This window comes from Asaia platycodi JCM 25414 (genome assembly GCF_000614545.1).
GTDB lineage: Bacteria > Pseudomonadota > Alphaproteobacteria > Acetobacterales > Acetobacteraceae > Asaia > Asaia platycodi.
The window spans coordinates 1-114,906 of sequence record NZ_BAKW01000006.1; the positions used below are offsets into that span (position 1 = coordinate 1).

Genomic DNA, 114,906 nt, shown 5'->3' on the forward strand with positions numbered 1-114,906 from the left:
AAAAAACTGAGTTCCGCGCCTCACTGCAAAGATGCGTCATAAAATGTGTGTTGTATGGTGGCGCATCGAGCCTCCTATACAAAGACATGTCAGCGCGATGCGTCTCCATCACCACGACACTCTTCAGCTTCCCATCAAGGCCACTCACAACCATGCCTCCGGGTTGCCATCGATTGCGAAAAATTAAGCTTTTCCCATATCACGTTTATAATACCCTATCTTGTAACTCGCTGGGGAAAGCACAAAAAACAGGCCCAGGATCACACCCGATCCGTGTTTCTTCGAGTGAAGGCGGCACTAAGCGATTGTCAGAAATTGAGGCGCAGGACGTGAGGATACTTTCGATTACCATTCACGCGACCGTGCAGCACATCTGTAACTGACCCTCAGCCATGATGAAAATCGCCTTTCCTTATATCGCGCAGCCTCACCAGACACTGCACTCCCTGCCCATCGCCATGGAGATCGCTTCTCGACATGCCGACACAGAGGTGCATGTCGCCTGTACGACAGAGGCGCATCTGGATTATGCCAAGACACTCAGTGCGCTTTACCCTCAGGCACGGGCACGCTTCGATCTTCTGAAAATGCCCGAGATGCTCCGACGGCGTATCGAGCATTCCGGTCCGGGCGTTCTGGGCAAAATGGCCAGCCTTTTTTTCAACCGTGATTATTTCTCACGCTTCGAAGCGATTGTCGTGCCAGAGCGTACCTCGCTCTATCTGCGTCGAATGGGCATTCGCAAGCCGAGGTTGATCTGGACCCGCCACGGTGCGGGAGATCGAGCGATCGGTTTCGCGCGAGACGTCAAAGAGTTCGATTTCGTGCTGCTTTCGGGCAAGAAGATTGAAGAACGGCTTTTGTCACAAGGCGCGATCAGCCCCGGGCGCTATTATCGCGGCTCCTATGCAAAATTCGATATCGTCAGAAAAATGGCGCGGGCACGCCCTGCCCTGTTCGACAACGACAAGCCGATCGTTCTCTACAACCCGCATTTTTCATCGAAGCTGTCGTCATGGCCGCTTATGGGCGAGCAAATTCTTCAGTATTTTGCTAATCAGGACAAATACAATCTCATCTTTGCCCCCCATTATCGCTTGTTCGACAAGCACAGACAGGAAGGGGAGCAACTCGTCGCCCGCTTTGCTCATCACGATCATCTTCTGATCGATCCCGGCAGCCCGCGTAGCATCGACATGACCTATACCATGGCGGCCGATCTCTATCTGGGCGACGTAAGTTCTCAGGTCGCAGAGTTTCTTGTCCGCCCCCGGCCTTGCGTCTTCCTCAACGCACACCACGTTTCATGGCAATCTGACAGAAACTACCATTTCTGGAATCTCGGTCAGGTGCTCGATAACGCTGACACATTGCCATTGGCACTGAATGCTGCTGTGACAAAACATGACGATTTCCTTGAGGCGCAACGGCAATATATACTAGAGACCTTCGAATTCACCGATGATGGCCCGACTGCCCCTGGGGCCGCCGATGCCATTGTCGATTATCTTCGCAACGCAGCCTAACCCATTACGCGTGGACCAGACCGGGATCTTCCCGCCCCCGGATCCATGACAGATTGAAAAGCAGAGCAGACTCATCCCTATGACGCCTAACCAAACGCCCGTTCCTACTGCATCGAACCAGAAGCGCCGTCATGGTGACTTTCCGACGTTCAGCGCTGCTCTGGACTACGCGGCCCAGGGAACGGCGGGGTTCAACATCTATAATGGGCGTGGCCAGCTGCTCGAAGCGCTCTCCTATCGGCTTCTGCGTGAGCAGGCCCTCGAGACGGCGCGTCGGTTGCTCGGGACAGGCCTCTGTGTTGGCGATCGTGTCGCCATTGTTGCGGAAAGTGACGGCGATTTCGCCCGCATTTTCTTCGGATGTCAGTATGCAGGGCTCGTCCCCGCGCCACTGCCGCTTCCCATCGCCTTTGGTGGCCGCGAAGCCTATATTTCCACGCTGCGAGGCATGGTCTCGTCCTCTGCGCCCGCGCCGTCGTCGTTCCCGAACTGATCGGATCCTGGACAGCCGATATCGTCGAGGGGCTGAATCTGGCCTTTGGCGGCTCCCCTGCTGAATTGCTGGCGCTTGCCCCGTCCGAACAGACGCTGCCGACGATTGGCGCCGAAGACCTGTCCTATCTGCAGTTCTCATCAGGCAGCACCCGCTTCCCGATGGGCGTTGCCGTAACGCAATCTGCGGGCATGGCCAATGCACGCGCCATCGCACGCAACGGGCTGAAGGTCAGGGAAACCGGCGACCGCTGCGTCTCGTGGCTGCCGCTCTACCACGACATGGGTCTTGTCGGGTTCTTCCTGACCCCCATGACCTGTCAGTTGACGGTGGATCTGCTACCAACACGTGAATTTGCCCGCCGCCCGCATGTCTGGCTCGATCTGATCAGTCGCAATCGCGGTACGATCGCCTATAGTCCTTCATTCGGCTACGAGCTTTGCGCCCGTCGCCCGGTTTCGGGTGACCTCGACCTTTCCTGCTGGCGGATCGCTGGCATCGGTGGCGATATGATCCGCCACCACATTCTTGAAACCTTCTCGGAACGCTTCGCCGCGTACGGTTTCGATGGCCGCGCTTTCGTCGCCAGCTATGGAATGGCAGAAGCCACGCTCGCGATCAGCTTCGCTCCACTCGATACCGGCATCGTGACCGACACAATCGACCTCCGCAAGCTCGAGACAGAGGGCGTCGCCCATCCGTCCAATGATCCGTCTCATGCCCTGCGTACTTTCGTTCTGTGTGGCGTCGCCCTGCCTGAGCACGACGCGCAGGTGCGCAATGCAGACGGCGCATTGATGCCGGAACGCCATGTAGGCATGGTCTACGTGCATGGACCGAGCCTTATGCGTGGCTATTTCGGTCGCGAGGCCGAAACCGCAGAAGTGCTGGACGACAAGGGTTGGCTGAACACCGGCGATCTCGGCTACATGCTGGACGGTCAGGTGGTCATCACAGGTCGCGCCAAGGATCTGATCATCATCAATGGTCGCAACATCTGGCCGCAGGATCTCGAATGGTCTGCGGAACATGAAATCGCGACGCTACGCTCGCGCGATGTGGCCGTGTTTGCAGTTGAAGAAGCCGAAGGTGAACGCGTCGTCGCACTGGTGCAGTGCCGCGCCACCACTGACGAAGATCGCACCAGATTGCGTGAGGAGACCACGGGTCTGTTCCGCCGCCAGCATGGCATAGAGGTCGACGTCATACTCGTGCCGCCCCATACCCTGCCTCAGACCTCTTCGGGCAAACTGACCCGCGCCCGCGCCAAGGCGATGCTTCTGGCAGGTCAGTTCGAAACCAGCCGTACCGCAGCCTGATGTCCAAGGAAGGAAAGGCGATGACGATGCGTTTCCTCCCCTTTCTTTCCGACGACGCCCTCACGTGGCGTGATCGAGAGATCGCCCTCTGGCCACGGGGCCCGCGCTGTCGCATAAGACCCATCATCACAGGGTGCCTCGCGCCCTAACGCCTCTACTCGGAGACCTTGAAATGGCCGATACGGTCGCCTCCATCGCCTCGATGATCATCGACAAATTGCTCGCCAATCCCAAAGTCCCCCGCGACATCACCGGTGAAAGCAAGATTGTGGAAGATCTCGCCTTCGACTCTCTCGCCGTCATGAACTTCGTGATGGAGATTGAAGACGAACTCGATGTCTCCGTGCCGCTCGACAAGCTGGCTGATATTCGCACGATCGACGATCTTGCCGTCTGCCTCGCTTCCCTCAAGGCCGGCAGCGCCTCGTGACCGATATTTTCGCCAAGTATGCGGGGCTCAAGGCTGCAGCGGCCGGACTGACGGCACATTCCCCGCGCAACCCGTTCGGGGTCGTGATCGATCACCCTGTTTCGGCCACGGTCGGTCTGATCGAGGGGCGTGAGACCCTTCTTTTCGGGACGAACAACTATCTTGGTCTCAGCCAGTCTACGGCCGCTGCCGAGGCGGCCATCGAGACTGTGCGTCGGGAAGGCGTCGGCACGACGGGGTCACGCATCGCCAATGGCACCTACGCGCTTCACCGCAAGCTTGAAACGCGTCTGGCAGAAGTCTTTCGTCGCCGTCACTGCATGATCTTCTCAACGGGCTACCAGGCCAATCTCGGGGCGATTTCGGCGCTAGCGGCAAGGACGACGTGCTGCTTCTCGATGCTGACAGCCATGCCAGCATTTATGACGCGAGCCGCCTTGGCTATGCACAGGTCATCCGCTTCCGCCATAACGATCCGGCCGATCTTGATCGCCGCCTGTCGCGGTTGAAAGATCACCAGGGCGCCAAGCTGGTCGTGGTCGAAGGCATCTATTCCATGACCGGCAATGTCGCGCCGATGCGAGAGTTTGCCGAGGTCAAGAAAAAGCATGGGGCTTATCTCCTTGCCGACGAGGCTCATTCTTTCGGCGTTCTGGGCGAAAACGGTCGCGGCGTCGCCGAGCGCGATGGATGTGAAGACGATGTCGATTTCGTCGTTGGCACGTTTTCGAAGAGCCTCGGCACAGTTGGCGGCTATTGCGTATCCAATCTCGATGGGCTCGAGCTGATCCGTCTTTGCTCTCGCCCGTATATGTTCACTGCGTCACTGCCCCCGGAAATCATCGCCGCGACTTTGGCCGCGCTTGACGAGATGCTCGCGCGCCCCGAACTGCGTACGCAGCTCTACGCCAATGCCAAGCAGCTCAATCATGGTTTGCACGCACTGGGTCTGAAGACCAGCGCTCATGTCAGCCCGGTTGTGGCCGTGACCCTCGAAACCGTCGAGCAGGCGCTCGCTTTCTGGAATCGTCTGCTGGAACTCGGCGTTTATGTCAATCTGTCGCTCCCCCCGGCAACCCCTGACGAACATCCGCTTCTGCGCTGCTCGGTCATGGCCGTGCACACGCCCGAGGAAATCGCTCGTGCACTGAGCATCTTCGCTCAGGCGAAGAACGACGTTCTGGGCTAGATCCCGAACTGAACACCATAAAAAAGGCGAGAGGTTCCCTAAACCCTCGCCTTTTTTCATGCTCGTCTTTCAGCCCCGCATGCCGCTGAGGAAGATTTTTCGTGCTCGCCAGAGGAGCCTCGGCAGGCAGATCAGTGGATGACGCGCCTCAAAAGAAGAAAGCCTCAGCACGAAGCCACTATGACGCTCGATTTTCCATGCGAGATAAGCAGCCCCGTTTCGGAACGTAAAAGCCGCCTTGATAAGCCGGGCGACGTTACGCCAACGCCCACGGTGCGCCATACGATCCCACCGTCGCAAAGCACGCAGGCGCTGAGCTTTGGATAGGCCTGGGGTGAGGCAGCCGTCTTTCTCGTCAAATACGACACCCGCACTTTGCCATGCCGGCCGGGTAAGCGCAGCGTAGCGCGCCGACTGCCCCTGCATGATCACGGAGCCCCGCCCGGATTTTTCAACACGCAATTCGGCTCGATAGCTTCGTCGGAAAAGCGCCTCCCACCACTGCTCGGGACGATGCGCCCCCTCTTCGAGCCGGGCTGCCCAGCCTGCAGCAGTGGTCACGCAGGTGCGGATAATCGAAAGAAGAGAGTCGGCGGCATCGGGGCTTCTCACCCAGACGAGGCGCGCTGGCTGGCAGAACCTCGCCCAGAGTGTGGTGTCAATCGAGCGGGGCGACGCCCCTGCACGGAATTGCTGCAAGGTCAGGAGAGCCACTTTCGCCCGCAGCAACTGTCCGTCAATCTCATGCTCTGCATAAAAAAACGTTCGGAGGCAGAAGGCGGTTGCCCAGAAGGGCCAGCGGCGACGCCGGCCAGTCTGAAAAGCGTTCAAGCACAATATAGAAATCAAACAGTCCTTCCGGATCGAACTGTCGCAGACCTGAGCCGTAGAAAAGCACGCCGAGCGGCCGGGTGATGCCCAGAATTTGCGTGACCAAGGCGTGAAGCCGGGGATCGACCGGTGTCGTCAACTCGCTGATCAGGATGTGATCGAGCGCGAAATCGGCTTCAGTCATGCACGAACCCGAATTCAGGCCCCTCGGAGAGGACGATGCGATTATCGGCACCTGGCGAGAAACATTCGCCATCAAGCACGAAATCGCCCTGACAGGTCAGGATAAGTTCCTTGGCCTTGCCGCTCGTATAATCGGGACTTTCTCTCAACCAGGCTGGCGCCCGACCGCGAAGCAGCGCCCAGGTCGCCTGCATCAGCTTTCCGGGGTGATCGGCGACGCGTAGATAATACAGCCCGCCCGCTTTCACCTTGCCGGCATTCCAGAATGGCCAGATGCCAAGATTGAGCTTTTGCAATGCTGTGGAGAGAAAAAGGAAGCTCTGACCATCGACCAGCGTGGCGCCCTCGCTTTCAAGCGTGAGCCGATCCCCTGCCAGCCAGGTCTCGCGCTGACGACGCCACAACAGGCTGCCGAAAGCTCCGATCAGAGTCGCCGCGACAGCGAGATTATGCGGCGCATAGCGCAACACATGAGGCGAGTGTGCGATAGCAATAGCGCGCGCATAGCCCGAACTGCCCTGAAACATGCCCAGGCGAGATTCATACTCACCCTCAGGCCAGGAAATCTTGAGCGGGCGCCGCTTCGTGCGTGGCAGAACCCCGCTGTTACGATAGAGAAGCTGAAGCGTCTCGATGCCACGCTTGGAAAAACCGATATCCTGCGCAATCAGATTGGTATTGCCCGAAGGGAAAATCGCGATGTCGGGCAAGCTGTCAGCTGGATAGATACGCGCAATAGCGGTCATGACATCGCTGACCGTGCCGTCTCCACCATTGATGGCGATGAGCGGCACATTGCGCCGCGCCAGTTCAGTCACCATTTCCTGCATCTCGTCATGAGACGAGGGCACCAGAAACCCGTCGCCCAGAAGGTCACTCGCTTGGCGTGCGAATTTTCTGCCATCCCGTCGGTTCTTGCGACTGCGTGGGTTATGGATCAGGGCTAGGCGCACGGCAGTATCATTTATGTTACGGTAATCCCTTCAGCCCGGCGGATCATCTGGGGTCCGCCTTGCGCGGCGCCATAGCATGACTTAGGCAGCGGGACCAGAAACCGATTGGTCATTTTTAACTTTTGCCGTTACCGGCCTGTGACCTGTCGTAAGGAAGAGAAAGGTCGATGACTCCAACAGAAACCCCCTCCTTGGTTCTGGCGCATCTCTCCGACGTGCATCTTCCTCCCCCTGCTCCCCTGCCTTCATGGCCTCATTTCACGAACAAGCGCGCCCTCAGCGTGGCCTCGTGGAAGCGCCATCGCGTGCATCATCATCTGCCCGCCCTCTCGGATGCTGTGCGCGACGATATGCAGGCCGCCCGACCTGATCTGATCCTCAACACGGGCGATCTGACGAATTTCGGCCTGCGCGAGGAGTTTTCAAACGCGGCCTCGTGGCTCGGAACCATGAAGGCTCCCTGCCTCGTCGTCCCAGGCAATCACGACGCCATGGTGCGCGAACCGTGGCAGGAAACCACCGCCCAATGGTCTGACTGGATGGAAAACAGTGCCGAAGGGGCATTTCCCTATCTGCGCGAAGAAGGCGATCTCGCCATTATCGGCGTCAACAGTGCCGTACCGACCCCACCCTTCATGGCCTGCGGACATGTCGGTGCAGCGCAGCGGGTGCGCTTGGCCACGCTTCTGGACGCGACACGCGACCGATGCCGCGTCATCATGATCCATCATCCCCCACGCACTGGCCTCGTGCCCTGGCGCAAATCGCTGCTCGATCTCAAGGCTGTCGCCGACATCATTGCGCAACACGGTGCTGCCATGGTGCTGCATGGCCATTCACATGACGCTACGCTTTCCACGATACCGGGCACGTCCATTCCTCTCATCGGCGTGCCCTCGGCCTCTTTGCAATCTGCGAAACCCTGGCGCCATAGTGGCTGGAACCGGATCGCGATTGCGCGCCATGATGCCGGTTGGGAGATCGACCTGACGACACGTCAATTCACGCAAGAAACAGGATGGCGATGCAGTCGACATCGTAACTGGCTCATACGCGACGGGCAGGGCTGATGCGTCTCCCCCATTTTCCGACTCTGGACCGCTATCTTCTGGCCCAGCTACTCCCGCCCTTCATCGTCTCTCTGGCCGCCGTGCTGGCAGCCCTTCTGCTGGAGCGCCTGCTCGTCCTGTTCGACGATCTAGCCGCAGAGGGTAGCTCTCTTGCCACGTTCGTCTCACTGCTGACGGACCTGCTCCCGCATTATCTCGGCCTGGCGCTGCCTGCTGCCCTTTGTGTCAGTGTTTTTCTGATCATCCGGCGGATGAGCGACAATAACGAGATCGATGCTCTCATGGCGAGCGGCGTCTCGCTGCTGCGTATCGCCCGACCCTATATGTGGTCGGGCGTTGTCCTGGGGCTCGGCAGTATCCTGCTCTATGGCTATATCCAGCCCGTCGCACGCTATGATTTCCGGTCCGGCTTCTATTATGCTGCCCATTCTGGCTGGGCGCCCCATCTTCAGGCAGGCATGTTCGCCACGACGTCTGGAGATTCGATGCTCACTGCCGATCGCGTTTCACGCAACGGCACTGTGCTGCATGAGGTCTTTATCCGACAGCGTGAACCCGACGGCGCGGTTCGGATCATCACCGCGCATCGCGGGCTGATCACGGCCGTGCCCTCTCTCAAGCAGACACGCCTCGATCTATGGGATGGCGTGATCGTCTACGATCCGCGCGACGAAAGCAACAAGGCCAACCAGACCCGTTTCGAGCATAGCATGCGCACTTTCGATCAGAGCCATGATACGGCGGTCTTCCGCTCACGCGGGATCGACGAGCGCGAACTGACCCTGGTCGAGCTGGCGACCCGGCTCGAAGCCTCTCATCAATCAGATGCCTCAACCGGTGAGGGGGTCATCACACGATCGAGCCTGCGTGCCGAACTTGATTTCCGCCTGGCGCGCGCGCTCGCCATTCCCTTTATCCCGCCCCTGGCGGTTGCGCTGGCCATAGGCGCCAAACGACGTCGCCCGATCATGGGGCTCATCGCACTGGCTATCGTTCTCGTCGGCTTCGATCATACGCTGCAATTCGGCCACGGTCTGATCGCGACAGGCCGGATGAAGGGTTTCTACGCGATCTGGCTGCCTGAAATCCTGTTCTGTACGATCTGTATGGCGTCCATTTTCAGGCGCTCGCGCGGGTCGTGGCGCCGACGCCAGGCAATCCCTCTCAAGAAAGCAGCGCGCGCATCATGAGCGAACCCCAGGCATCCCGCTCGGTGCTGCGCACCCATCTGACGCGATCCTTTCTAAGCCGCACACTGATTTGCGGGGCTATCCTGGTTTCCATGATGGAAATTCTGGGCCTGCTCGAAATGACCACCCCTATTCTGGAGCGTCATCTCGGAGCAATGGGCTTGGTGCGCTATGCCCTGCTCAGACTACCGAGCCTCGCTTTTCAGACACTCCCTCTCAGCACGCTGATCGGCGCGCTCTTTCTGCTCATGCAGATGACGCTCAACAGCGAGACGGCGAGCCTGCGCGCCGCCGGGCTGTCGACACGGCGCCTGCTTGTCCTGCTCCTGCCCTCGATCGGGATTATCAGCCTGGTCGGAATCGCAATGCAGGAGATCGTCGCTCCCCAGGCCGAGCTGGCTCTTGCCAAATGGTGGAACAAGACCGATCCCCATGCCGCAGGCAGCGGCCATGGGTTCTGGTTTCATGCAGCGGGTGACGTCGTGCATATCGACAGCTTCAGCGAGGGCGGGCGGCGTATCTCGAAAGTGGCAGTCTATCATCGCGTCAAGGGCGGCGATCTGATCGCCGCCGATACGGCACCGGAACTGGTCTATGACCTGCGAACCGGCTGGCAGGCCACTCATGTGCGTAGCCTTACGCTCAGAAGCAACCGTGTCGATATCGATCAGCACAAGGATGTCACGCTTCTGCCGGCAAGCCTGACGCCCGATACGCTGATCCAGCTTTCGCAGAATTATCCGGTACTTTCCTTCTGGTCACTCTGGAACATCCTGCATCGCGGCGGGGCATCGAGCCTGCCAAGGCGACCTATCGCATGGCGCTTTTCGCGCCCTTCACCCTGCCTGTTTCACTCTGCGCGATGCTTTTCCTCGCCCTGCCGGTGATCTATATTCCTCCCCGCACGGTACGCGCAGCCTTCTGCCGATTGCGGCGCTGGCTGCCGGTTTTGGTTTCATCGTGCTGCAAGGCCTGATACAGGCACTGGGCAATGCAGGAACCCTGCCCGCGTTAATTGCCGTCACGGCGCCTCCCGCCCTGGCATTCCTCCTCGGAGGGGCATGGATTGTGAAGATGGAAGAAAAATGAGCACTTCTAATCCTGAACAGGCCGAAGGCTTCTGGAAGGCCTTCTGGAATGCCCGGAAGAACCAGGGCTCCCTTCGTACCGGCAGAAGTTTCGATCTCGGCAAGATGAGCCTGCCTCATCTCTGGATGGCCTATCTCACCTACCCGACCATCCTGTTCTATTTTGCCCTGATCCTGATTTCCGTCGGGGCCTCGATTGCGCTCTCTCCCCGTCTCATGCCCACGCTGGTTACCGCGGTTCTTGTTGTGGCGATCTATCCTTTCGCCTGGTACGCTATCCACCGCTTCATTCTTCATGGCCGTTGGCTCTATCGCAATCCGATCACGGCCTCGCTCTGGAAGCGCGTGCATTTCGACCATCATCAGGATCCTCATCTGCTTGATGTGCTGTTTGGCTCGCCACTGAACACCGTTCCGACGATCGCGATCATCGTCATGCCTATCGGGTGGGGCATCGGCGGAACCAGTACGGCTTTTGCCGCGCTGGCGACGGGTCTCGTGATGACCTGCATCTACGAGTTTTTCCATTGCATCCAGCATCTGGCCTACAAGCCGCGCTGGGCTTGGGTGGCCAAGATCAAGCAATTGCACGTGTTGCATCATTTTCATGACGAAGACGGCAATTACGGCATCACGAATTACGCTGCCGACCGACTGTTCGGCAGCTTCTACAAGGATGCCCGCGCCCGCGCCCGCAGCGCCCATGTATTCGATCTCGGCTACGATATAAACGAGGCGCAGCGTTATCCCTGGGTGATGAAGCGCACAGGTGCACCGCCCAAGCAACGGCCTGACGGTGCGAGAAGCGGCAGCAGCACACGGTGAGTCTTCCCGTTCTGGTTCTTGCCGGGTCGCGCGATGGCGCCCAGGACCCGTTGGCTCGCATCGGAGGGGTCGCCCATAAAGCGCTTCTCCCGGTTGCTGGCCGTCCCATGATCGACCGTGTGCTTGAGACGCTCTCGACCACGCCGGGTCTTGGCCCTGCCTATATCAGCATTGAAACACCCGAAGCCCTCGACGCGCTCGACAGGGCATTTACCTGCGTGCCAACGGCCAAAGGCCCGAGCGGCAGTGTCGCCCTTGCACTCGACCGGATCGGCACGCCACTCCTGATAACAACAGCCGATCACCCGCTTCTACAGCCTCTCTGGATCACTGAATTCCTCCGGGACGCTGAAGCGTCGGACTGTGATCTTGCCGTCGGTGTTGCCCTGCGACCCGTCATAGAGCGTGATGTGGAGGGGACAAAGCGCACCTATATTCCATTAAGCGACATGAGTTTTTCGGGCTGCAACCTGTTCCTGCTGCGCACACCTCGCGCCCGCGATGTGATCGAGCTATGGCAAAAGCTCGAACGCGATCGCAAACACCCTCTGAAAATGGCACGTACGCTCGGCTTCGGTACCCTGCTGCGCGCCCTGTTCAGACGCCTCGACAGCACCTCGCTCACGTCACGCATTCGCGCCCTGACCGGCGCGCGGGTCAGTCTCGTCCCCATCGCTCACGGACGTGCGGCAGTCGATGTCGACAAGCCTCAGGATCTGACCCTGGTGGAAAAGCTGCTGGCTGAAACCCCATGAAAATCGCTTATGTGATCAACTCGGTCGAAGGCGGCGGCGCCGCCCTTCCCGTGCCCGCCATCACGCAGGTCATGCGTGAAAACGGCCATGAGGTGATCGTGCTCGCCCTGACGCGTCGTGACGGGCGCGCCATCAAGCCCATGCTCCAGGCTGGCCTGACGGTGCATGTGCGTGAAGGAAGCAGGACGGATCATTTGGCGGCTCTGCTCTGGCTCAATCGGGAAATCGGTGAGCAGAAGCCCGATCTCATCTGGACCTCGCTCACGCGGGCCACCCTTCTCGGTCAGCTGGTCGGATTGCGTCGCCGTCTGCCGGTGGTGAGCTGGCAGCACTCGGCCCGCCTCAAACCGGCAAATGCCAAATTGCTGCGCCTGATGCGCAGCCTTTCCCGCCTCTGGATCGCGGACTCGACCTGCGTCGAACAGGAAACCGAACGCAAGCTGGGGCTGAGCGTCGACAAGCTGACCTGCTGGCCGATCTTTCGCGCCAGTGAGAGCTTCCCAGTCGCGGTTCCCTGGTCAGAAGCCGCGCCGATCCGTATAGGCAGTCTTGGACGACTGCATCCGGTCAAGGGATATGACACGCTCTGCGAAGCCGTGCGCCTGCTGGGCAAGATCGGCAACCTGCCGGAATACGAAATCCATATCGCCGGTGAGGGTGAGGAGCGCGATCGTCTCGCGGCCCTGATCGCTCGCGACAAACTGCCGATCGTTCTCGACGGTTATAACGCCGAACCAAGACAATTTCTGTCGACGCTCCAGATATACGTGCAACCCTCCCATTGGGAGGGGCTATGCCTCGCAGCGCATGAGGCCCTGCTCTGCGGTGTGCCGGTGATCGCCTCTGAAGCAGGAGAGTTGCCGCATACGATCACCGCGGCCTGCGGACGCATCGTACCGCCCAAAGACCCTGAAGCCCTGGCGCTCGCTCTCGCAGACCTGCTGCGCCAGCCGCAACGTCTTGCCGCCATGGGCCAGATCGGTCGCCAGCGCGTTCTTTCGCGCTTCGATGCCGCGTCATTCGACCGGCGGGGCAAGGAAATTCTAGCGCGCCTCGAACGAACTCTCTGAGCGCGTCTGGGTCAGGTGGTTTGACAGACGAAAATCCATCTGCGCGAAGACGACCGATGCCACCAGCAGCAGAATCCAGACCATGCGCGGGGCTGCCTGATGCTCGAGATAAGAGGCGACACCAAAAGCAATGACGGCCAGCATGTCGAGCCCGAAATGCACTCGTTCATCGAGATGGCCGCATAAAAACCCGAGCAGGAACAAAACAACGCCGAAAATGGCGCAGCTCAGCGCCTTCTCCCGGCGCATCCAGTCAAAAACAGGCATAACCCGATCGGTCTTGTCGCGTTTGTCAGGCAAGAGTTTCTCCAGACAGGTGAAAGCAGGGTGCGTCCGATGAGTAACCACAAGTGAGCGACAGGCAAAGTTACGAAGAAGACAATGAGCCTCTTACCGGCGCGACGGGCTCATTACTGAGTCTACCGGAAAACCAGTTTGCCATCAGGCGTGCCATGCTCGGCCTGGCGCGCAATCTCAACTGGGCCTGCCTCAACGAATTCTCCCTTCCCGCAGCCGGTCGCCGGGCCGATATCATGGCCCTCACCGCGGGCGGGCAGCTGCATTGCATAGAGATCAAATCGGGGCCGCGCGACTTTCTGACAGACCGCAAGTGGCCGGAATATCGGGACTGGTGCGACCGGCTCTATTTCGCGGTCGATCAGCATTTCCCTCAAACCCTCATCCCGGACGATGTCGGGCTCTTCGTCGCGCATGTGATGGAAAGCCCCTCAACCATCCTGCCGGAATGTGCCATGATCCGGGAAAGCCCGCTTGCCAAGCTGGCGACGGCCCGCAGAAAGACCCTGATGCAGCTTTTCGGCCATAATGCCGCGCTGCGCCTGATGGCTCTGGAAGACCCTGCCATGACAGCGTCTCTCCGTGCGGCTCGACGTGTCGAATAAGGAGTGCCTGCATGACCGATCAACGCCTCATCGCGCAACGCCTGGAGGTTGCCCGCGCCGTCGTCGCCGACGCCGCTGCTATGGCCATGGCAATGAGGCCGCCACCGGGTGGTCCGATCGGCAGCATGAAGGGCATGCAGGACTATGTGACCGAGGCCGATATGGCGGTTGAGGCGCTTGTTTCGAAAAAGATCGAGGCGCTTTTTCCTGAAGATGGCTTCATGGGTGAAGAAGGCGGCCGCCAACGCGAGGGCGGCCTGACCTGGGTAATCGACCCGATCGACGGCACCTCGAACTATGCCCGCGCGCGAGCGGTGGTGCGTCTCGCTCGGCCTGATGGACGGAGCGGTGCCCGTTGCCGGCGTCATTAATGCCCCGGCTCTGGGCGAGATCTACACAGCCCAGCGTGGCGTTGGCGCCTGGCTCAACGGCAGAAAACTCACAGCTTCTCCCGTCACAGACCCCAACAGCGCCATGGTGGAAATGGGCTGGAGTGCCAAGGTTTCACCAGAGACTTATGCCAGCCATGCGAAAGCGTTTCTCGAACTCGGCATCGCGCCGCGCACAGGCGCCTGTGGCGCGCTGGCCCTCGCCGACGTCGCCTCGGGCCGCTGTGACGGCTATCTCGAAATTGCGATCAATCTCTGGGATGTCGCCGCAGCTCTGGTCATGCTCGAAGAAAGCGGAGCACGCGTCTCGCCCTTCCTGCAGGATGGCGGGCTCACCGGATGCATTTCGATTCTGGCCGCAGCACCAGGCGTGGCCCAGCCAATTGCCCGGGCAGCAGGCCTACGCCTGGGCTGATTCACGACGGCTCCGCAACACGGCAACCATTCTCGCGCCATAATTTCCCGTCAGGTCTGGCCTTTCCCATTCCTTGACGGCTCACGATACGAGGCCCTTATCCCATGGTTTCTTTTCCCCGCCGACTCGTTGCCTCAACGGTGCTTCTGGCTACAGGTCTGACGGCCCTTCCTGCCATGGCCACCTCGACGCAACAGGCTCTGGTCGACCGCGCGACGCTCGCCGTTCAGGATATCTTTCAGGGCACAACGCCCAATTCACGCGCCCAGCGCTATCTAGCCAAGGCGCGCGCCGTCATGGTGTGCCCTTCGGTCTTTCGCATGTCGATCGTCTTCGGGGGCGCTGGCGGTGGCTGCCTTCTGCTCTCGCGTGATGCGCGTGGCTCGTGGTCCGACCCGGCTTTCTACACGCTCAGCTCTGCCTCGATGGGACTCCAGCTTGGCGTCGAAAGCTCGGAGCTGATGTTCTTCGTCATGTCCGATCGCGGCCTCCAGGCCCTGCTCGACAGCCAGTTCAAGTTCAGCGCAGGGGCTTCGGCGTCATTCGCCAATATGGGCAGCGGCATCGAAAGCGGGTCTGCCGGTGCATCGAATACCGATATTCTCGCCCTTCAGAAATCCTCCGGCCTGTTCGCCGGGGCGTCCCTCGGCGGCTCCAAGCTGACCATCGATAGTGGCGCCAATCGCGCCTTCTACAACCAGCCCGTCGGGCCCGAAGATATCGTCATTTCGATGCGTGTGAACAATACGGGCGCCGATCCGCTGCGCCGCGTGCTGATGCAGGTCGTGCAGCAGCAAAGCGCCACGCCCGCCCAGCCTGCCGTAACCGGCACGGCACTCACCCTTCGGGCGGCACGGTGGGCAACAGCCCCTATCCGTCGAATTATGACAGCAGCAAATCATTCACCAGCCAATCGCATGGCGCGGTGAAAAGCGAGTCGCTCTCCGCTCCGAAATAAGGGGCCAGAGGCAGGGCGGATTCTGCGCCGCCCTGCGTAGCTTCAGGGATGGTGGGGGCTTGGGATTTCCCTGACCGGGGCATTGCGCCCAGCCTTAAGCACCTTCAAGGCATCAACGCGTTGATTATGCTCATGCAGATCCCGGGAAAATCCGTGCTTTCCGGTGCCGTCTGCAACGAAATACAGCATGTCGCCGGTGGCAGGATGCGCGACGGCGTTCAGTGCGGCGAGACCGGGAGAACAGATCGGCCCTGGCGGGAGCGCTGCAATGTCATAGGTATTATGTGGGCCCGCCATGTGCAGCTCGTCATGGGTAACCGGATGATCGAGCACACCCAGGCCGGCGCTCAGATCATAGATGGCGGTCGGGTCGGATTGCAGCTTCATGCCAAGCGACAGACGATTCAGAAATACGCGTGCACTTGCGGCCGTTCGGCATCATCACCTGTCTCACGCTCGACGATAGAAGCCAGAATCAGCAAATCCTGCGGCGTCTTCAATACGGGGTCAGGATCGCGTCCGGCCCAGACATGCGCGAGTGTCTGGGTCATCAGGGTTTCGAGGCGATGCACGATCTGCGTGCGCGATGCCCCACGCTCATACGCGATTGTCTGCGGAAGCAAGGTTCCTTCTGCGATTACGGGCATGGAGCCGGAAAGCAGTGGATCCTGAGCGATCAGCGTCGCTATCTGCCGGGCTGTGCGCCCCTCTGGAATGGTCAGGTGGTGGCTGACCGGACTGCCATGACGCAGGACACCGAGAACGTCCAGCGCCGAGGCGCCTGAGGCGAAATGCAGTTCGGCAGCATGGAGCGCACCGTCAGATTTCGTCAGCCTGGCAAGAATTCGAAACCCGAGACCAGCCAGCTCGCCGTCCGGTATGATACCGGCATCGGCCAGATCATTGGTGATCGTGACAGTGCTGCCGTGAGGCACGACATGATCGACAGAATTCTGGAGAGGGCCGGGGCGCTGGGCAAAATGCCAGAGCGCCGCCGTACTACCTGCCCCAGCGAGGACAAGGAACAAAAAAAAAGCAAGAAAGACGCGCTTCATGCCCGCCCTTTCATGGCTTCATGGCGTGGATCAGACGCCCTTGACGATCAGGCTGGCATTGGTACCGCCAAAGCCGAAGCTGTTGGAGAGCGCAATGTTGATCTTGCGCTGCTGGGCTTCATGCGCCACGCGGTCGATCACGCTCTCGCGGGCCGGATTATCGAGGTTGAGTGTCGGTGGCGCGACATTGTCGCGAATTGCCAGCATGGAGAACATGGCTTCGACCGATCCCGCAGCGCCAAGAAGGTGGCCCGTGGCGGATTTGGTGGAAGACATCGCCACATGCTTCGCATCGTCGCCGAAAAGACGCTCGACAGCGTCGAGTTCGAGATCGTCGGCCATGGTCGACGTGCCATGCGCGTTGACATAATCGATATCGGCCGGGGTGATGCCAGCCGAGCGCAGCGCTGCCGTCATGGCGCGGAATGCGCTTCATGGCCCTCTGCCGGTGCCGTGATATGGTGCGCGTCGCCCGACAGACCATAACCGATGATCTCGCCATAGATCTTCGCGCCACGCGCTTTCGCGTGCTCGTATTCTTCAAGCACGACAATCCCCGAGCCTTCGCCCATGACAAAGCCGTCACGATCGCGATCCCAGGGGCGCGATGCCTTCTCAGGTGTGTCGTTGAAGCCGGTGGAAAGGGCGCGGGCCGAGGAGAACCCGGCGATACCCAGCGGGCAGACAGCCGCCTCGGCACCGCCTGCGATCATGACATCAGCGTCGCCGAGCATGATGAGACGCGTTGCGTCGCCGATGGCATGCACGCCTGTTGCACAGGCAGTCACGGCCGAATGATTAGGGCCTTTGAAACCATAGCGAATCGAAACATGCCCTGAGATCAGGTTGATCAGAGCCGAGGGGATGAAAAATGGCGAGAGGCGACGGGCCTTGCCGCTCGCAACCGTCAGCGACGCATCATAGATCGTCTGCAGACCACCGATGCCCGAGCCGATCATCACGCCTGTGGCGCAGCGGTCTTCTTCAGTCTCCGGCTTCCAGCCTGAATCCTCGACGGCCTGGATGGCAGCCGCCATGCCGAGATGGATGAAACGATCCATCTTCTTCTGGTCCTTCGCCGGAACCCAATCCGAGAGCGTCAGACCGCCTTCTGCCGTCGGGCCTTCGGGCACCTCACCCGCCACATGGGCCGGGAGATCGCTCGGGTCGAAGCAGGAGATGCGGCCGATGCCCGTCTGACCGGCGATCAGGCGCTGCCAGGTCTGGTCGACGCCCACCGCCAGTGGCGTGACAAGCCCCATACCGGTGACGACAACGCGTCTTTCTTTCATTGCCGATAGGTTTGCCATCATGGGCGGACGAAGCTCCAGTCATAAAGGCCAGCTCCCCGGCGGGCTGCCATGAGGGAGCGGCTGTAAATCTCGTCGTATGTCCCGGCTCCGCTGATTGGGGGAGCCGGAGAAAGATCATTGCATCGAGCCGGATGGCCCGATGCAGCCGGATCAGGCGGCCTTCTGCTTTTCGATGTAGTCGATGGCGTCCTTGACGGTCGCGATCTTCTCGGCTGCATCTTCAGGAATTTCGACGCTGAAGGCTTCTTCGAAGGCCATGACCAGCTCGACCGTGTCGAGGCTGTCGGCGCCGAGATCGTCGATGAAGGAAGCGTCAGGGGTCACCTTGCTCTCTTCAACGCCGAGATGCTCAACAACGATTTTCTTAACCTTATCGGCGATTTCGCTCATCTGTTCTGGCTTCCTGTGTGCCTTATTCGGGCGGTTCGAATCTGTTTTACCATCCGTCTGGTCGCCCAGTCGGTCCCCGTCTTTACTCCAGAGGCGGCGTTTACTGCCAGTGCTCTGAATCGCGGACCGAAGTTCGGACCCCGGCGGGCTCAAGCGCCCACGCTTCGGACGAAGCAGCGGGCGCTTAGCATGGTTTTACCTCACACGCCAAGCTTTGCGTGCGTAGTAAGCTTTTGCCCTCAGGGCATGGCCATCCCGCCATTGACGTTCATGGTCATGCCGGTCACCCAGCCAGCCTCTTCCGAGGCGAGATAGACGACGGCTGCAGCAATATCTTCGGGCTTGCCCATGCGGCCCAGAGGGATGGAGCCCAGCAGCTTGTCGCGCTGTGCATCGGGCAGCACGGCGGTCATGGCCGTTTCGACGAAGCCCGGCGCGATCACGTTGACCGTCACACCGCGAGAACCAACTTCCTGTGCCAATGACTTGGTCATGCCGATCATGCCTGCCTTGGCCGCAGAATAATTGGCCTGACCGCCATTGCCGGTCACACCAACGATCGAGGCGATGTTGATGATGCGCCCGCCGCGACGACGCAACATGCCCTTGAGGGCGGCACGACACAGTCGGAATGGCGATTCCAGATCGACGGTCATGACCTGCGACCAGTCTTCATCCTTCATGCGGATGATCAGGCCATCGCGCGTCAGTCCGGCATTATTGACGAGAATATCGAGCGGCTTGCCCAGCAGCGTCTCGGCCTTGCCAACCAGCGCGTCAGCTTCCTCACCGCTGGAGAGATTGGCAGCGCAGACATACACGCGCTCGCGAAGGCTTGCTGCCACCTCGGCTAGAGCCGATTCACGCGTGCCGGAAAGCACCAGCTCGGCGCCCTGGGCGTGAAGGGCGCGCGCAATAGCGGCACCCAAACCGCCCGAAGCGCCCGTTACGAGCGCCGTCTTGCCTTGCAGATGGAACATCGTTGTTTTCTCCAGGTTTCAGAGGTCGCTAAGCAGCGCCTCGATTTCTTCCGGGGTGCCCGCATTGCGCGCCGTCATTTCAGGCACGATGCGGCGCACCAGCCCTGTCAGCACCTTGCCTGCACCCAACTCGATTTGAGAGGTTACGCCCATGGCTGCCATCGCCAGAACGCTTTCACGCCAGCGCACCGAACCCGTCACCTGCTGCACGAGCAGCTCAGCAATGCGTGTAGCGTCGGTGTTTTTGCCTGCCGTGACATTGGTGATGACCGGGATGACAGGTACCCTTATTTCGGCGCGATCCAGAGCCTCGGCCATCCTCTCGGCGGCGGACTTCATCAGTGACGAATGGAAAGGGGCAGAAACCGGCAGCAGCACGGCGCGCTTCACGCCTTTGGCCTTCGCCAGAACGATGGCCCGCTCGATGGCCGACAGACGCCCCGAAATCACGATTTGACCGCCACCATTATCATTGGCGAGTTCGATCGTCTCATGAACGGTCTCCTCACCCTCTATTTCGAGGCATGCAGCTTCGCGGCAGATTTCCTGAGCCAGTTCAGCCTCGACACCGAGCAGGGCCGCCATACCGCCCTCTCCTGCCGGAACGGCTTCCTGCATGGCAAGACCGCGCAGACGCAGCAGGCGTGCGGTCTGGGCAATACCCAGTGCACCCGAAGCCGCCAGGGCGGAATATTCGCCGAGGGAATGGCCGGCCACGACCGTCGCCTTGTCAGCCAAGGCAAAACCGCCTTCTGTTTCAAGCACACGCACAGTCGCAAGCGAGACAGCCATCAACGCGGGTTGCGCGTTTTCGGTGCGTGTCAACACGGCCGCGTCACCTGTGAAAATCAGCTTCGACAGATGTTCGCCGAGCGCGTCATCGACTTCCTGAAATACTTCACGCGCGGCAGGAAACGCTTCGTAAAGCCCCTGCCCCATTCCGACAGACTGGCTGCCCTGGCCCGGAAACACGAATGCATGCACTGACATCAGTTCTTTCTCACCCTAAGCTTTGAGCAATTCCGGGTGGGGTGATGGCGGAGGCAATGCATCGCTGTCAAATCGTTACTTCCGTTCGAGCGCGCCATGAAGCGGAAAAGGCAGGTTCATGACGATGCGAACAAACGGTTTGCTGGCCTTGAAAACTGCATCATGCGGATAATCCTGCGGTCGAAAAGCGAAGGGATACGGTGCCTCCCCCCTGTTATCGACCAGTTGATGCGTCGTATCGCCCTCAACCACCTCGAACCGGCTGCCTGGGGCGACCTCGACCGTGAGCTTATGGGTATCAGGCAAAAGCAGGGCGATCAGAAAACCGCCTTCATCCTCGACACAGCGATCAAGCAGGGTCAGCCAGTGTTTTGCTTCGCTTTGGGTGAAGCGCATCGGATCTGCAGGCGCGACGGTAAAGAAAAATCCGACACTCAGTGTCTCTCCTGTGCGCAGCCGAGCATAGAGCGGGGGGTTCGCTTCCCATAACCTTGCGTTTCGCGGAAAGATGATCTCGTTACCGGGCTCTGGAATGAGCCGGATGGTCTTGTCCCCATCGCGGAGCATGAGCCAGCATTATAGCCGGGACGCTCACCAGGCTGAAGCGTCGCCTGCAGATGCAAGGTGAGTCCGCTACGGTCAGCGGCAGGAAAGGAATCAAAGCGTCTGAACACGCGCTCCAGTCGTTGATAGCGCTTCGAAAGAATCACCGCTCCCTGCTCGGTAACCTCGATCGTCTCCCCCGGCGCCTCGCGGTGCGACTGGGCCAAGGCTCTTTCCTGAGCCGCACAGAGGATCATGCCGGACACAGCACCAACGAGTAGTGTACGTTTCATCATTCCATCTTCTGCAAGACCACAAGCACCTGAGGCACACGGGTCGGATCATCCAGAAATTCGATAACTCTGAACAGATGCCCCCATTTCTGGACGATATATCGCGCGGAATAATCGCCTCGCCATAATGCGCGCCCGGATGTGGGCGCCTGACAGGCGTTGCATGCAAGAACCGCCCGGCATCATACCGGGCATTGGCACGCGCCTCGTCCGTAAAACTGTCAGCACACGCTTCGTACCACCCATGCTCCAACCTTATGCCCGATGCACGGCGCAGACGCTGCTCGGCACAGAACGCTATGAACCGTCTGCTCTGGGTCGTGATGACCGCAAGGCCACCGGGACGCAGAAGTCTGTGAAACTCATTGATCCATAATCCCGCGATGAATTCATCCAGATGGGAAAATACTGAAAACGAAACGATCAGGTCGAACGAACCGGCCGTGATCATGGTCGGGGGCGCAAGCCCCGTCTGAAGAAACCCGAGCGCCGGGTTGCAACGGCGTGCCTCCATCAGAAAGCGCGATGTCGAATCGATCCCGAAAAGATGTTCGGGCCGGATATCTTTCATGAAGATACGAAGAATACGCCCCCACCCACAGCCGAAATCGAGCAGCCTTGTCTCTGCGCTGAGCGGCCTGCCCGCATAGCGGCAATAGGCCTTGATCTCACGAAAAAACATGAAGGCTTCGTGAAGCGACACTTCGCCCGAATGACCGTGAACCTCACTCTGAAAAGACGGGTCAGGAAAAGCCGGCATCCTGACGCCCTCGATCTCGGGCAACTTAAGAGAGGCGACAAGTATCTGCAACCACGCTTCGTCGCTGCAATGCCTGAATTTCTCGTATAGATCTGACGCTTCTGGATAAGAAGACATGCACTACCCGCAAAAATACCGAATGCGCTGCCTATACTATATTCTGTAGATTTATGAAAACTTCATCGATCATAAAGTGTATTTATTGGAAGTACCGGCGCCAATCACGCGTTTTCGGCCGTCTCCATCAGCCTCAGCAGAGGCGTAGGGCAGAAATATCTGTTTCATTGCCCCTGCGGGACAGACAAGACCTCACCGACCGCCCTATTAGCGGCTCCTGCCCGGAACATGCGCTGAACCGGGCAGAGCCAGCTTATCGTGCCACCAGACGCCCGCGCTGCCAGGCCTCGGCGGCCTCTTCAGGGTCCATGTTATCGACCTGGATCGCGTATTCGAGGGCGCTCATCACCTTGTTGCCCAGCGTCATCTCGGACAGCTCGTCCAGCATGTCCTGATCAGCGCAGGCGGCGACGGCCTCACGAACGAGAAGCGCGGCCTCCATCTCCTCCGAAAAGCGCGGATCGCTCACCGGCTGAAACGCCTCGTCATAAAAAAGCGCGTGGGGCTGGGCCAGAAACACCATGAACCTCCTGCCCGCATCGCGTGCGCCCTGCACGGTCTCGAAAAGGCTTCGTCTTCACACAGCGTCGGGGCCAGACCGGAGAGGGCTGGCGTCTGAGCAAGCGCCTCCTGCACTCTCGCCGCATCGGAGCGGGCAACGAACACCGTTTCCAGAACATCGCCCGACAGCTCATCCAGTGAAGAGACTGCGCCATAGCTGCCCCAACAGTAATAGGGGCGATAGATCGTGCCTAGAACGCGCATGCCATGCTGAACCAGATCGGCATCGCGCGGCAGCCAGGCCGAAACCAGAAGATCGATGGCCCCCTCTTCGAGCAGGGCAGGCAACTCACCCCGATCGGCGTCGACGAACTCGACCTCTACCTCATGGGCATCGAGGACGCGTGCGACCGCGCTCGCACAGCCAGCATGCAGGGCGTTACGCAGATAGCCCAGAGAGATCGTGGTCATGGCGCATCCTTCAGCAAACGAAAATCAGGCAATTTGCCTGTGTTCGATCACTTCAGGGCAGGAATGGCAAGAGGATAGTCCGGCTTTGACGCTTTTGTCGGCCCTCCCTGCCATCAACCCTTTCTACAGACGCGTCTGGATCCCGCTCAATTGCTCTGTGCCTGACGCAGCGGCAGGGTGAAGACCGCATCGCACCCCGTTTCGGGGTAGCTCACGATCGCCGAGCCCTGATGCCCGAACCCGGCCTGAAGCAATCGCGAGCCAAAGCCGGTCGAACGAGGGGCAGTAACGGGCGGCCCCCCTTCCTCCTGCCAGTGCAGCGTCAGATTTCTACGCGCCTCTTCAGCCTCGATCGTCCAGACGAGACTTACACGACCCGTCTCGGCGCTGAGTGCCCCATACTTGGCCGCATTGGTTCCGAGTTCATGCAACATCAGACCGAGCGTGGTCGCCGTATTGGGTCCAAGCGAGACAGAGACGCCCTCCAGATGAAAGCGTTCGATTGGCGCGATACGCGCCAGAACCTCACGGGCAAGCGTTTCGAGATCGCCACTTTTCCAAGCCTGACGCATCAACAGGTCATGCGCAGAGCCCAGCGCCACGAGGCGTTTTTCGAAGGCCTTCACCGCATCACGATTATCGACCCCGCGCAGGCTCTGATTGGCCAGAGCCTGAACCAGGGCAAGTGTGTTCTTGAGGCGATGAGCCAGTTCCTGATGCATTGTCTGCTGGTGGGCGCGCGCCTCAAGAGACGCCGCCGCAGCCTGGGCACGGTCGGATACAGCGCGCAGAAACGCCAGTTCCTGATCGGTCCAGTCCCGCGGCGAGCAGCACTGAACGTAGAGACAATGCGTCAGGCGTCCCTGACTCATGATCGGCATCAAGAGCTGCGACCTGACCTGATCCTCGGAACCGTGATCTCGCGCATAGCAAGGCAACCAGACATTCTCATGCGCTTCGCGCACCGAAAGCAGCAACCCTTGTTCCAGCACATGCAAAGCCACACCGTAGGCGGAGCGATCATAAATCCCCGCAGCCCCGGTCAGGTGATTACCGTGCCAGTCCTGCACGACGCGAAAATGCGCCTCGTCACCAGCCTCGAACAGGGCCCAGCCTGCCCGATCGGCGCCAAGAGCATCGGCCAACGCAGATGCAGCAGCATGATACGCCTCTGTTGGGGTGTCGACCTTGCGCAGGGCATCACCAAGAATGACCATGGCAGAGAGACGATTGGTCGCCACTCTGTCGCGCGTTATATCTTCAAGCGTGCCGATCAGGCGCCAGGGCCTCCCTCTTTCGTCGGCCTCGATCTCAGCCCTTCGCCTCACCCAGATTCTGGTATGGTCGGTCAGGCTCTGGATCGCAAAATCCGTCTCGGCGAACTGGATCTCATCGCTAGAGCCTTCGGCAAAATGCACCAAGTCAGTATCCGGCACCGGCATGCAGCTCTGAAAGAGCTCAATCGGACATTGCGTGCCGGTCGAGACCCCTGTCAGGCGCATCAACTCGGCGGAGAGCGATATGAGGTTGCTCCCAAACCTGATCTCAAACGTGCCGATCCCGGGCAGATCCTCGATAGAGGGGAGTACCGATGGCACTTCCTCCCGTCGTGCATGCACGACAGCCGGGACAGACGCTGAGCCGTCCTCATCCGGCCTCGCCAGGACGAGGGTGATCTGTCGAATCACCGCTTCGAGACCGTCCCTGAAAGCCACCGTATCAGGGTCGAGAACACCATAAGTCAGAAAGCAAAGCGTGCCTGCTGCCGACTGCCCAACGAGCGACACAGGCACCCGTGTCTGAAAAGCATAACGCCAGGGCACTTGAGCCAGCTCGCCCAGCGGGGGCAATACTTCCTGCACAAAACGTTGCTTGGGCGCACTGATCGGCACCGAAAGAGGCTCGGGGAGCGGACCATAACTGGCTACCACATTTTGCTGATTACCATCGGGCAAAGCAATATAGGCAGCAGGTGCCCGCGCCATCGCAGCCGCAACCGTCAGAAGGTCGTGGAGATCGTGCTGGCGCCTCATAAGACGCCAGACTTGCAGAGAGTGAACGGATCGGTCGTCTCTTCTGTCGGAGACTGTTCCCTTGCCGTTCCTTGAACGTACATGAAGTTTATCAAACCTTTCCAGTCGCTACCTCCTGCGCCTTGGCGACGCAGCACTGGGTAGTCGACATAAGGATTATTTAACGTTCATCAGAAGCATAATCACCATATTTTAACGCGATCCTGCGGCGAGAGATAGAGCTTGTCGCCAGGCTTCACGCCAAAAGCTGCGTACCATGCGTCGATATTGTGCATGGGCAGGTTCACGCGCGCTTCAGGCGCAGAATGCGGGTCGGTCACGGCACGATTGCGGATGGAATCCTCACGCAGCTTCTGACGCCAGACCTGTGCCCAGCCGAGGAAGACGCGCTGATCGCCTGTCAGGCCATGAACCACCGGGGCAGGCTTGCCACGCAGCGATGCATGATAGGCATCCAGCGCCAAGGTCAGACCACCGAGGTCAGCAATGTTTTCACCCATGGTCAGCTTGCCGTTAAGATGCACGCCGGGCAGTACCTCGAATGCATCATATTGCTTGCCGTAGCGGTCGGCCAGCGCCTGGAAACGCTTGACGTCATCCGGGGTCCACCACTGATGCAAACGGCCATGCTCGTCATACTGACGCCCTTCATCGTCGAAGGAATGGGTCATCTCGTGACCAATTACTCCACCGATGGCACCGTAATTGACAGCCGAATCTCCCTTGGGGTCGAAGAAAGGCGGCTGCAGAATAGCGGCCGGGAAGACGATCTCGACCTGATTGGGGTCATTATAGGCGTTGACCGTTTGCGGCGTCATGAACCACTCGTTGCGGTCGACCTTCTTGTCGAGATGGCCCAGATTATACTGCCACTCGAAAGCGATCGCGCGTGCGCCATTGCCGTAGAGATCGCCCGGCTTGACGGAGAGTCCCGCATAATCGCGCCATTTATTGGGATAACCGACCTGAATTTCGAAATTCTGCAGCTTGCGTCCTGCGGCTTCTCGTGTGGCAGGGGCCATCCAGGCATTATGCGCCAGACGATTGGCAAACGCCGCCTTGACGTCCTGCGTCAGCTCAGTGATGCGCGCCTTCGCAGCCGGGGGAAAATAACGCTCGACATAGATCTTGCCGATCGCCCAGCCCATGGCGTCTTCCGTATGACTGACAGCCTGCTTCCAGCGCACAGGAAGCTGCGGCGAACCTTCGAGCTCATGATCGTAAAAATCAAAGGAGCTCTGGACGAAAGCCTGACTGAGATAAGACGAAGCATCACTGGCAAGATGAAAGGCCAACCACGAGCGGATCGTAGCGTAATCTGCCGTTGACAGCACTTTGGCCATACCGGCGAGCGCCGTCGGCTCACCCACGACAATACGGCGGCTCTCCAGACCCGCTTCGGGAATTCCGCCGAAATCAGGAACCTGGCCCAATCGACACCTGGCGCCTTTTTGGCCAGTTCGGCCACGGTCATCGGATTATAGACCTTCACAGGGTCACGCATTTCGATGCGCGACCACTCGGCTTTGGCCAGCTCGGTTTCGAGCGCCACGATCTTCGCGGCCTCCTGATCGGCCCCGGGCCAGTCGATCATGCTCAATGTCTTGGAAATATAAGCCTGATAGGCCTTTTTCTTCGCTGCGAAATCCGGCTTGAGGTAGTAGTCACGATCCGGCAGGCCGAGCTTGCCTGGTGCAGCAGCAGCGCATACTCGCCCGGATTGTTGTCATCGGCGTTGATATTCAGGGAGAACGGCGCGTACTGAAAGCCGAAAGCCGCCTGACCAAAAAGATGCGCCAGAGAAGCCGCATCCTTTACGCCACGAACCGTGTCCAGATCGGTCTTGAGCGGGGTCGCACCCAGCTTGTCTGCCTGAGCCGTATCGAGGAACGTTGCGTAGAACGCGCCGAGCTTCTCTTCAGTCGTCCTGGGATCTGCCGAGGGATGCTTTCCCGCGTCGCTCAGGATCGCCTGCACGCGCTCACGCGCCGTCTCGGCGAGAATGATGAACGGGCCGAATGATGCCCGATCAGACGGAATCACGATATTTTTCAGATAGGTGCCATTGGCATACTGAAAGAAATTGTCGCCGGGCCTTACGGCCTTGTCCATTCCGGACATGTTGAAGCCCCAGCTCGGATCATAGGGCTTGACGCTCGCATCATCAGCCTTGGCTTTCGGGGTCTGGGCCGAAGCAGACTGTACGGTTAAAGCAAGAACGCTGACAGCGCCAAGCCATAGCGAGGAAACGCGTTTCATTTTCCGGTCACAAGGCAGCCTTTTCCATAAATAGTCTTCACGTCCCGCACTCTCATGAGGCGGGACACATTACGCAACGTTATGACAGTTTTCGTTCAGCGGCGAGTCCGGCCGTTTGCGTTGAGCGTAGAGCCCTTGCGCCCAGACGATCCCTGACTGGCCGAGACCAGAACATCGAAATCGAATACGACAACCTTTTCGAGCGCAGGGGCTGCAAACGTCTTGAACGCTTCATGGGCCGGATCGAACCAAGCCGGGTCCATGATCACGGGCTTGCCCACATAGAAATTGCGATCGCCTTCCGATGCGAAGGTCACCACAAAAGCCTGCTGCAAACCGGCATCGGCGCCCTCTCCGCTATTCTGCACCCCCATCTCGATCGACTTCACCGGATGCGTGCCATCGGGGCGGCGGGAATCCTGCACGAGCCTCAGAAAGCGCGACGTGACTTCGGCGCGCATTGCAGCAGTCGCGCTCGCCTTATAGCGGAACATCACGATGTGGCGCACCAGTCCGGGGCGCCAGCTTGGCGAGGTGAATTGCGGCAACCCTACCTGAGCCGCGAGCCCGCGGGCCGCTATCGTGCCGTCATCGGCCACAGGCGGCAGGACGACCGGCCCGGAAGAGGCAATCGGCAGAGAATACGGATCGGCCTGGGCGGGTGTCGCTGCAAGCGCCAGCACGCCACCGGAAATGATCGCCCCCATCAGGGTGAGGCGTGAAAGATGAGACAGCACGGCCATAACGCTCCACGGTGTTAGATCTGAGCCATCTTAGATCAGGATCGTACCGTGAGACGGCTTAATTCGCTGTAGGGCAGAAAACGCTTTCGTTATGAAGTGGCCAGAGCCCGCCTGAAGCGCTTCGCCTTGAACTGGATCAGCTGATACATCGCCTTGGCGACCCAAACCTGAACTCTGGAATGCGGTGTAAAGCCGATCGTCTTGAAGATCATGCTGGTTACACGATTGATATGCTTGAGCTGATAACAGCCCATCGCCCGCGCCATATAGGCGGCAATGCATTTCTTGTGATCATAAGGCGTACTGGTCGACATGTTCGTTGTGTAATAGGCCGTCGCCAGCTCGTCATCCTCACTCTCGGTCACGCGTCCAAGAGCGATCTTCGTACGCTGCCAGACACTCAGCTTCTCGCGCTTCAGATAGCGATGCATGTGATCGTAGAAAAGCTTGAAATGGCGGTATTCATCTGCGGCGATCTGTTTACAGATGGCCTTGAGAACCGGCTCGTCCGTCGCATCGGCGAGGGCCGTATAGAAAGAAGACGTACCCGTCTCGACCATACAGCGTGCGATCAGTTCGCCAGTGCGTGACCCGCGGATCGAGGCATCGACATCCTGTTCTATATGATAGGTCGCACGATAACGCTCGAACGCCTTCATGTAATCCCAGCCCGGATCGGCCAGCATCGCCCATTTGCCGAGCGCATCGCCATGCTGCACCTCCTCGACCGCCCAGTTATCCGCTGCCTGGCGAAAATCAGGGTCGCCTACGAAGACGTTGCCTAGATAGACCGCGTAATCGAGCCCGTTACGCTCGACAACCGCCGCTGCCTTGATGACCGGAATGATGTCCGGGTCCACACGGGATGCATCGAAAGCATCCCAATCCATCTGATCGATGCGCCAATGTTTCATGACGCAGTGATGACATGAATGCGCCATTTTGGGTAGACATCTCGCGCAGATGCGTGACAAGCGCCCCCTTGCTGTGGCATCGCTGCCGAAGCTTTTCAATTTCAAATATTTTGGAGCCATGCCCCGCATGTCCCTCGATACGCTGACCCGAGATCCGGTCCTTCCCCGCGAAATACGCACCCAGGCGAGCTGGAAACCCGAGATCAGGCATGACTGGACACGCGACGAAGTAGCGGCCCTGATCGACCTGCCCTTTCCCGAGCTGATCTTTCGCGCCCAGCTGGCCCATCGCGCCTATTTCGACCCGACACGCGTGCAGATCTCGACCCTGCTCTCGATCAAGACCGGTGGCTGCCCCGAAGACTGCGCCTATTGTCCGCAAAGTGCCCTGCACGAAAAAAGCGTGAAGGCCGAGCGTCTGATGGCGCTTGAGAAGGTTCTGACCGAAGCTCGCGCCGCCAAGGCCGCCGGCGCCGGTCGCTTCTGCATGGGAGCTGCCTGGCGCTCGCCCAAGGAGCGCGATCTCGACACGGTCTGCGCCATGATCGAAGGCGTGAAATCCGTCGGTCTAGAAACCTGCGTCACGCTCGGCATGCTTGATGGCGATCAGTCGCGCCGCCTGAAAGAGGCCGGTCTGGATTATTACAACCATAATCTCGATACCTCGCCCGAGTATTACGACAAGATCATCACCACACGCACTTATCAGGACCGTCTCGACACACTATCCAACGTGCGCGACGCTGGCATCAATGTCTGCTGCGGCGGCATCGTGGGCATGGGTGAGGACGAAAGCGACCGCGCCGGGCTGATCGCCACCCTCGCTTCCCTGCCCCAGCATCCCGAAAGCGTGCCGATCAATCTGCTCGTGCGCGTCGAAGGCACGCCCCTCGCCGAGGCAGAAGCCGTCGATCCCATTACTTTCGCCCGCATCGTGGCCGCTGCGCGCATCACCATGCCCGCCAGCCATGTGCGTCTCGCCGCAGGCCGCGAGCTGATGAGCGACGAGGCCCATGCGCTGGTCTTTCTCGCTGGAGCCAATTCGATTTTCTGCGGCGACAAGCTGCTGACCACACCCAACCCCGCCGAGCATCGCGACCGTAAGCTGCTCGCGGGCTTGGCATGAAGCCCATGACCGAGGGGCATTGACACCTCCCGGTCGGTATTGGGCAGAGGCCGGTTCCTGAACAGGGACCGGCCTTTTTTATCGGTATGTTTCTCGGGGCTCGATCCCGTACCCCGGGAGAGGGGATAAGCTCCGCCCCTCCCGACCTGATTTGACAGGGACAAGTCTTCGCCCTCCGGGGGTTTCATTACTGCAGGCTGACCGTTCGATTGCGCGCAGGACCTTCCGGGTCGGTTGAGACTATGTCGCTGAAATATTTTCGACCCTGCGACCCGCGGGCACGCTACCACGGCACTTGATGCATCCTGGCGGAAAGACCAGCGCTGACTATCCTGCTTGCGTCCTCTTTCCCGCAACGCGTGGATTGCCAGATGGAGAGCAACAAAAAAGCCAACCCGGAGGTTGGCTTTTTCTCGAAGGGGGCCATTGAGGCTCCCCCTCGCGTGGAGAAGGCACGTTACTGCGCCCCTCCCCTTCGGATAATCAGAAATCAGCCGTGACAGAAAACTTGAACGTACGCGGCAGGCCCTGAAGCAGATAGCCGCCGAAAGCGCTTTCCCAATAGCGGGTATTGGCAAGGTTATCGACGCCAAGGCGGGTCGTGATGGCCTTGTGCTCGACCACGAAGCTGTAACGCGCGCCCACATCGAAACGGGTCCAGTTCGGGACGCGCAGCTTGTTGAGGTTGTCGGCGTATTGATGACCGGTCTGGATCACACGCCCGGTGACGGTTGCGCCACGGATGAAGGCAGATCATATTCGAGATTGCCGTTGATCGTGTAGCCCGGCACGCCGATGGCGCGATTACCGTCATAAAGGCCGCCCGACGTGCGGCGTTGATCGGCATCGATGATCGATGCGCCCCCATTGAAACGCAGCCCTTTGATGATCTCACCATTAACGGTGAATTCGATGCCTCGATTACGCTGCAATCCGTCCACCGAGTAGATTGCCTGACCGGAATTGCCAAAAGGCACGCTATAGGCATTGGGCTTGTCGATCTGGAAAAGCGCCAAAGATGTCGCAAAACGGCCGATATCGTATTTCGCACCGACTTCATATTGAACGCTCTGATAGGGTGGGAAAATCTCGCCCAGATTGACGACATTGCCAGAAGCCTGAGGCCCTTGAGACAGACCCTCGATACGATTGAAGTAGATCGACGTCTGACGAGTAGGGTGCACAACAAGGCCAACGACCGGTGTGAAGGCATTCGTGCTGTAACCTGTCGGCGCGCCTTTGCCATATCCGTAGCTGATCATCTGGATATCCTGATATCGGAACCCTGCCGTCAGTGCGACGCGATCATGGAAAGCGGAAACGGTATCCGAGAAAAAGAGGCTCCATAGCCGCGTGTGGTTATTGAGCTGAGGATTGTCGATATTGCCGCCGACAAAGGTTTCGGCAGGAGCGACAGAAGTCAGATTGGGTTTGTAAAGATTCGACTTGATGGGGCTGAGCGTCATCGCATAGGCGGTTGCCACGTCGGACCACAGGGCTGACCCACCTGCATTGATCTCATGCTTGAGGCCACCGGTCTGCACGTGAGCGCGCACTCCGGCCTGAGTGGTCTTGTTGGTCTGCACATAGGGCACATACATCGCCCCATTCGTACCCGCACCGGTTCGGGCATTGGTTACAGTCAGAGACGAGTAATTGCCCTTTTCATTTCCGCCCAGACCGCCGAACTGGCCGTAGGCTGTCAGATATTTGCCAAAATCATGCTCAACCTTGAGCTTGCCATAAATGTAGTTGAGCTCGGTATAGGTCCAGGGCTGGCCATAGTTGAAGCCGGGTGCCGGCACTTTGGGGACACTGGTCAGACCGCTGAGCAACACACCCGGGCGGCCGCCATTAACACCCTGGTTTCATAGGCCATGTCCACGGTTACGCGTGTGCGTTCGGAACGGTCGTGCCAGTCAAACCCGCCGCCCACAGCAACCTGATGGCGCTTCTCGCGATCAATAGCGGAAACGCCACTGCGTCCCGCCACATTGATCCGCACCCCGAACTGTTTGTCCTGCCCGAAGCGTCTTCCCACGTCGATGGCACCACCGCCCATTGATGAGCTCGTGTAATCGCCCGTCACACGTGTGAGCGGCGTGTCGCCCGCATGCTTGAATTCGAGATTGATGTTACCGCCCTGCGCCGTACCGCTTGGTGCAGCACCGTTCAGAAAGGCGCTGGCGCCGTTGAGCACCTGAACCTGATCGTAAAGCTGCGGGGAGACGAGCTGACGAGGTGTGATGCCGTACAGCCCGTCAATCGACACGTCGTCACCGTAGACCGGAAAACCGCGAATGATGAACTGCTCGGAGAAATTACCGTAGCCATAGGTGGTGCGAACGGTCGGATCGTTCATCAACACGTCACCCAGCGTCTGGGATTGCTGGTTCAGAATCAGCGCCGAGGTATAGCTGCGCACATTGAAAGGAACGTCCAGCCCCTTCTTGTTGCCCAGCGCACCGAGATTGCCGCCAGACTTGACCTCCATGCGGTTCTGACGCTGCGCCTTCACCTCGATCTGCTCGTCTCTGGACAGGGCGGCCGCCCCGGGCGACGCAGCCGCCTGTTTTTGCGCGTCTTTACCCTGTTTTGATTGCGTCTGTGCTTGAACTGCCGTCTGATCCTGTGCGTGCGCCTCGCAAGTGAGCGCAGCGGACATCATCAGAAGGGCGGAAAACGCGATGCGCTGTGAGCGCTGACGCAAGGAAAGCAAGGTAATCTGGGTCGAGCTGTTCAAGAGGGGGATCTCATTGACAAGGGGTAAATGACGCGGTCAAATAGACGCGATTAAGAAACGCTCGCAACTAAACTTTGGCCCGCCTGACGCTCCTTAGTCAGGAAAATGAGGCCCTGTTGCACAGGAACCACATGCGAAAGAGTCTCAAGAAGAAACATGATAGAAAGCTGATCCGCGCCTGGAGCCTGCGGCTCCTCGTCGGTATGGCATTCATCTATGTCGCGGCTATCGGTGTGCTCTCTCTCTTTCGCCATATGGGCGGAGAGCCATTCCTGAATGTCGGGTTTCTCTGCGCCTTCGCCCTGATGCCGGCCCTTCTGCTCGTGATTTTTTCCATTCCGCCCCGCCGAAAGCGTAACATCTTGCTCAGCTTCGCCCTGCTCGCTCCTTGCCTCGGATGGTTCTGCTGATGCGTGACACGCTGCGCATCCGGATGGGATGGCTTCACGAATGGGTCGGGTTTATCGGTGGCCTTGTTCTGGTCGTCGTCTTCACCGGCGGCTCGCTAGCTCTTTTCGACACCGAACTGACGCATTGGATGCAGCCAGAACTCTCACGCTATCAGCCAGAGGCTCTGAGCGATGAGGCGCTCAACCGGATCGGCCAACTGGCGCAGGATCTACGCAGCCAGGGCGAAAACGCCTTCATCACCCTGCCAACGCCGCGCGACCCGATGCTGCGCATACAATATTTCAATGGTCATGCTTTTATCGGCACGGTTTATAATCCGGTCGACGGCTTTCCCATTCTCACGCGTGAGACTGGCGGAGGGCAGCTTTTTTACGACCTGCACCACTCTCTTTATTACGGCCCCTTTTGGGGGAACATGCTTACTGAAATTGCGGCAGTCGGTCTTCTCGTTGCCGTCGTGTCTGGCATTATCGTTCATTTCCGTAGCATCCTGAGCGATCTTCTGCTCTTTCGACCCTTCGCCTCCAAAACCCGCGCCTGGATGGATGCCCATATTCTGGCCGGCCTGTTTTTTCTGCCGTTCATGGCCATGATGGCCTATACCGGCGCCGTCATTCACGCGCCGCGCCTCTTTCCGATGTTCGGCATGGGGCATCATGGCCACGAGCGACCGGTTCGCCCTCATGGTACGCCGGGCGGTCATATGCAGGACGCCCCTGCCCTCGCCCCTCTTGCTCCTATGCTGCACAAGGCTGAGACAGTTCTGGGCGCCGACACCATCGGTCTCGTGATGTTCGAACGCGGCTCAGTATCTATGACGAAAGCCGATTCCGCGTCATTTGCCCTGTCGCGAGACCATGTGACGTTTTCTGAAAAAGACGGCTCTCAGATTGCCGTCGTCCGGATCCCGGATAATCTGCATCGCATCGGTGGCGTGCTGCGCGGCCTGCATTTTATTCGGTGGGCGCCCCTGCCGATGCGCTGGCTCTATTTTATTTCCGGCCTTGTCGGCAGTGTCATGATGTCAGGCGGCCTGATCCTGTTTCTGATGAAGCATCGGCCTCGAAAGGCGCGAAATTTCCTTTTTCGCTTGGCTGAAACGTTGACCATTGCCGTCACAACAGGCCTGCCTCTGGCCTGCCTCGCCTATCTCTGGGCCAATCGTCTCTTCTGGTCAGACCTGCCTCAGCGTAGCGCCCTGGAGATCAGGACTTTTTTTACCGTCTGGGCCCTTGCGCTACTCCATGCAGCCATTCGCAGCTTCAGCGTCCGGCCCAAGCGCGGGTGGAACGAGCAATGCACCATCTTCGCGGCTTTCGCTCTGACGCTTTTCCCACTCGATCTTATGACACGCAGCGTAAACGGTTTTCTCAACGGATTCGATGTCTACAAAACGGTCGATTTAACGGTCTTCTGCCTCGGCCTCACAGCCCTTTTCATTCACCGCAGGCTCGTCGCCCTATGATCATCATCCTCATTGCCACGGTCTTCTGGAGCATTGCTCTTTTCGCCCACGCAATGCTCCAGCCCAAATTCCTTCGCATACAGGGGCTTGCCGCACAGCCGCGCTTACCACTGCATCTCTGTCGTATCGTTCTGCCTGTCCTGGCCGCATTTTTATGCTGTCAGCTCGATCTGGTTTCCGGCTTACTCGTCTGGTTTGGGTCGGCGTCAATCGCTGGGCTGTTTGCCTCTGGTTTTCTGACAATCATGTCCATCAGGAACATGAAGCGTGAGCGATTGTCAGATCAGTCCGCCGAAATCGCCTGAACTTTCGCCTCGCAGCTCAGAATAAGCCTGCGGACGAACAGGACCTCAGGTTACATGGCTGACCACAACAAACTTCTGGATCAGGTTTTATTCTCTGCCTGAGCCCGGCTTTCAGCAGCGCGCTGTGTGTAGGCCGCTGCTCTATGCCACTGAGATGCCCCCTTTGCGGCATTGGCCGCGCAATCGAGGCCACGCGCCATCCCCCGGTAGTCGAGAATATCCCGACGCAGCGCGACGGCCCTGATGGCCTCTGTCTCGGCCTTGTCATAAGCCCCTAGACGCAAGGCCAGGCGGGACTCGATTTCCGCACGATCGGCCTGCTCGAGCAAGGGTGGTTTGGCAGAATTGGGTAAGGCATCGCGGGCTGCGACCAGTGTCTTTTCATCACCGAGCCCGTCAGCCGCAAGCCCCATAAGAAAGGCGCGCCGTTCCGTCAACGCCGGATCACTCGTCTGGACACGTCCACCCGCGTCGAGTGCCGCCCGGTACTGACCGAGGCGATAATAAGCCGCCATGGCAACGAGTTCCAGCTCCGGCCCGGCATTCGCGCCACGGAGCTTCAGGCATGACGCGTTCGCTCGACGGTGCCGAGTGCCGCCTGCGCATCGCCCATGCCAAGCTGCGCCACACCCAGGTCATAGCCGGCATCCCCGATAGCCCCGGCATCGTCACGCAGAAGGGCACGATCATAAGCCGTCTGAAACTGTGCCTGTGCCTGCTCCGCGCGCGCCATGTCGAAAGCCTCATGCCCGACATCCATCGCATTGGCGTAGTCCTGATCGGTGCGAACCCCACCATGATCGCCCCCAGCGCTGCAAGCCGTCAAAGCAACCAGCGCGGTCATCGCAATATGAGCCCGATATCTCATGGCTTGATATCCCCGGCACGCAATTTGCGCGGTGTCGGCTTGCCTGAACTTCCTCCGAGAATCCATAGACTGCGCAGTTGATCGGTCAGCTTCTTGAGGCTGTTCGCCGTCGCCTGAGCCTGTGTCAACAGGGCGGGGAGCTGCGCAGTCGCCTCGTCCATATGCGCCATCGTCTCCTTGAGCTGCGGCGTGGCTTTCTTCACGTCGTTACTGCTCGAACGCAGATTGCTCATGGTGCCTTCGGTCTGTTTCAGCACGCCAGAGACCTGTGCCTCAATCGGCTTGAGTCGTTCGATGGAGTCCTGAAGCGATTTCAGCACATCGTCAGCGTGGTTGAGCAGCTTGTCATCCATGATGATCCCGCCAACCGATCCCTTGCCTGCACGAATGGCATTCGTCACCGTTGCCAGATCGGCCATGATCCTGTCTGCATTGCGCAGGCTCGGCATCATGCCTGCGCGGATATCAGCGATCGTCTTGGTGATCATGTCGCTGGATTGGGCTCAACGGTAGCCTCGAGTTCAGCGAACTCCCAGTCCATCGAAGGCCCTTTGCTGCGCTCCAGTTCGATATAGCTGGCTCCAGCCACAACGAAGCGGCGGCGGATGATTGCGTGACTGTCCTTGCGGATATAGGGCTCGAACTGAGGGTCGATATCCGCAATCGCATACATGTTGCCATGCGGATTGATCTTTACCGAACGGATCGACCCGATACGGATACCCATGAGTTCGATGTCGTTACCGACAGCGAGTCCGGCAATGCCGCTTTCCGGCAGATTGAAATGCAGCTTGCCCGAGGGGGTCAGCCAGTCGCGCAGCACGCCGGCCTCAACAATTGCAAAAACGAACAGCCCGAATGTCGCCATCACGAGGATGCCGACCCATTCATCGGCATAGCGAATGCGCATCAATGGTCGCGAGCGGCCATCGGCCTCGGAATTGGAGCGTACGCGGAACATCACATCACCTGCTTCATTGGCAGCAAACCCTCATCGAGCAATCTGAAACGCTGCGTGCCCAAGGCTTTATAACCACGCCACAGCTCCGGCTCCCGCGAGAACCAGATAACTCCGCACCCACGTTCCCGCGCTGCGGTCAGTTCGGCGAGAAAGGCCGTCATCATATCGGCATTCTCCAGTTCCACGGGATCTTCCAATAGGAGTAGACGTGGCTCGCCTAGAAAAGCCCTGACACAGGCCGCCTTCGTTCGGTCAGCCATACTCAGCCTGCCCGGCGCCAGGCTGGGCAGGCCCGGCAGCCCGAAGCGCCGTGCCAGAGCCGTCGCCTCATCGATAAGATCCTGGGTCGGCGTGCGCGTGTGATGCAGCTGCTGGACGAGAATATTCAGATCCGTCCCGAAGAGATCAATCCATGCGCCTGCTGCATGACGCGTCCGATCCTGCCACGCAGCGCCCAGGAGCGCGTCTCGGCGAGAGTCGCCCAATCGAGGCCGAGACACAGCGCATGCCCCGACACGAGCGGTGTCAGTCCGCTGCATAGATCGGCAAAACGAGTCGCACGCAACGGGTCGCGACACGCGATGAGCATACAATCGCCCGGCATCAGACGCAGGGAATAGGGAATGGATGCCAGTCCACTCTCCTCGAAGACAGGCTGGGCCTCACGCAATTCCAGAACAGCAGACAGATCGTCACTCATGCAACGGTAACCCCGAGTACGACATTCACGATCATGATCACGAGAATACCACGAGCAAAGCCACGTGGCATAAGCGTCGCGAGTGTGTCGGCGCGCGTCGCGTCAAGACCGGTCAACTGCGTAGCGAGGCTGAGCAGAAACCCGCTGATGATCAGCTTGAGTGGAATGCCCAGATAGTCGATCGGCTTCATGGCCCCGACAATGTCGTAGAGGAAAGTCCATAGCGGCATGGTGATCACCGCATTCATGCGACAGACACCATAGCCGACCGAGAGCGCGATGACGCTGAACACTACGCCGAGCGTGAACGAGGCCAGCATCATCGCCAGTGTGCGCGGCATGACGAGCGTGAGGAAAGGGTCGATGCCTTGCGCCTGAAGCGCGCGCAATTCGCCGCCGATCGTGAGTTGTCCGAGCTGGGTCAGGCTCAGCATGGCACTGCGCCCAAGCAGAATGATCCCGACGAGAACCGGCGCAATTTCGCGTACCAGAACAGTCGCAAGAAGCGAGTCCGTAGTGTCGGCCATGCCCGCGATCCCGAGCCAGTAGATGGCCTGCGCCACAATACCGAACCCTGTAAGGGCCGCCGTAAAAAGCGTGCTGAACAGACCGCCCCCCGCTGCCTGACGCAATGTGCTCTTGAACTCGAAAATGACGGTACGACGCCATGAGGTAGGACGGCTTGCCTCACGCACCACCCCCCAACTCGCACCGACAAGCATGAGCGTGAAGCGGAGCTGGCGTCGTGTCAGCCCGCCCAGGCGCCGCAGAAAGCGACGATAGAAAGGAAGCTCTTCTGTCACCGCCTCGCCGCCAGAACGTAGGTATTGGTGATGCCCAGAGCAGGCAGGTAGAACATGCCACGCGGCCTGAAGAGATAGTAATCACGCAGCAAGGCGTGCGCAGCCTCGGAGACCTGGATCGTACCCGCATCGGGCGCGCTGATCGCGAGAAGCTCCGACGTCTGGGGAGCCTCGCCCCAGACATTGAACACACCCGGCTCGCTGCCAAGCATGGCGCCGAAAGCCCGACCGACATCGAGGCCAATACGGAAATTGGGCGTCAGATCGGCATCGGAGAGTGTGATCAGAGCCAGTTCGCGCAACGCAAGCAATGCATCGGCACGCGACGCGCCGCATCGGGGTCGGGTTCCTGTGAGCAGCCTCCGATCAGCACCAGCCGGCTTCCCAACACCTGAGCAGAAAACAGGTTCTGATGCTGGACGACCTCCTGGAATTTTTCCACCAGGTCCTGCACGATCGGAATAAGGGCGACATCCTCTTCCGACGTGGAATCCTGGAAAAGAACTGTTGCCACCGGGACCATCGCGTATTGCCCCGAGGCGAGAGCACCCGTGCCCCTCTGGTCGGGGCGGCGATGAACCCCTCGCTCAGGCGCGTTCTGACAGCCGCCGACTCTTCCCTCTGCCGAGGCTCAGGCTTCTCGATGCGACTCTCATCCTCGCGCATGGCGGCAAAGCGCACCGCGGCAATTTCGGCTACAATGGCAATGATATGCGAGACGGCGTGAGGACGGATTGCGTCTTCGAGCACCACCATGCCAATCACCAGCCCTCGCGCGAGAATGGGCTGGATATAGACGGCCTTTGACCCGATCTGGGTCATGACCATGCGCTGGAACGTACGCAGCCCTTCCTGCGTGGCGGCATGATCACTCTCGAGTACGTCCCCCGCCATCAGCAATGCGAAGAAATTCTTCAGATCGCTATGCGACAGCTCCATGCCAGCGCTGTGCGCGTCAGTCGACCGGTCATAGGAGTCTTCGCAGAGCAGGCGCTCATCCTCGCCGACCGAACGCCAAAGCCCGACACGACGCGCTTGGCAGCTCAGCCAGACGCTGGGTAAGCAAAGGGGCGTCCTGCGAAGGGTCGAGGAGATTGGGCGTACCTGCCATGGCGTTGAGCGCCTGACTTTCTGCCTTTACCTGCGCCCGTTCGAAGCCGATCTGTCGCCGCAGACGTTCTGTACGGCGGTTCTGCCGCACGAGAAAACCCGCGAGAAGCGCCGCCAGAACGACGATCACCATCGAGAAAAGCAGTCCCTGCCTTCCCGCTGCTGCGGCGAAAGCGGCGAAGTCGTTTTCAGGCGCATTCAGCAACAGCACCCAGCCCGGGCGGATCTTGTGCAGCGAGGCCATGATGGTGACGTATTGCGTGTCATGTGCCTTGATGAGATGCACACCGGCGCCATAGATGTGAAACAAAGCCAACGCACGGGTGAAAACTGGCTGCGTCACAGGGTCAAGCAGCATCTTGTCGAACTGCCAGTTTGCCTTGCGCGCCACGTCCAGCAGGTGATTGCCAGCAATCACGCGCCCTTGCTTGTCGACGACGATGGCCTTGCCGCTTTTGCCTATCTTGATCGCCGCCAGAAAATCGGTGAGCCGGTTGAGCGAGATATTGATCGCGAAGACCGCCTGATGCCCGTCAGTCGTGTGCAGCACACTCGCCGCTGTCACGATCAGCTGCTCGGTGGCAACAGTCGGGTAAGGGTCGGACCAGTTGAGGTCGGGGTGCTCGAAGGCGCCCTTGTACCACGGACGCTGACGCGGATCGTAGTTCTTTCCCGGCGTATCCACAACGCGGACGAGCTTGCCGTCCTTGTCATAATACCAATGCCTGAAGACATTCTTGTCACGCTGCAGATGTACCCATTCCATCCCGTCGGAAATGTCTTTGGGCGCACGGTCAATAAACCAGAATGTGCCGCGATCATCGGCAAGATAGAAACTCTCGACCTGAATGACGTTCCGCAGCATCGAGGCGCCGTAGTCTAAAAACACTTTTGGCGGCGCATCCGTGACCGGATCGGTGATGACATCTCTTGCCACGATGGCCGTCGCAGGAGCCGGAGCAAGATAGTCCGATACTTGCTGGGTGATGTTTTTCTGCTCTTCGCGCAGCAGATCCTGGGAGAGCGCGATCACCCCGCCACGTGTCTTCTGATAGGAATGAAGCGTCACGGCAACGATCACGATAATGACGAGCACAACCCCAAGAATGGGGGCGACGAGTTCGATCAAACGACGCCTTCTCGTTTCGGCTTCCGGGTCAGCCGGATCTAAAATCTCGGAAACAGGCAAAAATCACGCCTCCCAGGATCTCCCCTCCTGAGGGGAATGACTTGCGTTGACAACAGAACGTGCGAATAACCGATGCGTCGCGTTCACATCTTCTCTCTTGTTTCCGGGCGCCGCAACCCGCATCTCCTACCAATACTGTCCGAACTGGAGAACGATAATGGCAAGAGCATGGCTCACGGATCGCTCGGTCCTCTCGGTCAGCGGGCAGGACAGGGTAAGCTTTCTGCAAGGGCTCGTGTCAAATGACGTGACATTGGCTGATTCCAGAAACCTGATCTGGTCAGGCTTTCTGACACCGCAGGGGCGCTACCTCTCCGATTTTTTCATCTGGGGTAACGGTGAGATGCTTCTTCTCGATGTACCCGCAGATCATGCGGCATTCCTGAGCACCCGGCTCTCCCGCTTCCGTCTGCGTGCCGATGTGCAGATCGAGGAAACTGCTCTTGGCGTCGAGGCACTCTGGGACAGTGAGACTGCCGAGGATGCGCGAGCCGACCCGAGGCTGAACGCTGTCGGCTCACGCCGTATCGCCCCTGCCGGGAACGCAAATGATGCTGATGCCCTCAACGCCTATCATGCCCATCGCCTGAACCTTGGCGTGACCGATTCCAGCGATTGCGAAAGCGAAAAGACCCTGCTGCTCGAAGCCAATTTCGACTGGCTGAACGGCATTTCTTTTCAGAAAGGCTGTTATATGGGTCAGGAACTGACGGCGCGCACGCATTACCGAGGTCTGGTCAAGAAACGTCTTGTCCCCGTGCAAAGCGATCAGGCCCTGCCCCAGCCCGGCACGATCCTGAAGGATGGCGAGCGCGAAATCGGCCAGATGCGCAGCAGCATCGGGACGCATGGCCTTGCCCTCCTTCGACGTGAAGTCTGGGCGCAAGACATCACGCATGAGGGCTGATCCTCACGCCGCGATTGCCTGACTGGTTCGGAGAAGAAACACCATGAGCTACGCCCCCCCCGACCGACAGATGCTGGATAGCCTTCTCGATACGGTCAAATTCGATAAAGACGGACTGATTGCAGCCATGGCCCAGTCCGCCGAGGCGCCGCATGAAATCCTGATGCTCGCCTGGATGAACCGCGAGGCGCTGGCCGAAACCCTCGAAACAGGGCGGGTCTGCTATTTCTCACGCAGCCGCAACACGCTCTGGCGCAAGGGGGAAAGCTCGGGCCAGACGCAGAACCTCGTTTCTGCCCGTCTCGATTGTGACCGCGACGCAGTGCTGCTTCTTGTCCAGCAGAAAGGCGTGGCCTGCCATACGGGGCGCCGGAGCTGCTTCTATCACGAAGTCACACCCGAAGGTCTGCGCGACACCACCGCCCCGGAGATTTCAGCTGAAGCGCTTTACGGCAAAGGCCACTGAACGCGCGTCATCCTCGCTCTGTTGCCTCGTCTGTCTTTGCGCTGCGTGACGTCTCGTTCAGAATCCGGAGCACAGCCTCGGCTGCAGCATCGGACGGCGTGCCGTTATGCTTGTCAGAATCTTCAGGTTTGAGCTGGGCCATCACCGCATCGAAGGCCTTTTTTTGCGCCTCGCCCAAAACAGGATCGGTCAGCAGTGCATAAGCCGAATCGGCGAGCTGCTCCGGTGTGCAGCGTTCCTGAAGCAGCTCAGGCACCACCTCGCGCCCTGCAAGTAGATTGACCATCGCGACGTATTTTACCTTGATCATACGGCGCGCCATGAACGCCGTCACCGGATTGACACGATAGGCTACCGCCATGGGCACATGAGCCAGAGCCAATTCGAGTGTCGACGTGCCTGATTTCGTCAGTGCGGCCCCTGCGGCGGCAAAGGCGTCATGCTTGTCATGCAGCTCGGTTACGATGATCGGCTTGACCGGCCATCTCGCAACAGCGGTTTTCACCGTCTGGGCCACGAGAGGGGAAAGCGGCAGCACCGGGCAAATATCGGGCAGACGCTTCTTCAGCAATGACAGCATCTTGCCATAGACCGGCAAAAGGCGCGGCACCTCCGAACGACGGCTCCCCGGCATCAGAATTAGTACGGACGCCTGCTCGCTCAGCCCATGGCGTAGCCTGAAACGCTTCGCATCGCCCTGATCGGCACCGGATTGCAGCACAGGGTGACCCACGAAATCGACCGCGACCCCGCGTTCGGCAAACCATTTGACCTCAAAGGGAAGAAGGCAGAGCAGCCTGTCCCAGAGTTCGGGAAAGCTGTGAACCCGCTTCTCGTGCCAGGCCCAGACCTGAGGGCCGACATAATGGATTTTAGGAACGTTCTGATCGCGCAGGCGCTTGAGAAAGCGCAGGGCAAAACCAGGAGAGTCGATCGTGACGATCATGTCCGGCTGACGCAGAACCACGTCATTGACCGCCTCGTTGAGACGCTGGGAAAGCTGACGAATGCGCGGCAGCACCTCGACCAGCCCCATGACCGCCAGTTCACGCATCGGGAATAGGCTGTTGAGCCCCAAGGCCTCCATACGAGGCCCTCCGATCCCGACAAAGATCAGATGCGGGTCGCGCGCATGAAGGGCCAGCATGAGATGCGCCCCCAGCACATCGCCGCTGGCCTCACCTGCCAGAAGCCAGATGACACGAGGGGCGATGGCTGATTGGGGCATGAGCGTTCAGCGCCTCAGGACTGCGCCAGTTGCCTTGGCAACGGCAGCAATGATTTTCTCGGACACAGCCTCGATTTCCTCATCGGTCAGACTGGCCTTGATCGGCTGGAGCGTTACCTCGATGCCAAGCGAGCGGTGACCCGCTTCCAGCGGCGTCCCTTCATAAACATCGAAGAGGCTGACATCGGTAATGAGCGTCCGCTCTGCGCCGCGCACGGCCTTCAGCACGGCCTGTGCCTCGACACCGGGAGCCACGATAAAGGCGAAATCGCGACCGATCGGCTGGAAGGCTGACAAAACCGGCGCCTGACGACGTTTCACCTTGGGTAGCGGCACCGCATCGAGCCAGATCTCGAACACCACGAGCGTGGAGTCGATTCCCATTGCCCTCGTGACACGCGGATGAAGCTCGCCGAAGCAGCCCAGCACCGTTTTCGGACCCTGACGCACGACACCCGAACGACCGGGATGATAATAACCCGGCGCATCCGATGTGATGCTCAGCGCCTCGGAAGGGAGCTTCAACGTGTCCAGCGCGGCCATCAGATCAGCTTGCGTCCCAGAGCGTTCTGGCCTGAGCCCGCGCACCCGGACGGCGGGGCGTTTCACCGCCGCGCAGTCCAGCCAACACCAGTTTCTGACCATCGGCATGAAAGGACGGCCCGATCTCGAAAAGCGCCGCGTCGGCAAAACCACGCGCCGCGTTGCGCTGCCAGGCGCGCACCAGATTGACCAGTGGCGTGGGGCGCATCTGGTTGAGATCGGAGGCGATCGGGTTCAGCAGACGCAGCCTTCCGGGGCGCCACCGAACAAAAGCGCATCTTCATGCGAGACGAAAGAGAACCCAACGGTTTCGACAAGGCCACGCATGGCGCAAAGGCGGCGCAGTTCTCCAAGACGTTTCTGCCCCGGCGTCAGGGCGGGACCCGCTATGGCCGTCTTCTGAGGGAGAGCCTGCGGCGGGATCGAATCCAGACCATGGATACGCAGCACTTCCTCGATCAGGTCGTTTTCCGCCTCGATCGCGTGGACTGAGGCCGCCGCGTTCCGAGCCTGATCGGGGTCGAGATGCGGCGCCTGATCAAGGGTCACGCCCATCGCTACATCGTTGCGCCAAGAGGGTACGGCAAAACAGGCGCGCGCGTCGTCACGCTCCTTCACCGCAAAGCCAAGATGCTCCAGAATACGAACGGCTTCGTCGGACTCGATCTGCGCCCCACCGAGGCTTTCAAGACGCTCGAAGCGCAGCCAGGCCTCACGCTGCCACTCAGGCAGGCTCCCTGCACTCGTCACATCACTGGCTTCGCCGCCGCATAGCGAAAGAATGAGACGCGTGGCGGCCTCAAGCCCCGAGAGAACCAGCGCCGGATCGATCCCTCGCTCGAAACGCTGGCGCGCATCGGTATGGACCGCCAGACGACGCCCGGTCAGAGCGATGCGCACCGGATCGAACAGGGCGGCTTCGATAAAGACGTCGACCGTCTCATCGGAGACGCCGGTCGCCTCGCCGCCGATCAGCCCGGCGAGAGACTGGACGCTACCTGGTCGACGATAACGAGATCATCGATGCCCAGAATAAGATCGCGCCCGTCAAGAGCGCGGAAGTCTCACGCGCTGCGCGCGTCAGGGAAAGGCTCGTGCCGCTGATCTTGGCTGCATCGAACACATGGAGCGGGCGCCCCAGATCGAAGGTAAGGAAATTGGTGATATCGACCAGCGTGCTGATGGGCTTCAGCCCGATCGATTCCAGCCTCTGGCGCAGCCAATCAGGGCTCGGGCCGTTCTTGACACCACGCACCAGACGCCCGGCAACGAAGGGGCAAGCCGCCTCATACTGAACATTCCATGAAATCGGTGAAGGAAAACGACCTTCAACAGTGTCTACGAGCCAGGGTTTGAGATGACCCAGGCCGAAAGCCGCCAGATCGCGGGCAATACCGCGTACGCTCAAGGCATCGCCACGATTCGGCGTGATCGAGATATCGATCACAGGATCATCGAGCTTTGCGTAGTCGGCATAGGCCTGGCCGAGCACAACTGTTTCAGGCAGCTCGGCGATGCCGTCGGACTCGGCGCCCAGACCCAGTTCACGCAGCGAGCACAGCATGCCGCCACTCTCCTGACCGCGAATCTTGCCTGCCTTGATGGTGATATCACTGCCGGGAATATAGGTGCCGGGAGGGGCGAAGATCACATGCAGTCCGGTGCGCGCGTTCGGCGCTCCGCAAACCACCTGCACCTTTTCATAATCGCCACCTGCCGCCACGACGCAGACCTGCAGGCGATCGGCATCGGGATGGCGATGGGCTTCAAGAATTTTCGCCACGCGGAAACCGCGCAGGCTGTCAGCCGGATTCTCGACGCTTTCGACCTCAAGGCCGATCGTATTGAGCGCACTGACGATCTCATCGAGCGAGGCCGTGAAATCGAGATGCTCGCGCAGCCAGGAAAGGGTGAACTTCATGGTTTCAGACTCCTTCTGCGAGGCTGGCGGAAGACAGGGAGGAGAAGCCGTAGTGACGCAGCCACCTCAGATCGCTCTCATAGAAAGAGCGCAGATCGGGAATACCGTTCTTCAGCATCGTGAGACGCTCGATACCCATACCGAAGGCAAAGCCCTGCCAGATGGCAGGATCGAGGCCGCAATTGGCGAGAACGCGCGGATGCACCATGCCCGAACCCAGAACCTCCAGCCACTCCGTGCCACCGCCGATCTCACCGGTCTGACGCGACCAGCCGATATCGACTTCCATCGAGGGCTCGGTGAACGGAAAATAGGAGGCGCGAAAACGCACCGGCAGGTTTGGCTTGTCGAAAAATACGCGCAGGAACTCGATCAGGCATCCCTTGAGATGGCCAAGCGTGATGCCCTTGTCGATGACGAGCCCCTCGCATTGATGGAACATCGGTGAATGGGTGGCATCATGATCGGCACGATAGGTGCGGCCCGGCGCAATGATGCGGATCGGAGGCTCCTGCGTCAGCATGGTGCGAATCTGCACGCCCGATGTCTGGGTGCGCAGCACGCGCGCCGGAGCGTCATCATGCGTGGCCGGAAGGTAAAAGGTGTCGTGCTCCGTACGCGCCGGATGATGGTCGGGCGTGTTGAGCGCCGAAAAATTATGCCACTGGGATTCGATATCCGGCCCTTCGGCAACGCTGAAGCCCATCGCGCCGAAAATAGCCGTCATTTCCTCAATGGTGCGGCTGATCGGGTGAATGAGTCCGAGCGGAGTCGCCGGAGCAGGCAGGGTCACATCGACCTGTTCGGATTTCAGACGCGATTCGAGAGCCGCCTCGGCGATTTCCTGGCCGCGCTGCTCGACAGCGCCGTTAAGCGCATCGCGCAGGCGGTTCAACGCCTGACCGCGTTCCTTGCGCTCTTCGGGGCTCATCTTGCCCAGCTCCTTGAGCAGCCGGGTCAGCCGACCCGATTTGCCCAGCACACCCACACGAATGGCATCCCAGGCGGCGTGATCCTGCGCCTGCGCCAACGCTTCGAGAGTTTCGCTTCTCAGCGCTTCCAGATCATCGCCCATCACTGCCTGTCCCATCGTTCGTCTGGTGGTACCGTCAAAAAAGAAAACGGGCCGTCCTGATACAGGACGGCCCGTTTTCTATCAAATCTGCAAAATCAGAAAAGCGGCAGATCAGGCCTGAGCCGTCTGCTCCTCAGCAGGCAGATCAAGGGCCATCTGAGCCAGCTTCACGATTTCGGCGAAGGTTGCGGCGTCATCGAATGCGATGGCGGCCAGAACCTTACGGTCGATTTCGATGCCAGCCTTTGCAAGACCATTGATGAACTTGCTGTAGGTTAGGCCCTGCTCGCGAACGGCAGCGTTGATACGCTGGATCCACAGAGCGCGAAAATCGCGCTTCTTGTTGCGACGGTCGCGATAGGCATAACGAAGAGCCTTCTCGACGCGCTCAAGAGCGATGCGATAATTGGTAGAAGACCGGCCGCGGTAACCCTTGGCGAGATCCAGAACCTTCTTGTGACGGGCGTGCGTCGTTACGCCGCGCTTAACACGTGCCATTTATATTGCTCCTCAAGCCAGTCCGTAGGGGGCCCACTGCTTCACGGTCTTCGCATCCATGTCCGTCATGGTCTGCGGGCCGCGATTGGTGCGCTTCATTTTCTGCGGACGGTTGATGAGGCCATGGCGCTTGTTGCCTGGACCGCACATCACCTTGCCGGTCGCGGTGATCTTGAACCGCTTCTTGACCGACGACTTGGTCTTCATCTTGGGCATTTCGTTCTCCTCTCGACATATCAGGCGGCTTGTCGCAATCACTCGCAACCACCACCAAGCGGCCAGGCATGCCCTACCATCGCCTGGACGCGCGTTCGAAAGGCGGCACTTATAGGACATCTCTGCCCTACACAACCCGTTTTAACGCGCATAAACATTTACTTTAGGTTAGACGGGACCTTAACCATAATGTGGGACGTTCTTGACGTAGATCAACATTTGCGCCTTTTTCCACGCGGTCTCTTTTCACAATGTTTCTGACCACGAAACCTCATATAGGACGACGCATGAACACGGTTTCCCGGCCGCGGTTCTGGGCAGCCCTCACCGCCGTGATATTCGCCCTTTGTGGCATATATCTGACACTCGGCGGTGTCTGGCTCCTGAGCTATGGCGACACCCCTTATTATGCAGTCTGCGGTATCGCCCTTCTGGCCACCGCCTATCTTGTCTGGACCGGCCGCCCGGCGGCTTTCTGGCTCTACACCCTCATCATTCTCGGCTCACTCGCCTGGGCGATCGGCGAAATCGGCATCGATTTCTGGTCGCTCGTTCCGCGTGGCGACGTCATCGTCATTCTTGGCATCTGGCTGCTTCTGCCCTTCGTCAGTCGGCAGATCACCACGAGCCGCCTTGCCACCTTCCCCCTCGCTGGCAGCGTCCTGCTTGCGCTGATCGTCGTGGTCGTCGCCTTCGTGCAGGATCCGAGCGACAAGGAAGGCAACCTGCCGACAGACAAGATCGCCGCCGCCGGCAGCGATGCACCGCAGGTTCCGATGGCGACTGGCAGGCTTACGGTCGTACCCAGTATGGCGATCGCTTCTCGCCGCTGACGCAGATCAATTCGGACAATGTGAGCAAGCTCAAGGTTGCCTGGACGATGCGTACCGGCGACCTCAAGGGGCCGAACGATCCGGGTGAAGCCACGAACGAGGCCACGCCGCTGGCTATCGATGGCACGCTGTATTTCTGCTCGCTTCATCAGAAGCTCTGGGCTGTCGACGGCGCGACCGGCAAGACGAAATGGGTGTTCGACCCTCATCTCTATGTCAATCCGGGTTTCCAGCATCTGACATGCCGTGGCGTGACCTACCACAAATCCGATGCGAGCGCCGTGACCTCCGATGGCACGCCTGCGCCGGATGAGTGCCATGAGCGCCTGTTCCTGCCCGTCAATGACGGTCGCATGTTCGCGGTCGATGCCAAGACCGGCAAGGCCTGCCCGAGCTTTGGCAAGAACGGCGAGATCGATCTGCGCACGCCCTATATGCCTTATGACCATGTGGGCGGCTATGAGCCGACATCCCCGCCGGTCGTAACCGACAAGGTCGTCATCGTTTCCGGCGCAGTGACCGACAACAACTCCACCAAGGAGCCGTCGGGCGTTACGCGCGCATTCGATCTGTTCACGGGCAAGCTGGTCTGGGTATTCGACCCGTCCAATCCTGACCCGACCGAAATGCCGAGCGACGACCACAAATATGTGGCCAACTCGCCCAATTCCTGGATCACCGCGTCCTATGACGCCAATCTGGGTCTCGTCTACATCCCGACCGGTGTTCAGACGCCTGACCAGTGGGGCGGCAACCGCACCCCGGATGCCGAGCGCTATGCTTCGGCCGTACTGGCGCTGCATGCCGATACCGGCAAGCTGGCCTGGAGCTATCAGACCGTTCACCACGATCTGTGGGACATGGATCTCCCGGCGCAGATGAGCCTTGTCGACATCACCCAGAAAGACGGCACTGTCGTCCCGGCCATCTATGCGCCGGCCAAGACGGGCAATGTCTTCGTACTCGATCGTCGCGATGGCAAGCTCATCGTAGGCGCACCGGAACTGCCCGTGCCGCAGGAAGTGGTCAAGGGCGACCATGTTTCACCGACCCAGCCTTCTCCGAGCTGACCCTTCGTCCGAAGGCGCTGCTGACGGGCAAGGATATGTGGGGCGGCACCGTGTTCGATCAGCTGATCTGCCGCGTGGCATTCCATCAGCTCGACTACAAGGGCACGTTCACTGCACCGTCCGAACGCGGCTCGCTCATCTTCCCGGGTAATCTCGGCATCTTCGAATGGGGTGGCCTCGCGGTCGATCCGCAGCGCCAGATCGCCATTTCGAACCCGATCGCCCTGCCCTTCGTCTCGCGGCTGGTCCCCCGTGGTCCGGGCAATCCGCTCTGGCCGGAAGATGGCAACAGAAAAGGCTCAGGTGGTGAAACCGGTCTGCAGCACAATTATGGCGCACCCTATGCGATCATGCTCAGCCCGTTCCTGAACCCGATCACCACCAAGGTCGGCCTGCCCATCCCCTGCAAGCGTCCGCCCTGGGGCTATATGGCCGGTATCGATCTGCGCACCAACAAGGTGATCTGGCAGCATCGCAACGGTACGCTGCGGGACAGCCTTTACAGCAGCTCGCTGCCTGTGCAGCTGCCGCCGCTCAAGATCGGCGTACCGAGCTCGGTGGCCCGCTCACCACGGCGGGTAACGTTGCCTTCCTGACCTCGACGCTGGACTTCTACATCCGCGCTTATGATGTCACCACAGGCAAGACACTGTGCAGGACCGTCTGCCTGCCGGTGGCCAGTCCACCCCGATGAGCTACTCTGCCAATGGCAAGCAGTACATCGTGACCTATGCTGGCGGCCACGGCTCGTTCGGCACCAAGATGGGCGATTACGTCATCGCCTATGCCCTGCCGAACTGACCGGTTCAGCAGACGCACGGAAAACCCGCCTCAGAGCGGGTTTTTTTGTATCTGCCGTTCTTGTTGAGACGCTTTTGTGACTCAGGTGAAAATCCTTGCACCTGCGCAAATAATGTCAGAGTGTTTCAGCACTCTCAAACGAAGGAATTGAGCCATGCTTCGCGGTTTTCTTGCCCTGACACTCCTGCTCGGCGCGACGGCTGCGCCAGCCGCCTATGCCAAGCCATGTCGCGACGCGACGACCGGCAAATTCACGAAGTGCGAGAAGCCCAAGGCCGAGAAATGCCGTGATGCCAAGGGCAAGTTCATGAAGTGCAAAGCTGACGCTGCCCCCAAGGAAGATACCAAGTCTGCCCCGACGGCTACACCCGCCGACGGTGCGCCCGGCAAGACTGATACGACCCAGCAGGACGGATCGACGGATCAAGCACAAAAAAGACCCGGCATTGCCGGGTCTTTTTCATTCAGGCGCGAGCACGAGCTTATGGCCTGGGCCATGGCTTCCACGCCATTACCCCGATTTGTCGAAAGCGCCTTTACCAGACCAAGCTCGTGCAGGAATTTCGGGTCCGTTGCGTCGATTTCTGCCGTGCTGCGCCCTGAGTAGACGCGCAGCAACAAGGCGACGAGCCCGCTGACAATGGCGGCGTCCGAGGCACCAGCAAAGAACAGAGCGCCATCTGCCTCATGCGCTTCAAGCCAGACCTGACTTTGACAACCGGGCACACGATGGGCGTCGTTCTGCCATTCGGTCGGAAAAGCGGGTAACCCGCGCCCCATCTCGATGATGTACTCGTAGCGATCCATCCAGTCATCGAACATGGCCAGTTCGTCGCTGATCGCCGCAATCGCCCCTTCTGCCGACCCGTCGACGGGCTGCACCCAGGGTGCCAGTACCGCGCCGCTCACAGGATGAACCTGCTGAGATCGCCCTTGCTCGCAAGGGGGGCCACGCGCTCCTGAACATCCTGCGCCGTGACAGTGATCGTTTCGCCACCGAGATCGGAAGCGCGGAAGGAAATATCTTCCAGCAGGCGTTCCATCACCGTTGCCAGACGTCTGGCACCGATATTCTCGACGCGCTCATTGATGTCCGCCGCCAGCTCTGCCATCGCCTCGACCGCACCGTCTTCGAAAATGAGCGTGACGTTCTCGGTGCCAAGCAGCGACACATATTGCTTGAGCAGAGAATGTTCAGGTTCGAGCAGAATGCGTTTGAGATCGTCACGCGTCAGACCAGCCAACTCGACGCGGATAGGAAGACGGCCCTGCAATTCGGGCAGGAGATCCGAAGGCTTTGCCAGGTGAAAGGCACCGGACGCGATGAAGAGAATATGATCCGTCTTCACCGGGCCATATTTAGTCGTGACCGTCGTACCCTCGATCAGCGGCAGCAAATCACGCTGCACACCTTCGCGCGAGATGTCGCCGCTACGGCCACCCCCCTCACCCGAGCGGGCACAGACCTTGTCGATCTCGTCGAGAAAGACGATGCCATGATCCTGCACGTGGCGCACGGCATCCTGTGTCAGCGCATCGCTATCGACCAGTCTGTCGGCCTCCTCGCGGATCAGCAACAGGCGTGCTGCCGCAATGGTCAGGCGACGCTTCTGCGGCGAGCGATTCATCAGATTCTTCATCAGATCGCCGAAAGCCGCCGCGTTCATAACGGTACCGCCCGCCATATCCGGCATATCGCCGGGGCCCGCCTCGCGACCAACCTGAATCTCGATCTCCTTGTCTTCAAGCTCGCCATTGCGCAGCATCTGGCGGAACTTGGTCTTGGTGTCTGCCGACGCTGTTTCGCCGACCAGCGCGTCTACAAGACGCGCTTCGGCAGCCAACTCCGCCTTGGCATTCACATCCTTGCGGCGCGCCTCGCGCAGCATGGTAAGTGACACCTCGACCAGATCGCGCACGATCGATTCGACATCGCGCCCGACATAGCCAACCTCGGTGAATTTTGTCGCCTCGACCTTGAGGAAAGGCGACTGCGCCAGACGGGCCAGGCGGCGCGCGATTTCCGTCTTGCCGCAGCCGGTCGGACCAATCATCAGAATGTTCTTGGGAACGACCTCATCACGCAGAGCATCAGGAAGCTGCGCCCGGCGCCAGCGATTACGCATGGCAATGGCCACGGCACGCTTGGCTTCGTTCTGCCCTATGATGAAGCGGTCGAGTTCGGAGACGATTTCGCGCGGCGAGTAATTCGGAATTTCCATTACAGCGACTCCCCGCCGAGCAGTTCCACCCGAACGGAATGGTTGGTGTAAACGCAGATATCGCCTGCAATCTCCATGGCCCTGCGTGCCACCTCTTCCGCCGTCAGCCCCTCGATATCGATCAGCGCCCGTGCTGCAGAAAGGGCATAATTCCCACCAGAACCGATGGCGATGATGCCGTCTTCTGGTTCGAGCACGTCGCCATTACCCGTCAGCGTGAAAGAGCGATGGGCATCAGCGACCGCCATCATGCTTCCAGCCGGCGCAGATAGCGATCGGTGCGCCAGTCCTTGGCCAGGTCGACACAGGCTCGCTCCAGCTGGTCGGGATAACGTTCGAGTTTGGCTTCGAGACGTTCGAGCAGCGTGAAGGCGTCGGCCGTCGCACCGGCAAAACCAGCCAGAATGGCGCCTTTGGGACCAATACGTCGCACTTTGCGGGCATTGCCCTTGATGACGGTCTGGCCAAGCGTCACCTGCCCGTCGCCCGCCATGGCAACCTGTCCGTCGCGACGGACACAGAGGATCGTGGTGCCATGCCAACCAACAGGATCATGGGAAGAAGAAGAATTCTGCATGCTTCCACACATAAGCGGTATGCGCCGTCAGACAAGATCGAAACCCTGCCTGACGGAGCAGCTGTCTGATGTTATGCTGTGCTGTGGCTCAGCCTCGCTTGCGCATCGTGGCGCAGATCGCCTCGCGCAGTTCCTGCGGGGTGAACGGCTTGCCGAGCACGAAAGCCTGAGCGGGCAGATTCTGCGGATCGGCGTAACCGCTGACATAAAGCACCGGCAGATCGGGATAGCGCGCTGCCACGATCAGCCGCATTCACGCCCGCCCATGCCGGGCATGAGCAGGTCGAGCACGACCAGATCGACGACCTCTCCCTTTTCGAGATAGCTGATCACATCAGCGCCATCGGGTACGCTGACGACGTTGTGCCCGTCCTGTGTCAGGAACTGCTCGGTCACGAGCCGCACGCCCGGCTCGTCGTCGGCTAGCAGGATACGCAAAGGCCTCGAGGGCTGCGCGTCCACCCTGTCAGGGGCCAACTCATTCTCTTGCTCTTGCGCGCAGACGGGAAGGGTCACGATCATGCTCGTGCCTTCATCGGGCACGCTTTCGACCCGGATATCGCCACCGCTGCGTTGCAGGAACCCATAGATGGTCGAAAGACCGAGGCCTGTTCCGCTTCCCAGCCCCTTTGTCGTGAAGAAGGGCTCGAAAATGCGGCGTACCACCTCTGGGGGCATCCCACAGCCCTGATCTTCCACAGTGAGGATGACACAGGGAGCGCCAACCACGTTGGTCTCGCTGACAAGGCGGATACTGATCGACCCGCCCCGAGGCATCGCGTCACGGGCATTGATACAGAGATTGAGCAGCGCCATTTCGAGCTGCCCCGGATCGCTGAGCACCGGCGCCACCCGAAGATCGCGCGGCACAGCATCGAGATCCAGGGTGCACCGGCCTGTCTCGCCTCTCAGGTCGCTGGTGCGGCTCAGGCTCTGCACGATCAGATCGCGCATGTTCCAGATCAGCTCGACAAGATCGACCGGCTTCAGCGCCACAGGTTTGGGCCGACCGAACTCCAGGAGACGTCGCGTCAGCACAGTGCCGCGCCGCGCGGAATCGAGCGCATTATCGAAAAGCTTCGTCACCATCGGATCGCTCGCAGGCGTCATATCCTGCAGCAATTCGAGCGAACCCAGCATCGCAGTCAGCAGATTATTGAAGTCATGCGCAATGCCACCCGCCAAGGTGCCAAGCGCGTGCATCTTGTCGTCCTGACGCAGGCGTTCTTCCATAGCGAGGCGTTCGGTGACGTCACGATCGAGACTGAGCTGCCAACGTTGAGCGGCGGGATACGGCACGCCGGAAGCGTTGCGCGGCCAGGGTAGCGTCTGACGCGAGATCTCATGCCAGCGCGTGCCCCCCGGCGTGATCTCTGAAACGAGGCGCATGACCTCGCCATGCTCCTTTGCCTCCTCGCGCATGGCAGTGATTTCAGGACGAAGCGCTTCTTCGAACAGCGTGTTTTCCTCGATATCCCCTCTGGCGTTGAGGGGGGCGTCGACGTCGAAATTATGGCGCAGTACCGTACCATTGGCTTCCGAGAACACGACATTCATCGGAACTGATTCCAGCGCACCATGCAGCAACACGCGCTCGGTCATCAGCGCCCGCTCGAGCCGGTGATGGGCGGCCACCTCGCGCACCATTGCGCGCAGCGAATCAGACTCCCAGGGCTTATGAGCGTAAAACTGGATGCGGCCCTGATTGAGAGCGGCCACAACAGCCGCAAGATCGGCATAGCCGGTCAGCAGGATGCCACGCGCGTCGGAAAATTCACGCGCTTTGCTGAGTAGTACATCTCCGGTCATGTTGGGCATGCGCTGATCGGAGACGATCACGGCTATATCGGGCGACTTCTTAAGAAAGCCCAGAGCTTCGACAGGGTCCGTGCTGGACAGAATATCGAACTCGTCTTCCAGCAGATCGGTCAGCGCCACGAGGATTTCCGCCTCGTCATCGACGATGAGAATGCGGCTGCGCCCGTAGGGAACAGACATCTCGGTGCGTTTCATGCGCTGCGTCCTATCGTAACCGGGCCAGTCGGGGTCAGTCGGACGGGAACAGAAAGTGTGAAACACGCCCCTACCCCCTGACCGCCACTGAGATTGGCATCTTCAATATCAATCGAGCCTCCATGAGCCTCGATCACACCATAGGCAATTGCCAGTCCGAGGCCTGTGCCCATTCCTACCGGCTTGGTCGTAAAGAAAGGCTCAAAAACCCTGGCGCGCAGATCGGGAGGCACGCCGGGACCGTCATCGGCCACGCTGATCACGTAATTTGCCCCCTGCTCATTCTGCTTGAGCACCGTCTCGATCACGATCTTGCCGCTTGGCGCACCGGACTCAAGCCCCTCGACTTCGGCACGCGAACGAATGGCATCGGCGGCGTTGCTGACGATATTCATGACAACCTGATGCAGCAGGGCGGGCTGGCAAACCAGCATACGTGGCGCCGCCAGATGCCGTTCGACCGTGATTTCGCGCCCGAATTTGTGAGCCAGAAGCGCTAGCGCCGTGTCGATTGCCTCGACGACATCCGTATCCTGAAACGCGCTCTCATCGAGACGCGAGAAGCGACGCAGGCTCAGGACAAGATTCTGGATGCGCTGCAGGCCCAGTCTCATGGCTCCGATACGGTTGGAGCATTTTTCGAGCAGGGTAAGCTGGGAAGGCTGAAGCGGCCCCTCGGTCTCGATCAGCCTGCGCAGGGCGCGCGCAATCGTTTCCTCATGTGCCAGCGTAAACGCGAGTGGATTGTTGATTTCATGGGCGATACCGGCCACCAGTTCGCCGAGCGACGCCATCTTGGCGGTCTGAACCAGCTTGGCCTGAGTTTCGATCAGACGGGCATTGGCATCGGCGAGCTCGGCATTGGCATGAGCAAGCGCCTCGGCCATGGCCGCCTTCGCGGCGATGGCGCGCGCCTCACTCTGGGCCGTCTGAAGGGCGACTTCGCGTACCTGACGTTTGATTTCCTGCTGCCTGATCTCGTCCTGCGCCAGCTTGCGGCGTACGAGCACCCTTATGCGCAAAGCGAGCACATCCGGCGCGATGTCGCTCGGGACAAGATCGTCGAGCCCGGCATCGAAGAGATCGGCCGCTGAATGACGCCGGAACCGGTCTGCATCAACGATACCGAGGATACGGAAGGATGTGCCGCCGGCTTCGAGCACGTCCTGACGCCGCGCATCGAGGCGACGACAGAAATTGACCCCGTCGAGCAGGCGCGAGGTGAGGTCGAGCACGAGACAATCCGGCCCTTCCTCGCCCCCCAGCCATGCACCATTGATCAGCTCGCTCGACGCCGTGACGGTGGTAACCGTATGCCCGTCACGCCAGAGCAGCTCACCGAGCGAAGCCCCCGAGACATCACGTGCCCAATTGGCGCTCTCGCTTATTTCCTCTTCACAATCGTCACCTCTGGGGCTGGTGACGATGACGATGCGCGCGCGCCTGAAACGCCCGGCCTCATCAGCCTGCAGAAAATCGGACCCTTCGCGCAGCAAGGCCCTGATGCGCAGGACCAGCAGGTCAGGATGCGCCGATTTCGAAATATAGGCATCCGCCCCGCTTTCGAGGCCCTCTCGCTCCAGCCCCGGTGCCACGTCTTCGGTGAGCATCAGGATCGGAATCGAGCGCGTCTGGGCATTCATGCGGAACTGACGAGCCATCTGGCCGCCATTCATCCCGGGCAGATGATAATCCGAGACAACCAGATCGGGCAGACCGTCATCGAGGCAGGAAAGCGCTTCTTCACCGCTTGCCACGCGTCGAACGGCAAACCCCGCATTATCGAGTAGTGCGACGAGAGCCTGGGCCTGGCTGTCGGATTCCTCGACGATGAGGATGAGGGGAAGTTGCGTGTCGGAAATGGTCATGCAGTGTCGTGGTCCATCATATCATACACGCCTCAAGGAACGACTGTAACCGTTCAAGGTCCGGAATGGGTGATTATCGGGCTCGGCTTTTGCCAATCATTGCATTTCGTCGCGCTGGCAGCTACCTCAACGACAGACAACGTGGCCAGCTTCGACTGGACGCCTTTTTCCCGTGCCCGTTACGACAAGCTGAAAGCGCCCCATGGAAGCTCCATCCCGCCCTTCCCTGTCACGTCTGGCCCAGGCAAGCGAAGATCGTGAGGCCCGCACGCCCACCGGTATCGGTTTCGTGCGTACCACGTTCTGGGCGATCTGCCATTTCGTCTTCTATTTCGCCCAGCAGGTCGCCGAAGTTCTCGCCCCGCTCTGCCTCGTGATCGGTATCGGCTGGATGGCCCTGCCCCGTGCGCTCTCCGCCATTACGACTGGCAGTGCATCAAGCGATCCGCAGGCACAGGACGTCATGAACCATGTCGTCGGCAGCATCCCCGATCACCTGACGATCGGTAGCCATGTCATGACGCCGGGCGGCCTGATTTTCGACGGCTTCCTGCTCATGGCCATCGCGGCGGTCGGTGCAACGATCTCGGCCGTGGCCGCCCGCAATATGTAATTTCCCGTTCAAGACGTTCATGATCCGGGAGCGTTCATGATCCGGTTTCGCAATGTGAGCTATAGACATGAAAGAGGCCGCCGGGCTCAGGGGCGCCCGGTTCTTGAGGCAATCACCCTCGATATTCCCCAAGGCAGCTTCCACTGGCTGACTGGCCCATCGGGCGCCGGCAAATCGAGCCTTCTGCAGTTGATGCATCTAGAGTCCCTGCCCGATGAGGGGCAGGTCGAAATTCTGGGTGTCGACATCAAGAGCGCCAAGCGGCGACAACGCGCCCAGCTAAGACAGAAAATCGGTTTCATTCCGCAAGACCTCCGTCTGCTCTCCGAACTGGATGTTTTCGACAACATCGCTCTCCCCTTGCGACTTGCAGGCGCTGCGCGTGGAACGATCGAAGGTGAGATCGTGTCGATTCTCGACTGGCTCGGCCTGATCAGCAAGAAGCACAGTCTGCCCGACCAGCTTTCGGGCGGCGAACGTCAGCGCGTTGCCATCGCGCGTGCCCTCGTCATGCGCCCCTCCCTTCTTCTGGCCGATGAGCCGACGAACGCCTTGGCCGAAGGGCAAAGCTGGCAGCTTGTCGAAGCTCTTCAGGCACTGAGCCGTTCGGGTACTACCGTCATTGTCGCAACCCATAACGAAGCCCTGCTTCGTGCTGTAGAGTATCCAAGCATAGCGCTGAAAAACGGACGCCTTGCGGGGATGCCGCTGCGATGAGCCGAGCCCTGCCCGATGGCCTGCATCTCGGCAGGCGCGACCATGGGCTGATTCCCGTCATTGCGGCTGTTGCTGCCATAGCCGCCCTCGCTCTTGGGGGGTGGAACGCAGCACGCAGCCTCTCGCGTGAGTGGGAAAATGGCGCGGCGCAGCATGTCACGATCGAAATTCCCGACTTTACCGGCGACGCCGGGTCAACCGCGAACAGACTGAGCGCCGTTCTACGTAGCGATCCGGGCATTGCAACCGTCGAAACACTGCCTGAGACACAGATACGGGCTATTCTGCGGCCATGGCTCGGGACGATGCAGGGCGAGCTTTCCGATCTGCCCGTCGTGCTGGCCGTCACGCGGAAAAGCGGAGCCCCTGCAACCGATTTTCCTGCCATACTCGACACAGTCGCCCCCTCTGCCATTTTTGAAGAAAATGCCAAATGGGGCGAGAGGCTCACGCTTCTGGGCCACAGCCTTCAGGCTTGCGCCTGGCTGGCCGTGCTCCTTGCCGGGTTCGCCACAGCCGGAGTAACGACGCTCTCGGTGCGCATGACCCTGATCGCCAGACGCCGCACGATCGAGATCCTGCATGGCTTTGGCGCGCGTGACAGCCTGATTGCGCGACGAATCGCCTGGCGCAGCGCAGGGCTCGGCCTTGCAGGCGGCGTTCTCGGTACGATTCTCGGTGGTGCGACGCTTGCAGTTCTGCACAGGCTCATTCTGCCTTTCATGGATCAGCACAACGCCGGACTCTCCCTCTGGCCTCATGGCGTGTCGGAGTGGCTTTCTATCTGGGTCAGCCTGCCGCAGGCCTTATGGCAGTCTCTGGCCTGCGTGCCGGTTCTGGTGGCCTTGCTGAGTTTTGCAGTGGCCCAATACACGGTGCGGCTGTGGCTGCGGAGACTGCCGTGAAATTCTGGCTTGCGGTGCCATTCCTGATTCTCGTTCTGGCCCTCTCTTGGTGCGCTGGCTTTGCGTGGTTCTGTGTCGATGCGCTTCACCCGGTGTCGAATCCGGTCCATTGCGACGGGATCGTCGCCCTGACTGGAGGTCGCGACAGGATAGAGGCCTCGCTGTCGCTGCTCGACAAGGGCGTGGGCAGAAAACTGCTCATTTCGGGCGTCGGGCCCCATGCCACGCTGACACAGCTCGCCGAACACGCCCCCATCGCCCTCAGCCCGGACCTGACTTCACGCATCACGCTCGGGCGCAGAGCAGTCTCCACCATCGGCAATGGCTCCGAAACGGCAGAATGGGCCGCCCAGAACGGGATCCACTCCCTGCTTGTCGTCACGGCGGGCTATCATATCAGACGTGCCATGCTCGAGCTGCACCGCGCGGCACCCGGTCTGACGCTGCATCCCTACCCGGTACGATCGCCCGCCCTGAGGCGCAGCCCCGATCGCGCGACGTTCAGACTCTTGTTCCATGAGTACATGAAATGGATCGGCTCTCATCTAGGCCTGTCGCGCGGAATCAATCTGACGCCGCCAGCCTGACACAGCGACCACCAGGAAAGACATGATCGGGACGGATTGCGCCTTTATTCAAGCGGAGCCCGTCCCGTCGAATTCCATCGGGGCGCCTGTTGCTCTAGAGCTTCTCGGACCAAACAGAATCGACCGACCGGATCGGGGCGCCCATTCAGAAGATTGGCTTCCGAGCTGCAAGCCAGCGCACATGAACAGGGCTCTGGTGAGGATCGGAAACAGAGCCGGAACTGGGGGAATTCATGAACCGGATACGCGCCCTTCTCTTCATCATCTATTTTGTGATCCTGACTCTGATCATGGGCTTAGGGGCCATGCCGATACGTGCCCTCCGCCGCCATGAGGCAGCGTTACGCTACGCGCAGCTCTGGTCATCGCTCACACTTTGGGGGCTGAAAGTCTTCTGCGGTGTCAGCGTACGCGTTACCGGGGCGGAGAACCTGCCAGAGGGCGCCTGCCTGATCGCCTCGCAGCACCAGGCCTATTTCGATGGTTTCATCTGGATGATACTGGCGAAGCGCCCTGCCTATGTCATCAAGCAGGAACTCACGAAAATTCCGTTCATCGGCCCCATGCTGCTGCTTTCGGGCATGGTGCCCGTAGAGCGGGCAGCAGGCGCCAAAGCCCTGCGCGCGCTCATGAAAGCGACACAGGCCCATTTCGACGAAGGACGGCAGATCATCATCTTCCCGGAGGGCACGCGCACCCTGCCCGGCGAACGTGTGGCGTTGCAGCCGGGCATCGTGGCACTGGCCAAACAGGCCGCAGCTCCAGTTATTCCTGTTGCCACAAATTCCGGGCTGCACTGGCCGCGTCGAGGATGGATGATGCGCCCCGGCGAGATCATTATCGCCGTAGGATGCCCTCTTCCAGCCAATGCCGGGCGGCTTTCCCTCATCGACTCGATCTACAAATCCTGGGACAAGCTTTGTGTGGAAAACGGTTTACCGCACCCTGTGGATAACTCTGTGGACTCGCCTCGATGATCAGAGGCTTTCCTGTGCAGAAGCCGGGTATCGATTGGGGATGACCCGCTGCTTGCTCCCTAAGTGCCTGAACTGGCTGGCCGGAAGGCGAGTCAAGGGACAATCGCCTTAAATGCTGGGTTTTGTCCCTATATTGTTCCGGCAGAAATGAGCGGTTGGGGCATCTAACACAGGCATTTGCGCTTTCATAGCCCTTGTCGAAGAGTCTTTTTCGTTCCATCGCAAGCTCCGTGTCACCTCTGGGGATAAATTGTGCTCTTTCTCATTAAATGTGTGAAATCGGCCTGTGGAAATCCCGGCTTGCGCAGTAATGGCGGAGGTTTACTCCGGTGAGAAAAGCCCTGTTCTTTGCAGCGATCGCTGTTACGGTTCTGTTACTCTCCCTGATCGGGGCCGCGTCATGGCGCCTTGTCCGGCTCGACCGCGCCCTCACCGCTCTGCCTGCTCAACTCGAATCCAGGGGCTGGAACCTTGCCTGGCAGGATAAGCGCGTCCTTTGGCGCCCCTGGGGGGCTCAGATCGTCTTTACCCGGCCGGTACTCACGGGGCCTCAGAACCGGCTCTGGGCGGGCATGCAGCTCAGCATCGTCACAAGCCCGTTCCACCCCTTGTCATTGTCTTTCTACGCGAAGGGCACTCAGATCGTCAGGCTCGGTGAACGCCTTTCGCTGATGACGGGCGCATTGAGTGGCCGCTTCGCCACCTCCTCACGCATTGCAACACTGACTTCGGAAACGGTCACGGTTGCTGGGGCGCCTATCGAAGGGGTCGAGGAGCTCTCGCTCCAGAGCTTCACCGCGAGGCTGATCCCCGGCATCGAGAACGGGCACGACGCCCCTGCATGGGCTGTCGAACTGCGTGCGAAGACGGTGCTGCCCCAGTTCGTGAACGACCAGTCCACAGCCAGCCAGATTGCGCCTGATCAGCTCACACCCGCCACGACCCAAGGCATGACGGGCAATCGTCTGAAAACGCTTCTCGCCCTGCTGCCACCGCCGCGCGACCTGCACCTGATCGTCACGGCACTGAAGGGCGACACTCACGAGTCAGGGCCACAATCGACCATGACATGGGAAATGGACGCTATTTAATACAGACCGCTTCCTTCGAACTCGGCCCCCTTTCCTGCGTCGCGCGCGGTAATCTCTCTCATGACGGGGAAGGGACACTCTGGCGCATCTCTCAGGCTTGCAGGGCTTTGTTCGTTACGGAATCGCCCATGCCCCTGAATCGCTGCGCGTGAATCCGGATTACGCAGGGATCTTCAAGACGCTCGATGAACAAACGGCAAGGATACCGGACCAGCTCGATCTGCCTTTTCCAGTGGGTAGGAATGACATTTTATTGCAAAATCACATCTTCGCGATATTAACAGGGCATTCTCGATGAACCGGAGGGGAGGCTGACGCCTTATGGCGGAGGCTGTTTCCAATTCCCCTTCACGACTGGCCTTGATGGCCGCGGATCACTGCAATGCCCGATTTGAGTGCCCTCTTCCTCGCACGATTGCAATTCGCGTTTACCGTCGGATTTCATATCGTTTTCCCAGCCTTCTCCATCGGCCTGGCCGCGTTTCTGGCCGTGCTCGAAGGCCTCTGGCTCAAGACGGACAAACCCGTCTATCTCGACCTCTTCAAATACTGGCTGCGCGTCTTTTCGGTCGTGTTCGCCATGGGCGTCGTCTCAGGCTGGTGATGTCCTACGAGTTCGGCACCAACTGGTCGCAATTCTCGCAAAAAGCGGGACCGATCCTCGGCCCGATGCTCGCCTATGAGGTCATGACCGCCTTCTTCCTCGAAGCGGGCTTCCTGGGTGTGATGATGTTCGGCCTCAACCGCGTGGGCAAGCATCTGCATTTCGCCGCCACCTGCATGGTGTCGATCGGCACGCTGATCTCCATGAGCTGGATTCTGGCATCCAATTCGTGGATGCAGACACCGCAGGGCTACAAGATCGACGCTGCCACGGGCCGCTTCCTGCCGGCTGACTGGTTTGCGATCGTCTTCAACCCGTCCTTCCCGTTCCGTCTGGTGCACATGGCGCTGGCCGCTTTCCTGTGCGTGGCCTTCATCGTTGGCGGTGTCGGCGCCTGGCATCTGCTCAAGGCCAAGCGCCAGAACCGTGCGCCGACCGATGCGGTCAAGGTCATGTTCTCGATGGCTATGTGGATGGCCGCCATCGTGGCGCCGCTCCAGATTCTGGCCGGTGACGCCCATGGTCTGAACACGCTAAAATACCAGCCTGCCAAGATCGCCGCGATGGAAGGCGACTGGGAATCAGAAGGCCGCGCCCCTGAACTGCTGTTCGGCGTGCCGGACATGGAACATGAGGTGACCCGCTACAAGATCGGCATTCCGCTCGTCGGCTCGCTGATCCTGACGCATAGCCTTGATGGCAAGGTGCCGGGTCTGAAGGATTTCCCCAAGGACCAGCGTGCGCCGATGTATGTGGTGTTCTACACCTTCCGTGTGATGGTCGCCCTTGGCAGCCTGATGGCGCTGCTCGGCTTCTTCTCGCTGTTCCTGCGCTGGAAGGGCGGGTTCTACACCAACCCGATCCTGCTGCGCGGTGCGCTGCTCATGACGCCAGCCGGGTTTATCGCCCTGCTTTGCGGCTGGGTCACCACTGAAGTCGGCCGCCAGCCTTTCACGATCTACGGACTGCTTCGTACGGTCGACAGCGTATCCCCCGTGACGCTGCCGAACATGGAGATATCGATGGTGGCGTTCGTCATCGTCTATTTCATCGTCTTTACGGCCGGTATCGGCATTCTCCTGCGCGATTTCGCCAAGGAGCCCAGCACGGACGAGCACGAGCCCCCGCGTGACCAGCCGCATCGTGCCGCTGGCATCACCCAAATCTCTCATCACCCGGCGGAGTAAGCGTCTCGATGAACACCCTCGCCTATTGGTTGCCCATCATCTGGGCAACACTCGCCGCCCTCGCCATTTTCATCTATGTCTGCCTCGACGGGTTCGATCTGGGCATCGGCATCCTGTTTCTCGGTGAGCATCGCAAGGATCACCGCGATGTCATGGTCAATACGATCGCCCCTGTCTGGGACGGCAACGAAACCTGGATGATTTTTGGCGGTGCCACGCTCTATGGCGTGTTTCCGGTTGCCTATGGCACGATCCTGCCCGCGCTCTATCTGCCGATCCTGTTCATGCTGCTCGCGCTCATTCTGCGTGGCGTCGCCTTCGAGTTCCGCGTGAAGGCCAGTGGCGTTTTCGGCACGACCTTCTGGGATCGCTCCTTCTGCGTCGGTTCACTGGTGGCCTCGATCATGCAGGGCGTCATTCTTGGTGAACTGATCATGGGCGTGAAGGTCGAGAATAACGTGTTCGTCGGCAGCGCCTGGGACTGGGTCGCCCCCTTCCCGCTCTTCTGCGGCTTTGCTGTCGCCGTCGGCTATACGCTGCTTGGCGCGACCTGGCTGGTCTGGCGCACCGAGACCGATCTGAAGGCTGTCATGCAGCGTCTTTCGGCACCGCTCGGCCTGGCCATGCTGGTGCTGATCGCCATCGTCTCGGTCTGGACGCCTTATCTGCATGCCACGTACATGCATCGCTGGACCGATTTCCCGGAGATCATCTGGGTAGCGCCAGTGCCTGTCGCCGTGATCGTTCTAGCGGCGCTGTTCTTCCTGTCGCTGCGCAAATCAGCCACGCGTCTGACGCCGTTTCTCTGCGCGCTGGGCTGGTTCTTCCTGTGCTTCTCGGGGCTTGGAATCAATGTCTGGCCCTATATCGTGCCGCCGACGGTCACGATCTGGTCGGCCTCGTCACCGCCTGAGAGCCAGCTTTTCCTGCTGGCCGGGGCCTCGATCCTGCTGCCGATCATTCTCGCCTACACGATCTATTCCTATTGGGTCTTCCGCGGCACCGTGACCGCTGAACACCACTATCACTAAGGGAGCCTGACCATGCCTGCCACAACGGCACCTTCTTCCTTCCTGGCCCGTCTCGGTTGGTTCGTCGGGCTCTGGGCAGGCGGGGTCGCGGCCCTTGCCGTGGTCGCGACCGCAATCAAGATCGTTATTTTTCACCAATGGTGAAGGGGCGGACGTCAACCGCGTCCATCCCGGCGGCGAGAGCCGCCTGAAGTCCCTCATCGGTGTCTTCGAAGACGAGACATCTTTGCGGGGCGACCCCTAGCTTCTCTGCCGCAAGCAGATAGAGATCGGGCGCAGGTTTGGGATGGCTGACATCTTCGACCGTCACGACATGCTCGAACAATTCCAGCAGATCCAGCGTCTGCAACGTGGCTTTCACAACCGCTTTCTGTCCGGCGGACGCCACGGCCATCGGTACATGACCGAACTGGCTTCTGGCGATATCGGCTGCAAAGCTGTGCTCACGCAGCGTGTCGAGATGGTTCTCGTACAAGCCACTGCTACGCTTGAGTAAAGCATCGCTGTCAAGCGTCACGCCGTATGCCTGCTCATACGCGTCGAACAGCTTGCCGCTCGAAAGCCCTGTCCGCGCACGATACCAGTCTTCCTCGAGCGGATGGCCGTACTCGCCCAGCGCCTCCTTGAAAGTAAGATAATGCACGGGAAGGGTGTCGGCGATCGTGCCGTCGCAATCAAAAATGATCGCATCGAAATCATGATCGGCCAGAGTGAAATCGGGCATCGGAATTCCTCCTTTCTTCAGAAATTATCCTTGGCCTTGCGCAGCGTAGCAAAGGTCTCAACGTCGGGCGCCATCAGGAACGGATTGGTCTGACGCTCGACGCGCAGCGCGACGGGCAGGGTCGGCTTGCCCTGCGCTCGCAAGGCGCGGATTTCGGCGACACGGCGCTGCAATTCTGCATTCTCCGGCATGCGTGAGAGTGCAAATTCCGCGTTGGCCGCCGTGTATTCATGGCCGCAGCAGATCAGTGTTTCATCGGGAAGCGAATCAAACCGGCGCAGGCTGGTGAACAACTCTTCTGCCGTACCTTCGAGCAGGCGCCCGCAGCCGAGACTGAACAGCGTATCGCCGCAGAACAGCGCAGGCACCGAACGGAAATAGAAAGCGATGTGTCCGCGTGCGTGACCGGGTGTTGCGATCACCTCACCGAGGTCATGGCCGATGGCGATACGATCTTCATCATGCAGCAGCAGGTCGAGCGGCGGCAGACGGGCGGAATCGCACTCAGCCCCGGCGATACGCGCCCCGTATTTCTGGCGCAGGGCCTCGGCACCACCGATATGGTCGGCATGGTGATGGGTCAGGAGAATGAGATCCAGACGCCCCTCGCCGATCACGGCACTGACCGCCTCGGCCTCACCCGTCGATAATGGCAACGACACCCGTCTGCGGATTGGTCAGAAGCCATGCATAATTATCCCGTGCATAGGGAATTGCCCTCACTGCCAGACTCATGGTGCTATGCTCCTCTTTTTTCGAACCGTTCTGTCGTTGGTCTTAACTCTATAGACGCTACGCCCGTTCACTCCCGAACGCACTCGCCGCCTGCCGATCTGTCGATCACGCTTACGCCTGCGACAGGCCCTTGCGCCCCAGCTCTGGCCCATACCCGCCGTTCGGGTTAGCGTGGCCCCATGCAGACGCGTCCTCCCCTGCCCGTGCCGTCCGACGCTGCCGGGTTTTATGCCAGCCGACGTGGAGAGCAGGTGATATCGCTTCTGATGTCGCGGCTGCTGCCTCTCCTGCCGGACCCGAAAGGGTTGCGGGTTCTGGGCCTTGGCTATGCGGCACCGGTTCTATCGCAATGGGGCGCCCTTGGCATGGCTCATTGGGTCGCGTCTGCGCAGCTCGACACCCCGATGACCAGAAGACGGGGCATCGTGCCACCCTCCGCCAAAGAATGGCCCAGCTGCCTCGTCGCGCCCGACAGCCTGCCTTTCGACGATCTGAGCATCGATCTAGTGGTGCTGATGCACGGGCTGGAAATCGTCGACCCGCATCCCCTGCTGCGCATGATCTGGAAGGTTCTCTCCGATCATGGGCGCCTCATCCTGGTGGTGCCCAATCGCACCGGCCTTGCCGCAAAAGACGACACCCTGCCTTTCGGGCATGGAAGCCCCTTTTCGACAGGGCAGCTGGACCGCGTCCTGCAACGTGCTCTTTTTCGCGCTGAGTCAGGATCCACCGCTCTCAGTGCACCGCTCGGGCTGCTCTCGCTCGACGAGAGAGCAGGCTTCATGGGTGACAGACTGTTCAGCATGCTTGGGCGGCGCTTGGCGGTGTGCATCTGGTGACGGCGTGCAAGGATCTCTATTCTGGCATGCCCGTCGAAGCCGAGCGAGCGGCGCTGAATTTCACGCGTCGCGTGACCAGTCTGGCAGGATCGGCAGGCGGGTATCCGAACCTGCCCGAAGGGCCGAAATCCCGGCCCCGCAACCCAAAAGCTTGACCCGAAACCTTGGTGTCGTAAGACTGCGCTCATGTCCCTGATTCAATCGATCAAATCCGTTCTGGCCCCGCCGCATCGCGCTGCCATCCCGTTTCTCGCGCTGACAGGCGGCCTGACCGTTCTGGGCCGTGCGACGCCTTGGCGGGCCACGCGCCTGATCGGCAATGTGGCACTGGGCGGATTTGCTTTCTGCCTGTATTTCTTCCGCGATCCGAAGCGTTTCCCCCCGGCGCGGACCGATCTGGCGCTCGCTCCGGCCGATGGCCGCGTGGTGTCGGTCGAACTTGCCACGCCGCCCGCGGCCCTTGGCATGGGCAGCGATCCGGTCTGGCGCGTGGCGACCTTCCTGTCGGTGCTGAACGTGCACATCAACCGCATGCCTGCCGCGGGTACGGTGACAAAGATCGCCTATCATGCCGGACAGTTTCTCAACGCCAGCCTCGACAAGGCCTCCGACCTGAATGAGCGCAATGAAGTACGCCTGACGCTTGAAGATGGCCGTCATATGGCCATCGTGCAGATTGCCGGACTGATTGCGCGCCGTATCGTCTGCTATGTGGAAGAAGGCAGTGCCGTCGAACCCGGCGATCGTTTCGGTCTGATCCGCTTCGGCTCGCGCACCGATCTTTATCTGCCGCCCGACGTGACGCCTCTGGTCAGCACCGGCCAAATCATGGTCGGTGGCGAAACCGTCATCGCCCATCTCTGATCCGCGGTCGCTGTGTCGGAAGCGCCCCTCACGCCCGCGCCGAATGTCTCGGCGCCCCGATCTGACACCCCGGAAGGCGCGACCTCGCGTCCGGGGCGCAAGCGCCGTCGTCTGAGGCGCATCCGCCCCAGGCGCGTGCGCGTGCGCGGACCGTCATTCAACCGACTGATCCCGAATTTGCTGACCATGCTCGGGCTTTGCGCCGGGCTGAGCAGCCTGCGCTACGGGCTGGAACAGCAATTCGCTTATGCCGCCGTAGCACTGGTAATTGCAGCCTGTATCGATGGACTTGACGGTCGTATCGCGCGGCTTCTGCACGGCACGTCGCGCTTTGGCGCCGAATTCGACTCGCTGTCGGATTTCGTGTGTTTTGGCGTGGCGCCGCCTTTCCTGCTCTATCTATGGACGCTGCACGGTACGGGTGGCCGATACGGCTATGTGCCCTGCATTCTGTTCACGGTCTGCATGGCGCTGCGTCTGGCGCGCTTCAATGCCAGCCTCGACGATGAGGAAAAGCCCGAATATTCCTATAACTTCTTCACGGGCGTACCCGCCCCGGCGGGTGCCGGTATCGTGTTGTTTCCGATCTTTCTCGGGCTCGAAGCCGAGAAAATGCACTGGCCATTGCTCGACTCCATCGCTCGCTCTCCCATACTGGCAGCGGGGGCGCTGATCCTGACGGCTTCCCTTCTCGTCTCGACCCTACCTGTGTGGTCATTCAAGAACTTCAAGATCGCCGCTCGCTATGTGCTGCCGCTGATGCTCGGCACGCTGCTCTATGCTGCGATTCTTGTAGCCGACCCCTGGCTGGCGCTCGCGGCGGCGGGGTTGATCTATCTGCTGATCCTGCCTTTCAGCCGTCGCAGCTTTCATCGGTTGAAAGCGCAGGCCGAGGCGCTTTCGGAAGATGTTCCCGAGGCTTGAGGCCTCGCGCTGTAGCCGCTTGAAAGAATCGATCGTCTCCTGATCCCTTCGACATGAGGATCGGACCGGGTTTTCCCGATCCGATCCTGCTACAGTCGATCAAAAGGCCAGTTCAACCTGTCCGCCGAACTGGCGCGGTTCGTTGAAATAGCTCTGCAACCCTGTGGTGACGCCCAGCGACTTGAAATAAGCGTGCTGCTCGGCGAACAGATTGCGCGACCAGAGCGAGAAGGTAGCCCGGGTTCCGGCATTGCCAAGCTGAACATTCGAAATGGCGATACGTCCATTGACGATCAGACCGCTATCTCCCTTCGGCTGATAGACGTTCTTCCCATTGCCGACGCCCAGATAAACCGGATCGGTCGTATTGGCGTAATAACCGCTATCGATATTGCCATCGAGATGCGCGAGCAGCGTAAAACCATGGAGGGGCCGTGTGTAATCGACCTGGAAGCTGCCCGAATGCGCCGGTGTGTAGTTCTGGTAGATTGGTACAAGCATGGAGCTGATGATACCGGCCGAGTTCTGATACGGGTTCGCCGTCGGCGGGATATGGACGTAATTATAGGCGTAGGAAAAGCCGATTGTCAGATGGCGCATGGGCGACACATTCAGCTCGGCCTCAACACCGCTCAGATCACCATGACCGGGCGCATTGATGGTTGAGGTCGTGGTGCGCGTCGTGAGCTGATTGCCGATCTGGTAAGGCTTGCTGAAATCGACCTGGATATCTTTATAATCGCCCCAATATCCCGCGACATTGAACCGCACGCGCTGGTCAAAAAACTCGGTTTTGGAACCGAATTCGAACATCGAGACCGATTCAGGACCGAAAGCCTCATAATCCTGCGCGCGGGAATTGGCGCCGCCCGGCTTGTAGCCTGTGCTCCATTTTCCATAGAGCAGCACACGCTTCGTCAGATCGCCACTGACTTCAAGCAGCGGATCGACACGCGACCATCCGGCATCGAAATCGATCGGCCCCGACACGCCCGCGGTGTTGACCGGGGCCTTGTTATTGACCGTCGTGAGCGTGCCATGCTTGCCGTCATGCGACCAGCGCAGCCCTGCTGTCAGATGCAGCTTGTCGTAGAGGATGGGCGGCGTATAGACCGCATTGCCATAAACACCCCAGCTTTTCGATGTAACCTGGCTGGCGCGATCGATTGGTTGCAGCCCCCAATCGTCATAAGCCGGGCCCGTAAGCAGCTTGTAGTCGCTGCCTGCCGCATTGGTGAACTGATTGGTGTAGAAAGCCTGCGCATTATCGGAAGCGTGCTCGCGGAAATAGATGAACCCGCCCTGGTATTTCAGACGCTTGGTATGCCCAAAAGCCTGAATTTCCTGACTGATCTGGTTCTGCCAGAAACCGGCAAGCGAGTTACGAGCGAAGCTCGTTCCGGTGAAATTGCCTGTCGTGTTGGACATGCTCCCCGCAGCCATGCCGTTATCGAACTGGCTCTGGCTCAGTTCGCGATAGGCGGTGATGGATCTGAAGGAGAGATATTGCGGAATGGCCTTGTAATCGAGCGTCATGCGATGGCCATTGGTCTTGCCGATGCTCGGCTCTTCCGGCACGCCCACGAAGGCGCGCTTGGCGCGGGTCGTCTGTAGCTGCGCGACCTGAGCCAGCTTGTTTGTGCCCGGTTTCAGCAACTGCATCCACAGCGTGGTCGTGCTGTCATAGGAATTGTCATAGGCGTAGTCGGCGGTGAAATTATCGACCGGGTGATACATCGCCTCGACGTGAAAACCATGCTTGTCATACTGGTTGAACCCGCCCGTATCGGGCATCGGGTTTTTGACCAGCGCCGCACGATGCGCCTCAACCGCATCGATCTTGATCGCGAGATCATGAAAGGCCGGAAGGTCGAGATGCAGCTCACCCTTGTTGCTGTTGTAATTGCCGAAGCCGCCGAGCAGACGCATACCGAATTTGCCGGTCGGCCTGCGCGTAATGATGTTGAGCGCGCCTGCTTCAGTATTCCGTCCGAAAAGCGTGCCCTGCGGCCCTTTGAGACCTCCATGCTCTCGACATCGAACAGCGCCGTACCGAGTGCCTGGGGACGCGCCACATACACGCCATCGATATACACACCCACGCCCTGATCGCGCGCGGGCTGATTACTGTCACCCAGCACGCCAACCCCTCGGATATTGACGACCAGCGCCGAATTCCGGCCTGAGAACTGGGCGATACGCAGTGAGGGAATAGAGCCGTCGCCGAGATCGGTGAGCGAGACGACATGACGATTGGCAAGTTGCTTGGACGAAAAGACTGTGACCGAGCTCGGGTCTTTATGGAAGTTTCTGGCGTGTTTTTGCGCCGTCACGTCGATGCTCTCCGGCGCGCTTTTACGCAGAATGTTTTTTTTTACCGCGGGCTTTTCGCCCTGCACGGAAGCAGCCACTTTCGGGATAGGTGCTGAAACGCCCGGCTTCACAGCGGCGGAGGCTCTTTTACGGGAATCTGGATTGTTGTCGCTTCTGGTCGCGGAATAAGCAGAACCGGTGCAGCAAAGAAACGTGAACACCAGGCACAGTCTTTTACCCTTCAACACAAACATCTCTCCCGCCCCTGCCAACTGTACCGTGTCCAGTCAGGGCCTTGGGCTTTATTCGATACGTATGAACACCGGAGGCTATGTTCAGGTGACAGTGCACCCGGCACGTTTCACTTAGAGATGTTTTGGAATGGTTTTGTATCGAAACAAGTATAGGATATGAAATATATGTTATACTGACTTATATATTTAACAATAGTTTCCGTTTTCGTTCATATTTATAATAATATCGGTAATTTCGTTTACAATTTTTTTTCGTGAATTTTTTATTGCAAATATGGAAGAGTAACCTTCATCGAAACGATCATTATTTCTAAAGGTGCGAAAAAATCAGATAATGTTGGAATCTACCGAAACGGGCCCAGCCTCACTGCCTATGCGAGCGCGCCCTTTCAGTTATCGAAGTCAGGCTCCCGCTCATGACTGTGCAGACGGCGATAATCAACACGATAATTGCCGTGCCCATCCTGAGACAGCATATCGACGAAGCGTCTTCCCGCCAGAATGTGGCTCGGTTCATAAGCATGCTGCAGAAGCACTGCCTGCCCTGTAGCCTCGTCAGTGCCGCGGACAGTCACAAGAATCTGGGCGTAAGTTGCGTCGAGTTGCTCCCGACTGAGCAGGGCAAGCGGGCTGCTGCTATCGATAGGATGCGCCAGTGTTTCGATGAAGCGCAGTTCGGGCATACGCGATTGCAGCAGTTTCAGCGGTGTAAAAATCCGTGTGGGATAACCGCCCTCACCAATCACGAATTGCGAGAGCGACAATTCCGAATCCATCGCGAGCACGGCGCTTTTGCGCACATTGGCCAGCCGCAGGCAAAGCACGGGGGGAGTGGCCCGCTTGCTGATGACCGCCGCCTTGCTGAACACGATCTGCGCGCGCGGGCGCGAAAACCGGGCGAAGACCACGCCGGTGGACAGCGCATTGATCATCATTCCCAGCAAGGCCTCGACCGACACAAGCGCATTGGCCATATGCCCCGTCGGCGCCATGACACCATAGCCAACGGTGGAGAGCGTCTGAACGCTGAAGAAGAACAGCGAAAGCAGATCGAGATCGGCAGCGTTGTTGATGCGCGCGTTGCACAGCCGATAAAGCAGCGCAAAAGCCAGATTGACGACGAAATAGGCGATAGTGGACCACCCCATGAAACGGGGCCAGGAGGTGGTCAGGGCATGATGATAGAGATCGGTCCAGAAGTTGCTGCCGATGCCCACACGCGTTACGGACGCACGCACACGATCTTCGATTCCGTCAGCTGAATCGGTCAGGAGCCCGAGCGCCCTTGCAGGATGCCCCTTGCCCAGTTCTGCCTTCCCAGCCAAATCCCCGGTCATGACGGCGTATCGAGATCGCTTAGGTCAGAGCCGCTTCCTGCAAGCGCCGAATGACACGCGCGTGTCCCATCAGCGGCAGAAGGGCGTGAAGCTCCGGTCCGGCCTCCTCTCCCGTGAGGGCGAGACGCAGCGGGTGGAACAAGGCCTTACCCTTGCGTCCTGAGACCTCTTTGAGCGCCGTCGTCCAGAGCTTCCAGCTATCTGCAGTCAGGGGGGCTTCAGGCAGGGTCTGTTCGGCCTGAGCGAGGAAAGCTGCCTCGTCGCTCAAAGTGGGAGGAGAAATTTCGCCCTGTACCACGTCCCACCAGAAGGCGATTTCGCCGGTAAGGTCGACATTGCCGCTGATGGCGTTCCAGAAAGCCTCATCGGCGCCCTCGGGCAGACGCGATTTCACGTCTTCGAACGACAGACCATGCAGCAGGCGACGATTGAGCCCGAGCAGATGCTGCATGTCGAAACGCGCTGCCGATTTTGAGATATGAGACAGGTCGAAGCTCGCAATCGACTGCTCCAGCGTCATGGGCACCGGGTCGTCGGAGCTGCCGATCTTCGCCAGATAGGAAACGACCGATTGCGGCTCCATGCCGTCATGACGCAAAGCGCGCAGCGACAGCGCGTCGAAGCGCTTGGACAGCTTGCCGCCACCCTCATCGAGCAGGAGCGGGAGATGGGCAAAGGTGAAGCGGTTCGGTCTGCCGCCAAGCGCCTCGATGATATCGAGCTGTACGCCGGTATTGGTAATGTGGTCTTCACCCCGAATAATGTGCGTGATCCCCAGCTCCATATCGTCCACGACCGAAGCGAGGGTGTAGAGCACGGTGCCGTCTGCGCGCACCAGAACCGGGTCGGAAATGGCGGTGAGCTTTACCGACAGATCGCCCATGACCAGATCGCGCCAGCTCTTGTGACCGTCGGAGAGACGGAAGCGCCAATAGGGGGTCTTGCCATTGGCCTCGGCCCGCTCGCGCTGCTCTGGCGTCAAACGCAGCATGGCACGATCATAGATCGGAGGCTTACGCGCCTTGAGACGCGCCTCGCGCTTGGCCGCAAGCTCCAGCTCGCTCTCAAAGCAGGGATAGAGGCGTCCCGATGCCTTCAGGGCCTCGATGGCGAGCGCGTAGCGGTCGAGACGTTGTGACTGATGGGCGGTTTCGTCCCAGCTCAGGCCGAGCCATTCGAGATCGGTCTTGATGCCCTGCTCATATTCCGCTTTCGACCGCTCGACATCCGTGTCGTCGATGCGAAGCAGGAATTTGCCGCCATGATTGCGGGCATACAGGGCGTTGGCGATGGCCAGACGGGCATTGCCAACATGAAGATAGCCGGTCGGGCTGGGAGCGAAGCGCAGTTTCATGCTGCTTCTATGCCAAGCGCGCAGGCAATTTGCCAGAGCCTGCACACGCCCGACCGTTCAGAAAACCGGGGGTTTTCAGAAAATCCGCGAGAACCCGGCACGTTGCAGCTCGGCCAGAGCCCCTAAGGCGCTCGGCGTCACGATAGCACGGGGGTCGAGTGCATTGGTCAGTTCGGCGGCTAGCTGCTCCTGCGTGAGCCCGGCAGGTCCGGCGCCGAGGGCGATCAGCCGGCCTGCATGAGCCCAGACGGCGTTGTGACAGGCAAGAAAGACCACGCCACGCGCCTGAAGCGCCGGAATGCTGCGCCCGGCGGCCCCATAGGCGCCCTGCTCGTCCTGATGATGGCGCGAGCTGCCTGCAGGTGTCTGATGCAACGGCATTGCCGTCTGACCGGGAGAGACCAGGCGGGCCAGGTCGAAATGCGCCCAGGCAGCCTCGTTATAAAGCCCAAGCTGCGCTTCGCCCCAGAGCGCCATGACGAGCAGGGCATCGGGGTGGACGAAGGAAAAAACCTCGCTGTTGAGCAGGTTCTGCGCTTCGTTCGGCCAGTTGCCCGAAAGCGCTGTGCCAGTGCCCAGCATTTTCTGCGCGCCGCGATACGCCAATAGCGCATCGAAAGCCACGTCGTCCCAAAAATCGGGATGATCCAGCAGGCGTGGCACGGTAGTGAACTGGCGCCGCCGCGGCAGGGCTGCGAGTTGACGGCTCAGATCGGATAGACCGCTCTGCGGCGCAGGCGAGGGCGGTAGAACGGTAGCGGCCAGACCCGGCAAGGGAGCTGCCATGCCGAGCGCAGTGGCTCCCCAAAGGAGCTTACGGCGTTCTACGGCCATCAGAGTTCGACCTGTTCGTCGTCTTCCACAAGGCGACGCGGGTCGAGCGTGCGCCAGTCCCGCTCCATCGACGTCGCAGGAGTGGCGGCAAAATCCTCAAGCTCGGAGGCTGACTTCCAGCCATCGTCACCCGCCTCGACCACGATCGCGTCTTCGCCGAACGAGAACCAGGATTCGAGTACTTCGCGCCCGACAGCACCACCAACGCGACACCGTTCGATGCTGTCACGCACATAGGCGCGGGCATAGGCGTTGGCATGGGCGAGGTCCTGGAAGTCTTTGACCTCTTCCACGATTCCTTCTTCCGCACCGCCCGAATTATCGAGAATGCGGACAAACCAGCCGCGATCGGGCTCTGCTTCAGAACTGCTCACGCTTCGTTCTCCTTCTTTTTAGACGGGACTTTTTGCAGAAGGAACTCGCGACCGACCTTCACCCGCTTCTCGCCGTCATAAGCGACGATATCGGCTGTGGCATAGGTTTCGTTCCATTTGACAGGGATGAAAGACCCCGTGCCCACGACATCGAGCGGGGCATGAGAGTCGCGCATCGTCATGCATTTCTCAAGGCCAAAGCCGGAAGAAACGATGATCTTCACCTCGGTAAAACCGGCTTCATTGAGTGATTCACGCATCCACCAGATGGCGGCTGCCGATACCCCCGTGCCGACGAGGTCCTTCAGCTCATGATCGGAGCGATAACGCCTGATCGTGCCCGGTGTGTGACGCTCTAGCACGCCATAGGAAGATTGCGGATCGAGCCCTTCGATGAAGCGCCCGCCATGGGTATCCAGACGCACACTGATGCGCCCCTCAGCTGCCAGCTCGGGGAAGCGACGGCAGACGGCCAGCGCATCGGTGATCTCCTGACCGAAGTAATCGACCAGCACCACCAACGGATCGTTCGGATAGACCTCGTGATACATTTCAGCGGCACGCAGGTCGATCCGGCATAGCCGATCAGGGCGTGAGGCATGGTGCCCAGCCCCCGCTCGGCACCGAAAAAGCCTGCTGTCACATCATTGGCGCAACCGACAAAGCCCCTGGCCCCCTCGCGGCGCGCTGCGCGTGAGCCAACAGAAGCCGCATAGCCCATGATTTCCTGCATTTCGAAACCGGCACAATGCCGCGCTTCCATCGCCATGAAAGCAGCATCTGGCAGGGCAAGTGCCATCTGATAGGCGTTATGGGCAGCGACGCAGGCGGAGCCGAGCTTCTGCAGCAGCAGGGTTTCGAGCGGGGCCATGCGGGTAAAGGGGCCGGTCAGATAAACCAGTGGCTCCCCGGCCCCGACCCAGCTGCCCTCAGGCGTCATGATTTCGATCGCAACCGAGAAACCCTGTTCTCGAGCGACGTTTCTGAGCCACTCGATCATCAGGCCGTGGGCAGCAATGACCGGCCTGCGGATGAAGAGCGCATAGGTGACTTCGCACTCGCCGAAATGCGAGACGATCGCCTGAGTGCGGTTGAAATACGCATCGGTGCGCGCCGCGATCTCGCTCTGGCTCAGAGCGAGCTTCGGGCTGACCGCAGATCGGATGGCGGCATTTTCTTCATCTGGCCGGTTCGAGGTCATTTTTGCAACGCTCCATGATCGCGGAAATGCCCCGTCAGCTCCTCAGCCAGAAGGAAAGCCATTTCGAGCGATTGCTCGGCATTGAGGCGCGGGTCGCAGAACGTCTCGTAACGCCCTGCCAGATCGGCTTCGGTGAGGCACTGGGCGCCACCGACGCATTCGGTCACGTCCTGACCCGTCATTTCGATGTGGATTCCGCCCGGACGCAGGCCAGCCCTCTGGAAGACCGAGAAGAAACCCTTCACTTCGCCGAGAATGGAGTCGAAGGAACGCGTCTTGACCTTGTCAGCCGTGGTAATCGTGTTGCCATGCATCGGGTCGCAGAGCCAAGTAACCGTACGACCGCTGGCCTGCACCTTGTCGAGAAGCGGCGGCAGGAAATCGCCGACCTTGCCCGCACCCATACGCGAGATGAGGGTGATGCGTCCGGCCTCGTCCTTCGGGTTCAGGATATCCAGCAGGTTTTCAAGATCGTCGAGTGTCGTCGTCGGCCCGACCTTGATGCCGATCGGGTTGCCGACGCCACGCAGGAACTCGACATGAGCGCCATCGGGCTGGCGCGTACGATCGCCGATCCACAGAAAATGCGCCGAGCAATCGTACCAGTTCTCGCTCAGGCTATCGATGCGTGTCAGGGCCTGCTCGTAAGGCAGAAGTAGCGCCTCATGCGAGGTGTAGAACTCGGTCTCGTTGATCTGCGGGGCGCTCTGGTTGAAACCGCAGGCCCCCATGAAGGAAAGCGTCTCATCAATGCGCTGGGCCAGATCCTGATAGCGCTCTGCGAGCGGCGAGCGCTTGACGAAGCCCAAATTCCAGCGATGCACTTCATGCAGATTGGCATAACCGCCGGAAGCGAAGGCGCGCAGCAGGTTCATGACACCGGCTGACTGGAAATAGCCGGTTTCCATACGGCCCGGATCGGGCAGACGCGCGGCCTCTGTGAATTCAGGCCCGTTGATGATGTCACCGCGATAGCACGGCAGCGTCACGCCATCGAGGGTTTCGGTGTCGGAAGAGCGCGGCTTGGCATATTGCCCGGCCATACGTCCGATCTTGATGACCGGCACCTTGGCGCCAAAGGTGAGCACAACGGCCATCTGCAGCAGCACACGGAAAGTATCGCGCACGATATCGGCCGTAAACTCGTTGAAGCTCTCGGCACAGGCCCCGCCCTGCAACACAAACGCCTCGCCGCGCGCCGCCTTGGCGAGCTGGCTTTTGAGGCGCCGCGTTTCGCCTGCAAACACCAGCGGCGGATAGCGCCGCAGTCGGGCTTCGACAGAGTCGAGCGCGGCTGCATCCAGATAATGCGGTGCCTGGCGAATGGGGTGCGACCGCCAGCTCGACGGCGTCCAGCCGGCGTGCTGGGCGGATTCGCGGTTCGGGTGCATGAGAGCGTCTTCCTTCGGTTCAAAAAGAGGGGGTCTAGTATGAAACGGAATATTCCTGTCGCCTAGGGGCTAACCTCGGCACGGACGCGGCGGAATGTCAGATTCCAGCGACAGGCGCCGGTCAGAGGATGATCGTCGGAGGCCAGTGGAGCGATCCCGTGATAGAAGAGGCGCGATGCGCCACCCCATACCACCACGTCTCCGCTGACAAGGCGCAATTTGCGGACCGGATCTGTGCGCTCTGCACCGCCGAACAGAAACTGGGCCGCCAGCCCCAGAGAAATGGAGACGATCGGAGAATCGAGCGCTGTTTCATCGCGGTCCTGATGCAGCCCCATACGCGCGCCGGGGGCATAGCGGTTGAGAAGGCAGGCCTGCGGCTGGAAATCACCGAAACCCGCCTGTGCCGCCATATCTTGCGCAAAAGTGATCCAGTCGGGTGGCAGTGCAGGCCAGAACCCGCCCGAAAGGGGGTCACGGGACTCGTAACGGTACCCCGCTGCGTCGGAATGCCAGCCAAGCGAGCCACAATTTGTCATCTCTACCGAAAAGCGGCGACCGCCCGGTGTCGTTAGCCGCCTCAGCGGCGCCTGCGACACGATGTCACCCACCTGCGCCATCAGCCTTTCTTGGCGTGATAAGGCGGCTCCGGGAAGTAAAACGGCCCCCTGCGCGAGGGTCTCGCGTGCCCTGAGGGCGCCGAACAGATCATCCATCATAATAGGCCCTTGCCGCCTCCTGCCTCACCGCTTACTTGAGGTTCTTATCAGCGCCAGAGATCGGGCTTATTTCCGAATTGGCAACCACCGTTCCTGTACGCCAAGCGTAACGGGACGAAACTGCAAGGGAATGCTTCGATGGCAAAGCTCCGACGCGGCGCCTTTCTGGCCGCCACTCTCCTCGCCCTGCCTGCCGGCACGGCCTGGGCCCAGTTTACGGGACAGAACGCCCCGAATGACGCCCATGCTCCGCAGAGCACCACCAATGACGGCGGCGTTGAATATCATGGCAAGGGCGAACATCTGACCGCCAAAGGCCGCCACTCGCTGCCGCCCGGCTATCAGGAAACGCCGAGCACCGAGTTCAATCACGGCCCCGACCCCGATCACGCCGATAATGTGCAGCGCGATGCCGTGACCGGCGCCGATCTGAGCAAATTCGGTTCTGCCTATTCCAATAGCAGCCCGGTCCAGAGCGGCCAGCTCGGCGATGCATCGGGCAATGGCTGGGTGGCCCCGCGCTGAACACAGTCTCCCGGATGCCTCGCGCATCCGGGATCTCTGCGGCAGGAAAAACGCGCAGCAACAATAGCTGCAAGATCTTATCGGTACCCTGTGCCCGACAGAGGCAGGCAGGCAGCGGCAGATCCAGCTCTTCTCGAAACTGATCCGGCTTTCAGAACGACAAGGTAAACTGCCCCTGCAATGCGGAGGCGTCGGCATAAAGATGCGAGATGACCAAGCAAATCGTTTAGTTTGTCATTTCTCCGCAGATCAATTGACCATTTTTCTTGCTACGGAATCCATTTTGCAGATCCATCAAAAATAAATATTATATTTGGATTGTTGATTATATCAGGGTAACTATATTTTACGATTACAGCTCACCCTACCATCCGGTACGGTCCCGTTCTGCGCACCAGCGCCTTGCTGTAGCGCATGGGCCATTTCGTGCGCCAAAGCGGAGAGAAGGAGGTTCTGATTTTCCCAACCAGCCATGTCAGAGCCGATGTGAATATTTAGGTCGGTAGAATCATAATACAGTCCCGCACCAGTACTCCTGACTACCTTTAAGGCAATCTCTCCCGCCGCGTTGATTTCACCAGCAAGAAAAGATGACTTCTGAGCAGCGTCGACGATCTGGTTATAACCGCGGTCGTCGATGAGATTACCGCCCTTCAAACTATTGAGCCATTTTTGTCCATCGCTATTGATAATCACTCTCGATGTTGACATAATCTCTTCCTTTTCACCATCTATTTAGATATTTTTATTCCGAAAGATTTTACTTTTCCAAAACCATTAAAACCTATAGTTATCACTGGATTATTTGAAATACTCGTATTTTTATATTCTATAGTTGCATTAGACAATTTCTTATTTTTATGAAAAAAAGAGCAGCCAAATACCGGATCTGGGTGATACAACATATTAAAAGGAACTGAATCAGGAGGTAGCGGTAGGCCTCGTATAATAATTTTTGGATTACTTCCAAATGATTTTAATATTTCTTTTGATGATATGCCATTATCGTCACACCCGTCATTCCTCATCTCTATTTGGAAAAACGTAGTCTGTACATCCTTGCCATCGAACTCAGTGTCGTTTCGAGAAGCATGGATCCAGTATACTGGCGTATTAGGATCAAGGGGTCTAATCTCGTAAACGTAGAAAATTTTCTTTTTGTATATATTTTCCTCCCTCTACATCAAGTATATGTACAATAGGTTTTTCCCCCTCATTTAACGACTCCTTTAATTCTCTTTTATAAGGTGATAAGGTACTAAGATAATCGTTTGAAGTCGAAAATTTTCTATTGGGAACAGAACCCAATTCGCTCGCTTCCCTTACGAGGTTAACTGCGAGTAACGTCTGCTTACTCAAGGGCGGCTCAGTACAAGATGACAACCCGATCGACACCCCGGTTAACAGCGCAATCGATTGTATCACGCGTCTCTCTCGCCGCTTGCGCGAGGGACTATTGCTGCTCATCGTTCTCTCCCAGCATTCTGTGAATATCGTTGAACCGGTGAGAGCAGATAGGAGATGACCCGTCTTTTCCCGGTTACGATACCGGCTGTCACGGCCATGCCTGCCTCAATCGGGCTGTGCCGGCCTCGGTCTCAATAGTTTGGCGGTCGAGCATAATCTGTGCGACGTAGCCACTCCCTTCTCCCCCATCGAGATCGGCCTCCGAACCCGCGGTATTCGCCCTGCCCGCCCTGCCATGACCATCGGGGTCGTTCAGTGTATCAACCGTCTTCAGATCATCTGCCGTACTGGTCTGGCTTATAGAGACTACGTGGCCTAGTATGAGCCCGTAGCGCGTAAACTTGAAGGCAGCGACTTTGACCTGCACAGGCTGGCCTTCTGTCACAAACCCGATATCCTTATTACTGATCTCGACCTCGACATTGAGCATTCTGTTGTCAGGCACGATTACCATCAAGCGCTCTCCTGCCGTGACAACGCCGCGAACAGTAGTAATGCCCTTTCATCACGGCGAGCGCTGCCATCGGAGTGCGAGCCGAACGATCTAACCGGACACGTTTGAAATCGGCTTTCAACCCACGACCGTGTAGAAGACGGACGACTCCTGAAATAGAAGCTGTATCGCCTAGAGCATTGCAGATCTGGTTCTCTTCGGCTGGGTTACCCAAAAGACGCAGAAACTCGGTGATCGTTCGAACATTCATCCTGAATCGCTCGGAATCACACTAACTGCTTCCACCCAAAGGCTCCCAGAGTTCGCAACAAAGCGTTGCCGTTATGTGTCTTAGTGCTTCACGGGTCTGAGCCGATGCGTATAGGTAGAAAAGTAACGTTTCCGACATCCAGTCTGAGACTGATATTCAAACCTATAATTTGCAAAAATCTTTTTTTCGTTTTTTTATTATTACAGTATAATTTTTGAGATTTTATCTTCATATCATCCAAAAATATGTTGCTATCAGGCGATGGTGAAATCTGTCGTTCACAACAATGTTCCATTCGGTCGGCGGCCTCTCGACGAAAAAAAAAGAACGGGCCCCGTAAATCTAGCTGGATTGAGTAAGCGATCGGTTCATTTGAGGGTTAGTGTCTTTTATAGCTCTCAGATGACGCTCCCATCGCCCGTTTTTACTCCATCCGGACCTGGGTAATAGCAGCGGCTAAAGCTAATATCTAACTTGATACGCAGGTCATCATTTCATCATAAAACCGAAATAAAATCGTGGTTTGAATTGATGGAACCGTTTCGACACCGTCGCGTCCGCATCGGGCGGCGTGACTTCGCGTCTGCCCTGAGACCTTCAGGATCAGGCCATGTCGCTTTCGCGTTCCGCCCACAAACGGGCTCTTCTTCCTCTCGGTACGTTCGGGATTGTCGCACTCGCCAGTGTCGGGGCAAGTCACCCGGCAGCGGCAAAAGCGCATCACAAACCCGCCCCGGCAGCGGCACGACGCAAGGCAGCCCCCGGGCCACAGGCAAAGCCACGTGACCTCATGGCCACGCATGACGAGAATGTCAGCGTATCGGCGCGTCGCGCTGTGCAGGGCGGCGGCCTCATGACCCGACAGACCGAGGCGAAATCCATCAGCATGGTCACGCAGGATTATATTGCCAAACAATCCCCTCTGGTTAATCCGGGTGTGCTTGTTTCCAGCCTGCCAGGCGTTCAGGGCACGAATGAGGGGCCGCTCAGCACGACGTCAGAAACCATACATATTCGCGGTCTCGATCAGACCCAGATCGGCATGATCTATGAGGCATGCCACTGGCCGACCCCTTCACCTATGGCGCCTATACCTCTGCCATGGTGGATAACGAAGACCTCGCCAATGTATCGGTCAGTCAGGGGTCATCCGACCTCACGGCTCCGACCTATAATGCCGACGGCGCACAAATGACGATGAGTCTGCGCCATCCGGGATCGCATTTTGCAGCCTATGCGGAAGGCTCGGGCGGCACGCATAGCTCGAACAAGGAATTCGTGCGCGTCGATACGGGCGAGATTGGCCATAGTGGCGTCACGAGCTTCGTTTCTGGTTCGTATTCCAGCGGCAATCTGTGGCGTGGGCCGGGCAGTCTTTATCGCTGGCATCTCGATGCGGCTGTCGAAAAGCACTGGACGCCCAAAAGCAGCTCGGAACTGATCTTCGGCTATAATTACGCCAACCAGACGGAATGGCTCTATCCGAACCTCGCGCAATGGCGTCAATACGGCACGAGCTATAACACCCATGGCCAGTACACGCCGGGCGATACGCTCTATTACAAGCTCAACACCAAGGCGACAAATGCCGTGGTGGGTACGCTGAAGAACCATTTCGATCTCGGTGATGGCTTTGCGCTCGACGCCCAACCCTATGCGGTCGAGACCTATGGGCCGAATAATTACGGCGCCAATATTCCCATCACCAATGGCTATCGCGGCACTGAAAAATACGCTGTGCTCGATGGCTATACGCCCGCAAAAGGTTCGGTGACGGCCATCAGCATCCATCCCTGGGTACAGACCTCAAGCGGATTGAACCTGATCGGCTCATGGCATCGCGGTATCAATACGCTGAAGTTTTCCTACTGGTACAGCTATGCGGTCCATACCGAATTCCAGAACCATTATGCGGTCAATGCCCAGGGGCAATACACCCAGAATAACGGCTATCTGACCGTAGGCGGCAAGGCGATCACCCAATATGACATCAATGGGTTCCAGCAGCTGAACGCGCTCGGGCTCGAAGACCAGATCAAACTGTTCCATGATCGCCTGACTATCGATGCCGGGCTGCGAGCCAATATGATTTCACGCAGCTTCACCGAAGATCTGCCCGGCTCACGGCCGTATAAATCGGTGAAAAACATATTCATCCCTGCGCCGCAGGTGCTGATCTCCTATCAGCTGACGCCGAATAACCAGATCTATATCAACGGCACGACTGGCTATCGCGCCCCCTCATCCTTTCAGGCTCAGGTCCCGGTCTATACCTTCACGACGCCCGTACCGGTCACGCAGCCTCTCGCCAATTTCACGCCCGAATACATGATCGGCGAGGAAATCGGCTTTCGTCATTACGGGCCGATCATGGCGACGGTTTCGGGCTTCAACTATAATCTGACGCATCATCAGATCAGCAGCGTGTCCTATATCCCGGGCACGAGCATCCTGACCTCGCAGCCTATCGATGCGGGCGGTGAAGCCGCCATGGGCATTCAGGCGGAACTCTCGACGCGCCCCTGGCACCATCTGAGCGCCTATGCCTCGGGCCAGTACATGCACACGAAAATAGGCAATAATATCGCCTATATGGGCGATGTGCTGCCGACAAAGGGCAAGCAGGAAGTCGCCTCGCCCAAATTCCTCGGCGCGCTCGGTCTGACCTATGATGACGGCACGACTTTCGGCAATTTCAATTTCCGCTATTCGGATTCACAATATTCCACGCTGATGAACGATCAGAGCATTCCGGCCTATTTCACCGCCGATGCCTCTATCGGTCGCTGGCTGCCGCGTTTCGGTCGGGTGCATCCCAAGGCCATGGTGAGCCTGATGAATATCGGCGATGTGCATTATCTGTCTTCCATCACCGGCTTCACGCCGACAGCCGCCGCCTCGATCAAGGGCATGGGTGGCAAGACCCTGACCGGGTCGCAGCCGCCTATGCGGTCGGCACGGGCTTTGCGGCCATTGCGACCGTCTCTGCCAGTTTCGAGTGATCACGCTCCTGTCGGGACGGGAACTCCCCGGTTTCGGGCCAGTTCTGGCCTGAGACCGCTTTGGCTTTCTTGAAAAGGACGCGACCATGCCCTCGCTGAAACTACGTGACGGAAACAGCCTCCATTACAAGGATATGGGTGCCGGGCGCCCTGTTCTGCTGGTGCATGGATGGCCGCTGACTGGCGATATGTGGGAATATCAGACGCTGGCCCTGCTCGAAGCAGGCCATCGCGTCATCACCTATGACCGTCGTGGTTTCGGCCAGTCGAGCCACCCTTTCGGCGGCTATGATTACGAGACGCTTACCGCAGATCTTGCCGAGCTGATCGATCATCTCGACCTGACCGATCTCACCCTGGTCGGGTTCTCGATGGGCGGTGGCGAGGTGACACGCTATGTCAGCCGCTTTGGCACGACGCGTCTTGCCGGTGTTGGCCTGATCGCGTCTGTCGTGCCGTTCCTGCTTCAGACAGATGACAATCCCGATGGGGTGCCGGTCGATGTCTTTGCCGATTTCAAGGCACAGATACGTCGCGACCGTTTCCATTTTCTGGCCGAATTCCTCAAGGGATTCTACGGCGTCAGCCTGATCCGCAAGCCGGTTAGTCAGGCATTGATCGACTGGAGCTTCACGCTCGGCATGATGGCCAGCCCGAATGCAACGCTGGATTGTATCGACAGCTTCAGCCGCACCGATTTCCGCCCCGATCTCGCAGCGCTGACGTTGCCGGTGCTGGTGGTCCATGGCACGGGCGACAAGACTGTGCCTTACGAGCTGACTGGCAAGCGCGTGAGCGAGATGGTGCCCCATGCGCGCTATGTCGAATATGACAGCGCTCCACACGGTCTGTTTGCGACCGATGCCGAGGCCCTGAATCGCGATCTGCTCAGCTTCCTCGCCAGCACGAAGCTCTGATTGTTTCCCCCGGCCCATTACGGGCCGGGGAAGTTCCTACGCCGTGCGGCTGACCTGACGGGTCGGGCTGCGCATGGTCACGAATTCTTCCGCCGTTGTCGGATGAATGCCGATCGTGCGGTCGAAATCGCGCTTGGTCAGCCCCGCCGTGACGGCGATGGCCACGCCCTGCATCAGCTCGGCGGCGGCGTCGCCCATCATATGCGCGCCCACGACTTTCTGGCTGTCGCGCTCGACGATCAGCTTCATGAACGCCTTGCGGTCGCGCCCGATCAATGTCTGGCGCAATGGGCGGAAGGACGCCGTAAACACATCGAGATCCGCTTGTTTGGCGGCTTCCTCTTCCGTCAGCCCTACACTCGCCAGCGTTTCGGAGAAGAACACGGCCTTGGGCGTCGTGTCATAAGCCCAGTCACGCGGCGCGTGCCCGGAGAACAGACGCTCGGCCAACGTATGGCCTTCGGCTATGGCTACCGGGGTCAGATTGATCCGGTCGGTGACATCGCCGATGGCATAGATATTAGACACGGAGCTGGTCGATTGCGCGTCGACCACCACGGCCCCCTTCTCGGTTTTGACGCCGAGATCATCCAACCCGAGCCCCTCGACATTCGGCTTGCGTCCCGTCGCGAAAAACACGCAATCGGTCTCGATTTGTGTGCCATCGGAAATTCTGACCCGCCGCGCTCCGTCCTCAAGGGCTTCGATCTTTTCCGGTGAAACACCCGCATGGACGGTGATACCGTGTTTCGGCAGGGCTTCGAGCAGCTTCTCGCGTAATTCCTGATCAAAACCGCGCAAGGGCAGCTCCTGACGGAAAACAAGATCGACCTTCGACCCGAGACCAGCGAAAATGCCGGCAAATTCAACGCCGATATAGCCGCCGCCGATAATGCAGACGCGCCCGGGTCGTTCGGTCAGATGAAACGCCTCGTCGGAGATGATCCCGAGTTCCGCCCCTTCGATGGGCGGGCGCACGGGGCGACCACCGGTCGCAATGACGATCTTCGCGGCCGTGATACGCTGGGGCGTCGCTTTTTCATCGAGCGGGCCCGGGCCGATCTCGACCGTATGAGCATCGATCAGCCTTGCCCGACCGGTAAAGAGACCGACCCCCGCCTTGTCGAGCATGGATTTGTAGATCCCGTCGAGACGCGTGATTTCCTTGTCTTTGGCGGCGATGAAGCGAGGCCAGTCATGAGCGCCGATCGTCACATCCCAGCCATAGGCACGGGCATCGTCAGCGGCCTCAGCCCCTTCTGATGCATAGACCATCAGCTTCTTGGGAACGCAGCCGAGATTGACGCAGGTGCCACCCCAATGGCGGCTTTCGGCAATGCCGACACGGGCACCGTTTTGTGCGGCGATACGGGCGCAGCGCACGCCGCCCGACCCGGCACCTATCACGAAGAGATCGAAATCCGGCATGAAGCTTGTCTCCAAAAAAGAAAACGCGGCCGGAAAAACTTCCAGCCGCGCATATCGTCGCTATTCTGTTCTGCGCCCATTCAGAACGGGCGGGAGAGGCTCAACGTTCCGCAAAAGCCTTCTCGACGACGTAAGAGCCCTGCTTGTTCATGTTGCCTTCGTCAAAGCCCATCGCAACCAGAAGCTTCTCGGTATCGGCCAGCATTTCGGGCGAACCGCAAATCATCACGCGGTCATGCTCAGGATCGAGCTTCGGCAGGCCGAGATCTTCGAAGATCTTGCCGTTCTCGATCAGCGTGGTGATGCGGTCGGTCACCGCATATTCTTCACGCGTGACAGCGGGATAGTATTTAAGCTGTCTGGTCACGAATTCGCCGAGGAATTCATGGTTCGGCAGATCGTGGCGAATATGGTTCATATATGCCAGCTCGCCCGACACGCGCACGGTGTGGCTCAGTACCACGTTTTCGTAACGCTCATAGCATTCGGGATCTTCGATCAGGCTCATGAACGGGGCGAGACCCGTGCCGGTCGAGAGGAAATAGAGATTACGGCCCGGACGCAGATTGTCGAGCAGCAGCGTGCCAACGGGCTTGCGGCCGACCAGAACCGTATCGCCCACCTTGACGTGGCGCAGTCGCGAAGTCAGAGGGCCATCTTCCACCGCGATGGAGAGAAACTCCAGCTCTTCCTCATAGTTGGCTGAGGCGATGGAGTAGGCACGCAGCAGCGGCTTACCCTCAACCTCGATGCCGATCATCGTAAACTGACCGTTCTCGAAGCGCAGGCCGGGGTCACGCGTGCAGGTGAAGGTGAAAAGCCGGTCGGTCCAGTGATGGACGCTCAGCACCTCACAGGCCTGAAGGTGACCGTATTCCTTGCTGGGCGGCGCCAGACGATACTGGCCGGGATGGCCTTCTACAGGAAGGAGCCCCGAAAGCGGCTCGGCAATGGTTGGCATCGGCAGTGAGACAGGCGCGTTCATCGGCACTCTTTCGCAAGGAAGCAGGGGGCGGGCGGTCTGACACCGCCCAAAGTGGCGAAATTTCTAAAACATCCTCTCGCCCTTTGAAAACCCCACACCCCTGTCTGTTCTAAAATATTACGACGATTTTGGATGTGTCCTTGCGATAAACTGCGAAACATTATCGTGCATTTCATGCAAAGCAGGCAGATGCGCGTAAACCATGTGGCCTGACGCGTATTGCTTGATCTCGATATTCTTCGCGAGCGCACGCGGGATCGGCAGATGGCGCATTTCATACACGCCCTCGAAATAAGGCGTGCCGAGATCGTAATAGCCCTGGTTCAGCATCACCTGAAGCGCCGGGTTGGCCTTCATCGCCGCCGCCAGATCGGGCAGCACGTTCGGCTCGCCACGCGCCTGTCCGCGCTGATCGGGCTGCTTATGCGTGAAGCTCCATTTGCCGATGCTATGGGCGCTGACGCGATATTCCATATACCCATCGCCGAAGGACGGATCGGCGCCGTAATGCAGTGTCGTGTGGGCGTAGTCGTTGAAGGCCGCCACATAGGCGGATTCCATGGCAGCCGATTGCGGGTCGTATTCAGGTGTCTGGCCCAGCGTCCATGCTCGGGCCGGAGAAGCGGCTGTCGAGGCGGCCCGTATCCATGCCCTGATCGCCAAGCAGGGTCTTGGCGAATTCGCCGCCATTGACGCGCAGATTGGCCTTGATGATGTACTCGACCGGCAACCCCGTATAGCGATGCAGCTTCTCTGCCGTCGCTTTCAGCTTGTCGTCGCTGATGCCCGTGCCGTCCTGGAGGGCAGAAGTATAGTCGGTGAGCGCGAAATGCTCGACTTCTGCCAGAAACGCCTTCAGATCGGCAGGCTGGTCGGGCAGCTTGTGATGGTACCAGGCCGTTGCGGCAAAGCTGGGCAGACCCAGTACATAAGGCTGGTCATTGCTCGGGTTGTTTTGCGCCCGGTCGATGGAATTGCCGTAATTCAGGATCTGCGACAGCAGGATGACGCCGTTGAGGTCGATGCCCTTATCTTCACGTAGCGCATTGGCGATAATAGCCGAACGGGTCGTGCCATAGCTCTCGCCAAAGAGATATTTGGGCGAGTTGAAGCGGCCATGGCGCGACAGGAACTGCGCGATGAAATCGGTGAAAGCGGCGGCATCGGGATCGGTGCCGTAAAACGCCTTGTCGCGATCCTTGCCGATCACACGGCCATAGCCGGTGCCGGGTGCGTCGATAAAGACGAGATCGGTCGCATCGAGAAGCGAATCATCGTTATTGACCACCTTGTAGGGGGCGGCAGGTGTCGGCTGATCGTCGACCGTCAAGACACGTTTGGGGCCGAGCGCGCCCATATGCAGCCAGACCGTGGAAGAGCCGGGGCCACCGTTATAAACGAAGGTGATCGGGCGGTTTTCAGGATGCGCGCCCTTTTTGAAATAGGCGACGTAGAAAACGGACGCGACGGCCTGAGGCGCCTTGGGGTCTGGATTGGCGTCGTCCCATCCGGCGGGATGGATGATGAGCGTGCCGGATTCCGTCTGATACGGAATGGCCTGACCGCGAATGGTCACGCTGCCATCGCTCAGCACATGCTGGGGCTTCATCAGGAACGCCGGGCCCTGAACCCCACCGGGGCCGCCATCGGGACCGAACGGCGGCGGCGGCCCCATATGCGGCGGCGGCATATCAGGCGCGGCGAGGGCCGTGCCTGCGAGAAGGGTCGTCAGACCGAGAATGGCAGAGAGTTTCGGGGCATGCTTGAACCGCACCATGAGCTCCTTCAGATCGTTTCGCGACCGTATAGGAGAACGAAACGCGCGGCTGGACAAGTCTGCCGTTGCAGCAAACCGCGCCATAACGCACAAACAGAGTCATGGATTCTGCACGCTCCCCCGCCGATCATGCTCTCGCTTTGGCCATCGAGGATACTGGCCTTTCTCCCACGCCCAAAGAGGAGCCGCGCCTTCTCAAGCTGATCGCCCGCAATCTGGTGCCCGGGGCGGAGCGCATCCTTCCATCGGAATATGAGCGTCTGCTCTGCGATGTCCGTCGCAAGGACTGGGCAGCCCAGCTCATGAATGCCACGCGGCGCGCCGGTGAGCTTTGGGTCGGCAAGGCGGATATTCTCGATGCTGTAGGCCGCGTTCATGACCCGCGCGCCGAAATGCCGCTGCTGCGCTCAACGCTGGATGACACGCTGGCCGGGCGCCTGCGCGAGATGGGCCATACGCCGCGTGATGTGCTCGAAGCCGTTCAGGCCGATCTGAGCGATGCCGGGACATTCCTGTCCGGCGGGCAGATCGACCGCCTGGCGCAGATCGTCGCCTCTGCTTTTGGCGTCGAGGATACGGGTTTCGAAGCCGAGCTGATCGCGAGCGAAAAAGCCCGTCGCGAGGAAGAAGAGCGGATCGAGGCGCGTGCCGAGGCGCGTCGCAAGCGCGAAAACGAGCGTCTCAAAGCCTGGGAAGACAGTCTTGTCGGCTTCGATCAGGTGCCGACAATCCTTCATTGTACGCCCCGCGAGGCGCTGCGCTGGATTGCCGAAAACCGCCTGCCGGTCACGCGGCGCACACCGCAGCCGGACGGCACCGAAAAATTCGAATTCGACCCCGAGATTCTCAAGCGTCTGCGCCCGCAGCTTGCGGAATGGCGCGGCGGGGCGCGGGGCACCCCTGCCTCACGGGCCGCAAGGTCGGTAATGCCGTTATCGCCCGCGTTGCGGCACTCGATCGTTATGTCGCGCATTTTCGCACCGCCCGCTCGCTCAAGCGACGCATCACACTCGTCACGGGGCCGACCAATTCGGGCAAATCCTATACAGCGCTCAACGCACTGGCGAATGCAGAGAGCGGTCTGGCCCTCGCACCGCTGCGTCTTCTGGCACATGAATTTCGCGAGTCGCTGCTTTCACGCGGGGTGCCTGCTTCTCTGGCCACGGGCGAAGAGCGCATTGATTTTCCCGGTGCGCGCCATCTGGCGGCGACGGTCGAAATGTGCCCGTTTCACAACCCAGTCGATGTCGCGCTGATTGATGAGGCGCAGATGCTGATGGACCCCGACCGTGGCGCTGCCTGGACGGCGGCGATCATGGGCGTTCCGGCCCGTCATCTCTATATTCTGGGCGCACCGGATTGCATTCCGCTCATCAGGCGCATCGCGGAACTCTGCGACGATCCGCTTGACGAAATTACGCTGGAACGCAAATCGCCCCTGCGTGCGGCGAGCGCCCCGGTCAGGCTGCGCGACCTCGAAGCCGGCGATGCGCTGATCGCGTTCTCGCGCCGTGAGGTGCTGGATCTGCGCGCCGAGCTGCTGACTCTCGGCAAGCGTGTCGCCGTGGTTTATGGCGCGCTCAGCCGGAAGTGCGCCGAGCAGAGGCGGCACGCTTCAATAATGGCGAGGCCGAAATTCTCGTTGCGACAGATGCGATCGGCATGGGTCTCAACCTGTCGATCAAGCGCGTCGTGTTCAGCGCCCTGCGCAAATATGACGGCAAGCAGACACGCGACCTGACGGCGCAGGAAATCAAGCAGATTGGCGGGCGCGCCGGGCGCTATGGCCATCATGAAAACGGTATCGTGGCCGTTCTGGGCGAGGCGGGAACGCCTGCGCATATACGCAAGATGCTGGCCGCACCGCCAGAGCCGATTACCGAGCTGCGTCCGCTCGTTCAGCCAGATTCCGATATCGTGCGGGCAGTGGCCGAAGAAATCGAGACGGATAGTCTTTACGGCGTTCTGGTGCGTATCAAACGCGCCGTTCTGCGCGCCGATGACCCGAATTATCGCCTTGCCGATATGGATCAGGCTTTCGAGATCGCCTCGGCCCTGGAAGGTGTGGAGGGACTCAGCCTCACTCAGCGCTGGTCTATGCGATGTGCCCGATCGATGAGCGCGATAACGGCATCGCCCGCCTCGTCGGCTGGGCCAGCGATCACGCAGCCGGGCGCCGTGTACCGCCGCCGGGCACGGGACGTCTCGTTCAGCCTCCCAAGCGGGGCGCGAAGAGCTTGAGCGCGCCGAGAAGCGCCATAAGCGCCTCGTCGCCTGGCGCTGGCTCTCGCTGCGCTTTGCCGACGCCTATACCGACAAACAGACGGCAGAAGACAACACGACTGCCCTCAATGAATGGATCGAGGCCGTACTGCGCCAGCAGAGCCGCGAACGAGAGCATCAAAAGCGCGGCGGGCCAGGCCAGAGACCCGGAGGCCAACGACCGGGAGCCCCGAGGCCGGGAGGGAAACGCCCCTTCGGCAAAGGAAACGCTGAACGCGACTCAGGCGCCTCCCGAGACGAACACGGAGCGAGAAACGCCAAGGCAGCAAAAAAGCGCGGGCGTGGGCGCGGCTGATACCGGCCCGCCCCTGAAAACCCAGAAAGAGGGCGTGCAAGTCGGTGGGTAGCTGATCTGTACGCCTGGCAGAGCGGCATGGGCCTCACAAGCCTTCGCCTGGGTCTGCGTCTGGATCTGGGGCAGAGATCAGCATCGCCTACTCACGCCCCCAACAGGGCTGCGCCTGAGAACAGGACAATGCCATCGCGTACGGCTTCAAGCGCCAATCAGGGCATATTGTATTGGTTCGACTCGCCTGGCCGACTTTTCTTTCGCATGTTTTTTGCCGCTCAAAGCCTTCTCCCGCCTGGGAAACCACGCGATGCCGTGTCGGGAAGATGCATTTTTTCGCTAAAACGACGCAGAAAGTTCTTCCATTCTTCACAAAAACCGCGCTAGCGTTTCTTTGCGGCAACCGAGGTTGCTTCAAATAATTCTTCGAAAACCACTTCGGAGAATGAAGTAGAGCACGGCCAACGCAAAATAGTGCGCACTTCGCGCCATGTGAAGAAGGAATACAGATATGTCGTCTGGTTTTTCCGTAAGCACATTTCCGCCGAAAACTACGGCCTCTTTCCGGGTTTTCTTCGCAGATACCAAGTGTCGAGGGATAGGCCCCCCGTAAGGGGCCGGGAGATCACTATGGTCTCTCTCTGAGACTAGAGCGACTACAGGATCACAAACGCCTCTTTTACCCTCAACCTTTTTCTCTTTTCCCTTAACCCTTTGCCGCCACTCCGGCGCCAGAACCAGCAAGGGTCTTGGCAGGAACGAAGCAAAGCACGGCCAACGCGAAATAGGGCGCATCCTGCGCCATGTGAAGAAGGAATACCGAGATGTCGTCTGGTTTTTCCGTAAGCACATTATTTTCGAAAACCATGAACGCCGTCAGGGTTTTCTCCGCAGATGCCAAATATAAAGGTGTCGGGCCACCGTAAATATGCGCTCAGGCCCAGCGATTTTCCTTCTCGATCAAGGAAACGCTGGGCCGCCCATTGTCTCTTCCTCTCAGACGAGTTCCGCTCTCCAGTCTCTCTTCCTTGTCGACCTTCCAATACCGGGATTAAGACAGTTGCACGGGTCCAGATCCCGGTAATGGGAAAGTATTTCTTCGCCCGCCTTATAAAGATGACCGAGATTATGCTCTGCCGGATAGCGCGCCCCGCGCGTATCGAGCAGGTTGAGCATCTCGTGTTCGACATCCTCGGCTGACTCGCCCGGCTTCAAGACATAATCCTGATGCATCACGTGGCACAGAAAATGCCCGTAATAGAGCTTGTGTTCGATACGAGCATCGAGCGCTTTGGGCAGTTTTTCGAACCACTGCGCGTCGTTGCGGCGCAGCGCGATGTCGAGAGCCACGATCTCACCAGCCTTATGGCCCAGCACGCTGCGATAACGCAGAGCTGCTCCGGCTGCTGCGAAACGATGCAGAAAAGCGCGCTTGCCCTCATCTTCGGTGCAGGCGAACCAACCGATCCCTTCCTGCCCTCCCTCGCCTTTTGCCGTAAGGGTTTCCAGATGGGCCTGTACCTTCGGCGACAGAGCGGCTGACACGCGCAGCATCAAATGATGCTCGAAGCGCTGCTCAAAAACCCGCATTTTCTCAGGGATCTGATTGGGGAGAAAACGCCCGATTTTCTGCATGAGACGGTCGGTGAGATTTTCCGGCAGGAAGCTCATCCCTGAGAAAAAATCGTCGAGCCAGGCCTTGGCGGCGAAAAGGCGCGGAATGGCGCGTGTTCCGGCATAGCGGATGAGCGCCACCGTATCGCGACCATAGGCCTCAGCAATGCGAAACGCGTCGCGATGCATATATTCGCCTGCAATCGGCACTTCATCATAGGCCGTCAGCAGATGACGGCGGAGGGATTCGAGTGCCGCCGTGCTGTTGGTGCCAACATAGAAGACCTGGCTGTTCTTCTCTGCCGGGAAGGTATCGACACGCACGGCAAACACGATCAGCTTGCCCGCGCAGCCTGAAGCATCGAACCAGCGCGCCTTATCCTGATTATAGCGCGCAGGCGTATCGGCCTCGACATCGCGCACATGACCGACATAGCGGTCATCATGGCCCTTGGCATCGAGCCACTCGATCTCGTCTTTGCTGAATGCACCGCTCTCGATCCGGGCAAGCGCCTTGACCGGGTCGCTATCGAGCTTGACGCCCAGACGATTGACGAGTTCGAGCCGCCCATCTGCCGTTACCCGACCGAAAAGGGCCATCTCGGTATAAGCGGGGCCGCGCTGCACCAGCGCACCACCCGAGTTATTGCTGATCCCGCCCAAAACTGACGCCCCGATGCAGGAAGAGCCGATGACGGAATGCGGCTCACGCCCATGACGGGCGAGCGTGGTTTCGAGCTTGTGCAAGGTGGTGCCAGGCAGACAGATCACCTGTCTGCCGCCACCGAGCAGATGCATGCCACGCAGACGACGCGTGTTGATCAGAATGACCGGACGATCGTAATCATTGCCATCCGGGGTCGAACCACCCGTCAGGCCTGTATTGGCCGCCTGAACGATCATGATCTGGTCTGCAGCCACGCAAAGCTCGGCCACACGCCAGAATTCAACCAGGGTACGCGGGCGTATGACGGCCCGTACCTTACCCGAACCGAAGCGATACCCCTTCGTATAGGGTGCGGTAGCATGGGGCGCGACCAGCACATGCGGCGTGCCGACGATCTGGCGCAGCAGAACCAGCAGCCTGTCTGCGTGCAAAGTGGGTTCTGTCAGGCGCATGATCGTCTTCCTTCGCTTGGCGATGCCACAGACCGTTTCCGCCCCGGCATCGATCGTTCGGCACTCATGCCAAACAGGAAAAAGCGACCTCGCAAGAAGCCGCCTCGCCCTGTCACGCCCCGGCAACCGGGGCGTCGCATAGGGGTCAAGAGATGCGGGTCAGTCCGCCCATATAAGGCTGAAGAGCCGCCGGAATTTCGATAGCACCCTCTGCCGTCTGGCCATTTTCCATGACCGCAATCAATGTGCGACCGACCGCAAGGCCCGAGCCGTTGAGCGTATGCACGAAAGCCGGACCATTTTCGGCACGGTAACGTGCATTCATGCGGCGCGCCTGAAAATCGCGCGTGTTGGAACAGGAAGAAATCTCGCGCCAGGCTTTCTGCCCCGGCAGCCAGCCTTCGAGGTCGAAGGTCTTGGCGGCACCGAACCCGGTATCGCCCGCACAAAGCAGCATACGGCGATAGGGAATATTCAGGCGTTCGAGAATGCTCTCGGCGCAGCGCGTCATGCGCTCATGCTCGTCCGCGCTCGCCTCCGGGGTGGTGACGGACACCAGCTCGACCTTGCTGAACTGATGCTGGCGCAGCATGCCGCGCACGTCGCGCCCGGCAGAGCCAGCTCGGAACGGAAGCAATTCGACAGCGCCGTCATGCGCAAGGGCAGCGATTTGGCGTCGAGAATTTCGCCCGCCACGCTCGCCGTCAGGGGCACCTCAGCCGTCGGGATCAGCCAGCGGCCATCGGTCGTCTGAAAGGAATCCTCAGCAAATTTCGGCAGCTTGTCGGTGCCATACATCGCCGCATCATTGACGAGCAGCGGCACGATGGTCTCGCTATAGCCGAATTCCTGGGTGTGAGTGTCGAGCATGAACTGACCCAGCGCCCGCTCCAGACGGGCAAGCGCGCCGCGCAGGACGGTAAAACGTGCACCGGAAAGCTTGGCGGCTGCGGGAAAATCCATCAGACCGAGCTGCTCGCCGAGTTCGAAATGCTGCTTCGGCTCGAAATCGAAAACCGGTACCTCACCCCATTGATGAACGACCTGATTAGCCTCTTCATCGCGCCCGTCGGGCACGGTTTCATCGACGCGATTGGGCAGGCTGGCGAGAACGCCGCTGATCTCGCCTTCGATCTGCGAGGCGGTGGCTTCGAGGACAGCGATATGATCGCGCAGCTCGACGGCTTGCTGTTCGAGCGCACTCGTATCCTGACCGGTTTTCTTGCCCAGGCCGATTTCCTTCGCCAGCACCTTGCGCTGGGCCTGCTGCTCCTGAAGCACCTGAAGGGCAGCACGGCGCTCCTCATCGCGACGAACCAGATCACCGGCGACGGGCGACAGGCCACGACGGGCCAGAGCGGCATCAAAACCGGCCGGATCGGCGCGGAGGGCGCGCAAGTCATGCATCGTAGTCGTTTCCCGTTAAAGCCTAGTCGATCGCAATAGCGCGTGGCTCGACCAGGCGTGCCGTAAAGATCGAGATTTCATACAGAAAGATCAGTGGCACGGCGAGACCCACCTGGGTGATCACATCGGGCGGCGCGAGGATCGCCGCGATGACCGTTGCCCCGACAATGGCATAGCGACGGAATTTCCTGAGCCCTGCCGAGGTGACGATTCCCACACGCGCCAGAAGCGTCAGCACCACGGGCAACTCGAAGGCGGCACCGAAGGCAAGGATCAGCTTCATCACAAGAGAGAGATAATCCGAGACCTTGGCCTGCAACTCGATATGCATGCCATGAGAACCGCCGGGGCTGTCTGGAAGGACAGGAAGAAACGCCAGGCGATGGGAAAAATGAAGTAATACGCCATGGTCGCGCCAAGCAGGAACATGAGCGGGGTTGCGATCAGGAACGGGGCAAAAGCCCGCTTCTCATTGCGGTAAAGACCCGGCGCGATGAAAATCCAGGCCTGCATGGCCACAATCGGAAACGACAGGAAGATCGCCCCGAAGACCGCAACGCGCACATAGGTGAAAAACGCCTCTGAAAGCGCCGTATAGATCAGATGCGGCTGCTCGCCCTGCTGGCGCATGATCTTGGCCAATGGGTCGGCCAGAAAGAGATAGATCTGCTCCGAGAAGTGATAGCAGACCAGAAAGGCGACGATAAACGCCGCCAGAGACCAGATGAGGCGCTTGCGCAGTTCGACCAGATGCTCGAGCAGCGGCATCGCCTTGTCGTCGAGGGAGTTTTCATTCGTCATGGCGCGGTCGGACAATCTGGCTGTGTTGGGGTCGCAAGCGGCAATACAGGCGTCTCGGCCTCTTGGCTCGAATTTGTCTTCGCCTCAGGCGGTGGGTCGAGCGCGACGCGCCGCCCGTTATGGATGACACGCAATGGCGGTATGACCGAAGGCGCGTGCCAGAGTGTCTTTTCATGATTCAGGCGGCGCGCCGTCAAAGGCGGCAGAATAGCAGGGGCTAGCGCCTCTTCCTGCCGGGCCGGAGCGGTCTCGGTGTTGCTGACGCCCGGCCCGCTGACCGGAATGACGGAAGGAGCCGTTGACGCAACCGATGCCGATGCAGGCGCAGACAGAGATGGCGGCGGCCTGAAATCGAGGCTTTTGCTGATGGTCTGGTCTGAGTCGATCGTGCGGGCGATGCGGTCACGGAAATCGAAACGCTTGAGATCGCGCAGATGATCGCGCGCCTCGCCGAGATCGGCTTCCCGCACCATCTCGTCCACATGCCCCTGAAATTCCGACGCCATGCGACGTATGGCCTTGAGCCCCCGGCTGACGGCCCGGATGGCGGTCGGCATGTCCTTGGGGCCGATGAAAACCAGCGCCACAATGACTATCAGCGCAATTTCCGACCAGCTAAAATCGAACATCTTCCCCACTCATCACAAAAGCCCGATAAACGAGGCGCCTATTTTATGCCCTGCTGGGTCACGACACGGCCTGCCTGCCCTACCGCATCGGGATCGAGCAGCAGCTCGTCACGACGCGGCAGGGCGCCAAGATCGCTCAGGCCGAAACTGCTGAGAAAATGCGCCGAAGTCCCCCAGAGAATGGGCCGACCCGGCACCTCCTTGCGCCCTTTCGGCATGATCAGTCCATCCTCGATCAGCGTGTCGAGCACGGTCTGACTCAGCGAAACGCCGCGTATGCCTTCGATATCGGCGCGCGTGCAGGGCTGATGATAGGCGATGATCGCGAGCGTTTCCATGGCGGAACGGCTCAGACGCCGGGGTTTCTCGATGACGCGTGTAAGAGCCGGCGCGATTTCGGACCGCGTCCGGAATTGCCAGCCTTTGGCAATTGCCACGAGTTCGACCGCATGATCCTCGTAGCGCGCGATGATGATTGCCAGCACGGGGCCGAGAGCCGTTTCCTCAGCGCCTTGGGTGACCAGAAACTGTTTGAGCGTGTTTTCCGAAACCGGCTCGGCACTGGCGAAAATCAGCCCTTCCACCAGGCGGGAAAGGGGTGTCAGCGCGTCCATCACTCTGTTTCCTCCTGGGAGTCTTCCTTTTGTGGCGCCCTGAGCAGGATCTCGGAAAAAATCCCTTCCTGCTTCAATTCTACAGCGCCGCTCTTGGCCATTTCGAGCCCGGCCACGAGCGCACTGGCCAGAGCCGCCGCACGCGCGCGCGGTGCCGCGCTTTCCTGAGCGGGCAGCAGCGAGGTGAGCTTCTGCCAGCCTGCCACCTCGCTCGCATTGAGCAGGCGTTGCAGCGCCGACACCGCTTCGGTGACGGTCCAGTAGCGCGGGCGGGGCGGGGCGTAGAAGCGCTTGCGACCACGACGGCGGGTCATGGCAAGATACGCCGTGATCAGCCCGATCATATCGACACGCAGGCCGGAGCGGTCGATCTGCGTCATGTCTTCACCGCAGCCCCGGGCGAAGACATGCTCACCCAGACGCGGACGGTTATCCAGCCAGAGCGCGAGGCCGCGTATGGCTTCAAGCTCCAGCAGCCTGCCCTGAAGCAGCTCGGCAGCTTCTTCCGCTTCGCCATCGGGTTCGCTCTCGGCGGGTAGGAGCAGGCGCGATTTGAGCCAGGTCAGCCAAGCCGCCATGACCAGCCAGTCTGCCGCCAGTTCGAGCCTGATCTGACGCGCCCCCTCGACGAAGCCGAGATATTGTTCGACCAGTTGCAGGATCGAGATCTGCGCCAGATCAACCTTCTGGGCACGGGCCAGATCGAGCAGCAGATCCAGCGGCCCTTCGAACCCCGTCAGAGACAGATGGGGCGCGGTTTCCGGCTCCGCGCCCGTCGGAAAGACGAGACCCCCTTCACCCATTGCGGTCAGAAAACAGCCGGTGTGCAGGCGATGGAGCGCGCATGCAGACGCACGCAGAAAGCACGCGCCGCCTGTGCCGATTCGAAGCCGCCAATGCGCAGACGATAGAAGACATGACCGTTGATCGCCTTCTGCTCGATAACCGGCTCATGGCTCGACAGCAGATCGCTTGCCTGTCTGGAAAGCTTGCTCCAGGTCGCTTTGGCGTCAGCATCGCTTCCAAGTGCTGCAAGCTGCACCATATGCCCGCTGCTTTCCGTTTTACCCGTCGTGACGGGAGACGGAGCGGGCGCAGGCTTCGCCTCTTCCGTCTTCTGCGGGGCCTGGGGTTTTGCTTCCGGCCTGGATTCTTCCTGCTTGCGGGGCGCCGGTTCGCCAGGCTTTTCCTCAGGTTCGGCAGGAGAGGCTGCGGCAGGCGCCTCCGGCTTTTGAGTCGGAGCCGTGCTGTCAGACGGATCGGCAGCCCGGGCATCCTTTGCCGCTGACGGGGCCGAAGGGGGCGTCTCTGGCGCCGTGCGGGCGGCCAGTGCCTCGGGGCGCGGCTGCTCGGGTTCAGGCGCGAGATGCGCTTCGCCCTGCCCTGTCACGTCGAGATCTGTGCCATCGCCCATGATCTGCATGCCGCCGGGGTCTGCCGGGCGATCACGCACGGGGCCAGGTGGCGGACCGATAACCGGAATACCGCCGGAATGGCCACCAAGAAGAGACCAGCCACCAACACCCACGACCAACAGCGCGCCGAGCCCTGCTGCGCCATAAACGAGGCGACGCGTCATGACATCGGAACCGAGCAGCGCGCCCAGGCCGCCACCTGTCGCCGCGCGACGACGAAAGACGGGCTCGTCGTCATAATCGGCACTCAGGCGTTCGCGCGGGGAGGAAGCGCGAGGATTGTCACGCGCCGAGGCGGACTCAGTCCCGTAGGAAGGCGGCCGCGTATCGGTGAAGCGCGGATCACTGGCGCGTCGCTCATTGCCGCCGGGCTGACGGGGACGGTCATCGCCCCCCTGCCGGTCGTCGCGCCAGTCTGGCGTGTCGTCGTTCATCGCATCTCCTCAACCGGCTCGACACCGAGAATGGCCAGACCGCAGCGCAGCACGCTGGCAACCGAGGCCACGAGCGCGAGCTTGGCCAGACTCGCCGCCTTGTCCTGCTCGTGCAGGAAGCGCAGCGTCGTATCCTCACGGCCCTTGTTCCACAAGGCATGGAAATCGGCTGCCAGCTCACCGCAGTAATAGGCGATGCGATGCGGCTCGCGCGTCTGGGCCGCGCCTTCAACCACGCGCGGGAAGGTGGAAAGGCGGCGCAGGACGGCAAGCTCGACATCGGAATCGAGACGCGACAGCTCGGCACCGAGCAGCGCGGCATCGCTCGTCACATCAGCGCCGAACATCGTCTCGGCGCTGCGCATGACCGAGCGGCAGCGCGCATGGGCGTATTGCACGTAGAACACGGGGTTATCGCGCGTCTGGGCCACGACGGCATCCAGATCGAAATCCATCTGCGCATCGGCCTTGCGCGTCAGCATGGTGAAGCGCACGGCATCGCGCCCTACCTCATCGAGCAGGTCGCGCAGCGTAACGAAAGTACCGGCGCGCTTGGACATGCGCACGGGCTCGCCGCCCTTCATGATGCGCACGATCTGGCACATCACGACCTCGAAACCCGTCTTGCCATCGGTCAGGGCACTAACCGCAGCGCGCATACGCGAGACATAGCCGCCATGATCGGCGCCGAGCACGTCGATCAGTTCATCGGCGTTTCGGGCCTTCTGGGCGTGATAGCCAATGTCATTGGCGAAATAGGTGTTGCTGCCATCCGACTTACGCAGGGCACGATCGACGTCATCGCCGAACTGGGTGGAGCGGAACAGGGTCTGGGGGCGCGGCTCCCAGTCTTCCGGTGTCTTGCCCTTGGGGGGCTCGAGCACGCCTTCATAGAGAAGGCCCTTGGCGTCGAGCGCGTTGATAGCCTCATCGACCTGACCGCTGGCCAGCGTCTCGGCCTCGGAGGAAAACACTTCGTGATGAATGCCCAGCAGGCCGAGATCGGTGCGGATCTCTTCCATCATCACCTTGAGCGTGGCAGCGCGCACGGTGTCGAACCAGACAGACGGGTCTGTCGCCTGCCCGACGGCATCGGCAAGGCTCTTGCCATGTTCGGCCGCAAGCGATTCACCGATCGGGATCAGATAATCGCCCTGATATTGCAGACCGGTCGGAGTCAGTGCCGAGAACGTCTCGACATCGACCTGCGTGCCGATAGCCTGAAGATAGCGCCAATACGCCGCCCAGGTGAGCGCAATGACCTGAGCCCCGGCATCGTTGATGTAGTATTCCTTCGTGACCTTGTGGCCGGTCTTGGCCAGAAGATTGGCCAGCGCATCGCCCACCACCGCGCCACGGCAATGCCCGACATGCATCGGGCCGGTCGGGTTGGCAGAGACATATTCCACATTGACGCGCCTGTCGGCACCAAGCGCGATTCACCGAAACGCGGCCCGGCCTCGATAACAGAGCGCGCTACCGATTGCAGCACGTCAGGGCTCAGCGTCAGATTCACGAAGCCCGGCCCGGCGGATTCCGCTTTGGCCACACCGGGAAGCGCCGAAAGCAGCGGCACAAGATCGGCCGCGATATCAGCCGGGCGACGACGCGCGAATTTCGAGGCCAGAAGCGCCGCATTGGTTGCCATGTCACCATGGGCAGCATCGCGCGCCGGGGTGAGTTCAACACGCGCCGCGATGTCATCCGGCAGATCGGCCACGACCGAACGCAAAGCCTCTCGCACCTGCCCCTGATAACGGGCGAAAAGGCAATCTGTGGTGGGCACTTGTGTATCGGACATGAGGGCGTTGCGTTCCTGACGTGGTTCTTGCTGCCTGTATCAACCCAGCATGGAGAGTTCCGTCAACCGTCGATGTTCATCCATCGCAAAACGATCGGTCATTCCTGCTATATAATCCGCCACGACGCGGCGTCGACCAGCCTCGTCTGCGGCCTTCGCCTTCTCGCGCCAGCCATCGGGCAGAAGGCTCGGATCTTCGGATAATATCTCGAAAACCTCTGTCGTCGCCAAGCGCGCCTTGCGTGTCATGCGGTTCACCTTCCAGTGACGATACATGCGGGCATAGAGAAACTTGCGGATCTCCTTGTTCTCACGCGCAATGGTCTCGCTGAAGGCCACGACCGGCCCGGCGGCATGACGGATATCATCGGCCGATTCCGGCTTCAGGGCGTCGATATTGGCCCGCGTCTGCTGTGTCAGATCGGTGGCAAGCACATTGATGACCTGACGGATCGTCTCGTGCCGGATACGCCGCTCACGCTCGTAGCGATCATCGGCGCGGGCACCTGCCATGCGCGTTCAAGCGCCGGCCCCACGATGGGGAGACCCGCAATATCGTCGAGTGCGAGCAACCCGGCGCGCAGCCCGTCATCGAGATCATGGCCATGATAGGCAATATCGTCGGCAAGGGCCGCGACCTGCGCCTCTGCCGAAGCGTAGCTGGCAAGGTCGAGATGATGGCGCGCATCATATTCCAGCAGATAGGGCGTGGGACGCTTGACCGGCCCGTTATGCTTGGCCAGCCCTTCGAGCGTCTCCCAGGTCAGGTTCAGCCCGTCGAAAGCGTGATAGCGGCCTTCGAGATGCGTCACGAGGCGCAGCGACTGGGTGTTATGGTCGAACCCGCCCCAGTCTTTCATGCAGAGCTTCAACGCATCCTCACCCGCATGGCCAAAAGGCGTGTGGCCGAGATCATGCGCCAGTGCCAGCGCCTCCGTAAGATCCTCGTCAAGCTGCAACTGTCGGGCGATGGAGCGCGCAATCTGCGCCACTTCGAGCGAATGCGTCAGACGCGTACGGAAAAATCACCCTCGTGGTTGATGAAGACCTGCGTCTTGTATTGCAGCGTTCGGAACCCCGCCGAATGGATGACGCGATCGCGGTCACGCTGCCAGGGCGAGCGCGTGGGCGCGTCTTCCTCTGCGTGAAGACGGCCTCGCGCGGTCTCGCGACGCACGGCATAGGGGGCGACATCCTGGCTGATCATCCGGTTTCTCCACATCACCCGCTTTGAGAGGGCGCATTGGCGCATTATATGGGAAAAGATGAGCCAGACCACGCCCCTCTCCCCCGCAGCGCCCCTTTCGGGACGCTTTTCGGTCTCCGCCGGTGCCGCCGCCCGGATTTCGGAGATCATCTCGCAGCAGGCCGATCCGGCGGGGCTTGCCCTGCGCGTGGCGGTTCTGGCCGGGGGATGTAACGGCTTTCAGTATCAGTTCAAGCTCGACACGGATCGCGCCGCCGATGACGTGGTGATCGAGCAGGATGGCGCAACCGTTCTGGTCGACCCGGTGAGTCTCGATCTGCTCGAAGGGGCGCAGCTCGAATTCATCGACAAGCTGATGGGAGCGCATTTCGCCGTCACCAACCCCAACGCCGCCTCGTCATGCGGTTGCGGCACCAGCTTTTCGCTGGCGTGAGACTTTCTCGATGAGCTTCACTTTCGCGAGCTGGAACGTCAATTCCATCCGTCAACGCGAGCGCCATGTTCTGGACTGGCTCGACCGTGTCAAACCCGATCTGCTCTGCCTTCAGGAGCTGAAATGCGAGACTTCTGTCTTTCCGACGAGTTTCGCAGAAGCGGGCTATCATCCGGTCGTGGTGGGGCAAAAGGCCTATAACGGCGTGGCCATGCTGACGCGCGAACCGGCAGAAGTGACCAATCTTAGCCTGCCGGGTTTCGAGAACGACGCCTCACGCTATGTCGAATTGCGCATGAACTGCATGGTGATCGGCAATCTCTATCTGCCCAACGGCAATTCCGGTGGCGCGGCAGGGTTTGAGACCAAGCTGAATTTTCTCGAGGCTCTGGCTGACAGGGCCCGTGCGCTTCTGGAAGCAGAAGAGGATTTTCTTTTCACCGGCGATTTCAATGTCTGCCCGACGTATGAGGATTTCGCCCCCGGTGCCCTGAGCCCGGACGATGCGCTTTTACGGCCAGAAAGCCGTGCAGGCTGGCATCGCCTTCTCTGGCTCGGTCTGACCGATGCCCTGCGCGCGCTTCACCCCACCGGGCGCCATTATACATTCTATGATTACCAGAATGCCGCTTTCCAGCGGAATTCTGGCCTGCGTATCGACCACGCCCTTCTTTCGCCCCGTCTGGCCGAACGCCTCGTTTCCGTCACACCCGATCGCGACGAGCGTGCCAAAGATCAGCCTTCGGATCATATCCCTCTGATCGTGACGCTCGCCTGAGATCGTTGCCGCCCGTGATGCCTCTCAGGGCATCACGGAAAAGTCGCCGAAGCCTCGCTGCGCGGATGGGGAGCAGCGGGCCGAGCCGAGGCTCGGCCCCCCGAAAATCGGGACACCCCATCCCGTAGAATCAGGCCTCAGGAAACACCCTCATCAGAGCCGAAAAACTCGTGATGGATGCGCTCTCTGTTCAGGCCAAGTCGCGTCAGCCCGCCGATCATGTCGCGCTGGAAACCGCGTGGGCCGCAGACGAACACGTGGGTTTCCGGCCCTGTTTGCTGGAACACCCATTCGGCAGAGACGCGGCCCTTGTGACAGGTCATGGAAGAGGCCTCGCCCTGCCCCTCACTGCCGAAAAGATCGATTTTTGCAGTCGATTCTGTAGCAGCAAGCTCTGAAAGGGCGGTTTCGAAAGGCATGGTACGCAGATCGTGATCGCCGTGAACAAGATGCAGGGCACGCCGCTCTCCGGCGGCTCGCGCAGCGAGAAGCATGCTCAGGAAAGGCGTGATACCGATGCCGGCACTGACCAGTATTGCCGGTGCTGCTCCGATCGAGGCCAGGGTGAAATCACCCGCGGGCGGTGTCACATCCAGCACGTCCCCGACATTCAGTCGGTCATGAAACCACCGCGACACCAGCCCCTGCGGATCGCGCTTCACCGAGATGCGATAACCGCGCTCATCCGGTGCGCTCGAGATACTGTAACTCCGACGGGTGTCGATACCGTCCCGATCAAGACGAAAGGTCAGGAACTGGCCCGGCTTGTGAAGCATGACCGGCTTGCTATCGACCGGAACAAGCCAGAAGGACGTGACCGTATCGCTCTCCTGAACACGCCTCTCGACCCTGAAGGTCCGCCAGTCACGCCAGCCGCCCGGAAGCTGAACGTTCCGCATAGACACGGGCTTCACGGGCGATAAGCACATCGGCGAGAAAACGGTAGGCATCGCCCCAGGCATGCATGATTGCCGGTGTTGCCGCCTCCCCCAGAACGGTCTTGATCGCGCCCAGAAGCGCCGCACCGACAACCGGATATTGCTCGGGTTTGACGATGACGGCGACATGACGCTCGACGATGAGATTGAGGGCGGCCTCGAGCTTCTCCGGATGCTCGATGTGACGCGCATAGGCCAGAACCGCGGCGGCGAGTGCATGGGGCTGACGCCCATTTGCCTGATCGGTCTGATTGAACATCGCCGCTATGGCGGGATCGCGCATGAGAGAGGCATACATCGTCTTGGTGATCGTGACCCCATGCGCCTCGAGCGCGGGGATCGTGGCTTTGACGATTGCGGGGGTGCCGGATTCAAGCGGTTGAATCATCGTACGACTCCTAAAAGATGTATAACACGCACATCTTTTAGGCCTGATGCGTGAAAGATGCAAATCTGCTACACCTTTACGCATGCGTCTGACCCTCCACACCGATTACGCTTTGCGCGTGCTGCTCTATCTCGGCCTCAACCCGGATCGGCGCGTCTCGATTCACGAAATCGCAGAGCGATACGGCATTTCGGAAAATCATCTGGTCAAGATCGTTCATCGCCTCGGTCAGGGCGGATTTGTCACCACGATGCGTGGCCGCGGCGGGGGGCTGGTTCTGGCGCGCCCGCCTGCGAGATAGGTCTGGGTGATCTGGTGCGCTTTACCGAGGAGGACATGGCGCTGGTCGCCTGCTTCCAGTCAGGTCAAACCTGCCTGCTGACGGGCGCATGCCGCTTGCAGACTCTCCTCGGAGAGGCGCTGGGCGCCTTCATGGCCGTTCTGGACGCGCAGACACTCGCAGACCTGCTCAAACCACCGGATCTGTCCGCGCTGACAGCGCGGTTTCAATCGGTCGAACCGGATTGAAAGTCAAAAGACCTCCTGCCACGTTTTTACGTCGCCGGGGCAAAAGCTCTTTTCTCTTTCGGCTGGACCTACACTGGCAGACCCTACCTCTGCCCGAGCGTCTTTGTTCGGCTCCAGACGCGCTTGTGTCGCCTGATGGAGCATGATCGCAGCTGATGGCCCCGTTAGCGCGCTACTGCGCCGATATCGCCTAAACGATACCATCGCGATCGGCGCGACCATGACCGGCGATGACATCGGCGATGATCGCCAATGCCTCGCCAAGCTCCGCCCGGCTGTCTGGCGCCCCAAGACAAAGACGCAGCCCCATATCGGCGTCGCGTGAAACCGGAGCAGCATCCGGCGGCGTTACCTCCACACCAGCCCGTAGCAGGCGCGTCGTGACCCGCTCGGCTTCAAGAGCCTGCATGGGTATGAAGCCATGCGGCGAATAAGCCGCTCCGGGAGATAGCATGAGGCCCCCCAATGCGTGCTGCGCCATCTCCCAGCGCGCTGCGGCTTCTGCCTGGATGGCCCGTCCGATCTCATCGATACGGCCATCTGTTACCCATTCCTCGAATATCAGCGCACCAAGAGCGGGCGGGCAATAGCCAAAAGCGCGAATGCCGCGCATCAGCCGCTCGCGCGCCATGCCGGGTGGAAGGGCGAGAAAGGCCACGCGTAATCCGGGCAGATGCCCTTGGACAGACTCACGAGATAGACCGTCCGTTCCGGCGCGAAAGAGGCAATCTGCGGCGGTCTGAGCGAATAGGCGTAATAGGCGTCGTCTTCGAGAATGATCAGGTCGCGCGCGCGCGCGACGGCCGCTATAGCCTGCCGGCGCTGCGCCGACATGGTGCGCGTGGTCGGGTTATGCAGCGTGGGGAGCGTGAAAAGCAGACGACTGCCGGTTTCGACGGCGGCACGGTCGAGTGCCTCGGGAAGGATACCCTCTTCATCCATCGGCAGCCCATGCAGAGACAGCCCGAGATGCTCCGCCGCCATTCTTGCGCCGTAGAAAGTCGATGATTCGCACAGGATCGTGTCGCCCGGCCCGCAGAAAGACGAGAACACCAAGGCAATCGCATGCTGCCCCCCATTGCACTGTAAAATATTGGCCGCATCGATTTCGAGCCCGTAGGCGTTCCCGATCCAGACCGAGGCGGCCTGTCTTACCGGTGCCAGCCCTGCCCCCTGAATATAATGCAGTGCGGGGTCGAGAGCGCCACGCGCCATCAAAGCCGTCAGGGCTTCATTCAGATCCTGCATGAGGGATACGGGCGGTGGCGTGTTGCAACGCAGATCGATCGCCCCGGTCTTTCTCTGCCCCATGCCCACTAGCTGTGGCGCGGCGCGCTCGGTGGTCGGAATGTCTGGCACAGATGACGCGATGTTTTTCACGAATGATCCGCGGCCCACATGGGCAACCAGCAGGCCGCGACGCTCGGCCTCGGTATAGGCGCGAGTCACGCTGCCGACGCTCACACCCAGCCTGAAGGCAAGCTCCCGATGCGGCGGCAGACGCATGCCCGGTGCGAGCGCGCCGCTCCTGATATCGCCAGCGATAGCCTGAACGAGACGCTCATAGAGCGGCGCCGGACCGGATTTCAGCTCAGGGTGCCACATTGAAGCAATCCTTACCCGCATTGTCATGAGACATTAAACTTATTGCTCTTTTTATTGCCTTGATCGAGATAATACAATCGAATCGATTCGAGGATAATGTACTAATACAATAGAGGAAATCATGTGTTATTCTCGCACAGGCCCTGCGTACGCCTCCTCTCTCTTAGCTGGAGGAAAGCCTCGCGATGGCATGATCAGGCTTTCGGTGTTCTGTTGAGCCTGAGCATGGTGGGACATGCCACGTCGTGTCACGCCCAGACCAGGCAAGAGACGCAGGAGCGCGCACCATCCGATAAAGAAGCCTCAAACGGGCTGGCGCTGGATAATGACGACGCGATTGACAGTCTCGAAGTGACCTACGACCCCGGAGAGCTGACCGATAAGGCGCAGGTGCGGCGCCTTCTGGACCGTCTGGATCGCGCAGCCCTGAATGTCTGTGGGGAAGAGGACGGCATTTCGCTCCCGGTCCGGCTGGCCATTGAGCGGTCCGACTGTCATCGGGACAGCCTTCGCCGTAGCGTGACTGCCATTCATCATCCACTTCTGACACAGCTTGCTGAAGAGTCTCTTCGACAGCTTCCCGCTTCCGCCACGCTCAGCACCAAGGAGCCATCAAGATGAAACTGCATTTTCAGCAGGTCGATGTTTTCTCGACCGAGCCTTCAAGGGCAACCCCCTCGCAGTCGTTACAGGGGCGGATTCCCTGACCGATGCGCAGATGGCCGCCATCGCCAACTGGACCAATCTGAGCGAGACGAGTTTCCTGCTCAAGCCCAGCTCATCCGAGGCCGATTATCGCGTGCGCATCTTCACCCCGCATAGCGAACTGCCTTTCGCCGGGCATCCCACGCTCGGCAGCGCCCATGTCTGGCAAACGCTCTCTCACACCTCGGAAAAAGGGCCGGAGAAGGATCTGATCGTGCAGGAATGCGCGGCGGGTCTCGTGCCGATCCGCAAACTGGCAGGGGGACTGGCTTTCGCCGCCCCGCCCCGGCGGCGCTGCGGGCCTGCCAGCGAGGCAGAGCGCAAGCGGGCACTTCAGGCGCTGCGGCTCAACGCCGATGATGTGCTCGACATTCAATGGGCCGATAATGGCCCGGGCTGGCTCGTTCTGCATCTGACCGATAGGGAGGCGGTGCTTGCCATCCAGCCGGACTGGGCGGCGCTGGTGGGTCAGAAACTCGGCGTCGTCGGGAAGTGGGAGAAGGAGCCTGCTGCATCCGGAGCCTACTTCGAGGTGCGAGCCCTGGTTGGGGAAAACCCCGGCTATGAAGACCCCGTAACGGGCAGTCTCAATGCCTCCATCGCTCAGTGGCTGATCGAGAGCGGCAAAGCCCCGGAACGCTATACCGCATTCCAGGGAACGGCTCTGGGCCGCGCCGGACGTGTCTCGATAGAGAAACAGGGCGATGACATATGGGTGGGCGGCGCTGTCGTCACGCGTATCAACGGCACAATCGTCCTCTGAGGCTGTAACGCAACCTTCCGACGTTCGAAACGGTCTAACCCGGCGATCGCTTCCGAAAGCCATTCGGCAGAAATCAGGCGGCTTTCCGAGCGGTGCCGGATCGTGTCCGCCCCTCGAATGACATTGCAACGTTGGCTGACGCAGGTTGTGAAATGGTCCCACCAGGAGGCGCGACCGCGTGACCAGCGTGCTATCGGCATTCAGCTGGAAGAGGCGTGAGGGAATCCAGCTTACCGGACAAGACGTAATCTCCAAAATCGATCAGGAGATGGTCCTCGACGCCATTGGTCCAGAGCACGTCGCTATAGGCCGAATCAGGCAATAGCGCCCCGCTGCCTGCCCCGAAACTTGCGATGGAAACCGGCACGGCCTCTCGCCCGCTCAGCAACGGGCTGGAAAGGCTGGCCTTATGAGGGGCGAAGCTGCCGAGCGTGGCATAGGTTGGAATGCTGCCCGTATCCGAACTGCCATCGAACAGATCGAGGGCGAGATGCAAATTCTTTTTCCGTGCTGCGGCCAGCAGGGCCATCGTCTGCTGGATTGGGAACACCGTCTGGGCCGGTAGGGTGATGTTGCGCCCCTCGGGCTTTGTGTACCGCACCAGGATCTGCCCGTGACGCTGCCTTGTCGCGTCACCCGCAGTCTCGCTCGTTACCTGACCATCCTGAGTTTGAATGGTGCGAAACACGAAGTGATGCGTGTTCTTGTCCTCCAGCGTGGCCGACTGAAACCTGACAGTGCTCGAACTGCCATCGCCGCTGACAATCTCGATATCGAGTTTCTGGCTGACGGACCAGGCAGTGCACAGATCACGCAGCTGATAGGTAGCAGTGCCGCCCGCCCCTGCCAGCGCGCCTGCCTTGAGGCGCGACAAAGCCAGGGTATAGACGGCCTTATGGGGCTGCAGACCCTCTGCCAGAGCAAAAGGCGCCAGGGCAAGAAGCCCGGCAGGAACCCCAAACAGGAACCATTTCACGCGTCACCGCCTTTCCGGCTCAGTCCTTCTGGGCGCTTGCCGCGGGCTGAACGGTTGCCTTGGGCTTGGGCGGCAGAATGGCCAGCGAGAGTTCCTTCAGACGGACAGGCTCGACCGGGGCCGGGGCTTCCATCATCAGATCTTCGCCGCTCTGGTTGAGCGGGAAGAGAATGACCTCACGAATATTCGGCTCATCGGCCAGCAGCATCACGATACGGTCCACGCCCGGGGCCGAACCGCCATGCGGCGGCGCGCCATAACGGAAGGCATTGAGCATGCCGCCGAAACGGGCCTCGACCACGTCTTCGCCATAGCCTGCAATGGCGAAGGCGCGGATCATGACTTCAGGCAGATGGTTGCGGATCGCACCCGAGGACAGCTCGATGCCGTTGCAGACGATATCGTACTGATAGGCCTTGATAGTCAGCGGGTCCTGCGAGTTCAGGGCCTCAAGCCCGCCCTGCGGCATGGAGAACGGGTTATGCGAGAAATCGACCTGGCCCGTTTCTTCATTACGCTCGAACATCGGGAAATCAACGATCCAGCAGAAACGGAAGGCATCCTGCTCGATCAGATCGAGTTCCTGCGCGATGCGCGTGCGCACCTGACCCGAGAACTTAGCCACCGCATCGCCTTCGCCAGCGGCAAAGAACACGGCGTCGCCCGCCTTCAGGCCGCACGCCTCGCGAATGGCCTCGACGCGATCGGCTTCGAGATTCTTGGCAATCGGGCCCTTGCCACCGTCTTCTTCGAAAATGATGTAGCCCAGACCGCCAGCCCCGGCGTCACGCGCCCAGCTATTGAGCTTGTCGAAGAAGCCACGCGGGCGTGTACCGGCACCGGGCGCCGGAATAGCGCGCACTTCGCCGCCATTGGCGGCAATACGGGCAAACAGGCCAAAGCCCGAATTGGCAAAGGCTTCGGTGACCGTGCTGATCAGAAGCGGGTTGCGCAGATCGGGCTTGTCGGAGCCGTACAGACGCATCGCCTCGTCATAAGGAATACGCTGGAACGGCGCCGTATCGACCTTGCGACCCTTGCCGAATTCGGCAAACAGCCCGCTCAGCACGTCTTCGAGCACGGCAAACACGTCTTCCTGCGTTGCGAACGCCATTTCGAAATCGAGCTGATAGAACTCACCGGGGCTACGATCAGCGCGGGAGGCCTCGTCGCGGAAGCAGGGCGCGATCTGGAAGTAGCGGTCGAAACCGGCCACCATAGCGAGCTGCTTGAACTGCTGCGGAGCCTGCGGCAAGGCGTAGAACTTGCCGGGGTGCAGGCGTGCAGGAACGAGGAAGTCACGCGCGCCTTCAGGCGAAGACGCAGTAAGGATAGCGTCTGGAATTCGGTGAAGCCATGACCGATCATGCGCGAACGCATGGAAGCGATAACGGCCGAGCGCAGGCGGATATTGGCGGCCATCTTCTCACGACGCAGGTCGAGATAGCGGTATTTGAGACGCAGATCCTCGGGGTAGTTCTCGCTGCCTGCCACCTGAAAAGGCAGCACGGCGGCGTGCGAACGCACTTCGATTTCGCGGGCGCGCAGCTCGATGGCACCTGTAGGCAGATGCGGGTTACGCTGGCCTTCTTCACGCGCGACCACGTCGCCCGTGACCGTGATCACGCTCTCGACGCGCAGACGCTCGACAATATCGAGCAGATCGGTGCCCGAGGGGATGACGATCTGCGTCATGCCTGTCTGATCGCGCAGGTCGATAAAGAGAAGCCCACCATGATCGCGCTTGCTGTGAACCCAGCCTGACAGACGGACGGTCTGACCGGCGTCGCTTTCGCGCAGGGCGCTACAGCTATGCGTGCGATAAAGATGCATGGGCGTCTTCCTGATTCGTAACCTCGGGGGTGCAGGGGGCGAACCCCTGCCAATGGAGCGCAGGAAGCCGCTCCACCCCTCCCCTGTCAAGCATCGTCGAAGGTCAGAGCGGCTTCACCCATCTCTTTTGGTCGCCCTGCTGTCGCCAGACCGACGATTTTGCCCTTTTCATCGACATAGCGCGCTGTGAAGTCGAAACGAGACGCCTCTCCATCGATCTCTACATGATCGAAGCCACGCGGCCAGCCGAGATATTCGATCTTGCGATCATATTGCTGCGTCCAGAACCATGGGGTCGCCAGCGTACCACCGGGCAGACCGAGCATAGTGCGTGCCGCGATACGCGCCTGACACTGGGCCGTGCGCCAGTGTTCGATACGATATTGCGCGCCTTCATGCGTCACGCTGGCGATATCACCAGCTGCGTAGATATGGGGTGCCACACGCATGGCCTGATCGACCTCTATCCCGCCATTATCACCAAGTGCGTGGGAGGGAAGATAATCGAGCACCGGCTGTGCGCCGACACCGACGATCACCAGATCGGCCGTGATCCGGCTGTCATCGTCGAGGGTGACGGATTCGACATGCTCCTTGCCGTTGATCGTCTTCACGCCGCAAAAGGGAATGAACGCCACGCCCTTGCCTTCATGCAGACTGCGCATTTCAGTGCCGATCTCTCGGCCGAGCTGGTTCTGGAAAGGCAGCTCGCTTCTGGACAGAACGGTCACGCCAGCCCCCCGCTTGCGCAGCGCAGCGGCGGCCTCCATGCCGATAAAGCCCGATCCGATGACCACGACCGTCGTATTTTCGGTCACCTTCGCTGCGATCTCGCGCACATCATGCGCGCTGCGCAGGCTGTGGACACCAGAAAGACCGATACCGGGCATATCGAGAGATTTCGCGCGTGACCCGCTCGCCAGGAGCACATGGTCGGGCGTCAGGGTGTCTCCCTGCTCAAGGCTAATCGTGCGCGTTTCGGTGTCGAGCTTGACCACACGGTCCATCACACGCTCGACGCGCTGCTCGATATACCAGGATTCCGGGCGCAGCGGAGGGGGCGCGGCTTCGGGCTCCGGGTTGGCAAGGGTCATCTTGCTGAGTGCCGTGCGGTCATAAGGCAGATCTTCCTCAGGGCTGATCAGCAGAATACGTCCGGCATAGCCTTCTTCGCGCAAGGTCGCTGTCGCGGCGATGGCTGCGGCACCGGCGCCAATGATCGCCACGACCTCATGCTCACGCATTGGGGCAGGCGCCTCACGTTTGATGGCCACCTTGCCAACCAGAACGCGCCCGTCATGGAGTTCAACCGGATAGCGAGCGAGCGGATCAAGTGCGGGGGGCTCGATCAGCCTGCCTGTTTCGGCAGAAAAACTCGCCTTGTGCCACGGACAGACAAGCTGCACGTCGCCCTGGCGCGATTTGCAGGCGACACCCAGCTCCATCGGCGCGCCTTATGGGGGCATTTCCCATCGAAAGCGCGCACCTCGTCGCCCGCACGATACAGAACCAGCGCCTTGTCACCGATGCTTACGGGCGTGATCACGCCGTCTTCCAGCTCGTTCAGCGAGAGGACGTCCGTCCAGTCCATCAATTCAGCGCTCATCTACCCGTCCGTTCACTCAAAATTTGCACTTTGTCATTGAATGCAACGTGAGGGATGCGCCGGGGTTGAGGGCTGACCTGTCTTTTCCCCCATGAATCCCGAGCGCCGTCGTTGCATCGAAGGAAAGAGACGGTCGAATGACCCGTTACTGTCAGGCGACACCAATCCCCTGCTTCAGGAGCCACTCATGCACCTTACTGTTGGTGCGACCGAAGGAGAGCGGCGTCACGCTTACATGATTGGCCGCGATGGCCGCCGTCTCCGTGCCCTCCTCATCGCCCGCATGATCGCGCCTGAGATGCAGCCAGTGATAGGCAAGACGGCGCATGTCATCGCGCGTCACCACCTCGATATCACGCAGAAAACCGCGCCCCTGTGTGGTGGTTTTCAATGGTTTTGCCTCTTCCGGCGTGCAGGCCGGAAAATTGACATTGAGACAGGCCTGCTCCGGCAGGGGCTGACGCGCGAGGGTCGCTATGACCTCAGGGGCGAGCGCTCGGGCCGTTTCCCAAGGCACTTGTTTTCCGTTACCAAAGGTCTGGCTGAGCGCGATGGCGGGCAGGCCGAGCAGCATGGCCGTCATGGCAGCGCCGACTGTGCCGGAAAACACGGTTTCCACTCCCAAATTCGCACCACGGTTGATCCCCGAGAGAACCAGAGTGGGCAGGGCGTCGCGCAAGATATGGCGCGTGGCGATGGCGACGCAATCGCCCGGCGTGCCGGTGACGGCAAAACGTCGGGGGCCCTGCTGATGAACGCGTAGCGGATCGTGCAGGCTAAGCGCGTGGGAAATACCGCTCTGATCCTGAGAGGGGGCCACAACCCACACATCGTCGCTGAGTTGCGACGCGACCTCTTGCAGGACGGCAAGACCCGGCGCGTCAATGCCATCATCATTAGTCAACAACACACGCTGGAACAGGGACCCGGTCATTCAGAAAACTCCTTCATCCCACAATAAAAAAGGCTGTGGGGCATAAAAGAAAACCCGGCACAAAGGCCGGGTTCTCTCAATCAGCCATCACAAGGACGGCACACACAACATCGACGCAGCCAGCCGATCAGAAGGAGTCGTCGCCCCAGCCGCCGCCACCGTCACCGCCGCCACCGCCCCAGTCGCCAGCGTCATAGCTTTGACCTGCATCCTGACCGCCGCCCGCAAACGGGTCGTTACCGGCAGCATCGCCGTAATTATTGTTGATGATGGTCTCACCACCACCGAAGCCACCGGCGCCCGTATCGTGATGACCGGAAAACAGCCCTTCGATCGCGTTAGCGGCAAGCATACCGCCCGCAACACCCGTTGCAGTCGTCAGGGCCGAACCAAGGAAACCCGTACCACGCTGCTGGAACATGCCGGGCGCGTAGCCGGGCGGCAGATTGGCCTGCGGCGGCGGGGCATAACCCTGGCCATATCCCTGCTGCGGCTGCGCACCCCAGCCAGGCGGCGGACCAGCCTGCTGCTGGCGGTTGGCACCGCCGCCGAACAACCC

General features: G+C 59.8%; 103 protein-coding genes and 21 pseudogenes (1 of these 124 only partly in view). 46 read left to right on the plus strand and 78 right to left on the minus strand.

Features of this window, described 5'->3' with window-relative positions; translation table 11 throughout:
- The first annotated feature begins 395 nt into the window (after positions 1-395).
- From JCM25414_RS06550 to spt, 4 genes and pseudogenes are all read left to right on the plus strand, one after another.
- A complete protein-coding gene (locus JCM25414_RS06550; RefSeq protein ID WP_025841108.1) occupies positions 396-1,526 on the plus strand; it encodes a CDP-glycerol glycerophosphotransferase family protein in 1,131 nt (376 codons plus the stop codon).
- Between the two features lie 79 nt (positions 1,527-1,605).
- Positions 1,606-3,338, plus strand: a pseudogene (locus tag JCM25414_RS17875) (fatty acyl-AMP ligase).
- 172 nt (positions 3,339-3,510) lie between these two features.
- Entirely contained in the window at positions 3,511-3,768 is a 258-nt protein-coding gene (locus JCM25414_RS06560; protein ID WP_025841109.1) for an acyl carrier protein, read from the plus strand.
- A pseudogene (gene spt, locus JCM25414_RS17880) lies at positions 3,765-4,957 on the plus strand (serine palmitoyltransferase). The gene JCM25414_RS06560 and the pseudogene spt overlap by 4 nt, the downstream one beginning before the upstream one ends.
- Positions 4,958-5,026: 69 nt before the next feature.
- Here spt and JCM25414_RS17885 read toward each other — a convergent pair.
- From JCM25414_RS17885 to JCM25414_RS06575, 3 genes are read right to left on the minus strand one after another with little or no spacing between them, the layout of a single operon-like run.
- On the minus strand, positions 5,027-5,686 hold the full coding sequence (locus tag JCM25414_RS17885) for a hypothetical protein (RefSeq protein WP_369346012.1): 660 nt from the start codon (positions 5,684-5,686) through the stop codon (positions 5,027-5,029).
- Between the two features lie 13 nt (positions 5,687-5,699).
- Positions 5,700-5,972, minus strand: coding sequence for a hypothetical protein (locus JCM25414_RS26520; protein WP_369346013.1), 273 nt, complete (start codon positions 5,970-5,972; stop codon positions 5,700-5,702).
- Entirely contained in the window at positions 5,965-6,924 is a 960-nt protein-coding gene (locus JCM25414_RS06575; protein ID WP_025841110.1) for a diacylglycerol/lipid kinase family protein, read from the minus strand. The genes JCM25414_RS26520 and JCM25414_RS06575 overlap by 8 nt, the downstream gene beginning before the upstream one ends.
- 167 nt (positions 6,925-7,091) lie before the next feature.
- On the opposite strand from JCM25414_RS06575, the gene JCM25414_RS06580 reads away from it, so the two are divergent.
- The 7 genes from JCM25414_RS06580 (at position 7,092) to JCM25414_RS06605 (ending at position 12,922) form a co-directional block, all read left to right on the plus strand.
- The gene (locus tag JCM25414_RS06580; protein ID WP_081775820.1) at positions 7,092-7,994 is read left to right on the plus strand and encodes a metallophosphoesterase family protein; all 903 of its coding nucleotides are present in this window, start codon (positions 7,092-7,094) and stop codon (positions 7,992-7,994) included.
- Positions 7,994-9,184, plus strand: coding sequence for an LptF/LptG family permease (locus JCM25414_RS06585; RefSeq protein ID WP_035442828.1), 1,191 nt, complete (start codon positions 7,994-7,996; stop codon positions 9,182-9,184). The genes JCM25414_RS06580 and JCM25414_RS06585 overlap by 1 nt, the downstream gene beginning before the upstream one ends.
- Positions 9,181-10,071, plus strand: a complete 891-nt coding sequence (locus JCM25414_RS17890) for an LptF/LptG family permease (RefSeq protein ID WP_051535731.1) — start codon at positions 9,181-9,183, stop codon at positions 10,069-10,071. Before JCM25414_RS06585 ends, JCM25414_RS17890 begins: the two co-directional genes overlap by 4 nt.
- Positions 10,040-10,273, plus strand: a complete 234-nt coding sequence (locus JCM25414_RS26985; RefSeq protein ID WP_408734879.1) for an LptF/LptG family permease — start codon at positions 10,040-10,042, stop codon at positions 10,271-10,273. The genes JCM25414_RS17890 and JCM25414_RS26985 overlap by 32 nt, the downstream gene beginning before the upstream one ends.
- 104 nt (positions 10,274-10,377) lie before the next feature.
- On the plus strand, positions 10,378-11,097 hold the full coding sequence (locus tag JCM25414_RS06595; protein ID WP_242403422.1) for a sterol desaturase family protein: 720 nt from the start codon (positions 10,378-10,380) through the stop codon (positions 11,095-11,097).
- Complete coding sequence (locus JCM25414_RS06600) at positions 11,094-11,852, plus strand: nucleotidyltransferase family protein (protein WP_025841114.1); 759 nt, start codon at positions 11,094-11,096, stop codon at positions 11,850-11,852. Before JCM25414_RS06595 ends, JCM25414_RS06600 begins: the two co-directional genes overlap by 4 nt.
- A complete protein-coding gene (locus tag JCM25414_RS06605) occupies positions 11,849-12,922 on the plus strand; it encodes a glycosyltransferase family 4 protein (RefSeq protein ID WP_025841115.1) in 1,074 nt (357 codons plus the stop codon). Before JCM25414_RS06600 ends, JCM25414_RS06605 begins: the two co-directional genes overlap by 4 nt.
- On the opposite strand, the gene JCM25414_RS06610 is transcribed toward JCM25414_RS06605, so the two are convergent.
- A complete protein-coding gene (locus JCM25414_RS06610) occupies positions 12,896-13,222 on the minus strand; it encodes a hypothetical protein (protein WP_025841116.1) in 327 nt (108 codons plus the stop codon). The genes JCM25414_RS06605 and JCM25414_RS06610 overlap by 27 nt on opposite strands.
- A gap of 50 nt (positions 13,223-13,272) precedes the next feature.
- On the opposite strand from JCM25414_RS06610, the gene JCM25414_RS06615 reads away from it, so the two are divergent.
- The 3 genes and pseudogenes from JCM25414_RS06615 (at position 13,273) to JCM25414_RS17900 (ending at position 15,557) form a co-directional block, all read left to right on the plus strand.
- Positions 13,273-13,824 (plus strand): MmcB family DNA repair protein, encoded by a 552-nt coding sequence (locus JCM25414_RS06615; RefSeq protein WP_025841117.1) that lies wholly within the window; start codon positions 13,273-13,275, stop codon positions 13,822-13,824.
- An 11-nt stretch (positions 13,825-13,835) separates the two neighbouring features.
- A pseudogene (locus tag JCM25414_RS17895) lies at positions 13,836-14,628 on the plus strand (inositol monophosphatase family protein).
- A gap of 104 nt (positions 14,629-14,732) precedes the next feature.
- Positions 14,733-15,557 (plus strand): lipid-binding SYLF domain-containing protein, encoded by an 825-nt coding sequence (locus tag JCM25414_RS17900; RefSeq protein WP_081775821.1) that lies wholly within the window; start codon positions 14,733-14,735, stop codon positions 15,555-15,557.
- A gap of 71 nt (positions 15,558-15,628) precedes the next feature.
- On the opposite strand, the pseudogene mltG reads toward JCM25414_RS17900, so the two are convergent.
- The 13 genes and pseudogenes from mltG to JCM25414_RS06685 all read right to left on the minus strand — a co-directional run bounded on the left by mltG (position 15,629) and on the right by JCM25414_RS06685 (position 28,948).
- Positions 15,629-16,641, minus strand: a pseudogene (mltG, locus tag JCM25414_RS17905) (endolytic transglycosylase MltG).
- A gap of 30 nt (positions 16,642-16,671) precedes the next feature.
- Positions 16,672-17,903, minus strand: a pseudogene (fabF, locus tag JCM25414_RS17910) (beta-ketoacyl-ACP synthase II).
- A gap of 201 nt (positions 17,904-18,104) precedes the next feature.
- Positions 18,105-18,344, minus strand: a complete 240-nt coding sequence (locus JCM25414_RS06640; RefSeq protein WP_023978090.1) for an acyl carrier protein — start codon at positions 18,342-18,344, stop codon at positions 18,105-18,107.
- A 239-nt stretch (positions 18,345-18,583) separates the two neighbouring features.
- Positions 18,584-19,324, minus strand: coding sequence for a 3-oxoacyl-[acyl-carrier-protein] reductase (fabG, locus tag JCM25414_RS06645; RefSeq protein WP_025841118.1), 741 nt, complete (start codon positions 19,322-19,324; stop codon positions 18,584-18,586).
- An 18-nt stretch (positions 19,325-19,342) separates the two neighbouring features.
- Positions 19,343-20,314, minus strand: a complete 972-nt coding sequence (fabD, locus tag JCM25414_RS06650) for an ACP S-malonyltransferase (RefSeq protein WP_025841119.1) — start codon at positions 20,312-20,314, stop codon at positions 19,343-19,345.
- Between the two features lie 75 nt (positions 20,315-20,389).
- Entirely contained in the window at positions 20,390-20,881 is a 492-nt protein-coding gene (locus JCM25414_RS17915) for a hypothetical protein (RefSeq protein WP_025841120.1), read from the minus strand.
- 90 nt (positions 20,882-20,971) lie between these two features.
- The gene (locus JCM25414_RS17920; protein ID WP_242403409.1) at positions 20,972-21,910 is read right to left on the minus strand and encodes a class I SAM-dependent methyltransferase; all 939 of its coding nucleotides are present in this window, start codon (positions 21,908-21,910) and stop codon (positions 20,972-20,974) included.
- Positions 21,911-22,280: 370 nt separating this feature from the next.
- Complete coding sequence (locus tag JCM25414_RS22355; RefSeq protein WP_148300978.1) at positions 22,281-22,550, minus strand: glycine betaine ABC transporter substrate-binding protein; 270 nt, start codon at positions 22,548-22,550, stop codon at positions 22,281-22,283.
- Positions 22,493-22,999, minus strand: coding sequence for a type 2 periplasmic-binding domain-containing protein (locus JCM25414_RS17925; RefSeq protein ID WP_081775823.1), 507 nt, complete (start codon positions 22,997-22,999; stop codon positions 22,493-22,495). The genes JCM25414_RS22355 and JCM25414_RS17925 overlap by 58 nt, the downstream gene beginning before the upstream one ends.
- 146 nt (positions 23,000-23,145) lie before the next feature.
- Positions 23,146-25,032 (minus strand): sensor histidine kinase, encoded by a 1,887-nt coding sequence (locus JCM25414_RS21530; protein ID WP_025841121.1) that lies wholly within the window; start codon positions 25,030-25,032, stop codon positions 23,146-23,148.
- A gap of 182 nt (positions 25,033-25,214) precedes the next feature.
- A pseudogene (locus JCM25414_RS22360) lies at positions 25,215-27,291 on the minus strand (M13 family metallopeptidase).
- Positions 27,292-27,386: 95 nt separating this feature from the next.
- Positions 27,387-28,034, minus strand: a complete 648-nt coding sequence (locus JCM25414_RS06680) for a Dabb family protein (RefSeq protein ID WP_025841122.1) — start codon at positions 28,032-28,034, stop codon at positions 27,387-27,389.
- 89 nt (positions 28,035-28,123) lie between these two features.
- Positions 28,124-28,948 carry an acyl-ACP desaturase gene (locus JCM25414_RS06685; RefSeq protein WP_025841123.1) on the minus strand — a complete coding sequence of 275 codons (825 nt, stop codon included), beginning with the start codon at positions 28,946-28,948 and terminating at the stop codon, positions 28,124-28,126.
- A 28-nt stretch (positions 28,949-28,976) separates the two neighbouring features.
- On the opposite strand from JCM25414_RS06685, the gene bioB reads away from it, so the two are divergent.
- Complete coding sequence (gene bioB / locus JCM25414_RS17940; RefSeq protein WP_408734876.1) at positions 28,977-30,074, plus strand: biotin synthase BioB; 1,098 nt, start codon at positions 28,977-28,979, stop codon at positions 30,072-30,074.
- 483 nt (positions 30,075-30,557) lie between these two features.
- Here bioB and JCM25414_RS17945 read toward each other — a convergent pair.
- A pseudogene (locus JCM25414_RS17945) lies at positions 30,558-32,742 on the minus strand (TonB-dependent receptor).
- 206 nt (positions 32,743-32,948) lie between these two features.
- Between JCM25414_RS17945 and JCM25414_RS06700 the strand changes: the two are divergent.
- From JCM25414_RS06700 to JCM25414_RS06710, 3 genes are read left to right on the plus strand one after another with little or no spacing between them, the layout of a single operon-like run.
- Positions 32,949-33,227, plus strand: a complete 279-nt coding sequence (locus JCM25414_RS06700) for a hypothetical protein (RefSeq protein ID WP_025841124.1) — start codon at positions 32,949-32,951, stop codon at positions 33,225-33,227.
- Positions 33,227-34,693 (plus strand): PepSY-associated TM helix domain-containing protein, encoded by a 1,467-nt coding sequence (locus JCM25414_RS06705; protein ID WP_025841125.1) that lies wholly within the window; start codon positions 33,227-33,229, stop codon positions 34,691-34,693. Before JCM25414_RS06700 ends, JCM25414_RS06705 begins: the two co-directional genes overlap by 1 nt.
- Positions 34,690-34,998, plus strand: a complete 309-nt coding sequence (locus JCM25414_RS06710) for a hypothetical protein (protein ID WP_025841126.1) — start codon at positions 34,690-34,692, stop codon at positions 34,996-34,998. Before JCM25414_RS06705 ends, JCM25414_RS06710 begins: the two co-directional genes overlap by 4 nt.
- A gap of 80 nt (positions 34,999-35,078) precedes the next feature.
- On the opposite strand, the gene JCM25414_RS21545 is transcribed toward JCM25414_RS06710, so the two are convergent.
- The 10 genes from JCM25414_RS21545 to JCM25414_RS21565 all read right to left on the minus strand — a co-directional run bounded on the left by JCM25414_RS21545 (position 35,079) and on the right by JCM25414_RS21565 (position 40,569).
- Positions 35,079-35,513 (minus strand): hypothetical protein, encoded by a 435-nt coding sequence (locus JCM25414_RS21545; protein WP_051535735.1) that lies wholly within the window; start codon positions 35,511-35,513, stop codon positions 35,079-35,081.
- A 44-nt stretch (positions 35,514-35,557) separates the two neighbouring features.
- Complete coding sequence (locus JCM25414_RS21550; protein ID WP_148300980.1) at positions 35,558-35,866, minus strand: hypothetical protein; 309 nt, start codon at positions 35,864-35,866, stop codon at positions 35,558-35,560.
- Positions 35,863-36,354: a hypothetical protein gene (locus JCM25414_RS26990; protein ID WP_408734877.1), complete on the minus strand. Its 492-nt coding sequence runs from the start codon at positions 36,352-36,354 to the stop codon at positions 35,863-35,865. The genes JCM25414_RS21550 and JCM25414_RS26990 overlap by 4 nt, the downstream gene beginning before the upstream one ends.
- The gene (locus tag JCM25414_RS26995; RefSeq protein WP_408734878.1) at positions 36,351-36,827 is read right to left on the minus strand and encodes an MlaD family protein; all 477 of its coding nucleotides are present in this window, start codon (positions 36,825-36,827) and stop codon (positions 36,351-36,353) included. Before JCM25414_RS26995 ends, JCM25414_RS26990 begins: the two co-directional genes overlap by 4 nt.
- Positions 36,827-37,012 carry a hypothetical protein gene (locus JCM25414_RS24715; RefSeq protein ID WP_242403410.1) on the minus strand — a complete coding sequence of 62 codons (186 nt, stop codon included), beginning with the start codon at positions 37,010-37,012 and terminating at the stop codon, positions 36,827-36,829. Before JCM25414_RS24715 ends, JCM25414_RS26995 begins: the two co-directional genes overlap by 1 nt.
- Positions 37,013-37,212: 200 nt before the next feature.
- The gene (locus JCM25414_RS24720; protein WP_242403411.1) at positions 37,213-37,527 is read right to left on the minus strand and encodes a hypothetical protein; all 315 of its coding nucleotides are present in this window, start codon (positions 37,525-37,527) and stop codon (positions 37,213-37,215) included.
- Positions 37,524-38,330, minus strand: coding sequence for an MlaE family ABC transporter permease (locus JCM25414_RS06730; RefSeq protein WP_025841127.1), 807 nt, complete (start codon positions 38,328-38,330; stop codon positions 37,524-37,526). Before JCM25414_RS06730 ends, JCM25414_RS24720 begins: the two co-directional genes overlap by 4 nt.
- On the minus strand, positions 38,327-38,632 hold the full coding sequence (locus JCM25414_RS21555; protein WP_051535737.1) for an adenylate/guanylate cyclase domain-containing protein: 306 nt from the start codon (positions 38,630-38,632) through the stop codon (positions 38,327-38,329). Before JCM25414_RS21555 ends, JCM25414_RS06730 begins: the two co-directional genes overlap by 4 nt.
- 64 nt (positions 38,633-38,696) lie before the next feature.
- Positions 38,697-39,269 carry a hypothetical protein gene (locus JCM25414_RS21560; RefSeq protein WP_051535738.1) on the minus strand — a complete coding sequence of 191 codons (573 nt, stop codon included), beginning with the start codon at positions 39,267-39,269 and terminating at the stop codon, positions 38,697-38,699.
- Positions 39,270-39,324: 55 nt separating this feature from the next.
- The gene (locus JCM25414_RS21565) at positions 39,325-40,569 is read right to left on the minus strand and encodes a cache domain-containing protein (RefSeq protein ID WP_051535739.1); all 1,245 of its coding nucleotides are present in this window, start codon (positions 40,567-40,569) and stop codon (positions 39,325-39,327) included.
- Positions 40,570-40,786: 217 nt separating this feature from the next.
- Here JCM25414_RS21565 and ygfZ point away from each other — a divergent pair, with 217 nt between their 5' ends.
- Entirely contained in the window at positions 40,787-41,536 is a 750-nt protein-coding gene (gene ygfZ, locus JCM25414_RS17970; protein ID WP_242403412.1) for a CAF17-like 4Fe-4S cluster assembly/insertion protein YgfZ, read from the plus strand.
- A 43-nt stretch (positions 41,537-41,579) separates the two neighbouring features.
- A complete protein-coding gene (hisI, locus tag JCM25414_RS06745) occupies positions 41,580-42,002 on the plus strand; it encodes a phosphoribosyl-AMP cyclohydrolase (RefSeq protein ID WP_025841128.1) in 423 nt (140 codons plus the stop codon).
- Between the two features lie 7 nt (positions 42,003-42,009).
- Here hisI and lpxB read toward each other — a convergent pair whose 3' ends face one another.
- The 5 genes and pseudogenes from lpxB to rpmI form a co-directional block, all read right to left on the minus strand.
- On the minus strand, positions 42,010-43,230 hold the full coding sequence (gene lpxB, locus JCM25414_RS06750) for a lipid-A-disaccharide synthase (protein WP_025841129.1): 1,221 nt from the start codon (positions 43,228-43,230) through the stop codon (positions 42,010-42,012).
- Between the two features lie 6 nt (positions 43,231-43,236).
- Positions 43,237-45,694, minus strand: a pseudogene (gene pheT / locus JCM25414_RS25885) (phenylalanine--tRNA ligase subunit beta).
- Between the two features lie 4 nt (positions 45,695-45,698).
- Positions 45,699-46,769 carry a phenylalanine--tRNA ligase subunit alpha gene (pheS, locus tag JCM25414_RS06760; RefSeq protein WP_025841130.1) on the minus strand — a complete coding sequence of 357 codons (1,071 nt, stop codon included), beginning with the start codon at positions 46,767-46,769 and terminating at the stop codon, positions 45,699-45,701.
- Between the two features lie 111 nt (positions 46,770-46,880).
- Positions 46,881-47,267, minus strand: a complete 387-nt coding sequence (gene rplT, locus JCM25414_RS06765) for a 50S ribosomal protein L20 (protein ID WP_025841131.1) — start codon at positions 47,265-47,267, stop codon at positions 46,881-46,883.
- Positions 47,268-47,279: 12 nt separating this feature from the next.
- Positions 47,280-47,483: a 50S ribosomal protein L35 gene (rpmI, locus tag JCM25414_RS06770; RefSeq protein WP_023978115.1), complete on the minus strand. Its 204-nt coding sequence runs from the start codon at positions 47,481-47,483 to the stop codon at positions 47,280-47,282.
- Positions 47,484-47,770: 287 nt separating this feature from the next.
- Here rpmI and JCM25414_RS27085 point away from each other — a divergent pair, with 287 nt between their 5' ends.
- From JCM25414_RS27085 to JCM25414_RS27090, 3 genes and pseudogenes are all read left to right on the plus strand, one after another.
- On the plus strand, positions 47,771-48,316 hold the full coding sequence (locus JCM25414_RS27085; RefSeq protein WP_456303449.1) for a hypothetical protein: 546 nt from the start codon (positions 47,771-47,773) through the stop codon (positions 48,314-48,316).
- Positions 48,317-48,321: 5 nt separating this feature from the next.
- A pseudogene (locus JCM25414_RS17980) lies at positions 48,322-50,080 on the plus strand (membrane-bound PQQ-dependent dehydrogenase, glucose/quinate/shikimate family).
- A complete protein-coding gene (locus JCM25414_RS27090; protein WP_456303450.1) occupies positions 50,038-50,187 on the plus strand; it encodes a hypothetical protein in 150 nt (49 codons plus the stop codon). The pseudogene JCM25414_RS17980 and the gene JCM25414_RS27090 overlap by 43 nt, the downstream one beginning before the upstream one ends.
- Before the next feature lie 115 nt (positions 50,188-50,302).
- Here JCM25414_RS27090 and JCM25414_RS23675 read toward each other — a convergent pair whose 3' ends face one another.
- From JCM25414_RS23675 to JCM25414_RS06805, 7 genes and pseudogenes are all read right to left on the minus strand, one after another.
- On the minus strand, positions 50,303-50,614 hold the full coding sequence (locus tag JCM25414_RS23675) for a hypothetical protein (RefSeq protein WP_025841132.1): 312 nt from the start codon (positions 50,612-50,614) through the stop codon (positions 50,303-50,305).
- Entirely contained in the window at positions 50,611-51,096 is a 486-nt protein-coding gene (locus tag JCM25414_RS06785; protein ID WP_025841133.1) for a SufE family protein, read from the minus strand. Before JCM25414_RS06785 ends, JCM25414_RS23675 begins: the two co-directional genes overlap by 4 nt.
- On the minus strand, positions 51,093-52,409 hold the full coding sequence (gene hslU, locus JCM25414_RS06790) for an ATP-dependent protease ATPase subunit HslU (protein ID WP_025841134.1): 1,317 nt from the start codon (positions 52,407-52,409) through the stop codon (positions 51,093-51,095). The genes JCM25414_RS06785 and hslU overlap by 4 nt, the downstream gene beginning before the upstream one ends.
- Positions 52,409-52,986: pseudogene (gene hslV, locus JCM25414_RS17985) on the minus strand (ATP-dependent protease subunit HslV). Before hslV ends, hslU begins: the two are co-directional and overlap by 1 nt.
- Positions 52,987-53,074: 88 nt before the next feature.
- Entirely contained in the window at positions 53,075-53,239 is a 165-nt protein-coding gene (locus JCM25414_RS23315) for a hypothetical protein (protein WP_159101720.1), read from the minus strand.
- Entirely contained in the window at positions 53,230-54,999 is a 1,770-nt protein-coding gene (locus JCM25414_RS17990) for a response regulator (RefSeq protein ID WP_148300981.1), read from the minus strand. The genes JCM25414_RS23315 and JCM25414_RS17990 overlap by 10 nt, the downstream gene beginning before the upstream one ends.
- Complete coding sequence (locus JCM25414_RS06805; protein WP_025841135.1) at positions 54,996-56,867, minus strand: response regulator; 1,872 nt, start codon at positions 56,865-56,867, stop codon at positions 54,996-54,998. Before JCM25414_RS06805 ends, JCM25414_RS17990 begins: the two co-directional genes overlap by 4 nt.
- Before the next feature lie 202 nt (positions 56,868-57,069).
- On the opposite strand from JCM25414_RS06805, the gene JCM25414_RS22910 reads away from it, so the two are divergent.
- From JCM25414_RS22910 to JCM25414_RS22375, 9 genes and pseudogenes are all read left to right on the plus strand, one after another.
- The gene (locus JCM25414_RS22910) at positions 57,070-57,480 is read left to right on the plus strand and encodes a hypothetical protein (RefSeq protein WP_025841136.1); all 411 of its coding nucleotides are present in this window, start codon (positions 57,070-57,072) and stop codon (positions 57,478-57,480) included.
- Between the two features lie 36 nt (positions 57,481-57,516).
- Entirely contained in the window at positions 57,517-58,197 is a 681-nt protein-coding gene (locus JCM25414_RS22915) for a cell division ATP-binding protein FtsE (protein ID WP_025841137.1), read from the plus strand.
- On the plus strand, positions 58,194-59,102 hold the full coding sequence (locus JCM25414_RS22920; protein WP_025841138.1) for a cell division protein FtsX: 909 nt from the start codon (positions 58,194-58,196) through the stop codon (positions 59,100-59,102). The genes JCM25414_RS22915 and JCM25414_RS22920 overlap by 4 nt, the downstream gene beginning before the upstream one ends.
- Positions 59,099-59,689, plus strand: coding sequence for a YdcF family protein (locus JCM25414_RS06825; protein WP_025841139.1), 591 nt, complete (start codon positions 59,099-59,101; stop codon positions 59,687-59,689). Before JCM25414_RS22920 ends, JCM25414_RS06825 begins: the two co-directional genes overlap by 4 nt.
- A gap of 233 nt (positions 59,690-59,922) precedes the next feature.
- On the plus strand, positions 59,923-60,666 hold the full coding sequence (locus JCM25414_RS06830; protein ID WP_025841140.1) for a lysophospholipid acyltransferase family protein: 744 nt from the start codon (positions 59,923-59,925) through the stop codon (positions 60,664-60,666).
- Positions 60,667-60,995: 329 nt separating this feature from the next.
- Positions 60,996-61,757 (plus strand): DUF2125 domain-containing protein, encoded by a 762-nt coding sequence (locus JCM25414_RS06835; RefSeq protein ID WP_025841141.1) that lies wholly within the window; start codon positions 60,996-60,998, stop codon positions 61,755-61,757.
- 382 nt (positions 61,758-62,139) lie between these two features.
- Positions 62,140-63,548: pseudogene (locus JCM25414_RS17995) on the plus strand (cytochrome ubiquinol oxidase subunit I).
- 8 nt (positions 63,549-63,556) lie between these two features.
- A complete protein-coding gene (gene cydB / locus JCM25414_RS06845) occupies positions 63,557-64,579 on the plus strand; it encodes a cytochrome d ubiquinol oxidase subunit II (protein WP_025841142.1) in 1,023 nt (340 codons plus the stop codon).
- Between the two features lie 12 nt (positions 64,580-64,591).
- Positions 64,592-64,723: a DUF2474 family protein gene (locus JCM25414_RS22375; RefSeq protein WP_081775825.1), complete on the plus strand. Its 132-nt coding sequence runs from the start codon at positions 64,592-64,594 to the stop codon at positions 64,721-64,723.
- Here the strand turns inward: JCM25414_RS22375 and JCM25414_RS06850 are convergent.
- Both JCM25414_RS06850 and gloB read right to left on the minus strand, forming a co-directional pair.
- Positions 64,704-65,303 (minus strand): HAD family hydrolase, encoded by a 600-nt coding sequence (locus tag JCM25414_RS06850; RefSeq protein WP_025841143.1) that lies wholly within the window; start codon positions 65,301-65,303, stop codon positions 64,704-64,706. The genes JCM25414_RS22375 and JCM25414_RS06850 overlap by 20 nt on opposite strands.
- A 17-nt stretch (positions 65,304-65,320) precedes the next feature.
- Positions 65,321-66,038 (minus strand): annotated as a pseudogene (gene gloB / locus JCM25414_RS18000) (hydroxyacylglutathione hydrolase).
- 179 nt (positions 66,039-66,217) lie between these two features.
- Here gloB and JCM25414_RS18005 point away from each other — a divergent pair.
- From JCM25414_RS18005 to JCM25414_RS06875, 4 genes are read left to right on the plus strand one after another with little or no spacing between them, the layout of a single operon-like run.
- Positions 66,218-66,877 (plus strand): methyltransferase domain-containing protein, encoded by a 660-nt coding sequence (locus JCM25414_RS18005; RefSeq protein WP_051535740.1) that lies wholly within the window; start codon positions 66,218-66,220, stop codon positions 66,875-66,877.
- On the plus strand, positions 66,874-67,032 hold the full coding sequence (locus tag JCM25414_RS23320) for a hypothetical protein (protein ID WP_159101721.1): 159 nt from the start codon (positions 66,874-66,876) through the stop codon (positions 67,030-67,032). The genes JCM25414_RS18005 and JCM25414_RS23320 overlap by 4 nt, the downstream gene beginning before the upstream one ends.
- Before the next feature lie 31 nt (positions 67,033-67,063).
- Entirely contained in the window at positions 67,064-67,741 is a 678-nt protein-coding gene (locus tag JCM25414_RS06865) for a phosphatidylserine decarboxylase (protein ID WP_025841144.1), read from the plus strand.
- 12 nt (positions 67,742-67,753) lie between these two features.
- A complete protein-coding gene (locus tag JCM25414_RS06875; protein WP_051535741.1) occupies positions 67,754-68,665 on the plus strand; it encodes a CDP-alcohol phosphatidyltransferase family protein in 912 nt (303 codons plus the stop codon).
- A 99-nt stretch (positions 68,666-68,764) separates the two neighbouring features.
- Here the strand turns inward: JCM25414_RS06875 and JCM25414_RS24745 are convergent, their stop codons facing one another.
- The 9 genes and pseudogenes from JCM25414_RS24745 to alkB form a co-directional block, all read right to left on the minus strand.
- Positions 68,765-70,594, minus strand: a complete 1,830-nt coding sequence (locus JCM25414_RS24745; RefSeq protein ID WP_051535742.1) for a TonB-dependent receptor — start codon at positions 70,592-70,594, stop codon at positions 68,765-68,767.
- Positions 70,595-70,683: 89 nt separating this feature from the next.
- Positions 70,684-71,232 (minus strand): annotated as a pseudogene (locus JCM25414_RS26525) (TonB-dependent receptor plug domain-containing protein); the annotation flags it as partial.
- A 389-nt stretch (positions 71,233-71,621) separates the two neighbouring features.
- A complete protein-coding gene (locus JCM25414_RS06885) occupies positions 71,622-72,569 on the minus strand; it encodes an ion channel (RefSeq protein WP_025841146.1) in 948 nt (315 codons plus the stop codon).
- A 19-nt stretch (positions 72,570-72,588) separates the two neighbouring features.
- On the minus strand, positions 72,589-73,923 hold the full coding sequence (gene gltX, locus JCM25414_RS06890; RefSeq protein ID WP_025841147.1) for a glutamate--tRNA ligase: 1,335 nt from the start codon (positions 73,921-73,923) through the stop codon (positions 72,589-72,591).
- A 75-nt stretch (positions 73,924-73,998) separates the two neighbouring features.
- The gene (locus JCM25414_RS06895; RefSeq protein WP_025841148.1) at positions 73,999-74,757 is read right to left on the minus strand and encodes a hypothetical protein; all 759 of its coding nucleotides are present in this window, start codon (positions 74,755-74,757) and stop codon (positions 73,999-74,001) included.
- A complete protein-coding gene (locus tag JCM25414_RS06900) occupies positions 74,757-75,131 on the minus strand; it encodes a hypothetical protein (RefSeq protein WP_025841149.1) in 375 nt (124 codons plus the stop codon). The genes JCM25414_RS06895 and JCM25414_RS06900 overlap by 1 nt, the downstream gene beginning before the upstream one ends.
- A pseudogene (locus JCM25414_RS18015) lies at positions 75,128-76,332 on the minus strand (nicotinate phosphoribosyltransferase). Before JCM25414_RS18015 ends, JCM25414_RS06900 begins: the two are co-directional and overlap by 4 nt.
- Positions 76,329-77,723, minus strand: coding sequence for a class II 3-deoxy-7-phosphoheptulonate synthase (locus JCM25414_RS06910; RefSeq protein WP_025841150.1), 1,395 nt, complete (start codon positions 77,721-77,723; stop codon positions 76,329-76,331). The pseudogene JCM25414_RS18015 and the gene JCM25414_RS06910 overlap by 4 nt, the downstream one beginning before the upstream one ends.
- 62 nt (positions 77,724-77,785) lie before the next feature.
- A complete protein-coding gene (gene alkB, locus JCM25414_RS06915) occupies positions 77,786-78,442 on the minus strand; it encodes a DNA oxidative demethylase AlkB (protein WP_025841151.1) in 657 nt (218 codons plus the stop codon).
- Positions 78,443-78,580: 138 nt separating this feature from the next.
- Here alkB and JCM25414_RS06920 point away from each other — a divergent pair, with 138 nt between their 5' ends.
- Positions 78,581-78,967, plus strand: coding sequence for a hypothetical protein (locus tag JCM25414_RS06920; RefSeq protein WP_025841152.1), 387 nt, complete (start codon positions 78,581-78,583; stop codon positions 78,965-78,967).
- A 339-nt stretch (positions 78,968-79,306) separates the two neighbouring features.
- Here the strand turns inward: JCM25414_RS06920 and JCM25414_RS06925 are convergent, their stop codons facing one another.
- The 3 genes from JCM25414_RS06925 to JCM25414_RS06930 form a co-directional block, all read right to left on the minus strand.
- Positions 79,307-79,678, minus strand: coding sequence for a hypothetical protein (locus JCM25414_RS06925; RefSeq protein ID WP_148300983.1), 372 nt, complete (start codon positions 79,676-79,678; stop codon positions 79,307-79,309).
- A 20-nt stretch (positions 79,679-79,698) separates the two neighbouring features.
- The gene (locus JCM25414_RS23880; protein ID WP_148300984.1) at positions 79,699-79,995 is read right to left on the minus strand and encodes a hypothetical protein; all 297 of its coding nucleotides are present in this window, start codon (positions 79,993-79,995) and stop codon (positions 79,699-79,701) included.
- A 527-nt stretch (positions 79,996-80,522) separates the two neighbouring features.
- Positions 80,523-80,930 carry an HlyD family efflux transporter periplasmic adaptor subunit gene (locus JCM25414_RS06930; protein ID WP_277911113.1) on the minus strand — a complete coding sequence of 136 codons (408 nt, stop codon included), beginning with the start codon at positions 80,928-80,930 and terminating at the stop codon, positions 80,523-80,525.
- Positions 80,931-81,748: 818 nt separating this feature from the next.
- Here JCM25414_RS06930 and JCM25414_RS26530 point away from each other — a divergent pair.
- Genes JCM25414_RS26530 through JCM25414_RS06940 form a run of 3 tightly spaced genes read left to right on the plus strand, consistent with a single transcriptional unit; the run spans position 81,749 to position 85,057 of the window.
- Positions 81,749-82,333 (plus strand): hypothetical protein, encoded by a 585-nt coding sequence (locus JCM25414_RS26530; protein ID WP_369346015.1) that lies wholly within the window; start codon positions 81,749-81,751, stop codon positions 82,331-82,333.
- A 2-nt stretch (positions 82,334-82,335) separates the two neighbouring features.
- A complete protein-coding gene (locus tag JCM25414_RS18020) occupies positions 82,336-84,213 on the plus strand; it encodes a TonB-dependent receptor (protein ID WP_369346017.1) in 1,878 nt (625 codons plus the stop codon).
- Between the two features lie 13 nt (positions 84,214-84,226).
- The gene (locus JCM25414_RS06940; RefSeq protein WP_025841155.1) at positions 84,227-85,057 is read left to right on the plus strand and encodes an alpha/beta fold hydrolase; all 831 of its coding nucleotides are present in this window, start codon (positions 84,227-84,229) and stop codon (positions 85,055-85,057) included.
- 36 nt (positions 85,058-85,093) lie between these two features.
- Here JCM25414_RS06940 and gorA read toward each other — a convergent pair whose 3' ends face one another.
- The 4 genes from gorA to JCM25414_RS18025 form a co-directional block, all read right to left on the minus strand.
- Positions 85,094-86,485, minus strand: a complete 1,392-nt coding sequence (gene gorA, locus JCM25414_RS06945) for a glutathione-disulfide reductase (protein WP_025841156.1) — start codon at positions 86,483-86,485, stop codon at positions 85,094-85,096.
- 100 nt (positions 86,486-86,585) lie between these two features.
- On the minus strand, positions 86,586-87,470 hold the full coding sequence (locus tag JCM25414_RS06950) for a ferredoxin--NADP reductase (protein WP_025841157.1): 885 nt from the start codon (positions 87,468-87,470) through the stop codon (positions 86,586-86,588).
- 117 nt (positions 87,471-87,587) lie between these two features.
- Positions 87,588-88,031, minus strand: coding sequence for a hypothetical protein (locus JCM25414_RS24750; RefSeq protein ID WP_242403414.1), 444 nt, complete (start codon positions 88,029-88,031; stop codon positions 87,588-87,590).
- 22 nt (positions 88,032-88,053) lie between these two features.
- Entirely contained in the window at positions 88,054-89,247 is a 1,194-nt protein-coding gene (locus JCM25414_RS18025; protein WP_242403415.1) for a S10 family peptidase, read from the minus strand.
- Between the two features lie 101 nt (positions 89,248-89,348).
- Between JCM25414_RS18025 and JCM25414_RS18030 the strand changes: the two are divergent.
- Positions 89,349-91,825 (plus strand): annotated as a pseudogene (locus JCM25414_RS18030) (helicase-related protein).
- A gap of 700 nt (positions 91,826-92,525) precedes the next feature.
- On the opposite strand, the gene JCM25414_RS23325 reads toward JCM25414_RS18030, so the two are convergent.
- The 10 genes and pseudogenes from JCM25414_RS23325 to JCM25414_RS18050 all read right to left on the minus strand — a co-directional run bounded on the left by JCM25414_RS23325 (position 92,526) and on the right by JCM25414_RS18050 (position 102,860).
- Positions 92,526-92,687: a hypothetical protein gene (locus tag JCM25414_RS23325; protein WP_159101723.1), complete on the minus strand. Its 162-nt coding sequence runs from the start codon at positions 92,685-92,687 to the stop codon at positions 92,526-92,528.
- 128 nt (positions 92,688-92,815) lie between these two features.
- Positions 92,816-94,552 carry a D-lactate dehydrogenase gene (gene dld, locus JCM25414_RS06985; protein ID WP_035442831.1) on the minus strand — a complete coding sequence of 579 codons (1,737 nt, stop codon included), beginning with the start codon at positions 94,550-94,552 and terminating at the stop codon, positions 92,816-92,818.
- 145 nt (positions 94,553-94,697) lie between these two features.
- A pseudogene (gene serS / locus JCM25414_RS18035) lies at positions 94,698-95,959 on the minus strand (serine--tRNA ligase).
- Between the two features lie 22 nt (positions 95,960-95,981).
- Positions 95,982-96,760, minus strand: a pseudogene (gene tatC, locus JCM25414_RS18040) (twin-arginine translocase subunit TatC).
- Positions 96,757-97,389, minus strand: coding sequence for a Sec-independent protein translocase protein TatB (tatB, locus tag JCM25414_RS07000; protein WP_025841163.1), 633 nt, complete (start codon positions 97,387-97,389; stop codon positions 96,757-96,759). The pseudogene tatC and the gene tatB overlap by 4 nt, the downstream one beginning before the upstream one ends.
- 38 nt (positions 97,390-97,427) lie before the next feature.
- Positions 97,428-98,003 (minus strand): SMC-Scp complex subunit ScpB, encoded by a 576-nt coding sequence (gene scpB / locus JCM25414_RS07005; RefSeq protein ID WP_025841164.1) that lies wholly within the window; start codon positions 98,001-98,003, stop codon positions 97,428-97,430.
- Positions 98,003-98,806, minus strand: coding sequence for a segregation and condensation protein A (locus tag JCM25414_RS07010; protein WP_025841165.1), 804 nt, complete (start codon positions 98,804-98,806; stop codon positions 98,003-98,005). Before JCM25414_RS07010 ends, scpB begins: the two co-directional genes overlap by 1 nt.
- A gap of 5 nt (positions 98,807-98,811) precedes the next feature.
- The gene (locus tag JCM25414_RS07015; protein ID WP_025841166.1) at positions 98,812-99,852 is read right to left on the minus strand and encodes an SPOR domain-containing protein; all 1,041 of its coding nucleotides are present in this window, start codon (positions 99,850-99,852) and stop codon (positions 98,812-98,814) included.
- Positions 99,849-101,653: pseudogene (argS, locus tag JCM25414_RS18045) on the minus strand (arginine--tRNA ligase). Before argS ends, JCM25414_RS07015 begins: the two are co-directional and overlap by 4 nt.
- A gap of 39 nt (positions 101,654-101,692) precedes the next feature.
- Positions 101,693-102,860, minus strand: a pseudogene (locus JCM25414_RS18050) (deoxyguanosinetriphosphate triphosphohydrolase).
- A 58-nt stretch (positions 102,861-102,918) separates the two neighbouring features.
- Here JCM25414_RS18050 and JCM25414_RS07030 point away from each other — a divergent pair.
- Together JCM25414_RS07030 and xth are read left to right on the plus strand one after the other, a co-directional pair.
- Positions 102,919-103,293: a HesB/IscA family protein gene (locus tag JCM25414_RS07030; protein ID WP_025841167.1), complete on the plus strand. Its 375-nt coding sequence runs from the start codon at positions 102,919-102,921 to the stop codon at positions 103,291-103,293.
- Between the two features lie 10 nt (positions 103,294-103,303).
- A complete protein-coding gene (gene xth, locus JCM25414_RS07035; RefSeq protein ID WP_025841168.1) occupies positions 103,304-104,071 on the plus strand; it encodes an exodeoxyribonuclease III in 768 nt (255 codons plus the stop codon).
- A gap of 137 nt (positions 104,072-104,208) precedes the next feature.
- Here the strand turns inward: xth and JCM25414_RS24755 are convergent, their stop codons facing one another.
- Complete coding sequence (locus JCM25414_RS24755) at positions 104,209-104,970, minus strand: FAD-binding oxidoreductase (RefSeq protein WP_242403429.1); 762 nt, start codon at positions 104,968-104,970, stop codon at positions 104,209-104,211.
- Positions 104,936-105,397 carry a globin domain-containing protein gene (locus JCM25414_RS24760; RefSeq protein ID WP_242403416.1) on the minus strand — a complete coding sequence of 154 codons (462 nt, stop codon included), beginning with the start codon at positions 105,395-105,397 and terminating at the stop codon, positions 104,936-104,938. The genes JCM25414_RS24755 and JCM25414_RS24760 overlap by 35 nt, the downstream gene beginning before the upstream one ends.
- Positions 105,398-105,479: 82 nt before the next feature.
- Here JCM25414_RS24760 and JCM25414_RS18060 point away from each other — a divergent pair.
- Positions 105,480-105,925: pseudogene (locus tag JCM25414_RS18060) on the plus strand (RrF2 family transcriptional regulator).
- A gap of 190 nt (positions 105,926-106,115) precedes the next feature.
- Here the strand turns inward: JCM25414_RS18060 and JCM25414_RS24765 are convergent.
- Both JCM25414_RS24765 and JCM25414_RS18065 read right to left on the minus strand, forming a co-directional pair.
- Positions 106,116-106,583, minus strand: a complete 468-nt coding sequence (locus tag JCM25414_RS24765; RefSeq protein ID WP_242403417.1) for a hypothetical protein — start codon at positions 106,581-106,583, stop codon at positions 106,116-106,118.
- On the minus strand, positions 106,538-107,530 hold the full coding sequence (locus JCM25414_RS18065) for an aminotransferase-like domain-containing protein (protein ID WP_242403418.1): 993 nt from the start codon (positions 107,528-107,530) through the stop codon (positions 106,538-106,540). The genes JCM25414_RS24765 and JCM25414_RS18065 overlap by 46 nt, the downstream gene beginning before the upstream one ends.
- A 213-nt stretch (positions 107,531-107,743) precedes the next feature.
- Between JCM25414_RS18065 and JCM25414_RS07055 the strand changes: the two genes are divergently transcribed.
- Positions 107,744-108,151 carry a UrcA family protein gene (locus JCM25414_RS07055; RefSeq protein WP_159101724.1) on the plus strand — a complete coding sequence of 136 codons (408 nt, stop codon included), beginning with the start codon at positions 107,744-107,746 and terminating at the stop codon, positions 108,149-108,151.
- A gap of 82 nt (positions 108,152-108,233) precedes the next feature.
- The gene (locus JCM25414_RS18070; protein ID WP_369346018.1) at positions 108,234-108,998 is read left to right on the plus strand and encodes a PhzF family phenazine biosynthesis protein; all 765 of its coding nucleotides are present in this window, start codon (positions 108,234-108,236) and stop codon (positions 108,996-108,998) included.
- A 190-nt stretch (positions 108,999-109,188) separates the two neighbouring features.
- Here the strand turns inward: JCM25414_RS18070 and JCM25414_RS07065 are convergent, their stop codons facing one another.
- The 6 genes and pseudogenes from JCM25414_RS07065 to JCM25414_RS07085 form a co-directional block, all read right to left on the minus strand.
- Positions 109,189-109,974: an EipB family protein gene (locus JCM25414_RS07065; protein WP_025841170.1), complete on the minus strand. Its 786-nt coding sequence runs from the start codon at positions 109,972-109,974 to the stop codon at positions 109,189-109,191.
- 19 nt (positions 109,975-109,993) lie between these two features.
- Positions 109,994-111,807, minus strand: a pseudogene (aspS, locus tag JCM25414_RS18075) (aspartate--tRNA ligase).
- 86 nt (positions 111,808-111,893) lie between these two features.
- Complete coding sequence (locus JCM25414_RS18080) at positions 111,894-113,252, minus strand: FAD-dependent oxidoreductase (RefSeq protein ID WP_051535744.1); 1,359 nt, start codon at positions 113,250-113,252, stop codon at positions 111,894-111,896.
- Entirely contained in the window at positions 113,156-113,413 is a 258-nt protein-coding gene (locus JCM25414_RS26535; RefSeq protein WP_081775828.1) for a Rieske (2Fe-2S) protein, read from the minus strand. The genes JCM25414_RS18080 and JCM25414_RS26535 overlap by 97 nt, the downstream gene beginning before the upstream one ends.
- Before the next feature lie 151 nt (positions 113,414-113,564).
- Complete coding sequence (gene surE, locus JCM25414_RS07080) at positions 113,565-114,347, minus strand: 5'/3'-nucleotidase SurE (RefSeq protein ID WP_025841171.1); 783 nt, start codon at positions 114,345-114,347, stop codon at positions 113,565-113,567.
- 127 nt (positions 114,348-114,474) lie between these two features.
- Positions 114,475-114,906 carry the 3' portion of a DUF2076 domain-containing protein gene (locus tag JCM25414_RS07085; RefSeq protein WP_025841172.1) on the minus strand. 318 nt of this gene lie beyond the right edge of the window, so the window shows 432 of its 750 coding nt (coding positions 319-750); its start codon lies off the right edge, out of view; it ends in the stop codon at positions 114,475-114,477.

Coding starts and splice junctions, on each gene's coding strand:
- JCM25414_RS06550 (WP_025841108.1), top strand. CDS start 396: ATGAAAATCGCCTTTCCTTATATCGCGCAGCCTCACCAGACACTGCAC.
- JCM25414_RS06560 (WP_025841109.1), top strand. CDS start 3,511: ATGGCCGATACGGTCGCCTCCATCGCCTCGATGATCATCGACAAATTG.
- JCM25414_RS26520 (WP_369346013.1), bottom strand. CDS start 5,972: ATGACTGAAGCCGATTTCGCGCTCGATCACATCCTGATCAGCGAGTTG.
- JCM25414_RS06580 (WP_081775820.1), top strand. CDS start 7,092: ATGACTCCAACAGAAACCCCCTCCTTGGTTCTGGCGCATCTCTCCGAC.
- JCM25414_RS06585 (WP_035442828.1), top strand. CDS start 7,994: ATGCGTCTCCCCCATTTTCCGACTCTGGACCGCTATCTTCTGGCCCAG.
- JCM25414_RS17890 (WP_051535731.1), top strand. CDS start 9,181: ATGAGCGAACCCCAGGCATCCCGCTCGGTGCTGCGCACCCATCTGACG.
- JCM25414_RS06595 (WP_242403422.1), top strand. CDS start 10,378: ATGAGCCTGCCTCATCTCTGGATGGCCTATCTCACCTACCCGACCATC.
- JCM25414_RS06605 (WP_025841115.1), top strand. CDS start 11,849: ATGAAAATCGCTTATGTGATCAACTCGGTCGAAGGCGGCGGCGCCGCC.
- JCM25414_RS17900 (WP_081775821.1), top strand. CDS start 14,733: ATGGTTTCTTTTCCCCGCCGACTCGTTGCCTCAACGGTGCTTCTGGCT.
- JCM25414_RS06640 (WP_023978090.1), bottom strand. CDS start 18,344: ATGAGCGAAATCGCCGATAAGGTTAAGAAAATCGTTGTTGAGCATCTC.
- fabG (WP_025841118.1), bottom strand. CDS start 19,324: ATGTTCCATCTGCAAGGCAAGACGGCGCTCGTAACGGGCGCTTCGGGC.
- fabD (WP_025841119.1), bottom strand. CDS start 20,314: ATGTCAGTGCATGCATTCGTGTTTCCGGGCCAGGGCAGCCAGTCTGTC.
- JCM25414_RS17915 (WP_025841120.1), bottom strand. CDS start 20,881: ATGCTCCGCGATGGGGACAAGACCATCCGGCTCATTCCAGAGCCCGGT.
- JCM25414_RS17920 (WP_242403409.1), bottom strand. CDS start 21,910: ATGCCGGCTTTTCCTGACCCGTCTTTTCAGAGTGAGGTTCACGGTCAT.
- JCM25414_RS22355 (WP_148300978.1), bottom strand. CDS start 22,550: ATGGTGTTTCTGGCCCAGCCCCACGCGCTTTTTTATGACGAGGCGTTT.
- JCM25414_RS17925 (WP_081775823.1), bottom strand. CDS start 22,999: ATGACCACGATCTCTCTGGGCTATCTGCGTAACGCCCTGCATGCTGGC.
- JCM25414_RS21530 (WP_025841121.1), bottom strand. CDS start 25,032: ATGAGGCGCCAGCACGATCTCCACGACCTTCTGACGGTTGCGGCTGCG.
- JCM25414_RS06680 (WP_025841122.1), bottom strand. CDS start 28,034: ATGGCCGTGCTGTCTCATCTTTCACGCCTCACCCTGATGGGGGCGATC.
- JCM25414_RS06685 (WP_025841123.1), bottom strand. CDS start 28,948: ATGAAACATTGGCGCATCGATCAGATGGATTGGGATGCTTTCGATGCA.
- JCM25414_RS06700 (WP_025841124.1), top strand. CDS start 32,949: ATGCGAAAGAGTCTCAAGAAGAAACATGATAGAAAGCTGATCCGCGCC.
- JCM25414_RS06705 (WP_025841125.1), top strand. CDS start 33,227: ATGCGTGACACGCTGCGCATCCGGATGGGATGGCTTCACGAATGGGTC.
- JCM25414_RS06710 (WP_025841126.1), top strand. CDS start 34,690: ATGATCATCATCCTCATTGCCACGGTCTTCTGGAGCATTGCTCTTTTC.
- JCM25414_RS21545 (WP_051535735.1), bottom strand. CDS start 35,513: ATGGCGGCTTATTATCGCCTCGGTCAGTACCGGGCGGCACTCGACGCG.
- JCM25414_RS21550 (WP_148300980.1), bottom strand. CDS start 35,866: ATGAGATATCGGGCTCATATTGCGATGACCGCGCTGGTTGCTTTGACG.
- JCM25414_RS26990 (WP_408734877.1), bottom strand. CDS start 36,354: ATGATCACCAAGACGATCGCTGATATCCGCGCAGGCATGATGCCGAGC.
- JCM25414_RS26995 (WP_408734878.1), bottom strand. CDS start 36,827: ATGTTCCGCGTACGCTCCAATTCCGAGGCCGATGGCCGCTCGCGACCA.
- JCM25414_RS24720 (WP_242403411.1), bottom strand. CDS start 37,527: ATGAGTGACGATCTGTCTGCTGTTCTGGAATTGCGTGAGGCCCAGCCT.
- JCM25414_RS21560 (WP_051535738.1), bottom strand. CDS start 39,269: ATGGAGCTGTCGCATAGCGATCTGAAGAATTTCTTCGCATTGCTGATG.
- ygfZ (WP_242403412.1), top strand. CDS start 40,787: ATGGCAAGAGCATGGCTCACGGATCGCTCGGTCCTCTCGGTCAGCGGG.
- hisI (WP_025841128.1), top strand. CDS start 41,580: ATGAGCTACGCCCCCCCCGACCGACAGATGCTGGATAGCCTTCTCGAT.
- lpxB (WP_025841129.1), bottom strand. CDS start 43,230: ATGCCCCAATCAGCCATCGCCCCTCGTGTCATCTGGCTTCTGGCAGGT.
- pheS (WP_025841130.1), bottom strand. CDS start 46,769: ATGGGCGATGATCTGGAAGCGCTGAGAAGCGAAACTCTCGAAGCGTTG.
- rplT (WP_025841131.1), bottom strand. CDS start 47,267: ATGGCACGTGTTAAGCGCGGCGTAACGACGCACGCCCGTCACAAGAAG.
- rpmI (WP_023978115.1), bottom strand. CDS start 47,483: ATGCCCAAGATGAAGACCAAGTCGTCGGTCAAGAAGCGGTTCAAGATC.
- JCM25414_RS27085 (WP_456303449.1), top strand. CDS start 47,771: ATGAACACGGTTTCCCGGCCGCGGTTCTGGGCAGCCCTCACCGCCGTG.
- hslU (WP_025841134.1), bottom strand. CDS start 52,409: ATGGAAATTCCGAATTACTCGCCGCGCGAAATCGTCTCCGAACTCGAC.
- JCM25414_RS23315 (WP_159101720.1), bottom strand. CDS start 53,239: ATGCGGCTGATCGTGGCAGCGCGCTATCCCGATCTGCCGGTGCTTTAT.
- JCM25414_RS17990 (WP_148300981.1), bottom strand. CDS start 54,999: ATGAAACGCACCGAGATGTCTGTTCCCTACGGGCGCAGCCGCATTCTC.
- JCM25414_RS06805 (WP_025841135.1), bottom strand. CDS start 56,867: ATGACCATTTCCGACACGCAACTTCCCCTCATCCTCATCGTCGAGGAA.
- JCM25414_RS22910 (WP_025841136.1), top strand. CDS start 57,070: ATGGAAGCTCCATCCCGCCCTTCCCTGTCACGTCTGGCCCAGGCAAGC.
- JCM25414_RS22915 (WP_025841137.1), top strand. CDS start 57,517: ATGATCCGGTTTCGCAATGTGAGCTATAGACATGAAAGAGGCCGCCGG.
- JCM25414_RS22920 (WP_025841138.1), top strand. CDS start 58,194: ATGAGCCGAGCCCTGCCCGATGGCCTGCATCTCGGCAGGCGCGACCAT.
- JCM25414_RS06830 (WP_025841140.1), top strand. CDS start 59,923: ATGAACCGGATACGCGCCCTTCTCTTCATCATCTATTTTGTGATCCTG.
- cydB (WP_025841142.1), top strand. CDS start 63,557: ATGAACACCCTCGCCTATTGGTTGCCCATCATCTGGGCAACACTCGCC.
- JCM25414_RS22375 (WP_081775825.1), top strand. CDS start 64,592: ATGCCTGCCACAACGGCACCTTCTTCCTTCCTGGCCCGTCTCGGTTGG.
- JCM25414_RS06850 (WP_025841143.1), bottom strand. CDS start 65,303: ATGCCCGATTTCACTCTGGCCGATCATGATTTCGATGCGATCATTTTT.
- JCM25414_RS18005 (WP_051535740.1), top strand. CDS start 66,218: ATGCAGACGCGTCCTCCCCTGCCCGTGCCGTCCGACGCTGCCGGGTTT.
- JCM25414_RS06865 (WP_025841144.1), top strand. CDS start 67,064: ATGTCCCTGATTCAATCGATCAAATCCGTTCTGGCCCCGCCGCATCGC.
- JCM25414_RS24745 (WP_051535742.1), bottom strand. CDS start 70,594: ATGCGTCTGCTCGGCGGCTTCGGCAATTACAACAGCAACAAGGGTGAG.
- JCM25414_RS06885 (WP_025841146.1), bottom strand. CDS start 72,569: ATGACCGGGGATTTGGCTGGGAAGGCAGAACTGGGCAAGGGGCATCCT.
- gltX (WP_025841147.1), bottom strand. CDS start 73,923: ATGAAACTGCGCTTCGCTCCCAGCCCGACCGGCTATCTTCATGTTGGC.
- JCM25414_RS06895 (WP_025841148.1), bottom strand. CDS start 74,757: ATGGCCGTAGAACGCCGTAAGCTCCTTTGGGGAGCCACTGCGCTCGGC.
- JCM25414_RS06910 (WP_025841150.1), bottom strand. CDS start 77,723: ATGCACCCGAACCGCGAATCCGCCCAGCACGCCGGCTGGACGCCGTCG.
- alkB (WP_025841151.1), bottom strand. CDS start 78,442: ATGATGGATGATCTGTTCGGCGCCCTCAGGGCACGCGAGACCCTCGCG.
- JCM25414_RS06920 (WP_025841152.1), top strand. CDS start 78,581: ATGGCAAAGCTCCGACGCGGCGCCTTTCTGGCCGCCACTCTCCTCGCC.
- JCM25414_RS06925 (WP_148300983.1), bottom strand. CDS start 79,678: ATGTCAACATCGAGAGTGATTATCAATAGCGATGGACAAAAATGGCTC.
- JCM25414_RS23880 (WP_148300984.1), bottom strand. CDS start 79,995: ATGAGGAATGACGGGTGTGACGATAATGGCATATCATCAAAAGAAATA.
- JCM25414_RS26530 (WP_369346015.1), top strand. CDS start 81,749: ATGTCGCTTTCGCGTTCCGCCCACAAACGGGCTCTTCTTCCTCTCGGT.
- JCM25414_RS18020 (WP_369346017.1), top strand. CDS start 82,336: ATGAGTCTGCGCCATCCGGGATCGCATTTTGCAGCCTATGCGGAAGGC.
- JCM25414_RS06940 (WP_025841155.1), top strand. CDS start 84,227: ATGCCCTCGCTGAAACTACGTGACGGAAACAGCCTCCATTACAAGGAT.
- gorA (WP_025841156.1), bottom strand. CDS start 86,485: ATGCCGGATTTCGATCTCTTCGTGATAGGTGCCGGGTCGGGCGGCGTG.
- JCM25414_RS06950 (WP_025841157.1), bottom strand. CDS start 87,470: ATGAACGCGCCTGTCTCACTGCCGATGCCAACCATTGCCGAGCCGCTT.
- JCM25414_RS24750 (WP_242403414.1), bottom strand. CDS start 88,031: ATGGAATCCGCCTATGTGGCGGCCTTCAACGACTACGCCCACACGACA.
- JCM25414_RS18025 (WP_242403415.1), bottom strand. CDS start 89,247: ATGGTGCGGTTCAAGCATGCCCCGAAACTCTCTGCCATTCTCGGTCTG.
- JCM25414_RS23325 (WP_159101723.1), bottom strand. CDS start 92,687: ATGGTTTTCGAAAATAATGTGCTTACGGAAAAACCAGACGACATCTCG.
- dld (WP_035442831.1), bottom strand. CDS start 94,552: ATGCGCCTGACAGAACCCACTTTGCACGCAGACAGGCTGCTGGTTCTG.
- tatB (WP_025841163.1), bottom strand. CDS start 97,389: ATGTTCGATTTTAGCTGGTCGGAAATTGCGCTGATAGTCATTGTGGCG.
- scpB (WP_025841164.1), bottom strand. CDS start 98,003: ATGGACGCGCTGACACCCCTTTCCCGCCTGGTGGAAGGGCTGATTTTC.
- JCM25414_RS07010 (WP_025841165.1), bottom strand. CDS start 98,806: ATGGGTGAAGGGGGTCTCGTCTTTCCGACGGGCGCGGAGCCGGAAACC.
- JCM25414_RS07015 (WP_025841166.1), bottom strand. CDS start 99,852: ATGAACGACGACACGCCAGACTGGCGCGACGACCGGCAGGGGGGCGAT.
- JCM25414_RS07030 (WP_025841167.1), top strand. CDS start 102,919: ATGAGCCAGACCACGCCCCTCTCCCCCGCAGCGCCCCTTTCGGGACGC.
- xth (WP_025841168.1), top strand. CDS start 103,304: ATGAGCTTCACTTTCGCGAGCTGGAACGTCAATTCCATCCGTCAACGC.
- JCM25414_RS24755 (WP_242403429.1), bottom strand. CDS start 104,970: ATGCGGAACGTTCAGCTTCCGGGCGGCTGGCGTGACTGGCGGACCTTC.
- JCM25414_RS24760 (WP_242403416.1), bottom strand. CDS start 105,397: ATGATTCAACCGCTTGAATCCGGCACCCCCGCAATCGTCAAAGCCACG.
- JCM25414_RS18065 (WP_242403418.1), bottom strand. CDS start 107,530: ATGTGGCACCCTGAGCTGAAATCCGGTCCGGCGCCGCTCTATGAGCGT.
- JCM25414_RS18080 (WP_051535744.1), bottom strand. CDS start 113,252: ATGGAGCTGGGTGTCGCCTGCAAATCGCGCCAGGGCGACGTGCAGCTT.
- JCM25414_RS26535 (WP_081775828.1), bottom strand. CDS start 113,413: ATGAGCGCTGAATTGATGGACTGGACGGACGTCCTCTCGCTGAACGAG.
- surE (WP_025841171.1), bottom strand. CDS start 114,347: ATGACCGGGTCCCTGTTCCAGCGTGTGTTGTTGACTAATGATGATGGC.